Origin of the sequence: Nocardioides cynanchi (assembly GCF_008761635.1) — a bacterium.
GTDB classification, from domain to species: domain Bacteria; phylum Actinomycetota; class Actinomycetes; order Propionibacteriales; family Nocardioidaceae; genus Nocardioides; species Nocardioides cynanchi.
In genome coordinates, this window is the sequence record NZ_CP044344.1 from 610,194 (window position 1) to 720,671 (window position 110,478).

The following is a 110,478-nucleotide window of genomic DNA, read 5'->3' on the forward strand; positions in this document are numbered from 1 at the left end:
GCGCCGTACCTCGACGGGCCGCACCTGCTGGCCTCCGACCTGTCCTCGCCACCGGACGAGTGCCCCGATGTGCCCACGGTGTTCGAGCACGACTTCGTCGACCACGGTCGCTTCGAGCTCGGGCCGGTGGCCTGGCACGAGCTGGCCCGGCACGGCGTCACCGTCGCCGGGCCGACGCTGGACACCCTGGAGATCTGGACCGACGACGCCGCCCTGCGGGCCCACACCGTCGACAACCTCGACACCTACTGGCGCGGGCAGGCGGCCTACTGCGCGGGCAACCCCGACGGTGCCGCCTCGGACTTCGCCTGCGAGTGGGTCGTGCCCGGCGTCGCCCGGCTGCACCACCTCCTGGTCACCGGCGAGCAGACCGCCAAGTCGCTCGCCGCCCGCTGGGGGCTCGGGTTCTACCCCGAGCGGTGGCACCGCGTCCTGCGCGAGTCGCTGCGGGTGCGCGAGGGCGTGGGCGAGCCGGAGTACGACGACCTGTCCGACCGGGGAGCCGACGTCGCCGCCTTCGTGGCCTACGTCGTGGACGCCGGCGTCAGCTCGCCGACCGGCACCTCCACGCCGACCCGGTTGCCCAGCGGGGCGAGCGGGCAGGCCCAGTCGGGGTCGTAGGCGCAGGACGGGTTGTAGGAGAAGTTGAGGTCGATCACCCAGAGCTCCCCCTCGCGGCCGAGGTCGGCGCCCTTGACCGTGTCGAGCACGTAGCGCCCGGCACCGTACGTCGTCGTACCGGCGGTGGCGTCGCGCAGCGGCACGAAGACCCCGTTCCCGTAGGAGCCCAGCCACCAGACGTCGAGCCCGCCGACCAGCGGGATCTCGAAGCGGCCGGCGCGCCGGAACGGCACCTCCCCGTCGCTGCCGGTGGTCGGCCGCCACTCCTCGGGTTCGGCCGGCTGCATCTCCAGCACGAACCGGTAGGCAGGGTCGTACGGCGCGTGGCGCAGCGACTGACCGGGCTGCCGCGCCGACGCCGGATGGGTGTCGAACAGCTCGGTCCGGGCCTCGACCCACGTCTCGTGGGCGCTGGCGGGGTCCGGCTCGGCCCGCACCGCGTCGTACAACGCGTGCACCTCGCGACGCCACGACGCGACGTGCTGCGACCAGGTCAGGAGGTCCGTCATGGTCCCAGCATGCCCGCTCCGAGGGGGATCCCCATTGTCATGTAAGACGATATACTTTGAGACATGCCGCTGCCGCCGGACTTCTTCCTGATCGGTGCCCCGAAGGCGGGCACCAGTGCCCTGCACTCCGCCCTGGCCCGTCACCCCGGCCTGCATCTCTCGCCGATCAAGGAGCCGAAGTACTACCTGTGCGGCGACAGCCCGCCGCCGGCGTACAAGGGACCGGGCGACGCTCACAGCAACCAGGAGTGGGTCTGGCAGCGCGGCCGCTACCTCGATCTCTTCGCAGGCGCGCCGGACGGCGTACCGCGCGGCGAGAGCACGCCGTTCTACCTGTACAACCGCGACGCCCGGCGCCGGATCGCCGTCGACAACCCGGACGCGAAGCTGGTCGCGGTGCTCCGCGACCCGGTGGACCGCGCGTACAGCAACTGGATGCACCTGTGGATGGACGGTCTGGAGCCGGTGGCCGACGTCGTCGAGGCCGTCCGTCGCGAGCCGGCGCGGCTCGATGCGGGCTGGGCGCCGTTCTGGCACTACCAGGGCCTGGGCATGTACGGCCGCCAGGTCGCCGACCTCCTCGACCACTTCCCGCGCGAGCAGGTGCTGCTGCTGCGCTACAAGCAGCTGGTGGACGAGCCGTTGGCCACGCTCGACCGGGTCTGCACCTTCCTGGGCGTGACCTCGGCGCCGGTCGACGAGGTGCCGCAGGACAACTCGCGGAGGTTCGTGCAGCAGGGGCCGCGGACCAAGGCGCTGAGCAGCGTGATCCGGACCGGTGCGACGGTCGCGCAGTTCTTCCCGCCCGAGGTGTGGCGGAAGGTCAGCAAGCCGCTGGTCGACCAGCTCCAACGAGGCGGGGACCCGAGCCGGCCTCGGCTCACGCCCGAGCAGCGGGAGACTCTCCTGGAGCCGCACCTGCCCGACATCGAGCTCCTCGAGCGGGTCTCGGGGGAGTCGTTCGCGGACTGGAAGGGCTACCGCGACGGCGGCACGTTCGGCAGCCGCCGGGCCAAGGAGGGGGCCGGCGCGTAGCGGGCGCTTGACCACCGTTCATACTGTCGCCGTGCCGACGCCGCTCACGTCCGATTTCCTGGTCCCGAACGGGACGCTGCTCGTGCTGGCCGTCCTGCTGATCCCGGCGCTGGCCGTGATCGCGCTGCTGGTGGTCTGGCCGCTCGTCGAGACGATCGCCCGTCGCCGGTGGGGCTATCTCGTGGGCGTGCTCCTGCTGGGGCCGATCGGCGGGTTGCTGTGGTTCGCCATCGGTCGGCCTGCGTCGAGTCCCGGTCAGGCGCCGGTCGTCGACACCAGGTCGTGGGCGCCGTCGGGGCGGGCAACCTCGAGGTAGAACCGCCGGGTGCCGTCGGGCATCCTCACCGAGGTCACGTAGCGGCACGCCCCGTCGGAGCAGGGCGAGCGCAGGGGCTCACCGGCATCGGCCTCGAGCGCCGAGCCGGGATCGCCCGCGGTCAGGGCGCGGGCCACGCCCGTCGTCTCGTGCCAGTTGTCCGCCGCCCGCGGCCGGCCGTCGTACAACGTGACCAGCGGGTGCAGCGAGAGCACGTCGGTGACCCGGGCGCCGCGGGCGTCCCACTGGCCGGGTCGCGGGCGGAGCACCGTCGCGCGACGGGTCCAGGCCAGGCCGCCCTGGCTGGAGAAGTACGCCGTCGACATCCGGTCCTCGTCACCCGGGTCGGTCAGCGGGTGCTCGCAGACCCACGCGTGCCAGTCGCCGGCGGCGTCCACGACGATCACGGGATCCTTGACCGCGACCGCGTCGGATCCCGGCAGGACGACGGTGCGGCGGCCGGTGGCGAAGCCGTCGGGACGCTCTGCGTCGATCGCCTCGATCCACCAGTGCTTGCTGTCCGGGGTCGCGCACGAGACGTAGAGGCGCCAACCCCCGGCCGGGGTGCGGAGCACGACGGGCCGCTCGAAGGACTCCGCCCCGAAGTCGTCGCGCCAGACCTCGCTCACGGTCTCGAACCGGAGCCCGTCGCGCGACCGGGCGACCACCACCGAGACGCCGCGGCCGGCGGTGAGCGGGCGGCGTACCCGGTAGGCGAGGTAGACCTCGTCGTCCACCAGCACGGCGCTCGCGGCACCGGCCCAGTTGCCGGGTCCGGAGTCGGGTGCGGGTACGACGACCTCGGCACGGTCGAGGTCCGGCAGGGGCACGGTCACGAGGTCCATGAGCAAAGTCTACTGATCTGCTCATCTTTGGTGGCGCGTGCCGGCCGACTACCGCAGCACCTCCACGTCGTCGGCGGCCAGGGCGCCGGTCGCGCCGTGGACCAGCGAGGGGAGCGGTGCGGCCTCGTCCGGGACCTCGTCGACGACGATGCCCTCGCGCGCGAGGAACCGCTCGGCCATCCGGGTCGACGGGTGCAGCCCGGCGACCGCGATGACCGCGACCGCCGCGATCACCAGCCAGCCGGCTCCGGGCAGCCCAGCGGGGTGCCAGGACATCGCCAGGAAGGTGTAGACCGCGGGCGCCCAGCGACCGCCGAGGGTGCCGAACACCTCGGCCACCCCGCCGTACTCGCCCCGTCGCTCGGGGTCCATCAGCTTGGCCTGGAACGCCCAGCTGGCAGCAGAGGTGTAGAGCTCGGCACCGGTCACGGCGACGTGGCCGAGCCAGACCAGGAAGATGGTCAGAAAGCCCGCGGTGCTGTGGGTGGCCATCGTGATCAGGCAGGCCAGCACGAAGAAGGCGCCCGAGATCCGGATCGAGCGCAGGGCGTCGGACATCGTCGCCACGCCGCGCGAGGTGTAGGCCGGCAGGAAGATGCACAGCACCGTGTTGGTGCCGAACAGCCAGGCCAGCAGCCAGTGCGGGGCGTCGGTGGCCTGCACGAGCCAGAGCGGGATCACGACGTTGAGCAGCACCTGGTTGCTCCACATGGCGCCCAGGAACAGGCTGCCCAGCATCCAGCCGACGTTGCGCAGCGGCCCGGGTCCGCGCGGCTTCACCCGCGGCGTACCCGAGTCGGCGGAGGTCCGGGCGAGGTCGTGCGGCGCCCGCGGCAGCCGGGCGATGAAGACGGCGTTGGCCAGGCCGATCGCGAGGGTGAACAACGGCATCCACCGCATCACGGTCAGGTTGTCGAAGGCCAGCGCGACGCCGCCGATCACCGCGCCGAGCGTGAAGCCGACGTTGAGGGCGGAGTACATGTACGCCTGAGTGGCCACCCGCTCCTGCTCGGGCATCACGTCGAGGATGTAGGCGTTGCGCCCGGCGCCGGCGGCGTTCTCGACGATCTCGAAGCAGACCACCATGGTCACGTAGCCGGCGAAGCTGCCGATGAAGGGCCAGGCGGCGAACATCGTCGCCGCGACGAACGCACCGACGGACCACATCCGCTTCGGGCCCAGGCGGTCGGTGAGCTTGCCGGCCGGGTAGGCGACCAGGAACGACACCACGCCGGCGATGGTGAGACCCAGGCCCACCTGCGTCGCGCGCAGCCCGACCACCTGGGTGAAGAACACCGCCGACCCGGTCAGGAAGGTGCCCTCGGCGGTCGCGAACAGCAGCGACTGGGTCGCCAGGCGGCGCGACAGCGGCGTCGGCGGGATCAGCCGGCGTAGGGAAGGTCCGAGACGAGACACGAGGACCATCCGACCAGAGACCACCCCCGGTTCTCACCCGGTTTTCCGACGGTCGGCGCCCACTACCGTGGCCTCATGCGCCCCTTCCGCCAGGTCGACGTGTTCTCCGCCGAGGGCTACCTCGGCAACCCTCTGGCCGTGGTCCACGACGCCGAGGGTCTCTCCGTGGAGGAGATGCGCCGCTTCGCCAACTGGACCAACCTGTCCGAGACCGCGTTCCTGCTGCCGCCGAGCGACCCGGCCGTCGCCGACTACCGGGTCCGGATCTTCACGCCGGCCGAGGAGCTGTCGTTCGCCGGGCATCCGACCATCGGCACTGCGCACGCGTGGCTGGAGGCCGGGGGAGTGCCGCGTCACGACGGAGAGGTCGTCCAGGAGTGTCCCGCCGGCCTGGTGCGCGTACGCCGCGGCGAGCGGCTGGCGTTCGCGGCGCCTCCGGTCGTGCGGGAGGGGCCGGTGACGGGCGGGGAGCGGGCCGAGCTGGTCCGGGCGCTGGCCCTGGCCGACGACGACATCGTCGACGCGCGCTGGATCGACAACGGGCCCGGCTGGGTCGGGGTGCTGCTGCGCGACGCGGCGGCGGTGCTCGCCGTCCGACCCGACTGGGGGCACTTCGGCGACCTCGAGGTGGGTGTCGTCGGCGCCTACCCGGAGGGCTCGGAGTGCGCGGTCGAGGTGCGCGCCTTCTGTCCGAGCATCGGCGTGGTCGAGGACCCGGTCACCGGCTCGCTCAACGCCAGCATCGGCCAGTGGCTGGCCGGGGACCGCCTCCCCACGTCGTACGTCGCCTCGCAGGGCACGCTGCTCGGCCGGCGCGGCCGGGTGTACGTCGAGAGGGACGGCGACACTGTCTGGGTCGGCGGCGACGCGACAACCGCGATCAAGGGGACCGTCGACCTCGGCGTCTAGCGTCGGAGCATGCTCGAGACACCCGACGACCTCGCCCGGCTGCAGACCCTGCTCGACGCCTCCCATGCCCGCTCCACCGAGCACCTGCGCGGGATCATCAACGACGACCGCACCCTCACGGCGGCCCAGGTCGCAGCGCTGCTGACCGGCATGAAGGTGATCTCCGTGGCCACCGTCACCGCCCACGGCGAGCCGCGGATCAGCGCCATGGACGGCCACTTCCTGCACGGCACCTGGACCTTCTCCACCAGCCGTACGGCGGCCAAGGCGCGGCACCTCGCGGCGCGGCCCGCCGTGTCGGTCGCCCACGTCGACGGCGAGGCGCTGGCCGTGTTCAGCCACGGGCGCGCGGTCGAGATCGAGGGTGACGACCTGGCTCGGGTCGACGACCACTGGTCCGCCCACTACGGCTCCTCGCCCCTCTCGTGGGGCGACGTCGTGATGTACCGCCTCGAACCGACCTGGATGGTCGGCTACGCGTGGAAGCGCGCGGACCTGCTGGCCGAGCGGGGAGTCGACGCCTGACCCTGCAGGCGAGCCCTGTCCGCGTGCCGGTCGGCGAGGCATGCTGGGGCGATGAGCACGACGCCTGCTCCGTGGCGGCTCGGGCACCGGCCCGCGCTGGACGGGCTGCGCGGGGTCGCGGTGGTCATCGTCGTGGCGGACCACACCGGCTACCTGCCCGAGCCCGCCGGCGGGATCGGCGTCGTGGTGTTCTTCGTGCTCTCCGGCTTCCTGATCACGCGCATGATCGGGGAGTCCCGCGACGCCGGCTCGTGGTCGCTGGGCGCGTTCGTGGCGAACCGGTTCGTCCGGCTGTTTCCCGCGCTCGCGCTGATGGTCACGGTGGTCTCGGCGGTCCTCCTGGTGCAGGGGTTCCCGGTCGAGGAGATGGCCGACCGGGCGGTTCCGGCGCTGACCTATGTGCAGAACATGGAGCCCGCGACGAGCTTCTCGGTCTTCGGCCAGACCTGGTCGCTGGGCGTCGAGGAGCAGTTCTACCTGGCCTGGCCACTCGTCCTGCCGTGGGTGCTGGGTCGGGCCCGGCCCCGGATCGTCCTGGCGGTGGCGATCGCAGCCTCGGCGGCGGCGATGATCGCCTCCGGTCGCGACTGGCTGCCGATGCACGCCTACGCGCTGCTGGCCGGGTGTCTGCTGGCGCTGGTCGGACCGCTCCGGCCGCACGCCTGGCTGGTGCCCGCGGGGGCACTGGGGCTGCTCGTCTCGATCGACCTGGCACCGTCGTTGGACCGGATCTACGTCTACGGCCCGCTCGTCGCCACGCCCGCCGCCGTCCTCCTGGTTGCCGGTGCGGTGCCCGGCGACCGGATGCTCGCACTGGCCCCGCTGCGCTTCGTCGGGCGGATCTCGTACGCCGTGTACCTCTGGCACGTGCCGCTGCTCCGGCTCACCGGCACCACCTACGGCCGCGCCGACGCGCTGCTGCCGATCGCGGTCGCCGTCGCGCTGGCGATCGCCTCCACGCTGGTCGTGGAGGAGCCGCTGCGGCGCGCCTGGCGGGCGAGTCGCACCACCTCACAGCCAGCGACGCACCCGACCGCAGTAGTCCGCGTAGTCCGTGCCGAACTTCCCGGCCAGGTAGCGCTCCTCGGGCAGCACCGCTCCCCACCTCAGCAGGCCCCACTCGAGGGGTAGCGCGACCAGGGCCCACAGCGAGCCGGCGAAGAGCGCGAGCCCGGCCGACAGGACGAGCAGACCGACGTACAACGGGTTGCGAGAGCGGGCGAAGGGCCCGCTCTCGATGATCGTCCTGGTCGCCCCGCCGGGCAGGAGCGCCGTCCGGTGGCGGGCCAGGGCGAGCAGCGCCCACCCGTTCCAGGCACCGAAGAACGCGACGAGCAGCCACCCGAGGCCGGTCGTCAGGGACGACCTCGGGAGCGGGTCGGCGACCAGGCCCGAGACCAGCAGCCCGGCCGTCAGGGGAGCGCCCACCGACACCGGCGGCCACAACCGGAAGGCCGGGCCCGTGTCCGACGTCATGGCGACATGAGTAGCACTCGGGGCGGCGGCTGTCTTCACCGTGGTGCCGGCCCGGACGGAACAACCCGGACGGAACAACCCGGTCGAGGTCCCGGTTGGTGCCTGATGTGAGCTACCTCTTCGAGCCCCTGACCCTGCGCGGCACCACGATCCGCAACCGCGTCTGGGTCTCCCCGATGTGTCAGTACTCCTCCCGCGACGGCCGCCCGAGCGACTGGCACCTGGTCCACCTCGGCGCCTTCGCGCAGGGCGGGGCCGGTCTGGTCATGAGCGAGGCGACCGCGGTGTCACCCGAGGGCCGGATCTCGCCGCAGGACGCCGGCATCTGGAACGACGAGCAGGCCGCCGACTACCGGCGGATCAACGACTTCGTGCGGGGCCAGGGCGCCACCACCGGCATCCAGCTCGCCCACGCCGGCCGCAAGGCGTCGACGCGAGCACCGTGGCTGGGCCGGGGCTACGTCCCCGTCGAGGAGGGCGGCTGGCAGACCGTCGGCGCCTCCCCGATCGGGTACTCCGACTGGCCGGCACCCCGCGAGCTCACCGCCGAGGAGCTCTCCGAGCACCCGCGGCTGTGGGCCGAGGCCGCACGGCGGGCGCTGGACGCCGGCTACGAGGTGGCCGAGATCCACGCCGCCCACGGCTATCTGCTCCACCAGTTCCTCTCGCCGCTGACCAACCGTCGGACCGACGCGTACGGCGGCGACCTCGCCGGCCGCAGTCGCCTGCTGCTCGAGGTGGTCGACGCCGTCCGTGAGGTCTGGCCGGACGACCAGCCGCTCTTCGTCCGGCTCAGCGCCACCGACTGGGTCTCCGGCGGGCTCGACGTGGCCGACACGGCCGAGGTCGCGACGCTGCTCGCGGGTCGTGGCGTCGACCTGGTCGACGTCTCCAGCGGCGGCAACTCGCCCGACCAGCAGATCACCGTCGAGCCGGGCTACCAGGTGCCCTTCGCCGCCCGGATCCGGCAGACGTCGGGGCTCCCGGTCGGCGCGGTCGGCCTGATCACCGAGCCGCAGCAGGCCGAGAAGATCCTCGCCGACGGCGAGGCCGACGCGGTGTTCCTGGCCCGCGAGCTGCTGCGCGACCCGCACTGGGCGCAGCGTGCGGCCGAGACCCTCGGCGCCGACACCTACTGGCCCGACCAGTACCTTCGCGCCCGCCCCTGACGCCGGCGTACGACGGCGCTCACCGGGCGTGCACGGCGACGAAGTCGCGCGAGGTGTGCGTGTAGTAGCGGTTGGCCGGCCGCTGGTAGTCCGGCAGCAGGCTCGTGGGCCGGGGCTGGGCGGGGTCGCCGGCCCGGTGGTAGGTCATGAACGACACCCAGGCGGGGTTGATGTCGTGCTCCATCGCCCTCACGCAGCCGGCCCGCCGGAGGATGTGCGCCAGGTCGCCCACCGACAGGGCGTCGCCGGACGCGTACACGATGTCTCCCTGTCGGGTGATCCCGACGCCCGACCGGAAGATGTAGTACGCGCCGCCCAGGGTGAGACCCCAGTGGAAGAGGTGGCTGGCGTCGATGTTCGGCGCGATCGCGCCGTGGTCGATGAGCAGCCCGAGGTTCTGGCGGACGCCCACGACCCCGGGAGTCATGCCTACCTCCTGGTTCCAGCTGCCGATCCGCATCGACCCGTTCCGGTAGAAGACCTCGGAGGCCGCCCCCTCCACGAGCGACCCCGCGGTGTGACCGTCCAGGTAGAAGCCACCGTGAGCGTCGGCCAGCCGGAACCCGCCGTTCCAGGTGGCCACCAGGCCGCGCCGGTCGGCGGGCGCCACCCAGTCGGGCACCGGCCAGGTGCCGCCCGGCTCCTGGAAGCCGGGGTGGAGGGAGAAGCTCAGCAGCTTCGGGTCCATCCACGCCACGCCGGTGAGGTACGACGTGTGCCGCGCGTCCGGGCGCAGGAAGGCCGCCCGGACCGCCGGCTGCCCGTGCACGTGGACGAGGGTGCGCCACTGTCCCTCACCGGGGAGGGCCGGCCGGGCGAAGGGCCGCAGCGGTGGCAGGCGGTGCGACGGGTGCGTCGGGAGGACCCCTAGGACCGAGGCCGGCGGCGCCCCCCCGACGACCGGCGGGTGCAGCCGGTACTGCAGCTTCTCCATCTGCAGCACGACCACCCCGAGTCCGTGGTCACGGGCCCAGCCCGCGAGCCGGGCGGCCACCGAGTCGGTGCCCGGGGCCAGCAGCACCTGGCCGATGGAGACCGTCAGCCACAGCGTCCCGGCGAGCAGACCCAGCAGGACCACCCGGGTCGCCCGGGGGAAGCGAGCGGACACCGACCGCAGCCGTCGACGTCGACGCCGACGCGCAGGAGCCAGGTCCGGTGGGGACGGATCGGTGATCGACACAGGGGCTCCCACGGCTTCGCTCGCCGTGCGATCGACGCTAGGTCGGGCTGTCTGCATCTCACCTGACACCGCGGAGCCGGACACGCGATCGAGTACGGCGGGCCGTCGGTCGGGCGCTCTAGGGTGAGGTCATGCAGGCGTACCTCGACCTCCTCCAGCGCATCCTCGACACCGGAGTCGAGAAGTCCGACCGCACCGGCACCGGCACGCTCAGCGTGTTCGGCCACCAGATGCGCTTCGACCTGGCCGAGGGCTTCCCGCTGGTCACCACCAAGAAGGTGCACACCCGGTCGGTCTTCGCCGAGCTGCTGTGGTTCCTCCGCGGCGACACCAACGTGAAGTGGCTCCAGGACCGCGGCGTCACCATCTGGGACGAGTGGGCCGACACCGACGGTGACCTCGGGCCGATCTACGGCTACCAGTGGCGCTCGTGGCCGGCGCCGGACGGCCGGCACATCGACCAGATCGCCCTGCTCCTCGACCAGCTCCGCAGCAACCCCGACAGCCGTCGACACATCGTCTCCGCGTGGAACGTCGCCGACATCCCGCAGATGGCGCTGGCGCCGTGCCACACGATGTTCCAGTTCTACGTCGCTCCGTCCGACGACGGGCCGGGTCGGCTCAGCTGCCAGCTCTACCAGCGCTCCGCCGACGTCTTCCTCGGCGTCCCGTTCAACATCGCGTCGTACGCCCTGCTCACCCACATGGTCGCCCAGGTGACCGGGCTGGGGGTCGGCGACTTCGTGCACACGCTGGGCGACGCCCATCTCTACTCCAACCACCTCGACCAGGCCCGGCTCCAGCTGACGCGTGAGCCGCGAGCCCTGCCGACCCTCTGGCTCGACCCGTCGGTGACCGAGCTCGACGCGTTCGACCTCGAGCACATCGCGGTCGAGGGCTACGACCCCCACCCGGGCATCAAGGCCCCCATTGCCGTCTGACGACTCGGCGGTCGGGCGGAGTCGGGACCGGCTCACCCTGGTCGCGGCGTACGCAGACAACCGCGTGATCGGCGACCGCGGCACCATCCCATGGCGTATCCCCGAGGACTTCGCCCACTTCAAGGCGACCACCATGGGCGGCACCCTGGTGATGGGCCGCGCGACCTACGACTCGATCGGGCGACCCCTCCCCGGCCGGACCACGATCGTGGTCACCCGCAACCCCGCGTGGTCGGCCGGGGGCGTGCTCGTCGCGCACTCGCTCGACGAGGCGCTGGCCCTGGCGGCGGAGCAGCCGGGGGAGACCTACGTCGTGGGCGGCACCCAGGTCTACGAACAGGCGCTGCCACGGGCCACCCATCAGGTGCTCACCGAGGTGCACCGATCGCCCGAGGGCGACGCGCACTACCCGGAGTTCGACGTCGCCGAGTGGGTCGAGACCCGTCGCGAGGCCCGAGACGGTTTCGACTGGGTCTGGTGGGAGCGGAAAGCCCGGTGACAACCGCGGCAGCCGGGCGCACCATGGGCGGGTGTTCGTCCAGACGGTTGCTCGGGTGACGGGGGCGGCCGCCGTCATCTCGGGACTCGCGCTCTGCGCCGCGTCGTACGTCGAGAGCACCCTGCCCGTCGGCTGCGTGGGCGACCAGTGCGACGTCCGGCCGCAGCGCCCGAGCTCCCAGACGGCCGACCTCTGCTACCTGGTCGCCTTCGCGTTGCTGGTGGTCGCGGCACTGGGGCTGGGGGTGATGGTCATGCGCAGCCGGGGCCTGGGTCGCCTCGGCCGGGTGGCCGTCGGGCTGATCGCGAGCGGCGCCGTCGTGGCGGTGCTGGCCAACGTCGTCCAGACCCGGTTCTACGGCGGCGACATGGCCGCGATGCCGGCCGTCTTCCTGCCGGCCGTGGGTGCTGTGGTGGTGGGGTTCGTCCTGCTGATGGTGGTCGTGATCCGCGCTCGCATCGTGCCGCTGTGGGCCGGGCTGCTGGTGGGGCTGACCGTCCTGCTGGTCCCGTTCGGCAACCAGGAGAACACCACGGTCCTGCTCGACCTCCCCTTCGGCCTCGCCCTGGCGCTGGCCGGCGTCCTCATCCTGCGTCAGACGGAGGCCACGGCGCCGCACCGGAACCGCGGTCGGCGAGCGCACGTCGAAGGTGCATGAACCGTCGCCTGCTCCTGCCGCTGATGCTCCTGGTCGTCGTCGTGTCGGGTTGCGCCTCGCACGCGGCCGCGGCCGCGCCACCGCACCCGACCCCGTCCCACGCGGCGTGCACCCCGCCGCCCGGTGGCCGCTGCGCGGCCGATGTCGCCTGGCCCGGGCCGATCCAGCTCTCGGCCGACGGGCGCCGGCTGCACGGCGTCATCAACTGCGGCGGCACGCTGCACGCCGCCGAGACCGCCGACACCGTGACGCTCACCCTGCACGTCGGCGCGATGGGCCCGGGCACGATGAGCTGCGCACGGGTCGACGTGGGAGTGCGGCTGGCGACGCCGCTGGGTCAGCGCACGGTGGTGGACGCCGTCACCGGGCACACGGTGAAAGTGCTCGGGTAGCCGGTCGTCCGGTGAGCAGTTTGTAGCAAACTATGTAGTGCGACAGAGTCGGGTGTGTGTCACTCTGGCCCTTGTGGGTGGCCTCGACTCGACCGACGTCTCGGTCATCGGGTTGCTGGTGCTCGTCCATCTCGGGGTGGGGTTCCGCTACACGAGGCCGGTGACCCGGGCGAGCGAGCGGGAGAAGTGGGCGCGCCGCCACCGGGCCCACGTCCCCTCAGGGTGGGTCGTCCCCGTCGACCGTCAGCTCCGCTCTCACCGACGATTCGCCGCGGTCAACTCCTGTTGCTTCATCCTGATCATGTATCTCGTGCCGACGCCCTTCTCTCGCTCATGGGTGGCGGGCGTGGCCGTGGTCCCCGGCCTGCTCGTGCTGGCGCGAGGACTCGTCATCGCACCAGCGGCTGCCGCTCTGCCGTCCGGATCCCGGGTGGCGCGGGCCCGCGAGGTGACGGTCGCCGACTACCTGTCCCCTCGCGCACGGATCGTGTCCTGGACCACGGTGGGTCTGGCGGTGGGCGTGATCGGCTACACCGCGATCCGGACCTCCAGCACCGTGCTCCTCGTGCCGATGGCGTCGGTGATCGCCGCCGGTGCCCTCATCGAGGCGGCGGGTGTCAGGTTCGCCCGGATGCCCGAACCTGCCGAGGACGCCATCCAGCTGTACCTCCAGGACGCCTTCCGCGCCGACGCTCTGCGGGGGGCCTGGGCCATGACCGGGGTCTCGGCGCTGCTGGTCGTGCTCGCCGTGCCGGACGCCTTCGACCTGCCTGCGGAGCAGGCGATCGGCTACCTCGAGTTCGTCGCCATCGTGGGTGCCTGCCTGGGCCTGGTCGCGTTCTTCCCGGATCGCCCGGTCGCCCGGATGCGAGCCCGACTGTGGCCGACGCTGGGGCCCGACCAGCTCGTGATGCCTGACGACGCGGACCTGAGCCGGGGAGTCACCCTGTGATCACCATCGACGCGAGCAACGGTGACCCGCCGTACGAGCAGATCCGCACCCAGATCGCGCGGCAGGTGGCTGAGGGCGAGCTCCCGCCCGGCGCGAAGCTGCCCACGGTGCGGGCGCTCGCCGCCACGCTCGGCATCGCGCCCAACACGGTGGCTCGCGCCTACCGGGAGCTCGAGCACGCGGGCGTGGTCACGACCAGGGGCCGGGCGGGCACGGTGGTGAACGGCGACGGCTCCGACCGCGCTTCCAAGGCTGCGGCCCGCTCCTACGCCGACGCGATGCGGGCGCTCGGCGTCGGGCAGGATGAGGCCCTCGACCTGGTCCGACGCGCGTTCGATCGGCCGGTCACCAGCTGAGACCAACCCGAGCGCACCGAGGGGGAGCACGTGCACGTGCACGACGAGGTCAGCGAGGCACTCGCCGCCGGACGGCCGGTGGTGGCGCTGGAGAGCACGATCATCAGCCATGGGCTCCCGCGCCCCGACAATGCCCGGCTGGCGCGCGAGTTCGAGCAGGCGGTGCGCGACGGCGGCGCCGTCCCGGCCACGATCGCGGTGATCGACGGCGAGGCGCACATCGGCCTGGACGACGCCGCGCTCGACCGGCTCGCCAACGACGACACGACGGTCAAGGTCAGCGTCCGCGAGCTGGCCACGATCGCGGCCCGCGGCGGAGTGGGCACCACCACCGTGGCGTCGACCGCCCACCTCGCGGCAGCGGCGGGGATCACGGTCTTCGCCACCGGTGGTCTCGGCGGTGTGCACCGCGGCGCCCAGGACACCTTCGACGAGTCCGCCGACCTGACCACGCTGGCCCACACCGGCGTGCTGGTGGTCTGTGCCGGGGTGAAGTCGATCCTCGACGTCGGTGCCACCCTCGAACGTCTCGAGACCCTCGGGGTCGGCGTCCTCGGCTACCGCACCGACCGGTTCCCGGGCTTCTACCTCGCCGACTCCGGCCACGACATCGGCTGGCGGGTCGAGTGGCCCGACGAGGTCGCGTCGATCCTGGCCGCCCGCGAGCGGGTCGCCACCTCCCACCTCGGGCTGGTGCTGGCCAACCCGATCACGCCCGACGACGAGCTCGACCGCACCCTCCACGACCGCCTGCTGGGCGAGGGCCTGGCCGCCGCTGACCGGGACGGGATCCACGGCAAGGACGTCACGCCGTACCTCCTGGACTTCTTCCACCGCGAGAGCGGTGGCGAGTCACTGCGCGCCAACGTCGCGCTGGTCCGCTCCAACGCCCGGCTGGCCGCCGAGGTGGCCGCCGCGTACGCCGCCAGCCGGCGCTCGTGACGTTCTACTGCCTCGGCGACCTGATGGTCGACGTCGTCGCCCGGCTGTTCGGCCCGCTGGTCGAGGGCTCCGACAGCCCGGGGGTGATCTCGTACGTCGGCGGAGGCTCGGCCGCCAACACCGCTGCCTGGCTGACCCGGGTCGGGGTCGACTCGGTGTTCATCGGGTCGATCGGTGACGACCCCGCCGGGCAGGGACAGCTGGAGAGCCTGCACGCGCTGGGCGTGGACGTGCGCTTCCGGGTCGACCGGATCCGGCCGACCGGCACCTGCCTGGTCCTGGTCGCGCCGACGGGCGAGCGGACGATGGTGCCCGACCCGGGCGCCAACCTCTCGCTGATGGAGCACGACGTCCCGACCGACGAGTTCCGGGCCGGTGACCATCTGCACGTCTCCGGTTACGCACTGCTGCGCGACTCGCGCGACGCCGCCGTGCACGCGATGCAGGCGGCCCGTGGCGCCGGGATGACGATCTCGGTCGGGGCGGCCTCGTCCTCGCCGCTGGCCCTGGCCGGACCCGAGGTGTTTCTCGGCCTCCTGCCCGACGACGTGCTCCTCTTCGCCAACGAGGCGGAGGCGGCCGTGCTGGCGGGCGGCTCCGGAGCGCCGGCCGATCTGGCCCGCACGCTGGCCGTGGCCGGGCGGCGGGCCGTCGTCACCGCCGGCTCGAGCGAGGCCGCCTGGAGCGATGGGGACGAGGTGGTGGCGCTGGGCGCCGAGCCGCTCGACCGTCCCGAGCTCGACACGACGGGTGCCGGCGACGCCTTCGCGGCGGGCTTCCTGGCTGCCCGCGGTCGTGACGCGTCCCCGGCCGTCTGCCTGCGCGACGGCCACGTCCTGGCGGCTGCTGCGTGCCGGACCACCGGCGGCCGGCCCTCATGAGCGGGGAGCGTGACAGGAGCGGGCTCCGATCCGGCCCACCCCTGTGCTGGTGCCGCTAGTGGCGCGACGCCTGCTGGAAGCAGGCGACGTCGTACTGTGACTTCTCCGAGTAGTGCTGCCCGCCGATGCCACCGTTGGCGCTGTTGATGCCCGGCTCGTTGAACGGCGAGCCGGGGCTGTTGGCGGCGTTGCCCGGCGTGTTCGGCTCGAGGTCCTGGCACGACTGGCTGGGCGGACCCGTCCCCGGCGGGTTGGCGGCGACGGACGGTCCTGCGGTCGCCAGGCTGATCGCCACGACGAGCGGGGCGGCCCAGAGGAACTGACGCATCATGCTTGCCTCCTTCGACACGGGCCCGTCATCGCGGCGACCGGCTGGCCGGGCGGTCGGCCCGCACCTGGGGATACGTGCGGCGACACCGACCGGTTCGCCGTGGTGACACCCGGGGGCCGGGTCACCGTTACCCTGAAGCCATGACCACGCCGGCGCCCTTCGGGCGGATGCTGACGGCCATGGCCACGGCGTTCACCGACGACGGCGCGGTGGACCTCGACGGCACCGCCGCGATCGCGACCCACCTCGTCGAGCACGGCCACGACGGTGTCGTGGTGAGCGGCACGACCGGGGAGAGCCCCACGACGAGCGTCGCCGAGACCGGCGAGATCCTGCGCGCGGTCAAGGACGCTGTCGGCGACCGGGCCGCGGTGGTGGCCGGCGTCGGCACCAACGCGACCGGCCACAGCATCGAGCTCGCCCGGCAGGCCGAGAAGCTCGGCGCGGACGCGCTGCTGCTCGTCACGCCGTACTACAGCAAGCCGAGCCAGGCCGGTGTGCTCCACCACTTCGAGCAGGTCGTCGGGGCGACCGGCACGCCGGTGATCCTGTACGACGTGCCCGGGCGCACGGCCACCCAGATCAGCATGGAGACCTACGCCCGGATCAAGAGCGACCAGGTGGTGGCGGTCAAGGACGCGGTCGGCGACTTCGCCCGCGGGGTCGAGCTGCGGCAGCTCGGCTTCGCGGTCTACTCCGGTGACGACGTGTCCAACCTCGGCTGGCTGGCGCACGGTGCCGTCGGTGTGATCAGCGTGGTCGGCCACGTGGCCGGTCGACAGATCAGGTCGATGATCGAGGACTTCCTCGACGGCAACACGAGTGCCGCGCTCAAGACCTACACCCAGCTCCTGCCCGCCACCCGGGCGATCATGGGTGTCCCCAACTACGGCGCCACCACCGCGAAGGCGGCCCTCCAGCTGCTCGGTGTGCTCGACAACCGCAACGTCCGCGGGCCACTGGTGCCCCTGACCGACGACGAGGTCGCGGCACTTCGCAGCGGCCTCGACGCCTCCCACCTGCTCTGATCCACTCATCTGAGACGAGAACCCCTTGAGTCACGCGCATCCCGAGCTCTCCGCACCGGCCGAGCTGCCGAGGGGGGGCTTACGGATCATCCCGCTCGGCGGGCTCGGCGAGGTCGGGCGCAACATGACGGTCTTCGAGTACGACGGTCGGCTGCTGATCGTCGACTGCGGCGTGCTCTTCCCGGAGGAGAACCACCCCGGTGTCGACCTGATCCTCCCCGACTTCGACGCCATCCGCGGTCGTCTCGACGACGTCGAGGCGCTGGTGCTGACCCACGGGCACGAGGACCACATCGGCGCCACGCCGTACCTCCTGCGCGAGCGCGGCAACATCCCGCTGGTCGGCTCCGAGCTCACCCTCGCGCTGCTCGACTCCAAGCTCAAGGAGCACCGGCTCAAGGAGACGATCCACCACAAGGTGAAGGCCGGCGACACCCTGGAGCTCGGGCCGTTCGCCCTGGAGTTCGTGGCCGTCAACCACTCGATCCCCGATGCGCTCGCCGTCGCGATCCGGACCGGCACCGCACTGGTGCTGCACACCGGCGACTTCAAGATGGACCAGCTCCCGCTCGACGGCCGGATCACCGATCTGCGCGCCTTCGCCCGGCTCGGCGAGGAGGGTGTCGACCTCTTCCTGACCGACTCCACCAACGCCGAGGTGCCCGGGTTCACCACCACCGAGAAGTCGATCGGGCCGGTCCTCGACCGGGTCTTCAACGAGAGCGACCAGCGGATCATCGTCGCCTGCTTCGCCTCCCACGTGCACCGCGTCCAGCAGGTGCTCGACGCGGCCGTGGCGCACGGCCGCAAGGTCGGCTACGTCGGTCGGTCGATGGTGCGCAACATGGGGATCGCCCAGGACCTCGGCTACCTCCACGTCCCGCCCGGCGTGATGGTCGAGGCCAAGGAGCTCGCCGACCTGCCGCCGGAGCGGCAGGTGCTGATCTCCACCGGCAGCCAGGGCGAGCCGATGTCGGCGCTGAGCCGGATCGCCCAGCGCAACCACCACTTCGTCCACATCGAGGAGGGCGACACCGTCATCCTGGCCAGCTCGCTGATCCCGGGCAACGAGAACGCCGTCTACAAGGTGATCAACGGCCTGACCCGCCTCGGCGCGAACGTCGTGCACAAGGGGAACGCCAACGTCCACGTCTCCGGCCACGCCAGCGCCGGGGAGCTGCTCTACTGCTACAACATCGTCAAGCCGCGCAACGTGCTGCCGGTGCACGGCGAGTACCGCCACATGAAGGCCAACGCCGCACTCGCACGCGCGACCGGTGTCGAGAACGTCGTGATCGCCGAGGACGGCGTGGTCGTCGACCTGGTCGACGGCGTCGCCACCATCGCCGGCAAGGTGGACTGTGGCTACGTCTTCGTCGACGGCTCCAACATCGGCGACATCACCGAGTCCGACCTCAAGGACCGGCGGATCCTCGGGGAGGAGGGCTTCGTCTCGGTGATCATCGTGATCGACTCGGTCAGCGGCAAGGTCTCCAGCGGGCCCGAGATCCATGCCCGCGGCTTCGCCGAGGACGACAAGACGTTCGACGCGATCAAGCAGCCGATCGTCGACGCGATCGACGCCGCGATCCGCGAGGGCGTCGACGACCCCTACCAGCTCCAGCAGACCGTACGACGGGTGATGGGCCGCTGGCTCAACCGCGAGCTGAAGCGCCGTCCGATGATCATCCCGGTGGTCATCGAGGCTTGAGGCCGCGCTAGGCCCCATTCGGATCAGGGTGTTCGGTCTCCGGGCTGGTCGTGGAGACGGATCTGGCTCGGGGCGATCCAGATCCGTTGGGCGAGTGGCCCGGAGACGCGACAGAGTGATCCAGATCCGCGCCCGGGGCGGGCCCGGAAGCCCGACAGGGTGATCCGTCTCCCGAGGTGGCTCCGGAAACGGGCTCGCTGAGCACGGTCAGCGGTCAGACGACGGTGAAGCCTGTCGGCAGGGCGCCCCGTCCCGTGAGCGCGACGAGCAGGTCCGGTCCCTTCCCGGACCGGACGGCGACCTCGGCGGCCAGGCCGGCGGCGTCCAGCAGAGCGTCCTCGCCGAGAGCCGGCCGGACCCCGCACGCGCGGCCGATGTCGAGGCCGTGCACGACCAGCTCGAAGGTGCGGGTACGGAGGTACTCCCCGAGCAGCATGCCTCCGGCGATGGTCGACAGCGCGTACGTCGCGTCGTACCCCTCGAGCTTGATGCGCACCCGCGTCGCGAGGTCGCGGACGAAGCGCGCGGGGTCGTCACCGAGAGCGGCACCCGCAACCCGGCCACGCTCGACGACGGCGTCGCCGGAGGCGGCACCGGTCGCGGCGATCTGCAGGTAGTAGTCCGCGGCGGTCGGCACCTCGACGACCTCGGCGGGCTGGTCCAGGTAGGTCTCGACGGTGACCAGCGACCGCGACGTGTGGCCGACCAGGGACCGGAGGTCCCAGTCGCCGAGCCCGGGACAGGTGAGCTCGGCGACCGGGACGGAGCCGACCTGCGCGACGAAGGACTCCAGGGAGGAGAGGTAGGCGTGGCGGCTGTCGTTCACCACGCCATCATCGCGCAGGCCGACGGCTCAGCCGGCCGGGTGCCAGGGCAGCCGGTAGGCGCGGTAGGAGTTCACGCCGGAGGGGAAGTGGGCGTCGAAGACGACCTCGCCGCTCGGGCTCGACTCGGAGAGCTCGGGCAGCGAGCCCCAGCCGGTGAACAGGTCGCCGTTGCCGAGCAGCTGGGTGTTGCCCTGGGACGATGCCAGCTGGTCCAACGGCTGGTCCGCGGAGTCGACCAGCGTGGCGGTGCGCGCCCGACGGTCGAGCTCGATCGTGACCGCGCGGCTGTACGGCAGCTCGGAGATCACCCCGGTGCCGGTGTTGGCCGCGCCCGCTGCCTCGTTGTCGAAGACCGTGTAGGTGTGGTGGCCGTGCGCCTCGGCGTCGTGCTGCCAGGCGAAGATCCGGCCGGCGCTGTTGAGCACCTGTCCGTCTGCGGCTCGCAGGGAGAAGGAGCTGTCCTTCCCGCCGAGCTTCCAGTCGATCGCGCCGCTGTGCCGGTCGACCTGGTACGCCGTCCAGGTGTTGCGCGCGTCGATGAGCAGGTGGTTCCGGCCGTCGGTCTTCACCGCGTTCACGTGGAACCAGTCCCACGGGGTGTCCGCGCTGGCCGGCAGCGGCTGCTCGCTCTCCGAGTACGGCACGTGGTCGGCGCTGTTCCACTCGAACAGCACCCTGCCGGTGCGGATGTCGATCTCCTGCACGATGCCGTCGATCACCTTCTGGTGCGCCGGTCCGCCGATGGCGGTGAGGTCGGCGGTGGCCGTGGCGTACGACAGGACCAGCGCGGTGTTCCGGCCGGTGATCTGGAACTCGTGGCCGTCGGCAGACTGGCCGTTGCCGGCCTGAACCGTTGCGATCCGGCGGTAGTGGTCGTCGTAGATGTAGTCCGTGCCGTGCGCGAGGCCGCCGAGCCCGGTGCCCTGCCAGAAGGTCAGCACCGGCTTCCCGCGGTAGGTCTGGGTGCGGAAGTCGGCGATCTCCTGACCCGCGGGCGCGGCGTGGAACCACACCACGTGCTTCCCGTCCGGGGAGAGGATCTCCGCCCCGTTGCCGTAGGTCGCGGCCTGGCCGAACGGCGAGACGAAGATGTCGCCACCGGCGGAGCCGGCCCTGTCCGTCGTGACCGTCACCGGCGGGGGAGGCAGCGCGCCGTCCGCTGCCGCGGTGGTGTTGGTGCCGGCTGTGGCCGCCAGTGCAGCGGTGACCGCCGCCAGGGCCGTCACGGCTGTGCGTGAGGGTGTTCTCATTGCGGTGCAGCTCCCGTCCGAGATAATGAAGTAAGTACACCGACATACTGCACTATGGATCAAGGAGCCACGTATCCGGGCGTCGCACACAGGTCAGGCGGCCGCGAGCACGCCGAGCACGATCAGCGCCTGGCCGACGTGGTAGGTCACCATCACCACGAGCTGCGCGCCGTCCCAGGGGCGTACGAACCGGTCGCGAGCGAGCACCGTGTCGCTGAGCGCGAAGACCGACGCCCCGACGGCGATCAACGCCTGACCGGTGGTGAAGGCGTAGATCACCATCGCGCCGATCACGACGGTGTAGAGCCCGACCGGAGCCGCCAGGGCCAGGCCACCGCGCAGGTAGGTCGACGCCGCGACCTGCCGGGTGGCCAGCAGACAGCCCCCGAGGACCAGCAGGGAGGCGTAGTTCCAGCCCTGGGGGTCGAGCCGCAGCTGGATGAACGAGACGACGAAGGCCAGGTGCCCGACCAGGAACGCGGCCAGCCCGAGCCGGAAGCGGGTGTCGCCCTTGTCGAGGAGGAACACGTCACCGGCCAGCCCGCACGCCAGCCCGACGAGCAGCCAACGCCCGGCGGCCGAGTCGGTCGCCCCGAGCGCGACGGCGGTGAGGATCAGCGCCACGAGCGTGGCCGGCTTGGCCCAGACCTCGGTACGGCGGTCACCGCGCGAGACGGCGTACCAGTCGGTGAGGGCGAAGGCCGCAGGCAGGATCCACACGAGCGAGACGGTCATCGCGGAAGCATGACAGGCCTGTCGGCGCCGGGTGCCACAGTGTTCCCATGAACGTCGACGACCTGCTCAACGACTCCCTGGACCGCGTCCACGCCCTCGTCCCGGGCATCCTGGAGGGGCTCTCGGAGGACGACCTCGCCTGGCGTCCCGACCCCGAGGCCAACACCATCGCGTGGCTGGTCTGGCACCTGACCCGGATCGAGGACGACCACGTCTGCGACGCCTCCGGCCAGGAGCAGGCCTGGACCGCTGACGGCTGGGCCGAGCGGTTCGGGCTCCCGTTCGCCGAGCACGAGCACGGCTACGGGCACACGCCCGTAGAGGTGGGTCAGGTGCGGGTGGCCGGCGACCTGCTCGCCGGCTATCTCGCCGCGGTGGGGGAGCGGACCCACGCCTGGCTCGCCACGCTCGAGCCCGACGACCTCGACCGGATCGTCGACGACCGCTGGGACCCCCCGGTCTCCTTGGGCGTGCGACTGGTCAGCGTGGTCAACGAGGTGAACCAGCACGTCGGGCAGGCCGCCTACCTCCGCGGGCTGCTCGACCGCCGCTGAGCTCCGCCGACGACCCGGCGGAGGCGCGCCGCGTGTGATCCGTGGGACTGGAGTGACGTTGGCCTAGATTCCTCACCATGGCGACCCGTACGTCTTCCCCGCCGGGTTCGCGAAGCAGGGCTGGTTCCTCGAAGACCTCGAAGAGCCGCAGCACCCCGACCTCGCGATCTCGGAGTACGACGAAGAAGAGCACCCGCACGCCCGCACGCAAGCCGGCGACCCGGCGTCCGAAGCCGCGCGCGGTCAGGTCCGGCAAGGGCCCGGTGCTGCGCGGCTTCACCGCGCTCGGCCACGGCGTCGCCGCGATCTGGCTGGGCATCGCCCACGCCGTCGGCGCGACCGCCCGCCGGGTCGGCCGCACGGCCCGCGACCTCGAGCCCGAGCACCGCCGCGACGGCGTCGGCCTCTTCCTGTGCGGGATCGCGCTGGTCTGCGCTGCCGCGGTCTGGTGGCAGCTGCCCGGCGCGATCATGGAGGGCACCCGCACCGTGGTCTCCGGCTCGGTCGGCAAGGTCGGCTGGCTGGTGCCGCTGATGCTGGTCTGGATCGGCTGGCGCAACCTGCGCGACCCCGAGACCAACGGCCCGGCCGGCCGTCAGGTGATCGGCTGGGTGGCCCTCGCGTTCGGTGTGCTGGGCGTGGTCCACATCGCGGCCGGCAACCCGCACCCCGTGGCCGGTGACGCCTCCGACCTCCAGGACGCCGGTGGCGCGATCGGCTACGTCGTCTCGAGCCTGATGCTCGACCTGCTCCGCTCGGCGTACGTCGTGGTGCCCCTGCTCGTGCTGCTCGCGGTCTTCGGGATCCTCGTGATCACCGCGACCCCGGTCTACCAGGTGCCGGTCAAGCTGGCCGCCTTCCGCGACCGGATGCTCGGCCGCACCCCGCCGACCGAGGAGGCCTCCGACCTGCCCACCCAGCCGGTGCGCAGCCGACGCCGGCCGCTCGCCGACGACATCGACCCCGACATGGGCGACCCGGCCTACGACACCCCGGTGCTCAGCGACCGCGAGCTGCGCAAGCGCAAGCGCGACCTGGGCAAGCTCGGCACCCCGGCCGGCGAGGCGGACACCGACACGCTCCCGACCGCCCCCGTCGACGACGACACCTCCACCGACCTCGTTCCGCCGCCGCACGCCCCGCTGCCGGCTCGGATGGAGCAGCTCGAGCTGTCCGGAGACGTCGTCTACAGCCTGCCCGGCAACGAGGTGCTCAAGCCCGGCTCGGTGCACAAGGCCCGCTCCAAGGCCAGCGACGACGTGGTCGGCCGCCTCACCCAGGTGCTCGACGAGTTCGACATCGACGCCCAGGTCACCGGCTACACCCGGGGCCCGACGGTCACCCGCTACGAGGTCGAGGTCGGCCCCGCGGTGAAGGTCGAGAAGGTCACCGCGCTGAGCAAGAACATCGCCTACGCCGTCGCCAGCGCCGACGTGCGGATCCTCAGCCCGATCCCCGGCAAGTCCGCGATCGGCATCGAGATCCCCAACGCCGACAAGGAGATCGTCTCCCTCGGCGACGTGCTCCGCTCCACCACCGCACGCTCCGACCACCACCCGCTGGTGGTCGGCCTCGGCAAGGACGTCGAGGGCGGCTTCGTGGTCGCCAACCTGGCGAAGATGCCGCACCTGCTGGTGGCCGGCGCCACCGGCTCCGGCAAGTCGAGCTTCATCAACTCGATGATCACCTCGCTGCTGATGCGCTCCACGCCCGACGAGGTGCGGCTGATCCTGGTCGACCCCAAGCGGGTCGAGCTGAACGCCTACGAGGGCATCCCGCACCTGATCACGCCGATCATCACCAACCCCAAGAAGGCCGCCGAGGCGCTGGCCTGGGTGGTCCGCGAGATGGACCTGCGCTACGACGACCTCGCCAACTTCGGCTTCCGGCACGTGGACGACTTCAACAAGGCGGTCCGCGCCGGCAAGGTGACGGTGCCGCCCGGCAGCGAGCGTGAGGTCGCGCCCTACCCCTATCTCGTGGTCGTCGTGGACGAGCTGGCCGACCTGATGATGGTGTCCCCGCGCGACGTCGAGGACGCCATCGTCCGGATCACCCAGCTGGCCCGGGCGGCCGGCATCCACCTGGTGCTGGCGACCCAGCGACCCAGCGTCGACGTGGTCACCGGCCTGATCAAGGCCAACGTCCCGTCTCGGCTGGCCTTCGCCACCTCCAGCCTCGCCGACAGCCGGGTGATCCTCGACCAGCCCGGGGCCGAGAAGCTGGTCGGCCAGGGCGACGGGCTGTTCCTCCCGATGGGCGCCTCCAAGGCGGTGCGGGTCCAGGGCTCGTGGGTGACCGAGGCCGAGGTGCACCAGGTCGTGGCCCACTGCAAGAAGCAGCTCCAGCCGACCTACCGCGACGACGTCACCGCTCCCCAACAGAGCAAGCGCGAGCTGGACGACGACATCGGCGACGACCTCGACCTGGTGGTCCAGGCCGTGGAGCTGGTGGTGTCGACCCAGTTCGGCTCCACCTCGATGCTCCAGCGCAAGCTCCGGGTCGGCTTCGCCAAGGCCGGCCGGTTGATGGACATCCTCGAGAGTCGCGGGGTGGTGGGCCCCTCCGAGGGCTCCAAGGCACGCGACGTACTGGTCAAACCCGACGAGATCGATGGCGTGATCGCCACCCTGCAGGGCGAGATGGGGGCCTGAGATGAGCATCGACACCGAGCCAGTGGTCGAGACGATCGGCGAGCCGGTCGAGCACCCCGACAACGTCATCGAGGTACGACGGCGGGCCGGCCTCGCGGTCGCGCTCGGCGCCGGCGCCTCGCTGGTCGCCGTCGCCTACCTGGCCCGCGCCGCTGCCGGCGGCGGGGTCGTCGACTGGGCCCTGTGCGTGGTGCTCGGCCTGATCGGCGTCGGCAACCTCGCCGCGCTGCTCGACGCCCGCACACCTCTGCTGGTCGCCGACGACTTCGGCGTCAGGCTGCGCCTGGGCCGGACCTGGGTCGGGATGCCCTGGGCCGGCCTGGAGTCCGTCGAGCACCGACCGCGCCGCGGCTGGGCGCGCGACGGACTGCTGGTCCTGCGGCCGCGTTACGTCCAGCGCGTCGTGGAGGACCTCGACCCGGCGGCCCGCCGGATGGCCCGCGTCAACCGGCGTCTGCACGGTGCCCCGCTCGCCGTACCCCTGGGCCTGGCCACCCGGGTCCTCGGAGCCGACACCGATCTCAGCGACGCCCTGGCCACCCTGGCGGCAGGACGCACCACGGTGGCGCCGGCTGTCTCGGCGCAGCCGGTGAGCGAGCCCGTCAGCGAGCCCGTGACCGACGCCGACGAGACCGGCGAGTTCGTGCCGATCTCGCTGCGGCCGCTCGTGTCGGTCTCCGACGTCCTCGCCGAGCACGGCGTCGAGCCCCGGCCCGCCACGGCGCCGGGTCGCCGCCTGCCCGACCCGCGGCCCGCCCTGGCACGCCTGATCGGCGACCTCGCGGCCCGCTTCGACCGGCCGCGCCGCGAGCCTGCGGACGACCTGCCGGTCGAGCCCGAGCCTGAGGCGAGCGCCACTCCGGAGCCGATCCGCGAGACCGCGGTCGCCGCTCGCGCCGAGATCCGCTCCGAGGCCCGCGCCGACGTGGGCGCCGCCCTCGAGGAGGACACCCAGGTCTGGGGCGAGCTGCACGCTGGCGACGAGACCTCCGTGGTCGGCCCCCTGCTGATCGACGCCTACGAGCCGGAGCCGGCTCCGGACCCCGTGATCGGGCCGCAGTTCGCCGGCGCGCGCGACCGACTCGGCCTGACCGTCGACGCGCTGGCCGACCGCACCCGGATCCGCCCGCACGTGATCGAGGCGATCGAGGTCGACGACTTCAGTGCCTGCGGCGGTGACTTCTACGCCCGCGGGCACCTGCGCACGCTGGCCCGGGTGCTCGGTGTCGAGGTGGCGCCGCTGCTCGCGACCTATGACGAGCAGTACGCCGACGCCCCGATCGACCCGCGTCGGGTCTTCGAGGCCGAGCTGGCCGGTGCCGGCTCGATCCGGGCGACCCGCGGCGGCCCGAACTGGTCGGTGCTGGTCGCCGCCGTGATGGCCCTCGTGCTCTGCTGGTCGATCGCCCGACTGGTCACCGACGGCTCCGGCCATGTGCCGGACCGGGCGGTCCTGAGCGGGTCCGGCGGTCCCAACCACGCGACGGCCATCGCGGCCAAGCCGGTCCCGGTGCTGCTCACCGCCACCGGTGGCGGGGCACGCGTGGTCGTCCGCGACGGCGTCGGCAAGGTCGTCTTCGCCGGCGACCTGGCCTACGGCCAGAGCCACCGCCTGCAGGCGTCCCCTCCGGTGCGGGTGCAGTCGACCGACGGCTCGGTCAAGGTGACGGTGGCCGGTCAGGACCGCGGGCGCATGGGGCCCGCGGGACGACCGGCCTCCGCGTCGTACGTCGTGCGGGGGTGAGCTCCCTCACCCCGAGGCGCCGTTCCAGGAATCCGGCGGCAGGGGGTGGGGACGGCATACTCGACGCTGATGACTGCCCCCACGAGTGACCCGACGCTGCACCCTGAGCCCGTCTCGGTCGCTCTGGTGACCCTCGGCTGTGCCCGCAACGACGTCGACTCCGAGGAGCTGGCCGGTCGACTGGCGGCCGACGGGTTCGTGCTGGTCGACGACCCGGAGGATGCCGACACCGTCGTCGTCAACACCTGCGGCTTCGTGGAGGCCGCGAAGAAGGACTCCGTCGACACCCTGCTGGCGGCCTCCGACCTCAAGCAGGACGGACGCCCCCGGGCCGTGGTCGCGGTCGGCTGTCTGGCCGAGCGCTACGGCAAGGACCTCGCCGAGTCGCTGCCCGAGGCCGACGCGGTGCTCGGCTTCGACGACTACCCCGATATCGCGGCGCGGCTGCGCTCGGTGCTCGCGGGCGAGGTGCTGCACCCGCACACCCCTCAGGACCGTCGCAAGCTGCTCCCGATCTCGCCGGCCGCCCGCGACGACTCGACCCTGTCGGTCCCCGGTCACGGGGTCTCGCCGGGCTCGACCGGCGATCTGGACGACCTGGGCGTCGGTGCTCCGGCCAGCGGTCCCCGCACCGTGCGGCGGCGGCTGGACGGCGGCCCGATGGCGCCCCTGAAGCTGGCCAGCGGCTGCGACCGGCGCTGCTCGTTCTGCGCGATCCCCAGCTTCCGTGGCTCCTTCGTCAGCCGGCGCCCGACCGACATCCTCGACGAGGCGCGGTGGCTGGCCGGCCAGGGCGTGCGCGAGGTCTTCCTGGTCAGCGAGAACTCCACGTCGTACGGCAAGGACCTCGGCGACCTGCGGCTCCTGGAGACGATGCTCCCCGAGCTCGCCGCGATCCAGGGCATCGAGCGGGTCCGGGTCTCCTACCTCCAGCCCGCCGAGACCCGGCCGGGCCTGATCGAGGCGATCGCGAGCACCCCTGGCGTGAGCCCCTACTTCGACCTCTCCTTCCAGCACGCGAGCGGTGACGTGCTGCGCCGGATGCGTCGCTTCGGCGACGCCGAGAGCTTCCTCGGCCTGCTCGATCGGGTGCGTGCTCTCGCCCCGCGGGCCGGGGTCCGCTCCAACGTGATCGTCGGCTTCCCGGGCGAGACCGAGGCCGACCTCGAGATCCTGTGCGACTTCCTGGTGGCCGCCCGCCTCGACGTGACCGGGGTGTTCGGCTACTCCGACGAGGACGGCACCGAGGCCGCGGGCCTGCCGGACAAGCTGGACGAGGACGACGTACGCGAGCGCGTGGAGCGGGTCACCGACCTGGTCGAGCAGCTCACCAGCCAGCGTGCAGAGGAGCGAGTCGGCGAGCAGGTCACCGTGCTGGTGGAGGCCGTCTCGGACGGCCTCGACGACCGGGCGGAGGGACGCGCCGATCACCAGGGCCCCGAGGTCGACGGTACGACGCGGCTCACCGGCCACGGCAGGCATGTGGTCGGCGACCTGGTCCCCGCGGTCGTGGTCGCCGCCGAAGGCGCCGACCTCGTCGCGGAGCCCCTGCGATGAGCGACCAGGTCGGCTCGTCCGGGAACTGGAACCTGCCCAACGTCCTGACCGGCCTGCGGATCGTGATCGTCCCGTTCTTCGGCTGGGCGCTGCTCCACGACGGTGGCGACTCGATCGTGTGGCGCACGGTCGCGGCCGTCCTCTTCGCGGCCGCGATGATCACCGACAAGATCGACGGCGACATCGCCCGCTCGCGGGGGCTGGTCACCAACTTCGGCAAGATCGCCGACCCGATCGCCGACAAGGCGCTGACCGGGATGGCGTTCGTCGGGCTCTCGATCGTCGGGGACATCTGGTGGTGGGTGACGATCCTGGTCCTGCTGCGGGAGTGGTCGGTGACCGTTCTGCGGCTCTCGATCCTGCGCCGGGTTGTGGTGGCCGCGGCCCAGAGCGGCAAGGTGAAGACGGTGCTCCAGGCGGTGGCGCTGACCGCCCTGAGCCTCCCGCTGCGCCAGGTGCACCCGCCGCTGCACGACCTCGGCGTGGTGCTCTTCTACGCCTACGAGGTGCTGCTCGGTGTCGCCGTGGCGATGACGATGTGGTCCGGTTACGAGTTCTTCCGAGACGTCTGGCGCCAGCGCAACGAGCTCCGCTCGACGCCCAGCCCGACCTGACCACGAGGGTTACCCCAGCGTTCACCGATCCGTCCCGCCCGGGTCGCCGGATCCCGACCCAGGGGGGTTAGGGTGACGCGCACCACCACCGGTCGGTAGCCCCGACCTCTCGGATCTCGGAAGGACCCCCCTCATGCGACCTCTTTCGCGCGCGCGCAGCCGCCGCCTGCTCACCGGTTCGGCGACCTTGGCGGTGGCGCTGGGCGGCCTGGCCGGGCTCACCGGCACCGCCTCGGCCAACACCGCCGGTCCGGGCCCGGTGATCAACGAGGTGTACGGCGGCGGCGGCAACAGCGGCGCCACCCTCAAGAACGACTTCGTCGAGATCCGCAACACCACCACCCACACGATCTCGCTCGGTGGCCTGAGCCTGCAGTACCGCTCGGCGACCGGGACCGGCCCGACCGGGTCCTCCAACATCGACCCGCTGCCGTCGGTCGACGTACCCGCGGGAGCCACCTACCTCGTCCAGGAGGCCGCGGGTCTCGGCGGTATGCAGGACCTGCCGACCCCCGACCACATCGGCTCCATCGGGGTGGCCGCGACCGGCGGTCAGCTGTTCCTGGCCGACAGCACGAGCGCGATCGACCCGGGTACCGGGGACATCTCGAACACGCAGGTGCTCGACTTCGTGGGCTGGGGCAGTGCCACCGCCTTCGAGGCGGCCAAGGGTCCGGCGACGACCAACACGACCTCGGTCTCCCGCGACGGCGCGGGCACCGACACCAACAGCAACGTCGCCGACTTCACCGCCGGCAGCCCCACCCCCAGCGCCTGTGGCGCCGCCTGCCCCACCACGCCGCCGCCCCCGCCCACCCCGCACACGATCGCCGAGATCCAGGGCACCGGTGACACCTCGCCGTACGCCGGGCAGCCCGTGGTCACCGAGGGTGTCGTCACCGCGGCGTACCCGACCGGCGGGTTCTTCGGCTACACGATCCAGACCGACGGCACCGGCTCCGGCCCCGACGCCACTCAGGGTGAGTCCGACGCGGTCTTCGTGCACCAGCCCAGCGGCGCGGTCGCCGCGACCGTCGGTGACCTGGTGAAGGTGACCGGCACGGTGAGTGAGTTCAACGGTCTGACCGAGCTCAACGTCGACGCCGCCGATCTCCACGACGAAGGCACGGCCCCGACCGGGGTCACCCCGCTCTCGCTGGCCTACCCGACCACCGACGCCGGCCGCGAGGCCCACGAGAGCGAGCTGGTCGCCCCCACCGACCAGTTCACGGTCACCGACAACTTCTCGACCAACCAGTACGGAGAGATCGGCCTGGCCACAGGTGACCACCAGCTGTGGCAGCCGACCGACCTGTTCAACCCGCGCATCGACCCGGCAGGGGTGGCGTCGGTCCAGGCTGACAACGCCGCCCGGGGCGTCGTGCTCAACGACGGGGCCACGGCGAACTACCTGACCACGAGCAAGAACACCGTGATGCCGTGGCTGCGGCCCGACAACCCGGTCCGGGTGGGCTCGACCGCGACCCTCCGCCAGCCGGTGATCCTCGACTTCCGCAACGGGCTCTGGGAGCTCCAGCCGACCCACCAGGTCACCGACGACGGCTCGGCCGTGGCGACCTTCAGCGACACCCGCACCCCCAACCTGCGGCCGCAGGCCGTCGGGGGCGACCTCGAGCTCGGCACCTTCAACGTCGAGAACTTCTTCCCGACCTCGGCCGCCGAGTACGACGCGCTGACCGGCAACCCCAACGCCTGCACGTCGTTCAAGGACCGTGAGGGCAACCCCATCGACGTGAACCAGTGCAGCCCGAACGGGCCGCGCGGGGCCTGGGACCAGGTCAACCTCGACCGCCAGCTGGCCAAGGAGGTCAAGGCGATCAACCTCATGAACGTCGACGTGATGTCGCTGGAGGAGATCGAGAACTCCGTGCAGTTCGGCAAGAACCGTGACGACGCGCTCGCCAAGCTCGTCGACGCGCTCAACGCCGATGCCGGGTCCACCCGGTGGGCCTTTGCACCGTCACCGAGCCCGGCCGACCTCCCGGCTCCTGCCGACCAGGACGTGATCCGGACGGCGTTCATCTACAACCCGAACACGGTGCAGCTCGTCGGCCCGTCCACGGTGCTCTCCACGGAGTCGGGGACCGGCGGCGCGTTCGAGAACGCCCGCGAGCCCCTGGCCCAGGAGTTCAAGCGCAAGGGCGCCTTCGACTCCGACGGGTTCCTGGTCGTGGTCAACCACTTCAAGTCCAAGGGCTCCGGCGTCGACGACGGCACCGGACAGGGCCTGGCCAACCCCGACCGGATCCGGCAGGCGCACGCGCTGGTCGACTTCGCCCAGGCCACGGCTCAGGCCGACGGCACCCGGAAGATCTTCCTGGTGGGTGACTTCAACTCCTACACCCAGGAGGACCCGATGCAGGTGCTCTACCAGAACGGGTTCGTCAACCAGCCCAGCGACGACAAGAGGGACACCTCCTACGAGTTCGGTGGCATGGCCGGCTCCCTCGACCACGTGCTGGCCAACACGGCGGCGGCCTCGATGGTGACCGGTCGCGACGTGTGGCAGATCAACGCCGAGGAGTCGGTGGGCTTCGAGTACAGCCGCTTCAACTACAACGCCGAGCCGCTCTACGCGCCGGACCAGTTCCGCGCCTCGGACCACAACCCCGAGCTGGTCGGCCTGAGCGCGCCGTTCACGCAGCAGGAGTCCACGACCACCGCGACGGCGAGCCCGAGCACGATCCAGAAGAAGAAGGGCACGTCCCGGATCGACGTGACGGTCAGCGGCGCCCTCGGGGCGACTCCGACCGGCACGGTCGAGCTCTGGATCGGCGGGCAGCGGGTCGCCACCGCGACCCTGGCGAACGGGACGGCGAGCACTGTCGTCGGGCCCTTCGCCGGTGCCGGCACGCAGGTCGTCGAGGTCCGCTACCTCGGGGACCAGGTGACCAAGCCCAGCTCGACCACGGTGTCGGTCACCGTCACCAACGGCCCGAAGTAGGGATCAGTCGGCAGCTTCCCGCAGCCGGAAGGCCGCCTGCACGAGAGTCAGGTGGCTGAAGGCCTGCGGGAAGTTGCCGACCATCCGCTGCCCGACGGGGTCGTACTCCTCGGAGAGCAGCCCGACGTCGTTGCACAGGCCGATCAGCCGGTCGAAGAGGGCGTGGGCGTCGTGGTGGCGCCCGGCGGCGGCGTACGCCGACACCAGCCAGAACGAGCAGGCCAGGAACGGGAACTCGTGACCGGCCAGGCCGTCGACGCCGGTCTGGGTGCGGTAGCGCATCAGCAGCCCGTCGTGCATCAGGTCCTGCTCGATCGCCTCGATCGTGCCCAGCATCCGCGGGTCGTCGCCCTCGATGAAGCCGATCAGCGGCAGCATCAGCAGCGACGCGTCGACCTCGGAGGTGGCGTAGTGCTGGGTGAAGGTGTTCCGCTCGGTGTCGAACCCCTGCGTCATGATCTCGTCGCGCACCTCGTCGCGGACCACCCGCCAGCGCTCGACGTCGCCGCCGAGGTGGTGCAGCTCCACGGCGCGGACGGCCCGGTCGAACGCCGCCCACACCATCGCCCGCGAGTGCGTGAAGTGCTGGAGCGGTCCGCGGATCTCCCAGAGCCCGTTGTCGGGCTCCTGCCAGGTCTCGGCGAGGTGGTCGACCAGCAGCCGCTGCAGGGCCCAGGCGTTGTCGCTGTCCCCGAGGCCGGACTCGCGGGCCGCCTCCAGGGCGATCATCACCTCGCCGGTCACGTCGGTCTGGCGCTGCTCGACCGCCCCGTTGCCGATCCGGACCGGACGGGAGGCCGCGTAGCCGGGCAGGTGGTCGAGGGTCATCTCGGGCAGGCGGCGCGACCCGTCGACGGTGTACATGATCTGGACGTCCTCGGGGTCGCCGGCGACGGCGCGCAGCAGCCAGTCCCGCCAGAAGCGGGCCTCGTCGGTCGCCCCCGCCTCCAGCAGCGCCATCAGGGTCAGCGAGGCGTCTCGCAGCCAGCAGTAGCGGTAGTCCCAGTTGCGCTCGCCGCCGAAGTCCTCGGGCAGCGACGTGGTCGGGGCGGCCACGATCCCCCCGGTCTCCGCGTGCGTGAGCAGGTGCAGGGTCAGCAGCGAGCGTCGTACCAGCTCGGCATGGGGTACGCCGGTCAGGTCGCAGGCCGCGACCCATTCGACGGCCTCGTCGATCGACTCGTCGACGGTGTAGCGGTGCGGGCCGGGCGTCCGCAGGTGCGACGGCAGCCAGGTCATCGAGTAGGTCAGCACCTCGCCCTGGCGCACCTCGAAGTCGTCGACGTGCTTGTGGTCGCTGGGATGGGGCAGCCGGGGCCCGCGCAGCACCAGCTTGTCCGGACCCGCGACCGCGGTGATCACCGGGTCGCCGTCCTCGACCCGGCGGCGGCGGACCCAGGGTTTGGCGCTCCCGTAGTCGAACCGGACCACCCACTCGTGGTGCATCCGTACGGTGCCCTCCACACCGGTGAGCCGTCGTACGACGTCGATCCGGTCGTCACCGGTGGGCATCACGTCGAGCAGGGTGACCACCCCGGTCGCCGTCGTGAAGGTCGTCTGCAGGGCCGCCGCGTGCTCGACGTAGGCGCGGGTGACGGTGTAGTCGCCGGCCGGGCAGAGCTGCCAGTGGCCGTTCTCCTCGTCGCCGAGCAGGGCCGCGAAACACGCAGGGGAGTCGAACCGCGGCACGCAGAGCCAGTCGATCGAGCCGTTGCTGGCGACCAGCGCGGCGGTGTGCCGGTCGCCGATCATGGCGTAGTCCTCGATCGGGCGGCTCACGCGACGCAGCGTAACCCGCACGGCTAGGGTCGACGGATGAGGCGCCGCCCCACCCCCGACGCCGTCGCCGTCGAGGCGCTCGCCCTGCTGGCCGACGCGCAGGCCACCCTGGGCACCGCCGAGTCGCTGACCGGAGGGCGGCTGGCGGCTGCCGTGACCTCCGTCCCCGGAGCCTCGGCGCACTTCCTCGGCGGCTTCGTGACCTACGCGACGGGGCTCAAGGAGTCACTGCTCGGCGTGCCCCACGCGCTGGTCGAGACCTACGGCGTGGTGTCGGCCGAGTGCGCGGGTGCGATGGCCACGGGGTGCCGGTCCGCCACCGGCGCGTCGTACGCCCTGTCGACGACGGGGGTGGCCGGGCCCGACCGCCAGGAGGGCAAGCCGGTCGGGACGGTCTTCGTCGGAATCGCCGGTCCGGACGGCGTCACCACGCTCACGATGGAGCTGGTCGGCGACCGCCACCAGGTCCAGGAGCGGGCGTGTCGGGAGGCGCTGTCGGCCCTGTGTGGGATCCTTCGTCGGGAACAACCCCCACTCGGGTAGCGTTTCGCCCACGACCACCGTTCGACGACTCAAGGAGGAGGCCGCAGATGGCGATGTTTCGTCGCTTGCTCGGTGACGTCCTCCGGGAGCGTCGCCTTGAGCAGGGGCTGACCCTGCGGCAGGTTTCCGCCGAGGCCCGGGTCAGCCTGGGCTACATCTCCGAGATCGAGCGCGGTCAGAAGGAAGCCTCCTCCGAGCTCCTCGCCTCGCTCTGCACCGCCCTGGACACTCCGTTGTCCGCGGTGCTCCACGACGTGTCGCGAGCGGTCGCGGTCGAGGAGGCCGCCACGGCCCCGACCCCGATCACCGGTCGTCGCCCGGTCGTCGCCTCCGCCGCCTGACTAGCCGCGGCTCGGCTGGCACGAGGGGCACCAGTACGTCGCACGCTCCTGGCCTTCGGGGCCCAGCTCCGCCTGCCGGATCGTGGTCCGGCAGCGCCGGCACTCCCGGCCTGCGCGCGCGTAGACCCAGAGCTGGCGACCGCGTGAGAGGTCGCCGGTGGTGCTCTGCATGGCGCGGTGCCGGTTCTGGTCGAGCAGCTGGTGGGCGCGGGTGACCATGCGGGGCAGATCGGGGACCTGGTCGACCGGGGTCTGTGGCGGGACCCCGGAGATGAAGCACAGCTCGCAGGCATACATGTTGCCGATGCCGGCCAGCCTGGTCTGGTCGAGCAGCGCCTCCTTGATGGTCCGGTCGGGCTGCTCGCGCAGCCGGCGCAGCGCCTCGTCGAGGTCCCAGTCGGGGCCGAGCAGGTCGGGCCCGAGGTGACCGACGAGGTCGGACTCGCGTTCGCGGGGCACGATCTCCACGATCCCGAGGGAGAACCCGACGGCCACGGCGTTCGCGGTGGTCAGCACCACCCGTGCGGTGTGAGCCGGGCGCGACCAGTGCTGCCCGGGCTTGAACACCCGCCAGCCGCCCTCCATCTTCAGATGGGTGTGCAGGGTCCACTGCTGCTCGCCCTCGATCCGGGTCAGCAGGTGCTTGCCCCGGGAGACCGTCTCGAGCACGCTGGCGCCGGCGAGGTCCCAGGTGGCGAACGCCGGGACCCGGACGTCGCTGGCGGTAAGCACCTGACCCTTGAGCGCCCGGTCGAGGCGCTGCGCCGTGCGCCAGACGGTGTCACCCTCAGGCACGGAGCCTCAGCCCCCTCGGGGTCGAGACGAAGCCGGCCGCGTCGAGCGCCTCGCGCAGCGGGGTGGAGCCGCCCCCGAGGATCTGCTCGCCGTCCGCGCGCTCGACGGTCATCCGGCCGAGTGCCCCGCGGCGCCCGGCCTCGGACAGCGACTGGGCAGCCGGGCCGAGCAGCGCGGCGTCGTCGGTCCAGGTGAGCAGGGTCTTGCCGCCACGCTCGACGTAGAGCGTGAGCGCGCCGTCCACGAGCACGACCAGGGCGCCGGCCTTCCGACCCGGCCGGTGGCCTCCTGCGGTGTCGCGATCGGGCCAGGGCAGGGCGGCGCCGAAGGGGTTGGCCGGGTCGGTCGCCGCGAGGGTCACCGCGGCCGGCTTCCCGTCGGAGTCGCCGGCACCCGGCAGGTCGGTGAACGTCCGCAGCCGGTCGACGGCCCCGGCGGTCCCGAACTGCGCGGCCCCCAGACCCTCCACGAAGTAGCCGCGGCGGCACCGCCCGGAGTCCTCGAAGGCCGACAGCACCTTGTAGACCGCCGCGAAGCCTCCGACGGTGCGCTCGGAGACCACGGCACCGCGGGTTACGACCCCGTGGCGCTCCAGCATCCGCTCGGCGGTCGCGTGGGCGCGGCGGGTGGGGTCCAGGTCGCGCTCGGGAAGCAGGGCCCACCGGCCCGAGGTGGGCGGAGGCGCCGAACGACCCACCGCTCGCAGGGGCCGGGAGGCGCGGGCCCGCGGTGGGGTACGGCGGGCCCGGTGGCTGCCGCCGCCCGCGCCGGTGAGCGCGCGCAGGGGAGCGAACGTGTCGTTGGTGACCCGGCCCGACCAGACCAGGTCCCACAGGGCGGTCTGGAGCAGCCGGTCGGTCGCGCCCGTGGCGGTCGCCAGCTGGCGGAAGAACCAGCCGCCGCCGGGTGCCAGGGCGTCGAGCACGGCCTGGCCGAGCTCGGAGTGCTCGAGAGGATCCAGGTGCGGCAGGGTCAGCGGGGCCTGGTCGCCGAGGTGGAGGGACACCCAGCCGTCGCTGCCGGGCAGCGCGGCGTGGCCGACCCAGGTCACCTCGCCAGAGGCCGTCAGCTCGTCGAGCAGGGCCGGCTCGTAGTCCGCGACCCGGGCCGGGAGGATCAGCGACTCCCAGGCCGAGGCCGGTGCGGGGTAGCCGGAGAGCTGGTCGACGACCTGGAGGACCCCGTCGACGCCGCGAGGTCGTCCGCGCTGGGCGCGGTGCACGTGCTGCCAGGCCAGCAGGAACCGGCCCATCGCCGCCGGCTCGACCGGCTCGACCTCCTGCCTCAGGCGCGCCAGCGACCGCCGGCGCAGCATCCGCAGCACCTCGGCGTCGCACCACTCCGCGCCGGAGCCGGACGGCCGGAACTCGCCCTCGAGCACGCGGCCCTGACCGCCCAGGCGTTGCAGGGTGTGCCGGGCGACGGCGGCGCCGAGACCGAGCCGGGCCGCGACGTCGGCGACGGTGAACGGACCGTGGGTGCGTGCGAACCGGCTGACCAGGTCGGCCAATGGGTCGTCGACGGGCTCGGTGAAGGCGTCCGGCACGCCGGGTGGGACCGGGGTGCCCAGCCCGTCGCGCAGTCGGCCGACGTCCTCGATCGCGGCCCAGCGCTGCTCGCCGGCCATCCGCACCGCGACCGCACGGCGGGCGTCGGCCAGGGTCGCGAGCGAGCCCGCGACGTCGTGGCCGTCGACGCTGCGCGCCGCGACCTCGTCGGTGCTGAGCGGGCCGAGCCAGCGCAGCAGGTCGGCCACGCCCTCGGCGTCGCGCGCACGTCGTTCGGGGTCGGTGCGCTGAAGGGTCGCCTCGATCTCGGCGAGCACGTCGGGGTCGAGCAGCTCGCGCAGCTCGGCGCGCCCCAGGAGCTCGGCCAGCAGCCCCTGGTCGAGGGCCAATGCGGCGGCGCGGCGCTCGGCGATGGGGGAGTCGCCCTCGTAGACGAACTGCGCGACATAGCCGAACAGCAGGCTCCGGGCGTACGGCGACGGCTGGTGGGTGTCGACGTCGTGGATGCCGACCTCGCGGCGCTGGACGCGCCGCATCAGGCCGACCAGCGCGGGCAGGTCGTAGACGTCCTGGAGGCACTCGCGGACCGCCTCGAGCACGATCGGGAACGAGGGGTACTTCGAGGCGACCTCGAGCAGCGCCGCGCTGCGCTGCCGCTGCTGCCACAGCGGCGAGCGGCGGCCGGGGTCGCGGCGGGGGAGCAGCAGGGCGCGAGCCGCGCACTCACGGAAGCGCGAGGCGAACAGCGCCGAACCGCCGACCTCCTGGGTGACCAGGCCCTCGATCTCGTCGGGCTCGAAGGCGATCACCTCACCGGTCGGCGGCTCGGCGTCGGTGTCGGGGATCCGGATCACGATGCCGTCGTCGGAGGCGATCGCCTGGCCGTCCACGCCGTACCTCTCGCGCAGGCGGGCGTTGATCGCCAGCGCCCACGGCGCGTGCACGGGGGTGCCGTACGGCGAGTGGACGACGAGGCGCCAGTCGCCGAGCTCGTCGCGGAACTTCTCGACGACGAGCGTGCGGTCGCTGGGCAGGACCCCGGTGGCCTCGACCTGCTCGTGGACGTAGCCGACCAGGTTGCCGGCGGCCCACGGGTCGAGACCACGCTCCTCCGCCTGCCTCATCGCAGCCTCGCGGGTGGTGGCGCCGAGCTCGCGGGTGAAGGCGCCGATCGCCTCGCCGAGCTCGGCGGGCCGCCCGAGGGCGTCGCCCTTCCAGAACGGCAGTCGCCCCGGCACGCCCGGCGCGGGGGTGACCAGCACGCGGTCGTGGGTGATGTCCTCGATCCGCCACGAGGTCGCGCCCAGCGCGAACACGTCGCCGACCCGAGACTCGTAGACCATCTCCTCGTCGAGCTCGCCGACCCGCCGGCCCGGGCCCTCGCCTCCGACCAGGAAGACCCCGAACAGACCGCGGTCGGGGATCGTTCCGCCACTGGTGACGGCGAGCCGCTGGGCGCCGGGGCGGCCGGTGAGCTGGCCGGTCACGCGGTCCCAGACGACGCGGGGTCGCAGCTCGGCGAACTCGTCGCTCGGGTAGCGCCCGGCCAGCAGGTCAAGGGTCGCGTCGAAGGCGCCCCGCGGCAGCTGGGTGTACGACGCGGAGCGGCGCGCGAGGTCGTAGAGGTCGTCGACCGACCACGCCTCCATGGCCACCATCGCCACGACCTGCTGGGCCAGCACGTCGAGCGGGTTGGTCGGGACCCGCATCGACTCGATCAGGCCCGATCGCATCCGCTCCACCGCGACGGCGGTCTGGGCCAGGTCGCCCCGATGCTTGGGGAACAGCACCCCCCTGCTGGTCTCGCCGACCTGGTGGCCGGCCCGGCCGACGCGTTGGAGCGCGCTGGCCACGCTGGGTGGGGACTCGATCTGGATCACCAGGTCGACCGCACCCATGTCGATGCCGAGCTCCAGGCTGCTGGTGGCCACCACGCAGGGCAGCCGACCGCGCTTGAGGTCGTCCTCGATCAGGGCGCGCTGCTCCTTGGAGACCGAGCCGTGGTGGGCCTTGGCGATCACCGGGGCGGCCCCCGAGGAGGCACCGGACTGCGCCATCACCTGCGCGGGCGGACCCTCCGGTGGTCGAGCGGAGTCGGGACCCTCCGGGTCGACCCCCGCCCGCTCGGCGGCGATCTCGTTGAGGCGTGCGGTCAGCCGCTCGGCCAGCCGCCGGGAGTTGGCGAAGACGATGGTCGAGCTGTGCTGCTCGACGAGGTCGACGACGTGGTTCTCCACATGGGGCCAGATCGAGGCGGCGGCGCGGTTGTCGGCGTCCTCGTCGCCGGAGTCGTCGTACGGCGCGGGTGCGGTCATGTCTTCGACCGGCACGACGACCTTCAGGTCCCACTGCTTGACCGCGGGAGGCGCCACGATCTCCACGGCCGCGCTGCCCCCGAGGAACCGGGCGACCTCGTCGAGGGGTCGTACGGTGGCCGACAGCCCGATCCGCTGGACCGGTCGCGGCAGCAGGGCGTCGAGCCGCTCGAGGCTCAGGCCGAGGTGGGCGCCGCGCTTGGTGCCGGCGACGGCGTGCACCTCGTCGACGATCACCGTCTCGACGTGCCGGAGGCTCTCGCGCGCCTGGCTGGTCAGCATCAGGAACAGCGACTCCGGGGTGGTGATCAGGATGTCGGGAGGAGTGCGGGCGAGGGTCCGTCGCTCGGCGGCCGGGGTGTCGCCCGAACGGATGCCGACGCTGACCTCGGGCAGTCGCTCGCCGAGCCGCTCACCGGTCTGGCGGATCCCGATCAGCGGCGAGCGCAGGTTGCGCTCGACGTCGACCGCCAGCGCCTTGAGCGGGGACACGTAGAGGACGCGGGTGCCACGCTCGGCCCGCGGCTCGGTGAGCAGCCGGTCGATCGCCCAGAGGAACGCCGACAGCGTCTTGCCCGACCCGGTCGGGGCGACGACGAGGGCGTGGCGGCCCTGCGCGATCGCCTGCCAAGCCCCGGTCTGGGCCGGCGTGGGCTCGGCGAACGCCGCGCCGAACCATTCCCGGGTCGGCGCACTGAACTGCTCCAGTGCGGAGGCGGGGTCCGGCGGCACCCGACCATCTTGACCTACGCCACCGACACCCGGCCCGGGAGGAATCCGGCGAGAGGTGTCGGATCCGGGTCGGGCCGTTCGTCGGAGGGGTGAGCGGCGCAGGACGGCCACCCGACACAGGAGATGATCGACAGATGAACGACGTCGACGTCCGGGAAGCGATCACCGAGGCCCACCACCAGGAGTGGGCGCGGGTGGTGGCCTCCTTGACCCGGCGGTTCCGGGACCTCGACATCGCCGAGGAGGCGGCGGCGGAGGCCTTCGCCACCGCGGTCCTGCGGTGGCCGACCGACGGCGTACCCCCCAACCCCGGCGCCTGGCTGACCACCACCGCCAACCGCAAGGCCATCGACCGGATCCGTCGCGAGAGCAAGCGCGACGACAAGCACAGGGAGGCCGTGATGTCGTACGACGACAGCCCGCCCGAGCCGCTCGGGGCGATCGAGGACGAGCGGCTGCGGCTGATCTTCACCTGCTGCCACCCGGCGCTGGCCATGGAGACCCGGGTGGCGCTGACGCTGCGCATGGTCGGTGGCCTGACCGTGCCCGAGATCTCCCGGGCGTTCCTGGTGCCGGAGACCACCATGGGGCAGCGGATCACCCGCGCGAAGGCCAAGATCAAGGCGGCCGGGATCCCCTACCGGGTGCCGTCCGCCGAGGACCTCCCGAGCCGGGTGTCGGGTGTGCTGGCCGTGCTCTTCCTGGTGTTCAACGAGGCCTACCTGGCCACCGGCCCCGACTCCGAGCCGGTCCGACGCGACCTGAGCGAGGAGGCGATCCGGCTCACCCGACTGGTCCGCAGCCTCCTCCCGGACGACGGCGAGGCGGCCGGCCTGCTCGCGCTGATGCTCCTGATCGAGGCGCGCCGCAAGGCCCGCTTCTCGGCGACCGGCGACCTGGTCACCCTCGGGGAGCAGGACCGGGGTTCCTGGGACGCCGGGCTGGTCGCCGAGGGCCACCGGCTGGTGCGCGAACGACTGGCCAGTGGCGCGCCACCGGGGCGCTACCAGATCCTGGCCGCGATCAACGCCGTCCACACCTCGACCCCCGAGGCGCGGGCCACCGACTGGGGCCAGATCGTGGCCCTCTACGACCAGCTGGTCCGCCTCGATCCGTCGCCGATCGTCGCCCTGAACCGGGCCGTGGCGGTCGCCGAGCTCGACGGCCCGCAGGTGGCCCTGGCCTCCGTGGACCGGCTCGGAGCCTCGTTGGACGGCTACCACGCCTACCACGTCACCCGGGCCGACCTCCTGCGCCGGCTGGGGCGCACCGCCGAGTCGCGGGCGGCCTACGACCGGGCCATCGAGCTGGCGGGCAACACCGCCGAGATCGCCTACCTGACCCGGCGTCGTGACGAGCTGGCCTAGTCGCAGCTGACGGGCGCTCACGTGCGTCTCAGGTGCGTCGGAGGTGCGTCTTGGGGAGGGGCCGGACCACTGGATCACGAGCCACCGGGCCGCGCCCCGGATCGGCGCGGGCCGGATGACGTCGTACCACCTGGAGAGCTGGAGGGGGCCCACAGGTTCACGGTGCTGGTCTCCCTGGACTCGCGTTCAGCAACGACCCGATGGCCTGGAGCCCAGGGGTTAACGACCCCTTCGTGACCGCTCGCCGCTCGCGTAGCCACGGGGTTATCTGCTGGGGTCCGCCACGAGTCCGTGAGGCGGCAGGCTTCTTCCGCAGCGCTCCACAACCTCTCGACACGGTCGGTGGGCGGGCGTAGAATCGAACACATGTTCGAGTCATCGACTTCCGCACGATCCCCTCGGGGGGCTCCGGAGCTCGACCCTGCCGTGGTGGAGCGATGGGTGGCCGCGGTGGCGACGGCGCCGGGCCCTGCGCAGGACGGAGCCCGGCTCGACCTGATCACCGCTCTGGAGCACCTGAAGAACGCCGCTGCGGGGCTCCAGGCCGCGCTCTCGGTGGAGGTCGACGCCTCGATGCGGGCACGGGCTGCCGAGCGTGGCGTGCCCGAGTCCCGGCAGGGCCAGGGGGTCGCTCACGAGATCGCCCTCGCGCGCTGCGAGTCGCCGCACCGCGGGCAGCAGCACCTCGGCCTCGGCAAGGTCCTGGCCACCGAGATGCCGCACACGCGGGCCGCGCTGCGAGCAGGACGGGTCAGCGAGTGGCGAGCCACCATCCTGGCTCGCGAGACAGCCTGCCTCTCGCGCGCCGACCGGCGCGAGGTGGACCGCCGGGTGGCCGGAGACGTCGGGGCGCTGGAGCTCCTGGGTGACCGTGAGCTGGGGATGCCGTACGCCGTCACGCCTACGCGCTCGACGCCGAGTCCTGGGTGACCCGGCGCCGGGTCGCCGAGGCGCAGCGTCGGGTGACCCTGCGGCCGGCTCCCGACGTGATGTCGCGGTTGTCCGCCGAGCTTCCCGCGGCGCAGGGCGTCGCCGTCCTGCGCAGCCTCGCTGAGCGCGTCGACTCCTTGCGGGCGGCGGGCGACGACCGCAGCCGCGGCCAGCTGATGGCCGACACGCTGGTCGAGCGGCTGCTCGGAACCGGACAGGTGACCGTGCCTCGGGTCCTCGCCCACGTGGTGGTGGCCGACGACGTGCTGTTCGGCACCGCGGAGGACGCCGGCCACCTCGACGGGTTCGGGCCGATCCCGGCCGAGCTGGCCCGCGAGCTCGTCACGACCGCTGCCGAGGCGGGCCTGGCCGAGCTCCGTCGCCTCTATGTGAAGCCGGAGTCCGGGGCACTGGTGGCCGCGACTCGACGTCCCGCTGCTTCACGCCGGCACTCGCGCTGCTGATCGACCTCCGGACCAGCTCTGCCGCACGCCGTGGTGCGGCGCGCCGATCCGGCACCACGACCATGTGGTCCCGGTCTCCGGCGACGGCATGACCAGCGTGGTCAACGGTCAGGGACTCTGCGAGGCGTGCAACTACGCCAAGGAGGCTCGCGGTTGGCGGGCCGGACCGTCACCCGGCGCCAGGCACACCGTCGAGGGGGTCACACCCGGCGGCAGGGCCTACCGGTCCGGAGCTCCGCCGATGCCGGGGCGGGAGGCCTTGCGGCTGGACCTGCGCTACCCCGTCGAGCTGGTCGCGTGACCCTGCCTCACCCAGCCTCACTGCACCCTCAGCCGACGATCGCGTCCAGCTCGACCTCGACGAGCCAGCGCGGGTCGAGCAGCCCGGCGATCACGATCATCGTGCTGGCGGGTCGCACGTCGCCGAACACGTCGCCGTGCACGGCCCCGACGGCGTCCGCGATGTCGGCGGTGACGACGTACTGCCGGGTGCGGATCACGTCCTCGGCCCGTCCACCGAGCTCGTCGAGCGCGGTCAGCGCGATCTCCCAGCACCGTCGCGCCTGCACCGCCGGGTCGGGGTCGACCTGCCCGTCCGGCCAGACCGGCGTCGTGCCCGCGACGGCGACGGTGTTGCCGACCCGGACCCCCCGGCTGAAGCCGATCGTGTCCTCGAACGGCGATCCGGAGCGGGCGTGGCGACGATCCATGAGCCCACCGTAGGCGTCAGGGGGTGGCCGTCCAGTGCAACGCGTCGACGCTCGAGTACAGCCGGCCCGGTCGACTGCATGCTCACACTCCCGAGGACGCACGACCGGGTCCCGAGGTTTGGCGGTGCCACAGAGGATTGTCCTCCTGTCGGTGGTCGTGCCTAGGGTCGGGCGTGTGTCCAGCGAAGCGATGATCCGGGCCCGCGACCTGCGCAAGTCGTTCACGGCCAAGTCCGGCGAGGTCGTCGAGGCGGTCAAGGGCATCGACATCGACGTACGACGGGGCGAGGCGTTCGGCTTCCTCGGCCCCAACGGCGCGGGCAAGTCCTCGACGATGCGGATGATCGCCGCGGTCTCGCCGGTCAGCGGGGGAGAGCTGCGGATCCTCGGGATGGACCCGGCCGAGCACGGCCCGGCGATCCGCTCGCGTCTCGGTGTGTGCCCGCAGGAGGACACCCTCGACAACGAGCTCAACGTCTTCGACAACCTCTACATCTACGGCCGCTACTTCGGCATCCCCAAGCGTGAGGTGCGGGAGCGGGCCGAGGAGCTGCTCGACTTCGTCCAGCTCACCGAGAAGCGCTCGTCGAAGGTCGAGGGCCTCTCCGGCGGCATGAAGCGCCGGCTCACGATCGCCCGCTCCCTGATCAACCGGCCCGAGATCCTGCTCCTCGACGAGCCCACGACGGGGCTGGACCCCCAGGCCCGGCACGTGCTCTGGGACCGCCTGTTCCGGCTCAAGCAGCAGGGCGTGACGCTGGTGATCACCACCCACTACATGGACGAGGCGGAGCAGCTCTGCGACCGGCTCGTGGTGATGGACCGCGGTGTCATCGCAGCCGAGGGCTCGCCGCTCGACTTGATCCGCGAGCACTCCACCCGCGAGGTCGCCGAGCTGCGCTTCCCGGTGGGCGACCACGACGCGACGGCCGAGAAGATCGCCGATCTCGGCGACCGGGTCGAGGTGCTGCCCGACCGGCTCCTGGTCTACAGCGACAACGGCGAGCGGGTCCTCGAGCAGGTCCACGAGCGCGGGCTCCGGCCGGTCGCCACGCTGGTGCGCCGCTCGACGCTGGAAGACGTGTTCCTGCGGCTGACCGGCCGGACGCTGGTCGACTGATGGCGACCACCGAGATCGTCCGCGACGACCGCCGGCTCTCGCCGTGGCAGGGGACCGCCCGTCAGTTCGACTACTTCTGGACGGTCTACCGGCGCACCTGGAAGTCGTCGGTGATCAGCTCGTTCGTTGCGCCGCTGCTCTACGTGCTGGCCATGGGAGTCCTCCTCGGCACGTTCGTCCACGTCTCACCCGGCCGGCTCGAGGGCGCGACGTCGTACCTCGCCTTCATCGTGCCCGGGCTGATCGCGGCCCAGGCGATGCAGACGGCGGTCTCCGAGACGACCTACCCGGTGATGGCTGCGATCAAGTGGCACAAGAGCTTCTGGGCGCAGATGGCCAGCCCGTTGGAGGTCCGCGACCTCGCCAACGCGATGCTGGTGTTCACGCTGTTCCGGGTCGGCTCGACCTGCGGCGTCTACTTCCTGGTGATGGCGCCGTTCGGGGTGTTCGCGACCTGGTGGGGTCCGGTCCTCGCCTGGCTCTCGACGATGCTCGTCGGGATGGCGTTCGGCACGTGGACTTTCGCGTTCAGCGCCTTCATCGACGGCCCCGACGCCTTCGGGCTGATCTACCGGCTGGGGCTGGTGCCGCTGTTCCTGTTCTCCGGGTCGTTCTTCCCGGTCAGCAACCTCGGCACCGTGCTCGAGGGGGTCGCGAAGGTGACGCCGCTGTGGCACGGCGTGAACCTCACCCGGATGCTCTGCCTCGACCGGGTCGACGGCTCGACCGCGCTGGTCAACGTCGTGGTGCTCGTCGTGGTGCTGGTCAGCGGCTGGTGGCTGGCGATCCGGATGCTCGAGCGGAGGATGGCCACGTGAGCGCCGCGTCCGTGCCGGCCCAGTCGCCGGCCGAGTCGTCGCCCCACTCCTCGCCGCTGCGCCCGTGGGAGGGGACCGGCCTGCTGGTCCTGCGCAACTACGTCACCTACCGGCGGCAGTGGAAGCTCTTCGTGACCGGCTTCCTGGAGCCGGTCTTCTACCTGTTCTCGATCGGGATCGGGGTCGGCAAGCTGATCCACTCCTTCGAGGTCGGCGGCCACACGATCCCCTACGCCGAGTTCGTGGCGCCCGGCATGCTCGCCGCCTCGGCGTTCAACGGCGCGCTGATGGACTCGACCTTCAACGTCTTCTTCAAGCTGAAGTACGAGAAGCTCTACGACCAGATGCTGGCCACGCCGCTGACGACCTCCGACATCGCCCGGGGCGAGATCATCTGGGGCCAGCTGCGGGGCGCGTCGTACTCCGTCGCGTTCCTGCTGGTGATGTGGGCGCTGGGTTTGGTGCACTCGTGGTGGGCGGTGCTGGCGTTCCCGGCCACGCTGCTGATCGGCTTCGCGTTCAGCGCCGTCTGCATGGGGCTGACCACCTACATGACCTCCTGGCAGGACTTCGACAAGGTGCTCCTGGTCCAGCTCCCGCTGTTCCTGTTCTCGGGCACGTTCTTCCCGGTCACGGCGTTCCACGGGGTGCTTCGCTGGGTGGTCGAGGCGACCCCGCTCTACCGCGGGGTGGTGCTCTGCAGGGAGCTGACCACCGGGGTGATCACCTGGGAGTCCGGGGTGTCGGTAGTCTACCTCGTCGCGATGGGCTTGCTCGGCCTGCTCGTCGTACGCCGTCGTCTCGAAACCCTGTTGCTGACCTAGCCGATGACCTGACCAGCGTCAGCCGACGAAGTCCTGGGTGGCGTAGGTCTGGCCGCTGGTCGCCCGCCAGCCCGCGATGCCGATCCGGTGGAAGTCCGGGCTGAGGATGTTGGCCCGGTGGCCGGCGGAGTGCATCCACGCGCTGACCAGCGCCCGCGGGGTCTCGTAGCCGTAGGCGATGTTCTCGCCGGCGGCCGAGGTGTGGGGGCACGACAGCATCGGCGTGAGGTCCTGGTGCTCCAGGACCTGCTGGGTGGCCAGGTGCCGGGTCCACGGCTCGGCGAACCCGTCGGGGCAGGCAGCCGCCTTCAGCGGCGAGCGGCCGTGCGCGGCGCGGCGGCGGTTGGTCAGCTCCAGCACCCGGGCCTCCCAGCGGTCCGAGCGCGGCGCGACCTGGGTCGCACGTGGGTGGGGAGGAGGGGCGGCGTGGGCCACGACCGGCAGGGCCAGGACCAGCGCGGCGAGGGCGGCCCACAGGCTCGAGAGGCGCATGAGATCTCCGGGGGGACGGGACTGGTGGCACTCAGCCTGACACGGCTCGCGTTAGGTTGACCGCCGTGACCCCTCGCGCAGACGTGGCCGTGATCGGCGGCAGCGGCTTCTACTCCTTCATCGACGACGCGGTGCAGGTGCCGGTCGAGACGCCGTACGGCGAGCCCTCGGCGCCGGTCGCCGTCGGAGAGGTCGGCGGGCGCCGAGTCGCGTTCCTGCCCCGGCACGGCCGGCATCACGAGCTCCCGCCGCACCTGGTCGACTACCGGGCCAACCTCTGGGCACTGCGGTCGCTAGGCGTGCGCCAGGTGCTCGCCCCGTACGCGGTCGGTGGCCTGCGGGCCGAGGTCGCGCCGGGTGACCTCGTGGTGCCCGACCAGCTGGTCGACCGCACCTCCGGTCGCGCACGCACCTACGTCGAGCACGGCGCGGTGCACCTGCCGTTCGCCGATCCCTACTGCCCGCGGCTCTCTCGGGCGCTGGCCGGCGCCGAGGGCGTGAGCCACGGGGGCACGATGGTCGTCATCGACGGCCCTCGGTTCTCGACCCGCGCCGAGTCCCAGGACTACGCCTCGCGCGGATGGTCGCTGATCAACATGACGGGTGCCCCGGAGGCCGCCCTGGCCCGGGAGCTGCGGATGTGCCTGGGCGCGATCGCGCTGGTCACCGACATGGACGCCGGCGTCGAAGGCGGCGCGGGCGTCCGGCAGGAGGAGGTGTTCGCGCTGTTCGCAGCCAACACCGAGCGGCTCAAGGCCCTGCTGGCCGGGGTGATCGCCGACCTTCCCGACCCCGACGGGTGCAGCTGCCACACCTGGGCCGACGGCATCGAGCTCACCTACGAGATCCCGTGAAGGTCCTGCTCACCGGCTCAGCCGGCTTCATCGGCTCGGCCATCGACCGCGCCCTGACCGCTCGTGGCGACGAGGTGGTCCGGGTGGACCTGATGCTCGCCGACGCGCACGGCAGCGTCGACACCCCGCCCGGCACCCACCGCCTCGACGTCCGCGACGCCCCGGCCTGGACCGAGCTGATCACCGGCGTCGACGCCGTCTGCCACCAGGCGGCCCTGGTCGGGCTGGGCGTCCGGGTGGCCGACCTCCCGTCGTACGCCTCGCACAACGACCTCGGCACCGCGGCGCTCCTCGCCGCCCTGCACGAGGCCGGCGTCGGCCGGCTGGTGCTCGCCTCCTCGATGGTGGTGTACGGCGAGGGGCGCTACTCGTGCGCCACGCACGGCCCCCAGGTGCCCGGACCGCGGGCCGAGGCGGACCTGCGGGCCGGAAGCTTCGACAACATCTGCCCGGTCGGTGGCGAGCCGCTCGGCTGGGACCTCGTCGACGAGGGTGCCCGGCTCGACCCGCGCAGCAGCTACGCGGCCAGCAAGCTCGCCCAGGAGCACTACGCGTCCGCCTGGGCCCGGCAGGCGGGGGGCTCGGTGGTCGCCCTGCGCTACCACAACGTCTACGGCCCCGGCATGCCGCGGGACACGCCGTACTCCGGGGTGGCGGCGATGTTCCGCTCCTCGCTGGAGCGGGGAGTGGCGCCGCGGGTCTTCGAGGACGGCGGCCAGATGCGCGACTTCGTGCACGTCGACGACGTCGCCCGGGCCAACCTGCTCGCCCTCGACGCGGTGGTCGCGGCACCTCCAGGTGCGGTCGCGGCGTACAACGTCTGCTCGGGGCTCCCGGTCTCGATCCTCGAGGTCGCCCGCTTGGTCGCGGCCGCGAGCAGCGGCCCCGAACCCGAGGTGACGGGGGAGTACCGCCTCGGGGACGTCCGGCACATCGTCGCCTCGCCGGCGCGGGCGGCTGCGGACCTCGGCTTCCGGGCGGCCGTGCCACCGACCGACGGACTGGCCCGGTTCGCCACCGACCCGTTGCGCGCCTGATCACCAGTTCGTGAGCACGAGGTGCTGCACCAGCAGCGCCATCACGACCTGGAGCGCGAGCATCGGCCGTCGCCAGCGCTCGGGCAGGCAGGTGGTGACCAGCAGCAGCCACGGCACGAACGGCAGCCAGATCCGCTCGACCTCGGCCTTGCTCATCCGCGAGGCGTCCGCGAGCAGGACCGACGCGGCGGCGGCCGCGACCATGATCCGCACGACGCGCGGCGAGCGCCGACCGGCCGCGAGGAGTGAGCCGAGGCCGGCACCCAGGGCGGGGCCGGCGCTGATCACCAGTGCGGCGAGGTCGCCCCAGAACCAGTACGCCGCCGGTCGGCCCGCGGCGATGCCGGCCCAGTAACGGTCGTTCAGCACCGGGTACGCGGCCCACAGCCGGAAGCCGAGAGCGGCCATGACCAGGACCGGGACGGCGGCTCCGACCGCGATCGCCGGGAGCGGCGACCAGCGTCGCGTGACGAGGAGCACCGCGAGCACCAACGGCGCGAGCAGCAGGAGGCCGTAGGACAGCAGCAGGCAGCAGCCGAGCAGCAGACCACCCACCAGGGCCCAGACCGTGGCCGGCCCGCGACGCGCCGAGGTGGCGGCGTACGCCACCGCCACCAGCCCCCAGGCGGCCACGGCCGCGAAGACCCCGTCCGCCGAGACCCCGACCCAGATCGCCGCCGGGGCCAGCACGAGGAACGGGGCGACCCGTCGTCCGACGTCCTCGGCCCCGAGCCGTCGGAGCGCGACCAGCACCGCGACCGGTGTCGTACACCCGAGCAGGGTGACCACGAGGGCGGCCGCGAAGGCGCTGCCCAGACCGAGGTGCACCAGACCGACGAACAGCAGCAGCGCGCCAGGTGGGTGCCCGGCGACGTGGGTCGGCCAGCTGCCCGGTACGCCGGCCGGGATCCGGGCCACGAAACCCGCCAGGAGCGCGGGTACGTCGTGGACCTGGCGGGCGGTCAGGAGGTATTCGTTGCGGTTCACGATCTCGCTGGTCAGCCCGGACGAGCCGTCGACGAACGCCAGCGACAGGGTCCAGGCGGCGGTGACGACGTACGTCGTGACGAGCAGCGGCCGCCAGGCCAGGCGCCGGGCGAGGCCGAACCCCCAGATCACCCCGAGCGCCGCCAGGAGCACGGCGAACGGTGTGCCGGGGCCGACGCGAGGGTCGACCCAGCCCGCGAGCGGCGCGAAGGGTCGCAGCGTGTGCAGGCTGGCCTGCACCTTCCAGTGCCCCAGCGGCGGCACCACGACCGCGGCGGCGACCAGCAGCACCGCGATCGCCAGCCCCGCCCAGGCCGCACGGGAGGAGCGGGTGGCCGGCACATGGCAAGGCTAGGGCGCTGCGGGCGCCGACACGGCGTACGGACGGGTGGACCCGGCGGACGTCAGGACTCCGTAAGGCGCCATCCGCCCCGGTCCGTGCTTCCGAACTCCTACGGTGAACCCCATGGAGGAGTCCGCTGTCTGCGACCTGGTGCTGCCCTGCCGCGACGAGGCAGGGGCGCTGCCGGCGCTGCTCGCCGAGGTCCCGCACGGCTTCGCGGTGATCGTGGTCGACAACGGCTCCACCGACGGCACCGCCGGGGTCGCCCGGGCGTGCGGCGCACGTGTGGTCACCGAGCCGAGGCCGGGGTACGGCGCCGCCGTCCACGCCGGCGTCGAGGCGGCGACCTCGGAGTGGGTCGCGGTGATGGACGGTGACGGCTCGTTCGACCCGGCCGAGCTCCCGCAGCTGCTGGCCGCAGTCACCTCCGGCCGCTGCGACCTGGCCCTGGGCCGACGCCGGCCCGTCGCCCGCGGCGTCTGGCCCTGGCACGCCCGGGCCGGCAACGCAGCCGTGGTCTGGTGGCTGCGCCGCTCGGTCGGCTTCCCGGTTCACGACCTGGCCCCGATGCGGGTGTGCCGGCGCCGGGACCTGCTCGACCTCGCGGTCGCGGACCGTCGCTTCGGCTACCCGCTCGAGCTGCTCCGCAAGGCCACGCTGGCCGGCTGGCGGCTCACGGAGTACGACGTGAGCTACCGGCCGCGGGCCGCCGGCACGACCTCCAAGGTGAGCGGCTCGCTGCGCGGGACGACGCGCACCGCCCGCGACTTCTGGAAGGTGCTGGCCACCGCCGAGGTCGAGACCTCGTGAGGGCGCTGGTGATGGCCAAGGCACCCGTGCCCGGCACCGTGAAGACCCGTCTGGGCGTCCACCTCGGCATGGAGGTCGCGGCGCGGCTGGCGGCGGCGGCGCTGCTGGACACGATGGCGGTTTGCGCCGAGGCGTTCGACGACTGCCACCTCGCGCTGGACGGCGACCTGGCGGAGGCCTGCCAGGGTGAGCTGATCCGCGCGCAGCTGGCCGGGTGGACCGTCCATCCCCAGCGCGGGTCGGGTCTCGGCGAACGGCTGGCCGCCGCGCACCTCGACGCCGCCGGCCCCGGCGCCACCCTGCAGCTGAGCATGGACACGCCGCAGGTCACCGTCGCGCACCTGCACGCCGTTCGCGACGCGGCGGCCGACGGTGACGCCGTGCTCGGACCGGCCACCGACGGTGGCTGGTGGGTGCTGGCGCTCAGCGATCCCGCCGCGGGATCCGTGCTGGCCGAGGTGCCGATGTCGCGCGACGACACCGGCCTCCGGACCCGCGAGGCGCTCGAGGCCGTGGGCCAGACGGTCCGGCTGGCGGCCGAGCTGACCGACGTCGACGAGGTCGCCGACGCCCGGCTCGTGGCCGCCGGGCTCACCGACGGCCACTTCCTGCGGACCTGGCGCGAGGTGGGTCGATGACGGTCATGCCGGAGACCTCGGCGGCGCACGTGTTCGCCTCCGCGCTGCGCGGCCACGCCTGCACGGTCTGGGAGGCCGACCGGGCGCCCCGGAGCCTGCCCGTCGAGGCGTGGCGGCGCGCCGCGGACGCCGATGACCACGCCCTGCTGGAGCACTGCACCGGCGCGACCCTCGACATCGGCTGCGGACCCGGCCGGCTCACCGAGGCCCTGGCCCGGCGCGGGGAGGCCGTGCTGGGCATCGACGTGGTCGGCGAGGCCGTCCGCCAGAGCCGCGACCGCGGAGCCCCCGCGCTGGTCCGCGACGTCTTTTGCCCGCTGCCCGGCGAGGGACGCTGGGAGACCGCCCTGCTCGCCGACGGCAACATCGGCATCGGCGGGGACCCGGTCGCCCTGCTCACCCGCGCGGCCGAGCTGATCGCCCCCCAGGGGCGGGTGGTGGTCGACGTCGCGCCGCACGGCACCGGCGTCCGCACCCGGCAGGTCCGGCTCGAGACCGTGCACGGCCGGAGCCGCTCCTTCCCGTGGACCATGGTCGGCGCCGACGCGATCGAGGCCGTGGCTGCGGCGGCCGGCCTGCGTCGCACGACGCCACACCGCTCGGGCGGCCGCTGCTTCGCGGTCCTGACGAGGGGACGATGAGCACCCGGCTGCGGCCGCGGCTGCCCGCCGAGGAGGACTTCACCTCGTGGCTGCGGAGCCCCGCGGTGACGGCGCGGATCGGCCTCTGGCTCGGCATCGCCTTCGGGCTCGCCTTCGTCACCGGTCTGGTCAGCCATTGGGCCCAGACGCCGTCGCCGTGGCTGGCGTTCCCGACCAGCCCGGCCTGGGGCTACCGCGTCACCCAAGGGCTGCACGTCGTCTCGGGGACCGCCGCCGTGCCCCTGCTGCTGGTCAAGCTCTGGACGGTCTTCCCCAAGCTGCTCGCCCGGCCGCCGCGCGACCGGCGCGACCTCGTCCTGCACGGCCTGGAGCGGGTGTCGATCGCCGTGCTGGTCGCAGCCGCGATCTTCCAGCTCGCGACAGGTCTGGCCAACGCGGCCCAGTGGTATCCCTGGACCTTCAACTTCCGGCCCACCCACTACGCGCTCGCCTGGGTCGCGATCGGCGCGCTGCTCGTGCACATCGCGGTCAAGCTGCCGGTGATCCGGGCGGCGCTCGGCGCCGACGTCGAGAGCACGACCCAGGACCGCGCCACGATGGCAGCGGGCCCCGGGGTGATGACCAGGCGCGGGCTCCTGCGCACCACCTGGGCCGCGACCGGGGTGGCGGTGCTGGCGACCGCGGGCGCCACCGTCCCGTGGCTGCGCCGGGTCTCGGTGCTCGGCGTGCGCTCCGGAGACGGTCCGGCCGGCGTGCCGATCAACCACAGTGCCGCCTACCGCAAGGTCGTCGCGGCCGCCACCAGCCCGTCGTACCGGCTGACGGTGGTGTACGGCGCCAACCAGGTCGCGCTCACCCTCGCCGACCTGCGGGCGATGCCACAGACGACGGCGTCGCTGCCGATCGCGTGCGTCGAGGGCTGGAGCGCCGGGGCGACCTGGACGGGCGTCCCCGTGCGTCACCTGCTCGACCTGGTCGGCGCACCCGGCGGCAGCCACGTGACCGTCACGTCGCTCCAGGAGTCCGGCGGCGAGCGGGTCAGCACGCTCGAGCCGAACTTCTCCGACCACCCGCACACCCTGCTCGCCCTGCGGCTCCACGGCGAGACCCTCTCGCTGGACCACGGCTTCCCCTGCCGCCTGATCGCGCCGGATCGACCCGGCGTGCTCCAGACCAAGTGGGTCGCCCGGCTGGACGTGACCACATGACCGCGTCGGTGCGGGTCGCCGCGGCCGTGGTCGGCGTCGCGATGGCGGCGTACGGCGCGCTGCGGCTGCTGGACCTCGGCTGGGCCAACACCTGGGACACGATCCAGTGGCTGGTGGGCGGGGTGGTGCTCCACGACGGGGTCTTCGCCGGGCTGACCCTGGCTGCCGCCTTCGTGGCGCTGCGGCTCGTGCCCCGCGACCGGTTGGCGCCGGTGGTGGTCGCGCTGGTCGTCCTGGTCCCGACCACCCTGCTCGCGATCCCCGAGCTCGGCCGCTTCGGCGCCCGCGCCGACAACCCCACGCTGCTCGACCGGCACTACTGGCTCGGCTGGTTCGCCCTCGTCGCCGTGGTGCTCGTGGCGGTGCTGGCCGGGATACTGCTGTCGTCGTACGCCGGTCGCGGACGACGCCGGCCGGTGGGCCGGTCAGCGGGAGGTGACGATGGCCAGGGTGCTCGTGGTCGATGACGACGTGACCGTGCGCGAGGTGGTGGTCACCTACCTCCGCGCCGCGGGGTACGACGTGGAGGAGGCTGCCGACGGCGAGGCGGCGCTGTCGCTGCTGCGGGCCGAGCCGGCCGACCTGCTGGTGCTCGACCTGATGCTGCCCGGGATCGACGGGCTGGAGGTCTGCCAGCGGATCCGGGCCGGCGGCGACGACCTGCCGGTGATCATGCTGACCGCTCTCGGCTCGGAGACCGACCGCGTGGTCGGGCTCGAGCACGGTGCCGACGACTACGTGACCAAGCCGTTCAGCCCCCGCGAGCTCGTGCTCCGTGTCGAGTCGGTGCTCCGGCGTGCCGGCGAACGCGCCGGAGGCGGTGTCCGCGGCGCGGTCAGCGACGGCGACCTCGTGGTCGACTCGACCGAGCACACGGTCAGCCTGGCCGGGGAGCGGCTGTCGCTGACGGCGCGCGAGTTCGACCTGCTGCGGTTCTTCCTGTCCCACCCCGGGCAGGCGTTCTCGCGGGAGGAGCTGCTCGCGAAGGTCTGGGGCTGGTCGTTCGGTGACCAGTCCACCGTCACCGTGCACGTACGCCGCCTGCGCGAGAAGATCGAGCGAGACCCGACCCATCCGGTGCGGCTGGCGACGGTGTGGGGCGTGGGCTACCGCTGGGAGTCCGCGACATGACCTCCGACCAGCTCACCATCATCTGGACCACGGCGGCCTGGTCCGGCGGTGTGGGTGTGGTCGGCGGCGTGCTGCTCTGGCTCGGCCGGCGCGCCTCGGTGCGCTGGCTGACCGTGGGCGTCGCCGCGGTCGCGGTGGCCGCTGTGCTGGCCGGCACGCTGGCGACCGCCCGGGCGATGTTCCTGTCGCGTCACGACCTCGGTGTCGTCGCGCTGGTCGCGACCGTCGCCGGCCTGGTCGCCCTGGTCTTCGCGCTGGCCGTCGGCAGTGCGCTCGCCGGCTGGTCGCGCAACCTCCAGGAGGAGGCACGGCGGTTCGGCGACCACGGCTCCTTCCCACCTTCGCGGAGCGGGCCGGCCGAGTTCGCCGAGCTCTCCGAGGAGCTGCGGCGCACCAGCGAACGCCTCGCGCAGTCGCGGGACCGCGAGGTGGCGCTGGAGCAGTCGCGACGCGAGCTGGTCTCCTGGGTCTCCCACGACCTGCGCACGCCGCTGGCGGGCCTCCGCGCGATGACCGAGGCGCTGGAGGACGGGCTGGCCGACGACCCGAGCCGCTACCACGCCCAGATGCGCGCCGAGGTCGAGCGGATGGTCCGGATGGTCGACGACCTCTTCGAGCTCTCGCGGATCCACGCGGGCGTGATGAAGCTCAGCCCGCAGCCCGTGGCCCTCGGCGACGTCGTGAGCGAGGCGCTGGCCAGCGCCGACTCCGTGGCCCGGGCCCAGGGGGTCCGCCTCGGCGGGATGGTCGACGAGGGCGTCCTGGTCACCGCCGACCCCGCCGGCCTGTCGCGGGTGGTGTCCAACCTGCTGATGAACGCGATCCGGCACACCCCGGCCGACGGGGTGGTCGAGGTGCACGGGCGAGCCGTGCCGGAGGGGGTGGAGCTCACGGTCACCGACGGGTGCGGCGGCATGGCACCGGAGGACATGCACCGGGTCTTCGACGTGGCCTGGCAGGGGAGTGCGGCGCGGACGCCCGGGGCGCTCGACGCCCCGATCGGCGGAGCCGGTGCGGGGCTCGGCCTGGCCATCGTGAAGGGGATCGTGGAGGCCCACCTGGGGCAGGTCGCGGTCGACAACCACGAGCCTGGCTGCCGGTTCCTGGTCACCTTGCCGGCCTGAGCCCTTGCCAACCGTCCCCGACCGTCGAACCATCTAGGTCATGGCGCGTCAGCCGGTGCGGTACCAGGAGCCGGGCTCCGACGTCATCTACGTCGGGAGCCCGCCCCCTGACCCGCGCACCCGGCGCCGGCGGCGCGCCGTGGCGCTGGCCGTCACCGGCGTCGTACTCGTGGGGGCGGCGATCGTCGTCGCGGCGGTCCGGTCGCACCCCGACCCGGCCGCGGCGCCCGGCCGACTGGGCCCCGACCGGGGCCTTCCCGGAGGAGGTACGTCGTCGACGGGAGGCGGCCGCGGTCCCGGTCTGCCGGCAGCAGACCTGCACGCCAACGGCGTACTGGTCGGGGTCGGCGGTGGGGGAGTCGCGCACGTGCGCGACCTGCACGTGCCGCCGCTGACGCCGGACTCGTCGCCGACCTGGTCGCCCGACGGGTCCCGGATCGCGGTGCTCGACCGGGGCTGGATCCGGATCACGCGGGTCGCCACCGGAGCCTCGCACCGGGTCGCCTGCCCCTCGTGCCAGCAGATCGCCTGGTCACCGGACGGCAGGTCGTTCGCAGCCGCTCCGGTCGAGGACGGCGCGCTCGGCCTGGTCGACGCGGGCAGCGGAGAGCTGACCACCTTCCCGGCTCCCCAGGCCGGAGCCGTGCTCTCGCTGACCTGGGCGCCCGACTCGAGCCGGCTGGCCTACCTCGCCAACGCCGGGCAGGGCCACTCGGGGATCTTCACGGTCAGTGCCGACGGGACCGACGCGACCGAGGTGCTCGGCCTGCAGACGCGCTACCCGGGCGGCCACTCCGGCGCGACCCGGGTGCTCCTCGTGCGCTGGTCGCCGACCGGCCGGCGGCTGGCCGTGCTGACCGCCACCCCCGACCCGCCCACCAGCCCGCCGCCGATCACCGGCTACCGCCTGCGTGTGGTGACCATGGACCCCGACGGCTCGCGCCTCCGTGCCCTGATCGGCGACGGCCGCTGCGTGTGCTCGGGATTCTCCCCGGACCTCGCCTGGTCTCCGGACGGTACGACGCTCGCGGTCCTCGCCGAGCACCACCGGGCCGCGGTGCAGCGAGCCGACGGAGGCGGGGACCCGGTGCAGATCCGCTTCGTCACGGGGCGGCCGGGTGCGGCCCTCACCTGGCAGCCGCTGCCGGGCTGAGCAATCTGCGCGGTTGTCGCCGTGACGGCGACGGATGCGAAGATGGAGCGCGTGACCAGCAAGGAGGGCCTCTTGGAGCCCGACACCAAGGACTGGACGTGGGTGCTCGGGCGCCGCTGCGAAGAGTGCGGGCTCGACGTCTCCACCGTCGAACGACACGACCTGCCGCACGCCTTCCGGGCCAATGCGCAGGTGTGGCTGGCCCTGCTGGCCGACCCGAGCGCGGCGGAGCGCACGCTGCCGCACCGCTGGTCCACCCTGGAGTACGCCTGCCACGTGCACGACGTCCACCAGATCTTCCACGACCGGGTCTCCTCGATGCTGGTCGAGGACACCCCGCACTTCGCCAACTGGGACCAGGACGAGACCGCGCTCGAGAAGCGCTACGCCAGCCAGATGCCTTCCATCATCGGCCCCACGCTGGTGGCCGCGGCCTACGCGGTCGGCGACCTCTACGCGTCCGTGCCCCCGCTCTCGTGGCACCGGCGGGGCCTGCGCAGCGACGGCAGCGAGTTCACCGTGGAGTCGCTGGGGCGCTACCACCTGCACGACGTGGTCCACCACCTGCACGACGTGCGCGCCGCGGCGCGGGCGGCCACGGTGCGTGCCTACGACGCCTTCGCCGCCGACTACCGCGCGGGCACTCCGGACCTGCCGGTGCCCGTGGCCACGGCCGTCAGCCGCTTCGCCGCGGTGCTGCCTCCCGGGGCGAGGGTGCTCGAGATCGGCAGCGGTCCCGGACGTGACGCCAGGGCGCTGGAGGAAGCAGGTCTCTCGGTGCGCCGTACCGACGTGACCCCGGCCTTCGTGGACCTGCTCCGCCGGTCCGGTCACGACGCCGACGTCGTCGACCCGCTCACCGACGACCTGTCCGACCCGGCCGTCCCCGGCACGCCGTACGACGCGGTGTGGGCAGGCGCCTGTCTGCTGCACGTCGACCGCGACGACCTGACCACCGTGCTGGGTCGGCTCGCCGGAGCCACCCGCGCCGGCGGGCTGCTCTACGCGTCGCTGAAGGAGGGAGACGGGGAGAGCTGGTCGGTGCACGGCAGCATCGCGGCACCGCGGTTCTTCACCTACTGGCAGGAGGGTCCGCTGCGCGAGGCGGTCTCCGCGGCCGGGTGGTCGGTCGAGCACATCGGCCACGGCGACGGGCTGCGCGGGGAGCGCTGGCTCGAGGTGTTGGCGACACGCCAGTGAGGCACACCGAGTTCTGGTCCCGGATGGACGCCGCGCTGGGGCCGGCGTACGCGCGGGCCTGGGCCGAGCAGTTCGTGATCGGTGACCTCGGCGGGCGCACCGCCACCGAGGCGCTGGCAGCCGGGGAGCCTCCCAAGCAGGTCTGGGCCGCGGTCTGGCGGGCGCTCGGGCTGCCCGCGTCCGAGCGTTGACGGGGCCTCAGCCCTCGGTGGCCAGCCGGAGACCGAAGCCGACCAGCACGAGCCCGGTCAGGGTGTCGAGCCGGCGCCGGATCCGCGGAGCGACCATCCACGCGGAGACCGTCGCCGACAGGGCGATCAGGCCGACGAAGTAGAGCGCGGTCAGCACCGCGAACCACGCGCCGAGGGCGAGCGTCGTCCAGCCGACCGAGTAGCCGCCCGGCACGAAGCCCGGCAGGAAGCTGACGAAGAAGACGCCGACCTTCGGGTTGAGGATGTCGGTCAGGAAGCCCGCCCCGAAGCCCGAGCCGCCGAGCATCGGGGCCGGCGCCATCGGACCGTCGCCCTCGACCGCGACCTCGGCCTGGGTACGGCGTACCGACAGCAGGGAGCGCGCGCCGATCCAGAGCAGGTAGCAGGCTCCGGCGATCTTCAGCACGTCGTAGCCGACCTGGCTGGCGCGCAGGAGGGCCGAGAGGCCCAGGGCGGTGGCGACGATCCAGACCACCAGCCCGCAGAGCACTCCGGCTGCGGTCCGGGCGCCGCCCGCGCGGCCCCCGCGCACGAGACCGCGCACCACGACCAGGCTGTCGGGCCCGGGGAGCAGGACGATCAGGACCGACGCCAGGGTGAAGGAGACGAAGGCGACGAGCACGACGGCAATCTAGCGAGGATCGGCGCCGTGGCCGGGCGTCTCGGGATCCGTCAGCTGCTTCTGGAAGTCGCCCACGATCTCCCGGACCTCGAAGCCCAGAGCCTCGTTGATCGCCACCATCTGCCTGTTCGTCTCGGCGTTCGTGGTGGTGATCAGGCGCTTGGTCGGGAAGCGCTCGCCGATCGCGCGCAGCTGAGCGCACTTCACGGCCATGCCGAGGCGGTGTCCTCGGTGCGCGGGGTGGACCAGCGTGCCCCACTGGTCCACGTGGTCGGCCCCGTCGGCGCTGGCCGCTGCGACGGCGTAGCCGACGACCTCACCGGAGCCATCGAGGGCGTAGGCGCCCACCCGGGTGCGCCCGGACGCCCTCAGGTCGCGGTCCTGGGCGGCCAGCTCGGCGACGGTGTCCTGGCCGGCCTCGACGTCGAGCTCTCCGCTGGGCGCCTCGAGGGAGAGTCGGTTCTTGAGAGCGACGTACGACGGGGCCAGGTCCGGCGGCACCGGTCCCACGACGACCCGGACGTCGTACGCCGTGTGGTGGGGCGCCGCGTCGGCCGCCAGCCGCTCGAGCAGGGTCGGGTCGGCAGGCAGGGCGAGTCGACGCTCGACCTCGGTGTTCACCAGGGTGTAGCCGAGACGCTCGGCGAAGCGACGGTTCGGCCCCGACCGGTCCGCCCCGATCCGGGTCTGGGCCTGGCAGACGGCGCGGCCCCAGGAGCGGAGCTGCTGCTCGCCGTGGGCGACCAGCTGGGTGCCGACCCCGCGGCGGGCGTGGTGCGGATCGACCCAGATCCACAGCCGGGCGGTGCGGACGTCGGCCCGGCTGTCTCCGGTGACCAGGGACTCACCGACCATGGTGTCCCCGAGGAAGGCCCCGAAGCCGTCCCAGCGGTAGCCGCCGTCACGAGAGCTGAGCATCGCCACGGCGTCCTCGCGGGAGTACAGCGGGGTGTCGGGATCCTCGGCTCGCTCAGCAGCGGCGTACACCTCCTGGAAGGCGTCCATGTCGGCGTCGTCGAGCGGATCGACCGGACGGATCACGAGAGTGGGCACGCCGCCACGGTCCCCGCCGCGGGTCGGGCCGCGCAACCTGGTTTCCGGGTCGGCGTGTCGGCATCGGGTCGAACACGTGTTCGGGTTAGATGGGTCCTGCACCCGATGGCTCCGGACGGTTCTCCACAGCCCGCAGCACGCGTCCTGCCCATTGTCGGTGGCCCGGTCTAGCGTCTGGCCGGACGACGAGATCACGCACAGACCGAGCACAGCGAGACGGGACAGGGTCCCGGAAGAGGATGGACAGACATGGCTGGTGGAGACCGCGAGAAGGCGCTGGACGTCGCGCTCGCCCAGATCGAGAAGCAGTTCGGCAAGGGCTCGGTGATGCGCCTCGGCGACGAGACCCGGGCACCCCTGGAGGTGATCCCGACCGGCTCGATCGCCCTCGACGTGGCGCTGGGCCTCGGCGGCCTGCCGCGCGGCAGGGTCGTGGAGATCTACGGCCCGGAGTCGTCGGGCAAGACGACCGTCGCCCTGCACTCGGTGGCCAACGCCCAGCGGGCCGGCGGCATCGTGGCCTTCATCGACGCCGAGCACGCCCTCGACCCCGACTACGCGAAGAACCTCGGTGTCGACACCGACGCGCTGCTGGTCAGCCAGCCCGACTCCGGTGAGCAGGCGCTCGAGATCGCCGACATGCTGATCCGCTCGGGCGCGCTCGACCTGATCGTGATCGACTCCGTGGCCGCGCTCGTGCCACGCGCCGAGATCGAGGGCGAGATGGGCGACAGCCACGTCGGCCTCCAGGCCCGGCTGATGAGCCAGGCCCTGCGCAAGATGACCGGTGCGCTCAACAACTCCAACACCACGATGATCTTCATCAACCAGCTCCGGGAGAAGATCGGGGTGATGTTCGGCTCGCCCGAGACCACCACCGGTGGTCGCGCGCTGAAGTTCTACTCCTCGGTCCGCCTCGACGTGCGTCGCATCGAGACGCTTAAGGACGGCACCGACATGGTCGGCAACCGCACCCGCGTCAAGGTCGTCAAGAACAAGGTGGCTCCGCCGTTCAAGCAGGCCGAGTTCGACATCATGTACGGCAAGGGGATCAGCCGCGAGGGCGGCCTGATCGACGTGGGCGTCGAGGCGGGCATCGTCCGCAAGGCCGGCGCCTGGTACACCTACGAGGGCGACCAGCTCGGCCAGGGCAAGGAGAACTCCCGCACCTTCCTCAAGGACAACCCCGACCTCGCCAACGAGATCGAGAAGCGGATCCTGGAGAAGCTCGGGGTCGGCCCGCAGGTCGACGCCCCGGCCGCCGCCGAGGTGCTCTCCGACGAGCCCATCGGTGTCGACGACTTCTGAGTCTCGACGTCGCCGGACCTCCGGGGGGTGGTCCGGCGACGTCGGTTTGGGCGTGGCCGCCTGGACGGGCGGTGCCCCGTCGGAGCCCCCGGTCGACCCGCCGCCCGACCGGGTCGCGCTGGGTCCCGACGCCGACCCGGAGTCCGTGGCCCGCAAGATCCTGCTCGACGCCCTGACCGGTCAGGCCCGCAGCCGCCAGGAGCTGCGCGACAAGCTCGCCAAGCGTGACGTGCCCGACGAGCTGGCCGAGCGGCTGCTCGACCGGTTCGGCGAGGTGGGGCTGGTCGACGACGAGGCGTTCGCGCGGGCCTGGGTGGAGAGCCGGCAGCGCAGCCGTGGGCTTGCCCGGCGTGCCCTCGCCCAGGAGCTGCGCCGCAAGGGGATCGACGACGAGACCGCCCGCACCGCCCTCGACGAGCTCGATCCCGACCTGGAGACCCGGGCCGCGCACGAGCTGGTCCGCAAGAAGGCACGCTCGATGCGCAATCTGGACACCGCGGTCGCGACCCGGCGCCTGGTCGGGATGCTGGCCCGCAAGGGCTACCCACCCGGGCTCGCCTATCGCATCGTGCGCGACGAGCTGGGCTCGGTCACGGACGACGATCCGACATGATGGGCGCATGGATCCCCATCTGCATCGGCTTCCGCCCGGTCCGGTCGACCTCCGCGCCCTGACGACCGACGACACGTCCGGCTTCGACGGCGGCAAGTCGTCCGGCAAGCAGGCCCTGGCCGCGCTGGGCGACGAGCTCTCCGACCTCCAGGAGCGGCTCTTCGCCGAGCGGACGACGGGGTCCGGGCGTCGGGTGCTGCTGGTGCTCCAGGGCATGGACACCTCGGGCAAGGGCGGGGTGCTGCGCCACACCGTCGGTCTGGTCGACCCCCAAGGGGTGAAGATCACCAGCTTCAAGGCGCCCACCGCGGAGGAGCGCAAGCACCGTTTCCTGTGGCGGATCCGCAACGCCCTGCCTCAGCCGGGCTACATCGGGGTCTTCGACCGCTCCCACTACGAGGACGTGCTGATCGTCCGGGTGCACGGTCTGGCCGAGCCGGCGACGATCGAGAGCCGCTACGACCAGATCAACGAGTTCGAGGCAGAGCTGGCCGCCGAGGGCGTCGTGATCGTCAAGTGCATGCTGCACGTCTCGGCCGACGAGCAGCGGGCCCGGCTCCTGGCGCGGCTCGACAACGAGGACAAGTACTGGAAGTTCAACCCCTCCGACGTCGACGAGCGGGCGCACTGGGGCGACTACCGCGCGGCGTACGAGATCGCCCTGGAGCGCACCAACACCGAGGTCGCGCCGTGGTACGTCGTCCCCTCGGACAAGAAGTGGTACCGCAACCTGGTGATCGGCGGGCTGCTCCTCGAGCACCTGCGCGGCATGGCGCTGCGCTGGCCGGCCGCCGACTTCGACGTCGACGAGCAGCGGCGCCGACTGCTCGACGAGGCTCCGGTCGCGTGATCGACCGGGTGTCGGTGACCCGATACGTCACCCCGCTCCGTGAGGGCGGCAGCCTGCCCGGGCTGGTCGAGGGCGACGACCTCGGCACCTACGTCTGCAAGTTCCGCGGTGCCGGCCAGGGGGAGCGGGTGCTGGTGGCCGAGGTGATCGCGAGCGGCCTGGCCGACCGGCTCGGCCTGCGCACCCCCCGGCTGGTCGGGCTCGACCTGGACCCGCAGCTGGCTCGCTACGAGGCGGACGAGGAGGTCCAGGACCTCCTCAACGCCAGCCCCGGGCTGAACCTCGGCATCGACTTCCTGCCGGGGTCGTTCGGCTACGACGGCGAGGTGGCCGCGGCCGCCGAGGTCGCTGCCCGGATCCTCTGGCTGGACGCGTTCACGGCCAACGTCGACCGCACCTGGCGCAACCCCAACCTGCTGCTCTGGCACGGCGAGGTCTGGGTGATCGACCACGGTGCGTCGCTCTACTTCCACCACGGCTGGCCCGGCGGCGTGGGCGACCCGGCCCGGTTCGCCGCTCAGCCGTGGGACGTCACCGGGCACGTGTTCGCGTCGTCGGTCGACCGGCTCGCCGAGGTGGACGCCGCGGTGGAGCTGTCCGAGCCCGACCTGCGAGCCGTCGTGGACGACGTACCCGACGAGTGGCTCACGCCGGTGCCCGGCACCGAGACCGCGGACGCGCTGCGCGAGGCCTACGTCGCCTTCCTGTCCGCCCGGCTGGCGAGCCGCGCCTGGCTGCCCGGGGCGAGTGCCGCATGAGCCTGCCCTACCAGTACGTCGTGCTGCGTTGCGTGCCGCGCGTGGACCGCGAGGAGTTCCTCAACGTCGGGGTGGTCCTCTACTGCGAGGAGGCCGGCTTCCTCGACGTGGCCTGGCGGGTCGACCGTGAGCGGCTCGCCGCCCTTGCGCCCGGCCTGGACCTCGATGCCGTCTGCGACGCCCTGGCCTTCGTCGAGGGCGTGTGCGCCGGCGACGAGCGCGGCGGCGCAGCGGCCCGGGAGCCGGCCGGCACCCGCTTCGGCTTCCTCAAGGCACCGCGCAGCACGGTCCTCCAGTCGAGCCCGGTGCACGGAGGCATGACCCGCGACCCCGCCCGCCAGCTCGACCACCTGCTGGAGCGGCTGGTCGGTTAGGCGGCCACCTGCCCTTGCGCCCGGCTCACCGTCGGCGAGCGAGGTGCCACCGGGACGAGCAGCGTCACCGGATGTCGTCGGGGCGGGTGGGTACGGACCTCTCAGTCGACGACGAGGAGAGATCAGTCATGCAGATCCGTACGTGGAGGCTCGGGATCGCCGCGGCGGGAGCGGCCGCCGTGCTGGCGGCGGCGCCGGCGGGTGCGGCCACCCAGTGGACCGACTACCGCAGCAGCGACTTCACCCTGGCGGCAGGCGCTGTCTGCAGCTTCCCGCTCCAGGGCCACGTGGTGGCCGACCAGGAGCGGTACCGGCCCACCGAGACGTACCCGGACGGCAGCCCGAGGGTCCAGGAGTTCACCGGCCGGCTCGTCGTCGAGTACACCAACCTCGACACCGGCGCCTCGGTGACCCGCAACCTGACCGGACGCAGCGACTTCGAGTACCTCCCGGACGGCAGCTTCACGCTGACCGACGTCGGCGGGCACTTCGCCGTCGGGCTCCACCCCGGCGACTCGCCGTCCACCGGCTTCTACGTCGTCAACGGCGTGGGCTCGACGGTGTCCTTCGCCGCCGACGGGCACCGCACGCTCACCGTGAGCGACGGCAGCACCGTGGAGAACCTCTGCCAGACCCTGGCGTAGCCGGGACCTAGACCGGGACCAGCTCGACCGCGCCGACGGCGTACCGCGCCAGGATCGTGCGCGCGACCGCTTCATGGACACCCAGGGGCTCGGCGACGGCGACCGCGCCAGCCTCGCGGGCCAGCTCCGCTGCCCGGTCGGGCAGGAAGCCCGGCGCGAGGAACAGCGAGGCGACCGCGACGTGACGGCGGCCCTCCTTGCGGAAGGCGCGGACGGCCTCGCCGGTGGCCGGGGGCGCCGCCGAGGCGAAGGCCGCACTGACCGGGAGCTTGTGGTGGGCGCCCCAGAGCCGGGCCAGGCGGGCCACCGACTGGTTCGCCAGGGGGTCGCTGGACCCCGCCGCGGCCAGGACCAGGGCGTCCAGCTCGAGCACCCGGGCGGCCTTCAGGGCCTCGCGCATCCGGACGTCGAGCACCTCGAGGAAGCACGGCTCGAGACCCAGGATCGAGGTGGCGCGCACCTGCATCCCCTCGTGTCGCGCGCCGGCCTCGGCGACCGCGGCCGGCACGTCGACCTGGGCGTGGTGGGCATCGGTGAGGAGCAGGGGTACGACGACCACTTCCTCGACGTGGGCACGGGCCAGCTTGTCCACGACCGTGTTCAGCGACGGCTTGGACAGGTCGAGGAACGCGGTCTCGATGCGCAGGTCGGGGCGCAGCGCCCTGACCTCGGCGACGAGGGCCTTGATCGTCGAGGCGGACCGCGGGTCACGGCTTCCGTGAGCCAGGGCCACCAGTGCAGGAGCGGCCATCAGCGTGGCCTCCTCTCGTTGTCGGGGACGCGACGCGTTCCCGGGGTGGGGCAACCGACGGCGCTGTCGATCTGGAAGGAGAAGCAGTCGGGGCGGGTCATCAGTGGATCCCGCACTCGGTCTTGGCGGTGCCGGCCCAGCGGCCGCTGCGCGGGTCCTCGCCGGGCGCGACGCGGCGCGTGCAGGGGGCACAGCCGATGGAGGGGTAGCCGTCGTAGACGAGGGGGTTGACCAGCACCTGGTGCTCGTCGATGTAGCGGGCGACGTCGTCGTCGCTCCAGCGGGCCAACGGCGAGACCTTCACCTTGCCCTTGCGGGCGTCCCAGCCGACCACCGGTGCGATCACCCGGTTGTGGGTCTCCGCGCGGCGCAGACCGGTGGCCCACGCGTCGTACTCGTGCAGCGCCTCGGCCAGGGGCCGCACCTTGCGCAGCGCGCAGCACAGGTCGGGGTCGCGCTTGTAGAGCTCGGCGCCGTACTCGGCGTCCTGCTCGGCGACGGTCTGCACCGGCGTGATCGGGATCAGGTTGACCGGCATGGTCGCGCCGACGGCGTCGGCGGTGCCGATGGTCTCGGCGAAGTGGTAGCCGGTGTCGAGGAAGACGATGTCGATGCCCGGTGCGACCCGCGAGGCCACGTGCGCGAGGACGGCGTCACCCATCGACGAGGTGATCGCGAAACGGTCACCGAACGTCGCGACCGCCCACTCGATGATGCTCTCGGCCGGGGCCAGCTCCAGCTCGGCACCCACGTGCGAGACCAGCTCGCGCAGCTCCTCGGGGCTGCGGCCATCGGTGTGGGTGCCGCGGAAGTTGCGGGCGCGGGTGGTGGGCAGGGAGGTCATCGCAGGCCACCGGTCGGGCGGATCAGGCCGAGCATCTTCAGGGAGAAGGCCCGCAGGCAGGCGCGGCACTCCCAGGTCCCGTGCCCCTCCTCGTGGGGTCGCAGGTCCTGGTCGCCGCAGTAGGGGCAGTGGAACGGCACCGCGCGCTCGCTCATGACGCGACCGCCCTCGGGTTCCGCTGCTCGAGCTTGTCGAGACCCTCACCACGCAGCAGGTCCTCGTCGGCCCGCGCCACCCACGCCGCGAAGGTCTCGTCGTCCGCACGCTCGGCCAGGAAGTTACCGACCACCGCGGTGACGTAGTCGTCGAGACCCTCGCTGGTGACCTTGTGGGCGCGCAGCTTGCGGCCGAAGTTGGCCTCGAGGCCGGTGGCTCCGCCCAGGTGCACCTGGAAACCCTCGACCTGGCGGTCGCCGTCCATCACCAGCTGGCCCTTGAGGCCGATGTCGGCGACCTGGGTGCGGGCGCAGGCGTTCGGGCAGCCGTTGACGTTGACCGTGATCGGCACGTCGAGGTCGGGGAAGCGGCGCTCGAGCTCGGCGACCAGGTCGCGGGCCCGGTTCTTGGTGTCGACGATCGCCAGCTTGCAGAACTCGATCCCGGTGCAGGCCATCGTGTTGCGGCGCCAGTTCGAGGGGCGGGCGGTCAGCCCGATCTCGTCCAGGGCGGTCAGCAGGTCATCGACGACGTCGGGCTCGACGCCGATCAGCACGATCTTCTGGTACGGCGTGAGCCGGGCGCCGGCCACGGCGTACCGCTCCATCAGGTCGGCCAGCTGGACCAGCATCGTGCCGGAGACCCGGCCGACCGTGGGTGCGATGCCGACATAGCGTCGGCCGTCCTGCTGGGGGTGGACCCCGATGTGGTCGCGGTGCCCCACCGGCGAGGCGGGGGAGTCGCAGGAGACCAGCGGGCGCTGGAGGTACTCGTTCTCGAGCACCTCGCGGAACTTCGCCACGCCCCAGTCGGCGACCAGGAACTTCAGCCGGGCGCGCGAGCGCAGCCGGCGGTAGCCGTAGTCGCGGAAGATCGAGATCACGCCCTCCCAGACGTCGGCGACCTCGCCGACCGGGATCCACACCCCGACCTTCTGCGCCAGCATCGGGTTGGTGGACAGGCCGCCGCCCACCCACAGGTCGAAGCCCGGCCCGAGCTCGGGGTGCACGGTGCCCACGAACGACACGTCGTTGGTCTCGGGGGAGACGTCGTGCCCGGGGTGCCCGGTCAGTGCGGTCTTGAACTTGCGCGGCAGGTTGGAGAAGTCGGGGTTGCCCAGGTAGCGGCGCGAGATCTCCTCCAGCGCGCTGGTGCCGTCGATGATCTCGTCGGCGGCGATGCCGGCGACCGGCGAGCCAAGGAACGGCCGCGGCGAGTCACCGCAGGCCTCCATCGTCGACAGCCCGGCGTCCTCGAGACGCTGCCAGATCTCCGGCACGTCCTCGATCCGGATCCAGTGGTACTGGATGTTCTCGCGGTCGGTGACGTCAGCGGTGTCGCGGCCGAAGTCGACCCCGATCGTGCCGAGGGCGCGCACGGTGTCGTGGCCGAGCAGGGCTCCGTCGGTGCGCACGCGCATCATGAAGAACTCGTCGTCGAGCTCCTCCTCCTCGAGCATTGCGGTCTTGCCACCGTCGAACCCCGGGGCGCGCTGGGTGTAGAGGCCCATCCAGCGGAAGCGGCCACGCAGGTCCGCCGGGTCGATCGAGGCGAAGCCGCGCCGGGAGTAGACGTGCAGGATCCGGTCGCGCACGTTGAGCGCGTCGTCGTCCTTCTTGGACTGCTCGTTCTTGTTCAGCGGCTCGGTGTAGCCGAGCGCCCACTGACCCTCGCCGCGCTTGGGGCGGGGGATCTCGGTCCGGCTGGCCGGACGGGCGGAGAAGCGGAGATCTGGCATGAAGGTCGGGTCCTTGGCTGGTGCCGCGCTCGACGGTGGGCGCTGGGTGGAAGCAGAGCAGGGGCGGCGGTTCAGCGAGGCCAACAGATCATGCTGCGGGTACGGCCGAGGTCCACGTGGCGTCGTACCACGAGGTGCGTACCGGTCGCTGCGCTGATCATGGAGCCAGTCTCAGGGGGCGGACACCCGTTTCACAAACTGAAATCCCGAGGATTGAGACAACTGCCCATATTATGAGATGCTCGGGTGGCGGCGCGGCGTCAGAGCCCAGCGGCGACGTCGCGGGCCGCGGTCAGCGCCGCGGACGCGTCGTCGACCTGGCCGGTACGACGTACCAGGTCGGCCACCACCCGGCTCAGGGCCGCGCCCACGTCGCCGGGCTGCACCTCGGTGCGCTGGAGGACGACCCCGCCGACCACGTGCAACAGAGTGGGCGGCTCGGTGCACGACCAGCAGCTCTCGGGACCGAGCCAGACCGACGCGGGCACGGCCGACCGCAGGAAGCCCTTGGGCGTCGCCGGCGTCGTCCGGGTGCCGGGCAGCCGGGTCAGCAGGTCGGTGACGGCGTCGAGCCCGGACGTCCGGGCGGTCGCCTCGAGGACCGCGCCGACGGCCAGGGGGTCCGTCGGGTCGACGTAGCCGTCGGGGAGGCCGGCGGTCACCGCAGGGCTGTCATCGGAGGGGCAGCACGAAGCCGGGGTCGAAGCCGGCGGCCTCGCCGACCTTGCGCACGGCGGTCCCGGACGTGAAGAACTCCAGGGTGTGGGTGCCCCACATCCACTCGCTGGCCTGCCAGTCGACGCCGGTCACGCCGCTGGCCTGGACCCGCTCGGCCTCGGCCTGCATCCGGGACAGCGCGGTCTCGCGGGCGTCGTAGTAGCCCTGGGTCCACTGCGGCATCTCGATGTTCTGCCCGATCTGGCGCAGCGTCTGCATGAAACCCTGCGCGGCGACGTGCCAGACGCACACGCCCATCACGAACTCGACCGGCACGTGTCCGGTCTTGAGCAGCGTGTAGAAGTCCTGGACGTTGAGGTGGCTGGTGAACGGCGCGCCGTCCGGTCGGCGCATCTCGCCGGGCCGGTCCTTGGAGACGATCGAGGTGCCGACTGCGATGAACTCGATGTGCTCGGGGCTGACGCCGTGCTGCCGGAAGGTCAGCCGGGTGCCGACCACGCCGTCGGCTCCCACCTGGGCCGCCTCGGCCAGCATCCGGCCCATCGCGTTGGTCCGGGCGGTGTACATCGCCTGGCTCAGCACCTGGAGCTCGGTCGACTGGCGGAGGTTCTGCTGCTGCCAGCCGATGTGGTAGACCGAGCTGCCCATCACGAACTCCATCGGCCGGAAACCGGCCGCGTCGAGCAGGGCGAACTCGCTCACGGAGAGGTCGGAGGTCCACACCCGGCCGGCCTCGGCGAGGCGCGCCGAGGCGACGGAGTCGGGGGTCAGATCGGTCATGCGGCGAGCCTAGACCCGGTTGGTTCTAGGCTGCTGCCATGAGTGACATGCCGACCGGCCAGACCCCTGCCGACACCCTGGCCAAGACCGCGTCGACGGCCTACGACGCAGCGCTGGAGGTGATCGGTGCCGTCGAGCCCCGCATCGCCGCCGCCACCCGCCAGGAGCTGGCCGACCAGCGCTCGTCGCTGAAGCTGATCGCGAGTGAGAACTACGCCTCGCCCGCCGTCCTACTGACGATGGGCACGTGGTTCTCCGACAAGTACGCCGAGGGGACGGTCGGGCACCGTTTCTATGCCGGCTGCCAGAACGTCGACACCGTCGAGTCGATCGCGGCCGAGCACGCCCGCGAGCTGTTCGGTGCGCCGTACGCCTACGTGCAGCCGCACTCGGGCATCGACGCCAACCTGGTCGCCTTCTGGTCGATCCTGGCCCACCACGTCGAGACGCCGGCGCTCGAGCGGCTCGGCGCCAAGAACGTCAACGAGCTGTCCGAGGCCGACTGGGAGACGCTGCGGCACGAGTTCGGCAACCAGCGACTGCTCGGCATGGCGCTCGACGCCGGCGGCCACCTCACCCACGGGTTCCGGCCCAACATCAGCGGCAAGATGTTCCACCAGCAGCAGTACGGCACCGACCCGGAGACCGGGCTGCTCGACTACGACGTGGTGCGGGCCAAGGCGAAGGAGTTCAAGCCGTTGGTGCTGATCGCCGGCTACTCGGCGTACCCACGCCGGGTGAACTTCGCCAAGATGCGCGAGATCGCCGACGAGGTCGGCGCCACGCTGATGGTCGACATGGCGCACTTCGCCGGGCTGGTCGCCGGCAAGGTGTTCACCGGCGACGAGGATCCGGTGCCGTTCGCGCACCTGACCACCACCACCACCCACAAGTCGCTGCGCGGGCCACGCGGCGGCATGGTGCTGGCCCAGGAGGAGTTCGCGGCCGACGTCGACCGCGGCTGCCCGATGGTGCTCGGCGGCCCGCTGTCGCACGTGATGGCCGCGAAGGCGGTCGCCCTCGCCGAGGCTCGGCAGCCGTCGTTCCAGACCTACGCGCAGGCGATCGCCGACAACGCGAAGTCGTTGGCCGAGGGGTTCCTGTCGCGCGGCGCGAACCTCGTCACCGGAGGCACCGACAACCACATCGTCCTGCTCGACGTGTCGTCGTTCGGCCTGACCGGCCGGCAGGCGGAGTCCGCACTCCTCGACGCGGGGGTCGTCACCAACCGCAACAGCGTCCCGGCCGACCCCAACGGCGCGTGGTACACCTCCGGCATCCGGCTCGGCACCCCGGCGCTGACGACCCGCGGCTTCGGTGCCGACGACTTCGACCGGGTCGCCGACCTGATGGTCGACGTGCTCCGCAACACCCAGCCGGGCACCACCAAGGCCGGGGGGCCGTCGAAGGCGACCTACGCGCTCGGCGACGGTGTCGCCGACCGGGTCCGCGCCGCCAGCGCCGAGATGCTGGACGCCCACCCGCTCTACCCGGGACTCGACCTCGCGTAGGCAGGCGGGAGGCAGTCCCGGCTGCCACGCCAGGGAGCGCCGCAGCGAGCCTGCTCGCCAGGCGGCCTGATGCCCGACCACCGCGGCTGCGGCCTGGGATGTACCTCAATGGGGCCGATCGGCCTCATTGACCCAGTTCTCGGTCACCTTCCCCGTCAGAGCACGGGGGTGGCACGTTCCACGATCGACGCGAGGTCGGTGCCGGGGGAGGTCAGCGTCCCGTAGGTGCCGTCGTACGACGTGCCGAGCCGCGAGCCGCAGAACGCGTCGGCGACCTCCGGGGGAGCGAACCGCACGAGCAGGGAGCCCTGGAGACAGGCCGCCATCCGGCCGGCCAGCCGGCGGGCGCCGGACTCCTGGGACGCGGTCTCGCCGAGCAGCTCCAGGGTGTCGTCGACGGCCCGGTCGAGCCGGGCGTCGCCACCCCGTGCCCGGCCGACCTCGGTGATCCAGGCCGCCAGCGCCTCGGGCTCGCGCGCCAGCGCCCGCAGCACGTCGAGGGCGTTGACGTTGCCGGAGCCCTCCCACACCGAGTTCAGCGGCGCCTCCCGGTAGCGCAGCGGCAGTCCCGACTCCTCGACGTAGCCGTTGCCGCCGAGGCACTCCAGCGCCTCGGCGACGAAGCCCGGCGTGCGCTTGCAGACCCAGAACTTCGCCAGCGGCAGGGCGATCCGGCGCAGGGCGGTCTCGTGCGGGTCGTCGTCGGCGTCCACGGCGGCGGCCAGCCGGATCGCGAGCGCCGTGGCGGCCTCCGCCTCGACGGCGAGGTCGGCGACCACGTTCTGCATCAGCGGCTTGTCGCCGAGCAGGCCGCCGAACGCGGACCGGTGGGCGACGTGCCAGGAGGCCTCGTTGAGCGTGTGCCGCATCAGGGCGGTGGAGCCGAGGACGCAGTCGAGCCGGGTGGCGGCGACCATCTCGATGATGGTGCGGACGCCCCGGCCCTCGTCGCCGAGCCGGACCCCGACCGTGCCGTCGAGCTCGAGCTCCGCGGAGGCGTTGGCGCGGTTGCCCAGCTTGTCCTTGAGCCGGACGACGTCGAGCCGGTTGCGGGAGCCGTCCGGCAGCGCCCGCGGGACCAGGAAGCAGCTGAGGCCGTCCGGCGCCTGCGCCAGCACCAGGAACACGTCGTTCATCGGGGCGGAGGTGAACCACTTGTGCCCGTGCAGGGTGTACTCCCCGTCCACGCCGGTGGGTCGCGCCTCGGTCACGTTGGCCCGGACGTCGGAGCCGCCCTGCTTCTCGGTCATCCCCATGCCGGCCAGGGCACCGCGCTTGTCCGCCACCGGCCGGATCCCCGGGTCGTACGACGTGGAGGCCAGCGCCGGGACCCACTCCTTCGCGAGCCGGTCGTCGGTCCGGAGCGCCGGGACCGCGGCGTACGTCATCGAGATCGGGCAGCCGTGCGCGGGGTCGGTGTGCGACCAGGCCATGAACCCGGCGGCGCGCCGGACGTGGGCGTGCGCCGCGCCGGCCGCCTGCTGCTCCCAGGGTGCGGCCTGGAGGCCGTGGCCGACCGCACGCTCCATCAGCCAGTGCCACGAGGGGTGGAAGGCCACCTCGTCGACCCGCCGGCCGTAGCGGTCGTACGGCGTGAGCTCGGGCTCGTGCCGGTTGGCCAGCATCCCGTGCTCCCGTGCCTCGGCGGTGCCGGCCTCGGCCCCCAGGGCCACCAGGTCCTCGACGGTCCCCGCGCCGGCGTGGCGGACCACCGCGTCGACCAGGGCGAGATCGGCGGTCACGACGTTGTGCCCGGCGAGGGGCGGTGGCTGGTTCTCCGCGTCTCGGAGGGTGCTGCTCATGTCGTTACCGTAGGCCCATGCCCGAACCCGAGCCCGCGCCCGCGGTGGACCAGGCGTCGGGCAGGCCGGCCCGTGGCGTGCCGGCGTGGCCGGACTGGCTGGTCCGGCTGCGGGCGACGACGTGGCGGCTGATCGTCTCCACGGTCGGAGCCTCGATGCGGCACCGGGTGACCGGGCTGGCGGCCGAAGCGGCGTTCTTCACGGTGCTCTCGGTGCCGCCGCTGATCTTCGCCCTGGCCGGCGCGATCGGCTACGCGACCCACTCCTTCAGCCCCGACCAGGTCGAGCACGTGCGCACCGCGATCCTCGACCTCGCCTCGCGGTTCCTCACCGACTCGGCGGTCGACCACGTGATCAGGCCGACGATCAACGACGTGCTCCGCGGGGGCCGCTTCGACGTGATCTCGGTGGGGTTCGTGCTGTCCCTGTGGTCGGGCTCGCGAGCCATGCACGTGTTCGTCGACACGATCACGATCATGCACGGACTCGGCGGCCACCGCGGGATCGTCAAGACCCGCGCCCTGTCGTTCAGCCTCTACCTCCTGGCGATCGTCACCGGCGTGATCTCGCTGCCGCTCGTGGTCGCCGGGCCGCGGCTGATCCACCACTGGCTGCCCCACCGCGCCGACTTCCTGGTGGGCTTCTACTGGCCCACGGTGATCGTGATCTGCATCTGCTTCCTGGCCACGCTCTACCACGTCTCGGTCCCGGTCCGGACCAGCTGGCGCTTCAACCTGCCGGGAGCGACCTTCGCGCTCGCCGCGTGGATCCTGGGCAGCTTCCTGCTGCGCGAGTTCCTGACCGCGACGGCCGCCGACTCACGCTCGATCTACGGCCCGCTCGCGGCACCGATCGCGGTGCTGATCTGGCTCTACCTCGTCTCGATCGCCGTCCTGGTCGGGGCCGCGCTGAACGCCGCCTTCGACACTGTCTTCCCGCAGCAGCAGACGACCCGGGCCCGGCTCGAGCTGGTGACCCGGCTGCGCTACCGCCGGTCCCAGGACTCTGAGCCCGATCCGGGCGTGGACTAGATTCGCGTCCGTGCCCGCCGAAACGGACCACCCGAGCCACGGGTACGTCGTACTCCCCGACCGCGAGCGGTCGCTGTGGTGGTCGCTGACCCGCCGGCTGCTGATGGCGTTCGGGCTGATCGCGGTGACCGTGGTCATCGTCTTCGTCGACCGCAACGGCTATCGCGACTCCAACGACGCGGCCCACCACTACGGCATCAACCTGGTCGACGCGATTTACTACTCGACGGTCACCCTGAGCACGACCGGGTACGGCGACATCGCGCCGGTGTCCTCGACCGCCCGGCTGATCAACGCCTTCGTGATCACCCCGCTCCGGGTGGCGTTCCTGGTCCTGTTGATCGGCACCACCCTGGAGCTCGTCGCCGCCCAGGGCCGACGCACCTTCCGCATCGCCCGATGGAGGCAGTCCATGAACAACCACGTGGTGATCGTCGGCTACGGCACCAAGGGCCGCAGCGCCGTCGAGACGCTGGTCAACAACGGCACCGAGCGCGACCTGATCGTGGTCGTCGACCAGGGCAGCCAAGCGGTCTCGGAGGCCCACGCCGACGGGCTGGCCGTGGTCACCGGCGACGCGACCCGGCGCGAGGTGCTCCAGCGGGCCGGCGTCGCCGAGGCGAAGCAGGTGATCATCACCACCGACCGCGACGACTCCAACGTGCTGGCGACGCTGACGACCCGCCAGCTCAACGCCGACGCCTGGATCGTCGCCTCGGTCCGCGAGCACGAGAACGCCTCGCTGATGAAGCAGTCCGGCGCCAACTCGGTGATCACCTCCTCCGACGCCGTCGGCCGCCTGCTCGGACTCTCGTCGATGTCGCCGACGCTCGGCACGGTGATGGAGGACCTGCTGACGTACGGCGAGGGGCTGGAGGTCGCCGAGCGCGACCTGCTGGTCTCCGAGGTGGGTCAGCAGCCGCAGTCACTGCCCGACCAGGTGATCGCGGTGGTCCGCGACGAGGTCGTGCACCACTACTTCGACCCGGTGGTCACCCAGCTCGCGCGTGGCGACCGGCTGGTCGTCGTACGACCGGCCAAGGAGCTGCCGTGGGCGCCGAGGCCCGGCACGCACGGCGAGGAGACCGAGGAAGAGTGACCCGGCGCGCACGACGCATGCGTGGCGCTCATCTGGATCTGCTGCCATGACACCGAGTCCGTCACTGAGGATCGGTCCCGTGGTGCCACCCTCCCGGCAGCAGTAACAGTACGGTCGCCTGCCGGGCCATGTCCGGCGTTTGCCGAAAGTCGTCGGCTCAGCGGCCGGCTTCGGCCAGCCTCTCCCGCATCTGGGCGGCGGTGACCCGCCGACCGCTGCCCGGCGGGGGCGGCCAGCCGGCCTCGGGGTCGGAGTAGGGGGCGCCGTAGGCAGGCGTGTCGGGCTGGAAGCGCCAGCTGTCGCCCAGGGTCCCGGCGTCGTAGGCGTCGTACCCGATGGCGTCCAGGAACGCGGTGACGTCGGCCTTGGCCTCGGCGTCGTCGCCGGCGATCGCCAGGACCGACCGGCCGGGGTCGCCCTGAGGTCGCTGGAGCGAGCCGAGGTGGGAGAACTGGATGTTGTTGAACGCCTTGACCACCCGGCTGCCCGGCAGCAGGCGCTGCACGAGCTCACTCGAGGTCGAGGTGCCGTCGTCGAGCTCGGCGATCTGCCCGTCGCGCTGCGGGTAGTAGTTGCAGGTGTCGATCACGACCTTGCCGCGCAGCGGCCCGGTCGGCACCTGGTCGACGTTCTTCAACGGGATCGTGACCACGACGATGTCCCCGGCGGTGGCGGCTTCGGCGGCGGTGCCGGCCCGGGCGTGCGGCCCGAGGTCGTCAGCGAGGGCTTGCAGTGTCTCGGGGCCCCGGCTGTTGCTGAGTACGACGTCGTACCCTGCGTCCACCGCGAGGCGGGCGACCGTGCTGCCGATGTTTCCACTGCCGATGAGTCCGATGGTGGTCATGCAGGCGCCAACGGCGAAGCCCCCCACGGGATTCCCGCGAGGGGCGATCAGCCGGGCAGATCAACCGCTACGCAGCATGTTGGGCCCGCATCCACGAAGGCGTCCCTGCCCGGCTGGGGCCGACGCTACCCGGTGGTGCGGGACCGGCCATGGTCCGAGAGTCCCGTCGTCAAGGGACCTTCGTCCCTCGATTCCGCCGCGTCCCGGAGGAATGATCGTGGCAGTACCTCGGAAGAGTCCCGGCCCCGGGGATTACGCATCACCTGGCCGGGACCCTTCCGTCTCCCGGACACGCCAGAACGCGCCTCACAGAAGCCCGAGTGCGAGGCGCGTCCCTTCCGGCATGGAGTCCGGAGCGGTCGATCCGCTGTGCGTGACATGGAGGTCCGGCCGCACCTCCGATCCTGTCCCGGATCGGAGGCCACGTCTTCACCCATCAGGGCGGAACCTGGTGGCCGGCCAGCCACACCGATCGTGCGGCGCCGCGTCGGCAGCGGCCTCAGCCCACGCTGATCCGAGCGTCGAGCATCGCACCGTCGTACCAGTCGCCCGATGCTCCGGTGACCGTCGGGGTCTTGGCTCCGAGCACCACGGCCATGCTGTTGGAGATGGAACCGAGCCCCCCGCTGACCGTCCGGGTGCGCGGCGTCAAGCCGTCGACCTTGAGCGTGAGGCCCGACCCGGTCTTGGTGCAGGTGAGGGTGTGGACCTTTCCGTCCGTGACGTTGGTGGTCCCTCTCACGCTGGCGCTGGCTCCTCGCGAGTCCTTGACGAGGCAGAAGGCCCGGCCCTCTCCGTTGGCCCGGACGATCTCGAGCTTGTACTCGCCGCCCGACGTGCTGCTGATGCCCTTGCGCAGGACGTCGTAGTCGGTACCCGATGCGGGCGCGCGGCTCGACTGCACCGTGACGCTGTAGGAGAAGTTGCTGGCGCCGGGGTCCAGCTTGGCGGCGTCGGGAACGACCACCTTCGACCGTGCCGTCGGGTCGAACTTGTAGCCGGTGGCGCCGGTCATCTTGAGGTTGTAGGTCTTCCCGACGTTGCCGTTCCCGGAGCTGTCGCTCATCGTCGTTCCGGACGCCTCGTCCATCAGCCACACGGCAGCTGCCGTGCTGGCTGCGAACGCCCTCGTCCCCAGTCCCTGCACCACCAGGACGGAGGCGCCCGCCACCACGGCAGCGCGCCACCACGCGGATCGACACATCACAGCACCCCAAGTTTCGCCGAGACAGCCTCGCCCCGGCAGATCTCCGAGACGGGTCCGGACCGAGCCGGCATCCACCCAAGCAATCACGGCCGCAGGCGTCAGTGCGTCCCCCAAAACGGGGGTTTCGGCCAGGACACCCGGACCCGGCCTGACGCACGAACGGCCCGGAAGTGGTCGATGCCCGCCGGCACGGGTTGCCGGCGGGCATCGGTGGCGCTGGGATCTCTGGGGAAAGCGCTGCGCCGCAGGGTCGACGCTAGGAGTCGGAGCCGTGTCTGACGTCCCCTAAACGGGTCAAATCCGTCGTGCGGTCGTGGCGACGATGCCCGCCGAGGTCTCGAGTCTTCGGCGGGCATCGGTGCCGTGAACGCCCCGGATTACCCCCGACGCCGTCGGCGTCCGACCAGAACATTAGAACGGTCCAATGGGCTGATGGCACACCCTTAGGTGCGCATCCGTTGGACCTGACCGACGCCTCGCCCGGGGGATGTCACGGCCGGGCCGACAGGCCCGCGTGAGTCAGGGGCTGGGTCTCCGTTCCCGCTGAGGTGCGGTGATGCTGGTGGGCGATACTGGGATCGAACCAGTGACCTCTTCCGTGTCAGGGAAGCGCGCTACCGCTGCGCCAATCGCCCATTGATCGGGTTTCGTCGAGGTGGGTACGGGATTTGAACCCGTGTACACGGATTTGCAGTCCGTTGCCTCGCCTCTCGGCCAACCCACCGCTGGATGGGCTCGAGACCCTCTCCGAGCGGACGACGAGGCTCGAACTCGCGACCTCAACCTTGGCAAGGTTGCGCTCTACCAACTGAGCTACGTCCGCCTGCTTCCCAGGCACCCGAAGGCTGTCCCGGAACGCGAACAGAACCATAGCCGATGCCCACAGGACCACCAATTCGGGTGTGTCGCGGGTAGTTTCGCTGCATGCGCACCTGGGTGAACGGCGAGCTGCTGACCGACCCCCGCACGCCCGTGGTGGGCGCAACGGACCACGGGCTGACCGTGGGCGACGGGGTCTTCGAGGTGCTCAAGGTGGTCGACGGCCGCCCGTTGGCCCTGGACCTCCACCTCGCCCGGATGACCCGGTCGGCAGCCGGCCTCGGGCTACCCGCGGTCGACACCGACGCCGTACGACGGGGGATCGCCGCGGTGCTCGAGGCGGAGCCGCTGTCGTTGGGCCGGGTGCGCGCCACCTGGACCGGTGGGCCCGCGCCGCTCGGGTCCGACCGTGGTGACGGACCGCCGTCGCTCGTGGTCGTCGCCGCCCCCATGGACCCCTGGCCCGAGACCGCGGCCGTGGCCACGGTGCCCTGGCCCCGCAACGAGCGAGGCGCGCTCGCCGGCCTCAAGACCACGTCGTACGGCGAGAACGTGCGGGCGCTGGCTCGGGCCCGGGAGCGGGGCGCCAGCGAGGCGATCTTCGCCAACCTCCAGGGCCAGCTCTGCGAGGGCACCGGCACCAACGTGTTCTACGTCCTCGACGGCGAGCTCCGGACCCCCACGCTGCACAGTGGCTGCCTGGCCGGGATCACCCGCCATCTCGTGCTGGAGTGGCACGGCGCGGTCGAGGTGGACGCCCCGATCGACGAGATCCTGCACGCCAGCGAGATCTTCCTGACCTCCACCACCCGCGACGTGCAGGCCATCGCCCGCTGGAACGACCGCGAGCTGGCGGCCCCCGGGCCGGTCACCCTCGGGGTGGCCAAGGTCTTCCGCGAGCGAGAGGCCGAGCTCCTCGGCGCGTGAGCCTCGGCCTCGCCGGGCGCCGATGTGGCCGCACGTGGAGCGTGCGCTAAAGTCTGCGTCCGCAGTCAGAGCGCGTCACCGACGCGTCTCCCGGGGCGATTGGCGCAGTGGTAGCGCGCTTCGTTCACACCGAAGAGGTCACTGGTTCGAACCCAGTATCGCCCACCTCGAGAAACCAGCCGCTGGCCTGCAGCAGTGCAGGAACAGGGCCTGTCGCACGCCCTGGGTGGGTCGTTACGAGGTTTCCCGCCGAGTCTGGTCAGGTGACTAGCAGGAGCCGACGCATAGCGTTGTCTCAACGATGCCCGCCGGGATCCCCGAGACTCGGCGGGCATCGTTCCGATTTCCGGAGGACCGCACCGACCCGTGGCCCATCTGTGTCTGGAAGCTTCAGGACGAGCGACATACCGTCCCCGAGGTAGAGGCTGGTTCCCATCTGGGGGGACTGGGACCCAGCCGGCGCCCCGCCGGAGATCTCGCCGGCGGGGCGCGTTTCTGTCGCTGTCCGCCCGCCGCAGACCCGAGCCACCGGCGCTTGTCACGTCCCCGCATTGATCAGATTGGGCGACGTGGAGACGGAACCCGCGTCCTATCGTGGTCGACAGGCGCAGTGCTTTCTCCCAGAGTTCCAGCGCCACGCGCGCACCCGCGAGACCGCGGATGACGCGCCGATGCCCGCCGCTGGACCCGAGACCTCGGCGGGCATCGTCACGCTCAGAGCACGGCTTCCCCGGCACGGACCATCGTGCGGGCCGGACCCACGAGCCCCGGCGAGCGCCGTGGAGGACCGCACGACTGCGCGCACTGCGTCACCGAGGGACTAACCGACCCTCGTCGGACGTTGTGAGTCGTCAGCGGGCAGACCAGTCGCCCGGTCGAGACGAAGGAGATCCACGTGGCCACGATCGTCGTGTTCGGAGGCACCGGTTACACCGGTGGGAACATCGCCCGAGAGGCCACCTCACGGGGCCATCACGTGATTTCCGTCAGCCGGTCGAAGCCCGCAGAGCCCATCGAGGGCGTCACCTACGAGACCGGCGCTGTCGAGGCACTGGCTCCCAGGTTGATCCCCGGTGCAGATGTCGTTGTCGCCACGCTCTCGCCACGGGGCGACACGGCCGGGCACCTGGTCGACATCTACCGCGAGCTGGTACGGCTGTGCGCCGCAGCCGGTGCCAGGTACCTCCAGATCGGCGGGTTCAGCTCGCTGCGACCGGCGCCGGGTGCACCGCGGTTCGTCGAGGGCGAGATTCCCGAGCAGTTCCGCGACGAGGCACTCGAGGGTGAAGCCACGCGCGCCATGTTGGTCGACGAGGCCACGAGCGAGCTCGACTGGCTGTTCATCAGCCCTCCCGGTTCCTATGGCGCGTGGGCGGCCGGCGAGCGGACCGGTGAGTATCGGATCGGAGACGACGTCGCGTTGTTCGACGACGCCGGTGGCTCCGCCATCTCCGGAGCCGACTTCGCACTGGCAGTGCTGGACGAGATCGACACCCCCACCCATCACCGCACCCACATCGGCATAGCGAACTGAACCGTTCCTTCGCCGGCTCCTACGAGTCACGAGATGCCCGTCGCTGACCCAGGGCTCTGGCGGCCTGTCTCGAGTCAGCAACTCAGCACGAAGGGCACCCCACCCGCGACCGCTAGGTCTGGGTGGGGCGCGGGCCGCACGACAAGCCGGGGGGACGGGATCATCTTGCGACCATCTACGACCATACGTCGATCCATCCCGAATTGACCCGTTCGCTTCATGGTCGTGGCAGATGGCCCGTTCCTGCGTGGAGAACCGCCGGGATGCGCTGCTCGAAGGGAGCGCGACAGGCGTTCCCGTCACGCCAGCAATGAGTCAGTGTCGCGCCAGTGGGATCGCGTAGTCCAGCTTCGTCGCCACCGCGGTGTCGAGCTCGGCGGTGCCGTTCCCGAGGTCCTTCCAGCCGGTCGGCAGGCTGGTCGGGCGATAGCCGGCGGGCCAGGTGGCGATCACCTTGAGCGTCTCGGGGACGACGGTGTCCTGCGGGTCGACGGCCAGGCCGTAGGTGAGCAGACCGTCGGTGCCCACCTCGGCTGCACGGGGCACCGTGTAGCTCATGTCGAGGGTCGAGGACTGCCCGGAGTTCAGCATCATCGTGGTGTGGAAGTAGTGCCGGTTGTGCACGCCGGCGACGCTCGGGAAGCGGAACCGGGGCTGGGCCGGCTGACCGTCCAGGCTGACACCGGTCGACCGTGACTTGTTGGGCAGGAACACGCCGAGCACGGTCTGGAGGTATCGGGTCGTGTAGCCGAACTTGGGGTCCGGCACCGGGAGGTCGTACGGCGGCGCCTGGTTGTCGACGACCACCTGCAGGTGGACCTTCGCGCTGCCGTCGGCGTTCAGCTTCACGTGCGAGGTGATCGAGCGGTGCTGCCAGTAGTCGGTCTTGCTGCCGTTGAGGTTCTGGGTGAAGACCCCGATGTAGTCGTGCGGCGTCGGGCTGAGGTCGCCGGACAGGCCCACCTTCGCGAACCGGTGCTGCACCTGGGCGTTGCGGAAGTAGGTGAAGAAGTGGCGCCCGTCGGCGGAGTCCACGAGCGCCGTGAGCTTGTCCGACATGTTGCCGGCCTCGAAGAACTTCTGCCGGAAGGCCGGCACCAGCTCGGCGTTGAGCTGGTGTCGCACCTGGATCGACGCGAAGTCGCCGTAGCTGCCGGCCAGGGTCTGCACGAGGTTGGCGCCGGTGATCGTCCCGAAGTGCGGCAGGTCCACCGGCCCGGTGATCGTGAAGATGTTCGCGAGCGCCTGGAGGTCGACGCCGATGACGCCGTCGATGTGCTGCCGCGGGAACACGGTGGAGTAGCCGCGCAGCAGCTCCTCGCCGGAGACCGACCACCAGGGTGAGAACGTCGCGTTCACGACGCGGGTCGGTCCGGGCGGATGGAAGATGTTGCCCGGCACCGGCTTCCACGTCTGGAAGTAGCCGTGACCGTTGATGTCGTCGACGTTGAGGGTGCCGCCGAACGTCGCCTGCCCGTGGTCGAAGTGGATCGTGGTGAACGACAGCGCTCCGCCACCGGAGTAGCGCAGCTCGGCCGGGTTCAGCATCGCGAGGAGGTAGGTGCGAGGACCGTCGGCCCCGACGATCGACGGGAGTGACTGGACCAGCGGGCCGGCCTTGTCGTAGCTCTGCTTCACCGGCTCGAGGTAGCCCAGGGCGGTGTTCTTGGCGTTCGCGGCCGCCCGGCCGACCACCGGGGTGGTGCCGTGCACCTGATCGAGGTCAGCGAGCGCCCGGTCGAGGTGCTCGCCGATGGTCGCGGTGTCGCTCACGACCTGGTCGAGGACCGCGAGGTCGATGCTCTGGCCGCGGACCAGGGTCGAGCTGCCGCCCGAGACCATCGGGTAGAGCTGGACACCCGTCTCGGCGACCGACGTGGTCTCGGAGAGGGCGTCGATCAGGTGGCGGGCGTCGTGGACGGCGCCGCCCGCGACCGGGACCACCGACCACACGTCGCCGCCGAACCCGTTGGCGCTCGCGTCGGCCTTGTCGACGTGCGCACGGGCACTGCGTACGTCGGCCCGGGCCGTCGGCAGGTCCTTGGCCGACAGGGCGGCCTTGGCCGCGGTCAGGTCCGCCTGCGCCAGCTTGGCCTCGCTCCGTGCGGTCAGCAGTGGCCGGGCCAGCACCGCCAGCACCACGCCGACGACCAGCAGGAGGAGCACGACCAGGGCGATGATCCGCCCGCGGGAGAGCCGGCGGCGGCTCCGGCGCGCGGGAGTGCGCGGGGTCGCCTCGGGTGCCTCGGCACCCGAGGTCGGTGTCGCGCTCACGACACGAGTAAACAGGAGGCCGGGTCGTCACGGCCGGTAATGCAGGCGAAGGGGCAGCGTGCCGGTCGATACCATCGGCCCGGTCCACCCGTCGTACCACCGAAGGAGCAGTCGTGCCCGAGCTGAAGATCGTCCTCACCCACGCAGATGCGCGTGAGGAGCGGACGGTCACGACGGGCACCAAGGCCTGGGAGCTGTACGCCGACCGGCCCGACGTGGTCGCGGCGCGGGTCGGTGGCACCTTGCGCGACCTCGCCTACGAGCTGGCCGACGGCGACGAGGTCGAGCCCGTGGCGATCAACTCCCCGGACGGCCGCGACATCCTGCGGCACTCGACCGCCCACGTGATGGCGCAGGCGGTCCAGCAGCTGTGGCCGGACGCCCGGCTCGGGATCGGCCCGCCGATCGAGAACGGCTTCTACTACGACTTCGACGTCGAGAGGCCGTTCGTGCCTGAGGACCTCGACAAGATCGAGACCGCGATGCGCAAGATCATCAAGGAGGGGCAGCGATTCTCCCGCCGGGTGACCACGGACGCCGATGCGCTCGACGAGCTCCAGGACGAGCCCTACAAGATCGAGCTGATCGGGCTGAAGGGCGCCGGGCAGGGCGACGGCGCCGCCGAGGGCGCGTCGGTGGAGGTCGGTGCCGGCGAGCTGACCATCTACGACAACCTGCGCCGCGACGGCGAGCTGGCCTGGAAGGACCTGTGCCGGGGGCCGCACCTGCCGACCACCAAGCGGATCCCCGCGTTCAAGCTGATGCGCACCGCCGCGGCGTACTGGCGCGGCAACGAGAAGAACAAGCAGCTCCAGCGCATCTACGGCACCGCCTGGGAGACCAAGGAGGCGCTGGCCGAGCACCTGCAGCAGATCGAGGAGGCCGAGAAGCGCGACCACCGCAAGCTGGGCCGCGAGCTCGACCTCTACTCCTTCCCCGAGGAGCTCGGCCCCGGCCTGGTCGTCTTCCACCCCAAGGGCGGAGTCATCCGCCGAGTGATGGAGGACTACGTCCGCCAGCGCCACATCGAGGAGGGCTTCCAGTACGTCAGCACCCCGCACATCAGCAAGGACGGGCTGTTCCACACCTCGGGACACCTGCCCTACTACGCCGACACGATGTACCCGCCGATGGAGCTCGAGGGTGCGAAGTACCAGCTCAAGGCGATGAGCTGCCCGATGCACAACCTGATCTACCAGTCGCGTGGCCGGTCCTACCGGGAGCTGCCCCTGCGGCTGTTCGAGTTCGGCGGCGTCTACCGCTACGAGAAGTCCGGCGTCGTCGGCGGCCTGACCCGGGTGCGGGGGATGACCCAGGACGACTCGCACTCCTACGTCACTCCCGAGCAGGCGTCGGACGAGATCAAGCACCTGCTGAACTTCTGCCTCGGTCTGTTCCGTGACTTCGGCCTGGACGACTTCTACCTCGAGCTGTCGACCCGCGACGACAAGAACGCCGACAAGTTCCAGGGCTCCGACGAGGACTGGGTCACCGCGACCGCGGTGCTCCAGAGCGCGGCCGACGAGTCGGGTCTCGACCTGGTCGCCGACCCCGGCGGTGCGGCGTTCTACGGCCCCAAGATCTCGATCCAGGCCAAGGACGCGATCGGCCGCACCTGGCAGCTGTCGACGGTGCAGTACGACTTCGGGCAGCCGGCCGGCTTCGGCCTGGAGTACACCGCCTCCGACGGGTCGCACCAGCAGCCGGTGATGATCCACTCCGCGAAGTTCGGGTCCATCGAGCGGTTCATCGGGGTGCTGGTCGAGCACTACGCCGGCGCGTTCCCTCCGTGGCTCTCCCCGGTGCAGGTGCAGGGCATCCCGATCGCCGAGCGGCACAACGACCACCTGTACGACGTGGCGAAGCGGATGCAGGCACGAGGGCTCCGTGTCGAGGTCGACGACTCCGACGACCGCATGCAGAAGAAGATCCGCAACGCCCAGCTCCAGAAGGTGCCGTTCATGGTGATCGCGGGTGACCGCGACCTCGAGGAGGGTGCGGTCTCGTTCCGTTACCGCGACGGCCGCCAGGACAACGGCGTGCCGATCGAGGAGGCCATCGAGCGGGTGGCGGCAGCGGTCTCCGCGCGCGAGCAGGTCTGAGCCCCCGGCGCGTCGCGGGCGCTGCGGCGGCTCGTCAGCGGACGCGCTTGGTGAGCTTGCGGCACGGCGAGACGAAGTGGTCGCCGAGCGCCTCGACCGGGTAGTCCACGTCACCCTCGTCGACCCAGCCCTGGCGTGCGTAGAACGACTGCGCCCGCTGGTTGCCCCGCACCACCACCAGGAAGGCCACGTCGTGCCCGGCCGCGGCGATCTGGCGCTCGGCCTCGGCCAGCAGCACCCCCGCGACGGTGGTCCCGCGGAACGGCCGCCCGACGTAGACCTGCTCGGCCTCGTCGCCCGCGACCATGATGAAGCCGGCCAGCGCGCCGTCGACCTCGGCCACCGTGGTCTCGTCGGTCTCGGCGATCCTCGCCGTCACGCGCTGCCGGAACGCGTCGAGGGTGCGCCGCTCGGTCAGACCGTCGGGCACCAGCCCGGGATGCGCGTCGTGCCAGCCCTCGTGGAACAGCACGGCGACGGCCTCGGCGTCAGCGTCGGTGGCGGGCCGGAGGGTGGGGGCGATCACAGGCCGAGCCTAGGCCGACCTCGGGGGTGCCGTACCGCCATCGGTCGGACCGGAGCCCGCCTCCTACAGTGGCGCCATGGCCGACGACGTGGAGCAGCAGGACGGCATCGGCGGCGCCGACGGGCTCGAGCGGCTGTGGACGCCGTACCGGATGGCCTACCTGCGCGGGGAGAACAAGCCCGCCGACCACAGCGCGGGGGAGTGCCCCTTCTGCCGCATCCCGCAGCAGGACGACGACGCCGAGGGGCTGGTCGTGCGTCGCGGGAAGCTGGCGTACGCCGTGCTGAACCTCTACCCCTACGCGCCGGGGCACCTGATGGTCTGCCCCTACCGCCACATCGCGGAGTACTCCGAGACCACCGACGCCGAGGCGGAGGAGATCGCCGGGCTGACCAAGGCCGCGCTGCGGACGCTGCGGTCGGTGTCGCACGCCGAGGGCTTCAACATCGGGATGAACCAGGGCGCCGCCGGCGGTGCCGGCATCGCTGCCCACCTGCACCAGCACGTCGTGCCCCGCTGGGTGGGCGACCAGAACTTCATGCCCGTGATCGGGCACACCAAGACCCTGCCGCAGCTCCTCCAGGAGACCCGAGCGTTGCTCTCCGGGGCCTGGGCGTGACCGGTCTGGCGGACGACGGGGCGCTGGCTGTGAGCCTGGTCGTCGAGGCCGGACGCCTGGCCGCCCGGATGCGTGCCGAGGGGGTGGCCACCGAGCACAAGACCTCGGTCAGCGACGTGGTCACCGCCGCGGACCGGGCCGCCGAACAGCTGATCACCCGGCGGCTCGCACAGGAGCGCCCCGACGACGCGATCGTCGGCGAGGAGGGCGCCTCCCGGTCCGGCACGAGCGGTCGGACCTGGGTGATCGACCCGGTCGACGGCACCTGGAACTTCGTGAACGGCCTGACCTGGTGGTGCTCGGCGATCGCCTTGGTGGGGCCCGACGACGTCCTGCTCGGCGCGGTCCACCACCCGCACGACGACGCCGTGTTCGTCGGCGGCCCCACGTTGCCGTCGACCAGGAACGGCGAGCCACTGCCACAGCTCGGCGACCGTCCGCTCGCCGAGTCGTGCGCCACCACCTACCTCCACCCGCCCTTCTACGAGGGCGCGGCCGGTGCGGCGTTCGTGCGAGCGGTCTCAGCCGCGGCCACCCTGCGGATGCTGGGCTCGGGGACCATGGACCACATGGCCGTGGCGCAGGGCCAGATGGACGTCTTCTTCCAGCACAGCGTGCACGACTGGGACTGGTACCCGGGCATGGCGATCGTGCGCGGCGCCGGCGGCGTGGCGCGGCGTACGACGGCGGGCGGGGTCGAGTGGTCGGTCTCGGGCGTGCCCACGGCGGTCGCCGAGGTCTGCGCGGCGCTCGCCTCCGAGTGAGTCGGACCCCGGCGGTTTCGGCGCTCAGCCGAGCCGACCGCGAGCCTCCTCGAAGAACGCGTGGACGGCCTCCCGGTCGACCAGGTCGGAGATCAGCCGGGCTGCGCCGAAGGGCCGGTCCCAGAAGTCGTCGGCAGCGGGCACCGTCCAGGGCCCCACGTAGGCGTAGGGCGCCGGGATCGTGCTGTCGCCCGGGGAGACTCCGTAGTTGACCTCGCCGAGGCTGATGCCGACGTCGAAGTGCTCCGGCCACAGGACCGGCTCCTGTGACGGGTCGAGCAGCCGGAGGGCGTCGTTCCCGATCGACCAGGCCCGGGTCAGCGTCGCGACGGAGTCGTCGTCGACCTGCAACGTCTCGTCGACCCCCACCCCGGACCCGTCGCCGTACACGTGGTCGAGCGTGGTCGCGACCAGCCCCAGCGCCGCCGCGAGGTCACGCGGCGTCGACCCGTCGATCCGCGCGACGGCGTCCCCGCGCTCGACCCGCGAGCCGACCAGGCTGACCTGCGGCTCCGCCCGCGAGGTGGCCAGGCCACCGGGGACGACCCGCAGGCGGACGGTGTCGACCGCGGCGTGCTGCGGGCCGGCGAGCACCAGCTCCGCCACGCCGTGCAGGGACCGGCGGGTTTCCACGAGGGTCGGATCGGGCTCCATCGGGGCTCCTGTAACGCTCGTCGACTTGCCGAGACTGACGACCATCAGTCTCGCGCACCCAGGAGGCGTTACACATGGAGAGCTGGCACCGGATCGACACCGACGAGGTTCCCGACGAGGGCCGGGTGACGAGCCTCGTCGTCGACGGTCGCGCGGTCGCCCTGACCCGCTGTCGTGGGGCGGTGGGTGCGCTGGAGAACCACTGCCCGCACCAGGGCGGACCGGTGGGCGAGGGCTCGATCGAGAACGGCTGGCTGCGCTGCCCCTGGCACGGCTACGACTACGACCCGCTCACGGGGATCCCGCCGGAGGGCTTCTCCGACGCGGTGACGGCGTACGCCGTCGAGGAGCGCGAGGACGGGGTCTTCGTGCGGCTTCCAGACCACGAGGCACCGGTGCGGACCGTGGCGGACGTCATGGTGGAGACACTGGTCGCGCACGGCATCGACACGGTCTTCGGCATGGTCGGGCACTCCAACCTGGGCCTCGCCGAAGCCATGCGGAAGGCCGAGGCGCGGGGCGAGCTCACCTACGTCGGGATCCGGCACGAGGGCGCAGCCGCCTTCGCCGCCAGCGCCTACGGCAAGCTCACCGGCCGTCCGGCCGCCTGCTTCGCGATCGCCGGGCCGGGCTCGACCAACCTCCTGACCGGTCTGTACGACGCCAAGCTGGACGGCTCGCCGGTCCTCGCTCTGTCCGGCCAGGTCCCCACCAGCGTCCGTGGGCGGGGCGCCTTCCAGGACCTCGACCTCGAAGCGGTCTTCCGTGACGTGTCGGTGTGGAACGCCACCGTCAGCGGCGGGAGCGACCACGCCGAGCTGGCCGCGCTCGCGGTCAAGCACGCCTGTGACGGTCGGGGGGTGGCTCATCTGGTCTTCCCCGACGAGGTCCAGGTGCAGGTTAGCGACGCGGCGGCCATGGTCCCGGGTGGTCGCTCCACCAACCGGAGGATCCGCCCGGACGTCGAAGCCCTCGACGCGGCCGCTGCGGCGATCCGTGCTGCGAAGCGACCTGTGGTCGTGGCCGGCCACGGTGCTCGTGGCGCCGAGGCGGAGCTGATCGCCTTCGCCGAGGAGCTGAACGCGCCGGTGCTGACCACCTTCAAGGCCAAGGGCCTCGTCCCCGACACCCATCCCCTGGGAGCCGGAGTGCTGGGCCGCAGCGGGACGCCCGTGGCCAGCTGGCTGATGAACGAGTCCGACCTGCTCGTGGTCGTCGGGGCGTCGTTCTCCAACCACACCGGCATCGCGTCGTACAAGACGATCGTGCAGGTCGATGACGAGCCGGCCGCCATCGGCCGCTTCCACCCCGTCACCTTCCCGGTCCTGGCCGACGCGGCGCTGGCTCTCGACGCGCTGCGGGAGTCCGCGGTCGACGGCGAGCCGGACGACCAGCGAGCCGACGTGGCAGCACGCTGGGAGCTCTGGCGCGCGGAGAAGCAGCGCCGGGCGGTCGACGACCGGGGCCACGGGGTCTCGGCGGCGGCCGTGTTCGCCGCACTCTCGGACGCGCTGCCCGCGAACGCCGTCGTGACCGTCGACGTGGGCAACCATGCCTACTCGCTCGGTCGCTACCTCGAGTCGAAGGGCCAGCCGGTCCTGATGTCGGGCTACCTCGGCTCGATCGGCTTCGGCTATCCGGCTGCCCTCGGCGCCTGGGCAGCCGACCGGTCCCGGCCGATCGTCGCGGTCACCGGGGACGGCGGGTTCGGACAGTACGCCGCGGAGCTCACCACGGCGGTCAAGTACGGCATCCCGGTCAAGCACGTCCTCCTCGACAACCATGCACTGGGGAAGATCGCCAAGGAGCAGGTGGCCGGTGACTTCCCGGTCTGGCACACCTCGCTCCACAACCCCGACTGGGCGGCGTACGCCGAGCTGTGCGGAGCCACCGGCATCACGGTCACGGCCGCCGAGCAGCTTCCCGATGCCATGCGCAGGCTGTTCGCCGCCGAGGGGCCTACGCTGCTCCACGTCGAGCAGGACGCGGCACTGGTGTGAAGGCACGCGGGGCGCCGCCCACCACGCCGCCCGAAGGCGGGGGAGCACCGCGGTGGCCGAGTCCGGAACGACGCCCTCGTCCGAGGCCGACCTCGTCTCCGGTCTGCGGGCGCGCGACGAGGCGGCCTTCGCGACACTGGTCGACCAGTGGGGGCCGACGATGCAGCGCGCGGCTCGCGGTCATGTCTCGACCGATGCCGTGGCCGAGGAGGTCGTGCAGGACACCTGGGTGGCCGTGCTCCGGGGCATCGACCGGTTCGAGGGCAGGTCGTCCCTGCGGACCTGGGTCTTCCGGATCCTGGCCAACACCGCCAAGACCCGCGGGATCCGGGAACGGCGGACGATCCCGATGAGCAGTCTGGCCGGAAGCCTCGATGCGGGCCCGACCGTAGGCGCCGACCGGTTCCGCGGGGACGGTGACGAGCACCCCGGCGGCTGGAAGCGCTTCCCGGCCGACTGGCCGGTCGGGGTGACCGGCGAGCACCGGGTGCTGGGTGAGGAGGTCGGTGGCGTGGTCTCGTCGGCTCTGGCCGAGCTGCCCGCCCGGCAGCGCAGCGTGGTGACCTTGCGCGACCTGGACGGTCTCGACGCGGACGAGGTGTGCGCGCTGCTCGGGCTCAGCGCGGGGAACCAGCGGGTTCTGCTCCACCGCGGGCGGGCCCTGGTCCGGTCGCGTCTGGAGGACCACTTCGGCGACGCCGCGCGCTGGGGAGCCACCCCGTGAGCGAGCTCACCTGTGAGCAGCTGGTCGAGCTGGTCACCGACTACCTCGAGGAAGCACTGACCCCCGAGGCGCGCCGACGGTTCGAGCGCCACACGGCACTGTGCCCGGGCTGCGACGTCTACCTCGACCAGATCCGGATCACGATCGCCGAGCTCGGTCGGCTCACTCCCGAGCGCGTGGCACCGGACGCCCGAGACCGGCTGCTCGCGGCGTTCCGGGGCTGGGCCGCCGAAACGCGCTAGCGATCCGCCGGCGGCTACTTCTTCTTGTGGTGCATCTGCTCGGAGATCGACTCGGGATGGTCCTTGGCGCGCTTGTCGGCGCGCTTCTCCTTGATCGACTTGGAGGTCTTCTTGGTCATGCCCTGCCGCGGCGACTTGTCGCTCATGCTGGCTCCATCGTCGGGAGCCTGAATGGCTCCGCGCCCCCACCGTACGCCCACGGCCCTGGCGCGACGCGGGAGCGAATGCGCCAGCGGCCGCCGGTGCCGATAGCCTGCTCCCGCCATGCTCGAACGATTCCGCCGGTTCTGGACCGCTGTCTTCGCACCCATCGGCGACTTCCTGCTCCGGCACGGCGTCAGCCCCAACGCGGTGACCTTCGTGGGCACGATCGGCGTCGTCGCCGGCGCCCTGGTCTGCTTCCCGCAGGGCTGGCTGCTGGCCGGCGTCCTGGTGATCGTGGTCTTCGTCTTCAGCGACATGATCGACGGCTACATGGCCCGCACCAGCGGTCAGGTCTCGCTGTTCGGCTCGTTCCTGGACTCCACCCTCGACCGGATCGGCGACGCCGCGATCTTCGGCGGCCTGGCGATGTACTACGTCGGCCCCGGCGACAACCGCTGGTGGGCCGCGCTGGCGGTCTACTGCCTGGCGATGGGCTCGGTCACGTCGTACGCCCGCGCCAAGGCCGAGTCGCTCGGCATGCAGGCCAAGGTCGGGATCGCCGAGCGCGCGGACCGGCTCGTGGCGATCCTGTTCGTCACCGGTCTGTCCGACCTGCTGCGGCTGCTCGGGGTCGACGACCGCGTGATGTGGCTGATCCCGCTCGGGCTGGCGCTCCTCGCGGTGGCGAGCACGATCACGGTCGCCCAGCGCATCTACGTGGTGCACCTCCAGTCACGCGACCTGACCGCCACCACCGAATAGTGGTGGCCCGCCGTGCCGCCGTACGATTGGGGCATGGCTGAGCAGACTTCCGAGAGCACCACGAGCACCTCGTCCGGCACCGGCACCAACCGCGTCAAGCGCGGCATGGCCGAGATGCTCAAGGGCGGCGTGATCATGGACGTGGTCACGGCCGAGCAGGCCAAGATCGCCGAGGACGCCGGCGCCGTCGCCGTGATGGCGCTCGAGCGCGTGCCTGCCGACATCCGTGCCCAGGGCGGCGTCTCCCGGATGAGCGACCCCGACATGATCGACAGCATCATCGAGGCCGTCTCCATCCCGGTGATGGCCAAGGCGCGGATCGGGCACTTCGCCGAGGCGCAGGTGCTCCAGAGCCTCGGGGTCGACTACATCGACGAGTCCGAGGTGCTCACGCCGGCCGACTACGCCAACCACATCGACAAGTGGCAGTTCACCGTGCCGTTCGTGTGCGGTGCGACCAACCTGGGCGAGGCCCTGCGCCGGATCACCGAGGGCGCGGCCATGATCCGCTCCAAGGGCGAGGCCGGCACCGGCGACGTGTCCAACGCCGTCACCCACATGCGCACGATCCGGGCCGAGCTGCGCCGGCTGCACGGCCTGAGCGAGGACGAGCTGTACGTCGCGGCGAAGGAGCTCCAGGCGCCGTACGACCTGGTCCGCGAGGTCGCGGCCGCCGGCAAGCTGCCCGTGGTCCTGTTCACCGCCGGCGGCATCGCCACGCCCGCCGACGCGGCGATGATGATGCAGCTCGGGGCCGAGGGTGTCTTCGTGGGCTCCGGCATCTTCAAGTCCGGCAACCCGGCCGAGCGCGCCGAGGCCATCGTCAAGGCGACCACCTTCTACGACGACCCCGACGTCGTCGCGAAGGTCAGCCGGGGCCTGGGCGAGGCCATGGTCGGCATCAACGTCGACGAGATCCCGCAGCCCCACCGGCTCTCCGAGCGCGGCTGGTAGTCGCCACCCGGCCCGGGGGTCGAAGGTCCCGATCCCGACCCCGATCGGTCAGACCTGCCCGGTTCGGCCACGCGCGCGTCCCCGAGGGGGTGCACTGGCGGCGTGACCACCTTTCTCGGAGCCCTGCACCTCGGCACGGTGTTGTCCGCGTCCCTCGGCCCGGCCGGACCGGTCGCCGGCTCCGGCGGCCAGCAGGCGACCCAGGGCTGGCTCGACCCGGCGGTGCCGTGGCCGATGGTGGCCGCCGCGATCCTCAGCCTCACCTTCCTCTCGGCCGCGGCGTCGATGCACGCCTGGTCCGGGACCCGCAAGCACCACGAGATCACGTCGATCGGCCGCCGGGCGCCTCACTAGGATCGAGGGTGTGACCACCCCTCACGTCGGAGTCTTCGCCCTGCAGGGCGACGTCCGTGAGCACCTGGCCGTGCTGGAGTCCCTCGGCGCCGAGGCGTTCGGCGTACGCCGGGTGAGCGAGCTCGAGCGGTGCGACGCCCTGGTCGTCCCGGGCGGCGAGTCGACCACGATGTTCAAGCTGGCGCGCACGTTCGACCTCTTCGACCCGATCCGGCAGCGGATCAAGGAGGGGCTCCCGGTGCTCGGCACGTGCGCCGGGATGATCATGCTGGCCGAGCGGGTCGAGGACGGCACCCCCGACCAGGAGACCCTCGGTGGCCTCGACATCACCGTGCGCCGCAACGCCTTCGGCCGACAGGTGGACTCCTTCGAGGGCGACGTCGACTTCGCGGGCGTGGAGGGGCCGGTGCACGCGATCTTCATTCGGGCGCCGTGGGTCGAGGAGACCGGCCCGGAGGTCGAGGTGCTGGCCCGGATCGACCAGGGTCCGGCCGCCGGTAGGATCGTCGCGGTCCGGCAGGGTCCGCTGATGGCGACGTCCTTCCACCCCGAGGTGGGTGGAGACGCCCGGATCCACCGCCTGTTCCTGGACCTGATCGACTGACCGAGCGATGGCGTAAGAAGAGGGATGCATGTCCGGCCACTCCAAATGGGCGACCACCAAGCACAAGAAGGCGGTCGTCGACGCCCGGCGCGGCAAGATGTTCGCCAAGCTGATCAAGAACATCGAGGTCGCCGCGCGCATGGGCGGCGGAGACATCGGCGGCAACCCGACGCTCTACGACGCGATCCAGAAGGCGAAGAAGTCGTCGGTCCCCAACGACAACATCGACCGCGCCGTCAAGCGCGGGTCGGGCGCCGAGGCCGGGGGAGCCGACTACCAGACGATCATGTACGAGGGCTACGGCCCCGGCGGCGTCGCGATGCTGATCGAGTGCCTGACCGACAACCGCAACCGGGCCGCCATGGAGGTCCGCACCGCGATGACCCGCAACGGCGGCTCCCTGGCCGATCCGGGCTCGGTGAGCTTCCTGTTCAACCGCAAGGGCGTGATCCTGGTCCCGCAGGCACAGGAGGGTCGTGACGTCAGCGAGGACGACGTCCTCGAGGCTGCCCTGGAGGCCGGCGCCGAGGACGTCACCGACCTCGGTGAGGCCTTCGAGGTCGTCACCGAGGCCACCGACCTGGTCGCCGTACGCACGGCGCTCCAGGAGGCCGGCATCGACTACGACTCGGCCGAGGCCGAGTTCGTGCCCGACATGCAGGTGGCCCTCGACAAGGAGGGTGCCTCGAAGGTGTTCCGGCTGATCGAGGCGCTCGAGGACAGCGACGACGTTCAGAACGTCTTCGCCAACTTCGACGTGCCCGACGACATCCTGGCGGAGCTGGACGCCTAGCCCGCCGGCGCGCGTGTCGTACGCCGTTCGGGCGTCGGGTCCGGATAGCGTGACGTACGAACAGGTGTTCGGACGAAGGGCGAGGACATGCGCGTGCTGGGGATCGACCCCGGGCTGACCCGTTGCGGCATGGGGGTGGTCGAGGGCAGCGTGGGCCGGCCGCTCCTGCTGGTCGACGTCAACGTCCTCCGCACCTCCGCCGACCAGCACGTCTCGCTGCGCCTCGTGCACATCGAGCGCGGCATCGAGGCCTGGCTCGACGAGCACCGACCCGACGCGGTGGCCATCGAGCGGGTCTTCGCGCGCTCCGACTCCAGCACGATCATGGGCACCGCCCAGGCCAGCGGCATCGCCATGGTCGCCGCGGCCCGGCGTGGGCTGCCGGTCGCGCTGCACACGCCGAGCGAGGTCAAGGCCGCCGTCTCCGGCAACGGCCGCGCCGACAAGGCGCAGGTCGGCGCGATGGTGGCCCGGATCCTGCGGCTCGAAGGGCCGCCCAAGCCCGCCGATGCCGCTGATGCCCTCGCGCTGGCGATCACCCACATCTGGCGCGGGGGAGCGCAGGCCCGGATCGACGCCGCCCTGGCCGCGGCGGGGGTCTCGACCGGCGCGAGCACCGGAAGAGCCCGCAGATGATCGCGTTCGTCCGCGGCGAGGTCGCCGAGGTGACCCTCACCAGCGCAGTGCTCGAGGTCGGCGGGGTCGGCCTCGAGCTGATGTGCACGCCCAACACGCTGGCCACGCTCCGGCCCGGCCACATCGCCACCCTGCCCACCTCGATGGTGGTCCGCGAGGACTCCCTGACGCTGTTCGGCTTCGTCGACGACGACGAGAAGCAGGTCTTCGAGCTCGTGCAGACCGCCAGCGGCGTCGGCCCCAAGCTCGCCCAGGCGATGCTCGCGGTGCTCACTCCCGACGCCGTACGCCGTGCCGTCGCCGGTGACGACGTGCGGACCCTGACGGCGGTCCCCGGCATCGGCCAGAAGGGGGCACAGCGGATCATCCTCGAGCTCAAGGACCGGATCGGCGCACCAACCTCCGGCGGCGCCCCCGTCAGGGCGACGGTGTCCGAGCCCTGGCGCGACCAGGTGCAGCAAGGGCTGGTCGGCCTCGGCTGGTCTGCCCGAGACGCCGACAAGGCGATCGAGTCGGTCGCCGACCAGGCCGGTGACCGCCCGGACGTCGCCGCGCTGCTCCGCTCGGCCCTGCGCACCCTGAGCCGGGCGTGAGAGCATGAACGACCCCGATCTCGACGCCCACGAGGACGCCTACCTCGCCTCCCTGACCGCGGTCGAGGCGGAGGGTGACGAGCGCGCCGTCGAGGCGGCGCTCCGGCCGCGCACCCTCGACGAAGTGGTCGGGCAGCAGCGGGTCCGCGACCAGCTGGGCCTGGTGCTCGAGGCCGCCCGACGGCGCGGCCGGGCTCCGGACCACGTGCTGCTGTCGGGCCCGCCGGGGCTGGGCAAGACCACCCTGGCGATGATCATCGCCCACGAGATGTCGACCCCGCTGCGCCTGACCAGCGGCCCGGCGATCACCCACGCCGGCGACCTAGCCGCGATCCTGTCCGGGCTCAACGACGGCGACATCCTGTTCGTCGACGAGATCCACCGGATGGCGCGCCCCGCCGAGGAGATGCTCTACCTCGCGATGGAGGACTTCCGGGTCGACGTGGTGATCGGCAAGGGTCCCGGTGCCACCGCGATCCCGCTCGACATCCCGCCGTTCACCCTGGTCGGCGCCACCACCCGCGCCGGTCTGCTGCCCGGGCCGCTCCGCGACCGCTTCGGCTTCACCGCGCAGCTGGAGTACTACGAGGCCGACGAGCTCGACACCATCATCCGGCGCTCGGCGGGCCTGCTGGGGGTCGAGGCCGATCCCGGCGGCACCGCCGAGATCGCCTCACGATCGCGCGGCGTGCCCCGTATCGCCAACCGGCTGCTGCGCCGGGTCCGTGACTACGCGCAGGTGCGTGCCGACGGCGTGGTGACCCGCGACGTGGCGCACCGCGCCCTGGAGCTCTACGAGGTCGACGAGCTCGGCCTCGACCGGCTCGACCGGGCCGTGCTCGACTCCCTGTGCCGGCGCTTCGGGGGAGGCCCGGTCGGCATCTCCACCCTCGCGGTCGCCGTGGGCGAGGAGCGCGAGACCGTGGAAGAGGTCGCCGAGCCGTTCCTGGTCCGCAACGGCTTCCTGGCGCGTACGCCGCGGGGCCGGGTGGCGACCCGCGCGGCCTGGGAGCACCTCGGCCTGACCCCGCCTCCCGCGCCGACGGGCAACCCGCCGGTGGAGCCGACCCTGTTCGAGTCCTGATTGGTGGGGGAGACCACACCCCCGGTTACACTTCACCTTCGGTCGGCCGGACTACCGTTCCAGGCCGCCATGCCCCCAGCCATCACACGTGAGGACCGTCGTGAAAAACCTGCTGCAGCTTCTGCCGCTGGTGGCGATCGGTCTCCTGTTCTGGCTCGTCCTGATCCGTCCGGCCCAGCGCCGGCAGCGTGCCCTCGGGCAGCTGCAGCGCGCGGTCGACGTGGGTGACGAGGTCATGCTGACCTCCGGCATCTACGGCACGGTCCGGGCGCTCGACGACGACGCGATCTCGCTGGAGGTGGCCGACGGCGTGATCCTGCGCGTGGTCCGCGCCGCCGTCGGCTCGGTCGTGACCACCCCGGCCGATGTCGGCGCCGGAGAAGCAGCGCTCGTCCCCGACGAGCCGGAGGAGAAGTAGATGGCACGCAGCAGCGCTCGCCCGGGACGCACCGTGACGGTGTTCTTCCTCGGCCTGGCGATCGCCTACGCCCTGGTCGCCCTGATCGGGACCTGGAAGCCCGCTCTGGGTCTCGACCTCGAAGGCGGCACCCAGATCACGCTGATCGCCAAGGGCAACGTCACCAAGGACAACCTCCAGCAGGCTGCCGACATCATCGACCAGCGGGTGAACGGCTCCGGGGTCACCGAGGCGACCGTGAACACCCAGGGCAGCAACGAGATCGTGGTCCAGGTGCCCGGTGCCAGCCAGAACAACCTGCTCAGCCTGGTGACCCAGGTCGCCCAGCTGCGCTTCCGCCTGGTCGCCCAGGTCTCCCCGACCACCGGCACCACCACGCCGCCGACGACCGGGGCCTCGCCGAGCGCGTCGCCCGGCTCCGGCGTGCTGCTCCCGTCGTCGTCGTCCTCACCCAAGGCACCTTCGACCTCGAAGCCCTCGGGCAAGAACACCGGCAAGAACCGTGCGCCGTTCGTGCTCGGCAAGCACCACAAGAACAAGACCCCGAAGTCCACCAGCACCAAGGCGCCCAAGCCCAGCTCGTCGCCGACCGGGACGCCGACGACGGCACCGGCCACCGGGCCGACCTCGACCTCCCAGGTGAACTACACGGCCGCCAACCGGGCGTCCTTCCAGGACGGCCTGGCGTGGCAGACCAACCCCGACCCGCAGTCGGTGGAGGTCTACAACAACTACACGTGTCCGACCACCAAACCCGTCGTCGACGACCCCGCCCTTCCGCTCGTGACCTGCCAGGGCAGCCAGAAGTACCTCCTCTCGCCGGCCCTGATCGAGGGCACCCAGATCACCTCGGCCTCGGCCGCGGCACCCGGCAGCAGCCAGGGCCAGGTGCTGTGGACGGTGAACATCCAGCTCGACAGCTCCGGTGCCGCCACCGAGCGCAAGCTGTCGGCGGCGATGGCCGGAGACCAGACCAAGCTCTTCGCGATCGTGCTCGACGGCAAGGTGATCTCTGCCCCTTACTACAAGGGCGTGATCCCCAACGGGCAGTCGGAGATCAGCGGGAACTTCAACGAAGGCAGCGCCAAGAGCCTGGCCACGAGCCTGAAGTACGGCGCCCTGCCGATCACCTTCGACCAGACCAAGACCACCAACCAGGTGATCGGCCCCTCGCTGGCCGGTGACCAGCTCAAGGCCGGTCTCACCGCCGGCATCGCCGGGTTGATCCTGGTGATGATCTACTGCCTGCTCTACTACCGCGGCCTCGGGCTGGTCGTGATCGCCTCCCTGCTGGTCGCCGGCGCCACGACGTACGCCTTGGTGCTGCTGCTGGCCAAGAGCGCCGGCTTCACCCTGACCCTGCCCGGCATTGCCGGCCTGATCGTGGCGGTCGGCATCACCGCCGACTCCTTCATCGTGTTCTTCGAACGCATCCGGGACGAGATGCGGGGCGGCAAGTCGATGCGGGTGGCCGTCGAGGCCGGCTGGATCCGGGCCCGGGCCACCTGTCTGGCGGCGGACGCGGTGACGATCCTGGCGGCGGTGGTGCTCTACATCTTCGCGGCCGGTGTGGTGAAGGGCTTCGCGTTCGCCCTGGGGCTGTCCACGCTGATCGACCTCGCGGTGTTCTTCTGGTTCACCCACCCGATGGTGTCGTGGCTGGCGAGGTTCCCGTTCTTCAACAAGGGCCACCGGCTCTCCGGGCTCGACGCGGAGAACCTCGGCCTCGATCGGCTTCCGGCTGGAGGGAGGGCCTGATGGGCAAGTTCAGCCGCCTCGGCAACGACCTGTACTCCGGTCGCAGGTCGATCGACTTCGTCGGCCGTCGCCATCTCTGGTACGCCATCTCCGGCGTGATCATCATCGCCGCCGTGCTGGGGCTGTGGTTCCGCGGCCTCAACTTCGGCATCGAGTTCGTCGGAGGTGCCGAGTACACCGTCACCATGCCGTCCGGGCAGGCGACGCAGGCCAACGCCGACAAGCTCCGGACCGCCGTCGCCGACACCGGCATCCCCGCCGCCAAGCAGGTCGTCGTCACCACCGCCGGGACCAACTCGATCCTGGTCCAGACCGAGCCGCTCAACCCGACCGAGAGCAACACGATCTCGGCGACCATCGAGCAGACGGTCGGCGTCACCAAGGCCCAGCTCTCGATCGACGAGATCGGGCCGAGCTGGGGCAAGGAAGTCGCGAAACGCTCGATCACCGGTCTGTTCGTCTTCCTGATCCTGGTGGTGCTCTTCATCTGGGCGTACTTCCGGCAGTGGAAGATGTCGTTCGCGGCGATCGTCGCGCTGATCCACGACCTCGTGATCACGGTGGGGATCTATGCCCTGTCGGGCTTCGAGGTGACACCCGCCACGGTGACCGGCGTGCTGACCATCCTCGGCTTCTCGCTCTACGACACCGTGGTGGTCTTCGACAAGGTGCGGGAGAACACCAAGAACCTCAAGGCCTCCCACCAGACCTACGCCGAGGCGGCCAACCTGGCGGTCAACCAGACCCTGGTCCGCTCGATCAACACCTCGATCGTGGCGCTGATCCCGGTCGGCGCGATCCTGTACGTCGGCGCGGTCCAGCTGGGCTCCGGTCCGCTGAAGGACCTCGCGCTCGCGCTGTTCGTGGGAATGGCGGCCGGGGCCTACTCCTCGATCTTCATCGCCACCCCGATGCTGGCCCACATGAAGTCGCGTGAGGCCGGCGTCCAGGAGCACGAGAAGCGCCTCAAGGTGCGGCGCCGGCACGAGGCCGACCGCTACGCCTCGGTCCCGACCTTCACCGACGACATGGCGGTCGGCACCGACCCCGACGCCGTGCCCGTGGCCGGGGCGCCGGCAGCAGCCACCAGCGGCGGCAACCGTCCGACGCCCTCGACCGAGGCACTCGGTCGCGGACGCGTCGTACCCCCTGCTCGGGGGCCGGTCCGGCCGAGCGGCGCCAGCGGGCGGGTCCAGCCCACCCGGCAGGCGAAGTCCAAGCGCGGCAAGAAGTGACGGGTCCGGGCGCCGACGAAGCAGCCGGGATCCTGAAGCGGCTGGTCGTCGACGTCCCGGACTACCCGAGCCCGGGCGTGGTGTTCAAGGACATCACCCCGATGCTCGCCGACCCCGCTGCCTTCGCCCGCGTGATCGAGGCCCTGGCCGAGGCCGGACGCGGAGCCGACGGCCGACCTGGCGTGGAGCATGTGGTGGGCATGGAGGCCCGCGGGTTCATCCTCGCGGCACCGGTGGCGCTCGCGCTCGGCGCCGGGTTCGTGCCGGTCCGCAAGGCCGGCAAGCTGCCGCGGGCGACCTTCTCGCAGTCCTACGCCCTGGAGTACGGCGAGGCCACCCTCGAGGTGCACCGCGACGCGTTCGCCCCCGGTGACCGGGTCCTGCTGGTGGACGACGTGCTGGCGACCGGCGGGACGGTCGCCGCCACACGACGGCTGGTCGAGGAGTGCGGTGCCGTGGCCGTCGGCGTGGCGGTCCTGATGGACCTGAGCTTCCTGCCCGGGCGCGAGGCGATCGGCGACCTCCCGCTGACCAGCCTGCTGACCGTCTGAGCAGACTCCTCCCACGTCGGCGGGATCGGATGCTCATGCCGATGTTCGAGTGTGCGTTCACACCGATCCGAGCGGTTCCTCAGTCTCTGGGGTGCACCATGTGTCGCACCAGCGGTACTTCCCAGATCCACGTCAGGCCGATCACCCAGATCAGCGACCGCAGCACCAGTTCTGGGGTGCCCAGGCCGCCGCTTCCGCCGCTGACCCGGGCGAGAGCCGCGAACAACAGAAGTGGGGCGACGATGACCAGCACGCTGGATGTGAACTGCCCTGGGGGCGGCTCGTAAGCCATCCACCTACGGAACATGCGGCCTCCCTGAGTGGCGCAGTATGCGGGCACAGTAACGGAGGGCCACCCCCGGCGACTGCACTCACATGCCGCTGTCCGCACTCACGGTCGAGCGCTGGGACCTCTAGAACGTGAGCAGCACCTACCCCGCGCACGCAGCCACCACGGCGACCACCAGCAGGACCCCCACGCCGAGGGGCTGGGTCCTCGGCGGGATGACCAGGGCGATCCCGTTGAGCAGGGACTGGAACCAGACCCACCCGAGCAGGGGAGTGACCAGCTCGGTGCCGACGTGGAAGGCGCCGACGGGGGACTCCCCGATGTTGTGCCGGAGCGCCGCAGCCAGGTGGGTCAACATCAGCGTGAACGCGACCGCATTGACGACCACGAAGGCGGCAGCAGCGCCGACAGTTCGCCACCACAGTCCCCGCGGCCTCATCCCGACGGCCGGGGCCCGCAGTGAGTCGCTCATGTCCTGAGAATGGCCGGACGGCCTGGGGTTGGCATGAGTGGTGGTGCTCGACCTTCGGACACGTTCGCGATCCGAGGCGTGGCCCTACCTGGCCGTCGGGCGAACGCGAAGGGCGGCATCGAGCGTGCGCTCGGTGTCGTGCTGGAAGCCGTTCTCCACTGCCCACAGCACCGCCTGGGGCCGCCGCTCGACCCCGATCTTGCGGTACGCCGATCGGATGTAGGTCTTGATCGTGTTCAGGCTGAGGCAGGCCCGGTCGGCTATCTCCTGGTTGTTCAGGCCGCTCGCGATGAGCGCGATCACCTCGGCTTCGCGCGACGACAACCCCTCCAGCCTGCCCGGCCAGTCCCCGACGCCGCCGACGCTGGTCTCATGGTCTCCGGTCAGGATCACCGTCTCGCCCGTCATGATCCGCTCCAGGGCCTCGACGATCACCGGTCCGGTCAGCACCTTGGAGAGATAGCCGCTGGCTCCGCTCGCGATCGCCTTCTTGATCAGGTTGTGACGGAGGTTCCAGCTGTAGATGACGACTTTCGCACCGCTGTGGGCGACGACCTCCTCGAGGTCGACGCCCCGGCCCTGCACCTGACCGAACGTGTCGTAGAGGACGACGTCGACATCGCTGATGACGGGCAGCGACGCACCGGTCTCGACCACGTCGACGTTCTCGTCCGCGAGGAGCGTGGCGATCCCTGCCACCACCACTGCGTAGTCGTCCACGATGGCCAGGCGAATCCGCCGCCGTGGGGGCTGAACTGGCTCGGAGGGACTGAGGTCGCCGCTCACGGCCGCTCGATTCGGGACGCCGGCCCGCCACCCGGCTTCGGTTGCCGGGAGCTCACTGACGGGAGCACATCCGTGCTGGTGATGACCGCTGCCGCATCCGGCAACACCCGAGACTACGCCGTGGTCGCACGAACGCGCTCATCCGCTGCTCTCGACTCCCTCAGGCGGGCTCGCACACGCAGAGCTGGAGGGGTGCGTCGCTGCTGAACGGCGCACCGGACCAGTCGCCGACTCGGCTGACGAGCCGAAGGCCGCCCAGCGCGAGCAGGAGCGGCAGCTCCTGGGGGAAGATGCTCCTGATCTCGAGCGGTGCGACCAGCAGGTCGGGCTCGGAGTCGGTCCACAGGTGCCACGTCCCGCGCGTCACCTGCGCCAGGGCGTCGTAGGTCTCCGCGACGTCGACGTTGACCCGGCCGCGATCCGGATCGATGAACGACAGCGACTCCCTGGTTCGCCGACGGCCGTCGGCCCCGGCCAGCACGTTCACGCTCGGGTTGAACACGTCGAAGACGAACTGCGCTCCCGGTGCCAGATGTCGTCGTACAGACCGGAAGCAGCTCACCAGGTCGTCGATCTCGTGCAGGTGCAACAGGGAGTTGGCCGTGATGAACACCAAGTCGAAGGTGCGACCCAGGTCGAAGGCCGTCATGTCGCCCGGCACCCACTCCACCACCGCGCCGCGGTCGTCCGCCTTGCGACGCGCTTCGGCGAGCATGGCCGAGGACCGGTCCACACCGACGCACGAGTGCCCGTCGGACGCGATCGGGATCAGCTTGCGCGCCCGGTGCCGCAGCCGAGCTCGAGGATCCGCCCGCCGGTCCGACCGGCCTCGGCCCGGTAGAACTCGACGGCCGGACCGTCGCCGGGGAACATCAGGTCGTACAACCTGGCATCGGAGTAGAACGCGTCATCCACCACGAGCGGCTCCTGTTCCGATCGTCCGCAGGGGACTGGTGTCGGGTGACGACTCAAGCACGACCGCGCGCTCCGGGTCAGGCCCTTTCCCCAGAGTCGCGCGCGCACGCGCTGACCACGATCTCCGATGCGGACCACCTGCGGTACGGCGCGGGCACCTGAGCCCTGCTCGCGTCGTACTGGGCGGAGGTGGCCCAGGAGCAGTCCGGCAGCCCCGCCGTGAACGAGTTCGCGACGGTGCTGGCCGAGAAGCCGAAGATCGTCTTCTGGTCGACGGTCACCGCGTGCCCCGACTGGAACACGACAGGGGAGGACGTCGATCCCACGGTGCGGGTGCCCGAGCTGCTGCTGCAGCCATTGGTGGCCGGCGACGGACCTCCGATCTTCGAGCCCGGGAAGAGCTACGAGCTCGCGCTGACCGGGATCGAGCGGACCGGCTCAGGCGCCGCGGCCCTGGACTACGCGTTCCGCCAGGTCGGCGACCTGACTCAGTCGCCGCCGTGGTCGCCGCCGAGGGGACGGTGGACCCACTGCTGGAACGGGCAGAGCTCGTAGAAGGCGACGGCGGTGACACTCGCCTGCTCTCGTTCGTTCTGGGTCAGCGGGCCGGGCTGTCGTGCGTCGAGATGCTCGAGGTAGTAGACCATCAGCCTGACCGTGGAGTTCGCCTGATGTGATCGCACGTCGCGGGGTTGGTAGACCAGGCCACCGCGCTGCACCTTGCGCATGCCCGGCAGGTGGTCTGCGCCTGGTGGGCGTCCCCACCGTTCGCCGGCGAGCCAGTCGCACGCCTGGCTCCCGTACGCCAGCCCAGCCTGACGGCTCATGCCTGGCGGGAGATGCTCGAGGTAGTCGTGCTCGTGCGAGGCGCCGACGGCGTAGGTGCTTCCCGACAGCACCAGGACCGCAGCCAGCGCCAGACCGGCGGGCTCGGCGGCTCGGCGGAGTGACACATCCCGATCCCGGCAAGCGCGGAACGAGACGAGGCCGGCGACGACCGCGACAGCCACGTACATGGCGCGCAGGGTCCACGAGTTCGGAGGAGGAAGGGCGAGCGGTTCCCTGCCGTCGTTGAGACCGCCCGCGGCGTTGAACAGGGAGACGACGACCACCAGACCCCACGTCGCCAGGTAGCCGAGCAGGGCGGCAGCGGCGACGACGAGCAATCGAGGACCCACGCCGCCGTTCTACTCCGGCCCAGCCGGCTCCCCGTCGCCGAATTTCGGCAATCCGCACCGAATGGGCAGCGCAGGGGAATGGGTCTCACTACGCTCGCGAACATGTTCGGGGGGCGGGCCGGCGGCGGCACAGGAGGTCGGGGGCGCCTGGCCCTCCGGCTTCTCGGCATCGCCGCCACGGGCTTCGGCATCTGGGGGCTCTTCCAGCTCTCCTGGAGCACGCGCATCACTGCCTGCGGCTTCGACGCGAACGGCGCCTACGCCGAGGTCCGCGTCAGCAGCCTGCTGGGTGCGCAGGAGGTGTGGGTCGACTTCTCCCTGGATGGCACGCAGTACACGTATGCGGGGGCCTACGACGTGCGCGGCACGACGGTCCTGCGGGCACCCTTTCCCGAGAAGCGCGGTCCCCTCCACGTCAGTGGGCGCACGGTCTACGTCGACCCCAAGCAGCACGACAAGCTCGTGACCAGGAAGTTCGCCGAGGCCAGCAGGAGCAGGATCCTGACCGAAGTAGTGCCCGACTCTTCGCACAACCTGACGTGCGGGTTCGACCACACCGATCCGGACTGACCAGGGCGGCGACACCCTCGACACGCGCTCCTCGAAGGGTCACGGTCAGGTGGACGAGCGCTCCCGACTCAGGTAGCGCACCGGCTTGCCGAGGGACTGCGCATAGGCGATCTCGCGTCGGGTCGACTCACCGACGTAGCCGCCCGGATCCACGACGTACACCTCGTCGGCCATCCGGATCTTCTGGACGTGCACCCGGCCGAGACGCCCCTTCAGGTCCGACGGGTCGACCGCCCAGTCGTAGTCCGGCAGCTCGGGCAGCCGGAACATCCCGAGGCTGATCACGACGCAACCCTCCAACGTGAGCCGCTGGTTGACCTCGGCGAACTCGGCCTCGAAGGTGGTCGAGCCGCAGAGCGTGATCACGGTCGCCTCTGCCTCGGCCGGCTGCGGCACCTGCTGGTCCTCCATGGGTTCATCATCGGTGACCGCCGCGCCGGGTCCTCGCCGCCCCGGACCGTCGGTGTCCCGTGCCAGACTCGACGACCCGGGGCCGCAGACGGGCCGCGGCCGGCAACCCGAGGCGGCTCGGACGGAAGGTGATGTGAGTGAGCGACCGGACCGCGTCCCCGCCCGACCCAGCCCGCACGCTGACCGAGCGGGAGCTGGTCGACGAACGGCTGGACGACTGGCGGATGCTGATCGACCGCCTGCACGCCAGCTTCGACACCGGCGACTTCGTCCGCGCGGTCAGGCTGGTCGACGCGATCACCACTGCCGCGGAAGAGATGGGCCACCATCCCGATCTCGACCTGGCCTACGGCCGGCTCGACGTCCGACTGATCAGTCACGACGTCGGTGGAGTGACCTCGCGCGACGTGGCGCTGGCCCGGACCATCAGTGAGCTCGCCCGGGCCGCCGGGGTCACGCCGCACCCGGAGCGCACCAGCGTGCTCGAGCTCGGCCTCGACTCGGCCGACGCGTCGGAGATCCGGCCGTTCTGGGCGGCGTTGCTCGACTACGACACGGTCGAGGCCTGGGGAGAGATCCAGCTCCACGACGCCACCGGGCGCCGGGCGTCGATCTGGTTCCAGCCGACCGGTCCCCACGACGTCCCGCGCCAGCGCTGGCACCTCGACCTGCGCGTCCCTCCCGAGGTGGTCGAGGCTCGCATCGCCGCCGCGATCGCAGCGGGCGGCGAGCTCGTCGACGACACCGCCGCGCCCGCGTTCTGGGTGCTCGCCGACCCGCAGGGCAACCGCGCCTGTCTGACCACCTGGCAGGGCCGCGAGCCGTAGCAGCAGGGACACCGCCTGCCCGGTCGACGGGGTCCGTAGACTCGGTTCATGACGACCGAGGGCGGCTCGACGACGGCGGAGGACGCCGCTGTGCCGGCCGCCCCGGCTGCCCGCGAGCGTCCCGGTACGTCGGCCCGCGACCGGGTCCCGTCGCCGCGGGCGATGCGCAACCGGCTGGCCCGGATGGGCGCCCGCAACCCCGGGGAGAAGCCGGAGCTCGAGCCGTTGTTCCGCTCGGTGCGGACCAACCACCCCAAGGCCGACCTGGCCCTGATCGAGCGCGCCTACCGCACGGCCGAGGAGGCGCACGGCAACCAGATGCGCAAGAGCGGTGACCGCTACATCACCCACCCGCTCGCGGTCGCGACGATCCTCGCCGACATCGGCATGACCGAGCCGACCCTGGTCGCGGCGCTGCTCCACGACACCGTCGAGGACACGCCGTACACCCTCGACCAGCTGCGCAGCGACTTCGGCGACGAGGTCGCGATCCTGGTCGACGGCGTGACCAAGCTCGACAAGGTGCAGTACGGCGACTCCGCGCAGGCCGAGACGATCCGCAAGATGATCGTGGCGATGTCGCGCGACATCCGGGTGCTGGTGATCAAGCTGGCCGACCGCCTGCACAACATGCGCACAGTGCGCTACGTCAAGCAGTCGACCCAGGAGCGCCAGGCCACCGAGTCCCTCGACATCTACGCGCCGCTGGCCCACCGGCTCGGCATGAACACCATCAAGTGGGAGCTCGAGGACCTCGCGTTCGCGACCCTGCACCCCAAGATCTACGACGAGATCGTGCGGATGGTCGCCGAGCGGGCGCCGTCACGCGACCAGTTCCTGACCCAGGTGATCGAGCAGGTCGAGCAGGACCTCAAGGAGGCCAAGGTCAAGGCCCGGGTGACCGGGCGGCCCAAGCACTACTACTCGATCTACCAGAAGATGATCGTGGGCGGCCGCGAGTTCACCGACATCTACGACCTGGTGGCGCTGCGGATCCTGGTCGAGGAGGACCGCGACTGCTACTCCGCCCTCGGCGTCATCCACGCCCGGTGGAACCCCGTGCTCGGCCGGTTCAAGGACTACGTCGCGATGCCGAAGTTCAACATGTACCAGTCGTTGCACACCACCGTGATCGGCCCGCAGGGCAAGCCGGTCGAGGTGCAGATCCGCACCCAGTCGATGCACCGTCGCGCCGAGTACGGCGTCGCGGCCCACTGGAAGTACAAGGAGAGCGGCCGGGCCGGGGCCGACACCGAGCGGCTCGGCGACCTCGACGACATGAACTGGGTCCGACAGCTGCTCGACTGGCAGAACGAGGTCGAGGACCCCGGCGAGTTCCTCGAGTCGCTGCGCTTCGAGATCAACCGTGCCGAGGTGTTCGTGTTCACCCCGCGCGGTGACGTGATCCCCCTGCCGGTCGGGTCGACCCCGGTCGACTTCGCCTACGCCGTGCACACCGAGGTCGGCCACCGCACGATCGGCGCGCGGGTGAACGGCCGGCTGGTGCCCCTGGAGTCGACGCTCGACAACTCCGACGTCGTGGAGATCTTCACCTCGAAGGCGCCGACCGCGGCCCCGTCGCGCGACTGGTTGACCTTCGTGAAGTCCCAGCGGGCGCGCAGCAAGATCAAGCAGTGGTTCACCAAGGAGCGGCGCGAGGAGGCGATCGAGCGCGGCAAGGACGAGATCGCCAAGCTGATGCGCAAGGAGGGGCTGCCCCTCAAGCGGGTGCTGTCCCACGAGTCGCTGAGCCTGGCCGCGCTGCACTTCCACCTCGCCGACGTCTCGGCTCTCTATGCGGCGGTGGGGGAGAGCAACCTCAGCGCCCAAGCCGTCGTACGACGTGTGATCGAGCTGCACGGTGGCGACGACGGTGCCGCGGAGGACCTCTCCGAGGGCGTGACCATCACCGGCAACCGAGGCCGGGCCAAGGCCGCGACCCCGGGCGACTCGGGCGTGATGGTCAAGGGCGCCCCCGACGTCTGGGTCAAGCTGGCGCGCTGCTGCACGCCCGTGCCGCCCGACGCGATCCTGGGCTTCGTGACCAAGGGCGGCGGGGTCTCGGTGCACCGCACCGACTGCACCAACGCCGACGAGCTCCAGCGCCAGCCCGAGCGGCTGCTCGACGTGGAGTGGGCGCCGACGGCCCGCTCGACCTTCCTGGTCAACATCCAGGTGGAGGCCATCGACCGCGCCCGGCTGCTGTCCGACATCACGATGGTGCTCTCGGACGCGCACGTGAACATCCTCAGCGCCACCCTCTCCACCACCCGTGACCGGGTGGCCAAGAGCCGGTTCACCTTCGAGATGGCCGAGGCCAAGCACCTCGACAACGTGCTCCGCGCCGTCCGCGGGGTGCCCGGCGTCTTCGACGCCTACCGCGTCACCCAGTAGCTCCGGGGTACGGCGTACCGGATCAGCCCGAGTAGTCGGCCGACGCCCGCTGCGCCATCTCTAGGAAGGAACGCCTCGAGGCGAGGTTCTCCTCCAGCTCGGTGACCTTCTTCTGGTTGCCCGCCGAGCGGGCGGCGTCGAGGTCCCGCTCGACCTTGGCGATGGCGTCCTCGAGCTTGGCGACCATGTCGTCGGCGCGGGCGGACTTCTCCGGGTCGCTGCGACGCCACTGCTCCTGCTCGATGCTGCGGATCGCCTGCTCCACCGCCTTCATCCGGTCCTCCAGGGGACGGATCTTGTCGCGCGGCACCTTGCCGATCGCGTCCCACCGCTCCGACAGGTCGCGGATCGCGCGCTTGGCGGCGTCGAGGTCGGTGACCGGCACCAGTGCCTCGGCCTCGACCAGCAGCTTCTCCTTGGCCTCGCCGTTGGCGGCGAACTCGCTGTCCTGGGCGGCCATCGCCTCGTCGCGGGCACCGAAGAACGCGTCCTGGGCGGCTCGGAAACGACCCCACAGCTCGTCCTCGACGTCGCGCGGCGCCGGGCCGGCCGCCTTCCAGTCGCGCATCAGGTCGCGGTACGACGCCGCGGTGGCGCCCCAGTCCGTCGACTTCGCCAGCCCCTCGGCGTCCTTGACCAGCCGCTGCTTGACCAGCCGGGCGGCGTCCCGCTTCTCGTTCTGCTCGGCGAAGTGCGACTTGCGACGACGGGTGTACGCCGTCCGGGCGGTGGAGAAGCGCCGCCAGAGCTGGTCGTCGGAGGCGCGGTCGATGCGCGGCAGCGCCTTCCACTCGTCGAGCAGCTGCCGCAGCCGGTTCGCACCGTTGCGCCAGTCGTTGCCCTCCGCGATCTTCTCCGCGTCGGCGACGATGCGTTCCTTGTCGGTCTTGGCCGCGGCGACCTTCTGGTCGCGCTCGGCCTTGCGAGCCTGTCGCTGCACCGAGATCACCGGCCCGAGCGCGTCGAGGCGTCCGACCAGGGCGGTGAGGTCGCCGACCGCGTTCGCCTCAACGACCTGGAGGCGCATGGCCTTGACCGCGTCGGTGGCCTCCTCGGGCGAGATCAGCCCACCCTGGACCCGCTGCTCCAGCAGGTGGACGCTGCCCGCGAGCTCGTCGTACCGCTTGGCGTAGAAGGCCAGCGCCTCCTCGGGGGTGCCCTCGGGGTACTGCCCGACGGCCCGCTCACCGTCCGCCGTCCTGACGTAGACGGTTCGGTCCTCGGCGACGCGTCCCCACTCGCTCGTCGTCACTGTGTCCCTCTTCACTCCGTCGGCAACGTCCCATGCTAGCCAAGGGCAACTGGGGCTCCGGCACCGATTCCATCACGGCCCGAGGCGGTCGATAGTCTGCCCGAGTGCTGATCGCCGGGTTCCCTGCGGGTCCTTGGGCCGCCAACTGCTACGTCGTGGCCACCGGTCCGGGGGCCGAGTGTGTCGTCGTCGACCCCGGCAAGGACGCCGTGGACGGCGTCGCCGAGATCGTCCGCGAGCACCGGCTGAAGCCGGTCTCGGTCCTCCTCACGCACGGGCACATCGACCACGTCTGGTGCGTCGTACCGGTCGCAGGCGCCTACGACGCCACCGCCTGGCTGCACCCCTCCGACCGGCACCTCCTGAAGGACCCGATGGCCGGCATCTCCCCGGAGTCCGCGGCGATGATGCTCGGCTCGGGCTACTCCTTCGCCGAGCCCGACGACGTCGCCGAGCTGGCCGACGGGCAGCGCCTCGAGCTCGCGGGGCTGCACTTCGAGGTCGACCACACGCCGGGCCACACGGAGGGCTCGGTGACCTTCCGCACGGCGTACCAGCGCGACGACGTCTCGGAGGTGATGTTCGCCGGCGACCTGCTGTTCGCGGGCTCGATCGGGCGCAGCGACCTGCCCGGTGGCGACCACGCCACGATGATGGAGACGTTACGGACCAAGGTGCTGACGCTGCCCGACGACGTCGTGGTGCTGCCCGGCCACGGCGAGCAGACCTCGATCGGTCGCGAGCGTGCCACCAACCCCTTCCTGCAGGACCTCGCCGGCGACGGTGCGGCCCCGCAGGTCACCCGAGGACTCTGACGATGAGCAAGCCCACGCCGCTGAGCGGCTTTCCCGAGCTGCTGCCCGCGGCTCGCGTCGTCGAGCGCGAGGTGGTCGCCTCGATCTCCCGGACCTTCGAGCTGCACGGCTTCGCCAACATCGAGACCCGGGCGGTGGAGCCGCTGGAGCGCCTGGCCAAGGGCGGCGAGATCGACAAGGAGATCTACGTCCTGCGCCGCCTCCAGGCCGACGACTCCGCCGACGACACCGGTCTGGGCATGCACTTCGACCTGACCGTGCCGTTCGCCCGCTACGTGCTGGAGCACGCCGGCCACCTGGAGTTCCCGTTCCGCCGGTTCCAGATCCAGCCGGCCTGGCGGGGCGAGCGTCCGCAGGAGGGCCGCTACCGCCAGTTCACCCAGGCCGACATCGACATCGTGGGCCGCGACGAGCTCGCGTTCCACCACGACGTCGAGGTGGTCCGGGTGATGGTGCAGGCGCTGGGCGCCCTGCCCCTGCCCGCGTTGTCGTTCCAGGTGAACAACCGCAAGCTGATCCAGGGCTTCTACCGCGGCCTCGGCATCCCCGACGTGACCGCGGCGATCCGGGCGATCGACAAGCTCGACAAGCTGCCCGCGGAAGCGGTGGCGGCGCTGCTGGTCGAGCAGGCAGGGGCGAGCGCCGAGCAGGCCGAACGCTGCCTGGAGCTGGCCGGCATCCGCGTCGCCGACGCGTCGCTGGTCGAGCGGGTTCGGGCGCTCGGGGTCGCAGACGAGCTCCTCGACCGCGGCCTCGCGGAGCTGTCCGCGGTGCTCGAGGGCTGCGCCGACGTGGTCGACGACCACGTGACCGTCGAGGCCAACCTGCGGATCGCGCGTGGGCTCGACTACTACACCGGCACGGTGGTCGAGATCTTCATGCGCGGCTACGAGCGGCTGAAGTCGGTGGGCGGCGGGGGGCGCTACGACGCCCTGGCCAGCGACGGGCGTACGACGTACCCCGGCGTCGGCATCTCGTTCGGCGTCTCCCGCACGCTGCTGCCGTTGATCGCCGAGGGCGTGCTCGGCGGCAGCCGGGCGGTGCCCAGCGCGGTGCTGGTGGCCCTGACCGACGAGGACAGCAGGCCCGCGGCGCAGGGCGTGGCCGACGCGCTGCGGCAGCGGGGGATCCCCTGTGAGGTGGCCACCAGCCCCCAGAGGTTCGGCAAGCAGATCCGCACCGCGGAGCGTCGCGGCATCCCGTTCG

Annotated in this window: 117 protein-coding genes and 4 tRNA genes (2 of these 121 running past the window's edge); 80 read left to right on the top strand and 41 right to left on the bottom strand. The window is 71.8% G+C overall.

Translation table 11 applies throughout. The features are described from left to right. Positions 1-621, top strand: partial view of an aminoglycoside adenylyltransferase domain-containing protein gene (locus E3N83_RS03205; protein WP_191907928.1) — the 3' portion only. It extends 234 nt beyond the left edge of the window; only the last 621 of its 855 coding nucleotides appear in the window; the start codon falls outside the window, past its left edge; its stop codon occupies positions 619-621. Here E3N83_RS03205 and E3N83_RS03210 read toward each other — a convergent pair. Further along, entirely contained in the window at positions 525-1,130 is a 606-nt protein-coding gene (locus E3N83_RS03210) for a DUF1684 domain-containing protein (protein ID WP_151081945.1), read from the bottom strand. The two genes, E3N83_RS03205 and E3N83_RS03210, sit on opposite strands and share 97 nt — an antisense overlap. A gap of 63 nt (positions 1,131-1,193) precedes the next feature. On the opposite strand from E3N83_RS03210, the gene E3N83_RS03215 reads away from it, so the two are divergent. Both E3N83_RS03215 and E3N83_RS03220 read left to right on the top strand, forming a co-directional pair. Further along, the gene (locus tag E3N83_RS03215) at positions 1,194-2,165 is read left to right on the top strand and encodes a sulfotransferase family protein (RefSeq protein ID WP_151081946.1); all 972 of its coding nucleotides are present in this window, start codon (positions 1,194-1,196) and stop codon (positions 2,163-2,165) included. Between the two features lie 31 nt (positions 2,166-2,196). Then, positions 2,197-2,481, top strand: coding sequence for a hypothetical protein (locus E3N83_RS03220; RefSeq protein ID WP_151081947.1), 285 nt, complete (start codon positions 2,197-2,199; stop codon positions 2,479-2,481). Here E3N83_RS03220 and E3N83_RS03225 read toward each other — a convergent pair. Beyond that, positions 2,421-3,326, bottom strand: a complete 906-nt coding sequence (locus E3N83_RS03225; protein ID WP_151081948.1) for a hypothetical protein — start codon at positions 3,324-3,326, stop codon at positions 2,421-2,423. The two genes, E3N83_RS03220 and E3N83_RS03225, sit on opposite strands and share 61 nt — an antisense overlap. Positions 3,327-3,374: 48 nt before the next feature. Beyond that, positions 3,375-4,742, bottom strand: coding sequence for an MFS transporter (locus E3N83_RS03230; protein ID WP_420371834.1), 1,368 nt, complete (start codon positions 4,740-4,742; stop codon positions 3,375-3,377). Positions 4,743-4,817: 75 nt separating this feature from the next. Between E3N83_RS03230 and E3N83_RS03235 the strand changes: the two genes are divergently transcribed. The 3 genes from E3N83_RS03235 to E3N83_RS03245 are packed head-to-tail and all read left to right on the top strand — an operon-like array spanning position 4,818 to position 7,307. Further along, on the top strand, positions 4,818-5,651 hold the full coding sequence (locus E3N83_RS03235; protein WP_151081950.1) for a PhzF family phenazine biosynthesis protein: 834 nt from the start codon (positions 4,818-4,820) through the stop codon (positions 5,649-5,651). Positions 5,652-5,660: 9 nt separating this feature from the next. After that, a complete protein-coding gene (locus E3N83_RS03240; RefSeq protein WP_151081951.1) occupies positions 5,661-6,176 on the top strand; it encodes a pyridoxamine 5'-phosphate oxidase family protein in 516 nt (171 codons plus the stop codon). A gap of 51 nt (positions 6,177-6,227) precedes the next feature. Continuing rightward, positions 6,228-7,307, top strand: a complete 1,080-nt coding sequence (locus E3N83_RS03245; protein WP_151081952.1) for an acyltransferase family protein — start codon at positions 6,228-6,230, stop codon at positions 7,305-7,307. Here E3N83_RS03245 and E3N83_RS03250 read toward each other — a convergent pair. Further along, complete coding sequence (locus E3N83_RS03250) at positions 7,188-7,652, bottom strand: methyltransferase family protein (protein ID WP_151081953.1); 465 nt, start codon at positions 7,650-7,652, stop codon at positions 7,188-7,190. The two genes, E3N83_RS03245 and E3N83_RS03250, sit on opposite strands and share 120 nt — an antisense overlap. A 107-nt stretch (positions 7,653-7,759) precedes the next feature. On the opposite strand from E3N83_RS03250, the gene E3N83_RS03255 reads away from it, so the two are divergent. Continuing rightward, positions 7,760-8,821, top strand: a complete 1,062-nt coding sequence (locus E3N83_RS03255) for an NADH:flavin oxidoreductase/NADH oxidase (protein WP_151084849.1) — start codon at positions 7,760-7,762, stop codon at positions 8,819-8,821. A 19-nt stretch (positions 8,822-8,840) separates the two neighbouring features. On the opposite strand, the gene E3N83_RS03260 is transcribed toward E3N83_RS03255, so the two are convergent. Further along, positions 8,841-9,929: a phosphodiester glycosidase family protein gene (locus E3N83_RS03260; RefSeq protein WP_151081954.1), complete on the bottom strand. Its 1,089-nt coding sequence runs from the start codon at positions 9,927-9,929 to the stop codon at positions 8,841-8,843. A gap of 203 nt (positions 9,930-10,132) precedes the next feature. Between E3N83_RS03260 and E3N83_RS03265 the strand changes: the two genes are divergently transcribed. The 8 genes from E3N83_RS03265 to E3N83_RS03300 all read left to right on the top strand — a co-directional run bounded on the left by E3N83_RS03265 (position 10,133) and on the right by E3N83_RS03300 (position 15,622). Further along, positions 10,133-10,942, top strand: a complete 810-nt coding sequence (locus tag E3N83_RS03265) for a thymidylate synthase (protein WP_151081955.1) — start codon at positions 10,133-10,135, stop codon at positions 10,940-10,942. Next, a complete protein-coding gene (locus E3N83_RS03270) occupies positions 10,932-11,441 on the top strand; it encodes a dihydrofolate reductase (protein ID WP_151081956.1) in 510 nt (169 codons plus the stop codon). The genes E3N83_RS03265 and E3N83_RS03270 overlap by 11 nt, the downstream gene beginning before the upstream one ends. 31 nt (positions 11,442-11,472) lie before the next feature. Next, complete coding sequence (locus E3N83_RS03275; protein ID WP_151081957.1) at positions 11,473-12,099, top strand: hypothetical protein; 627 nt, start codon at positions 11,473-11,475, stop codon at positions 12,097-12,099. Beyond that, positions 12,096-12,491, top strand: a complete 396-nt coding sequence (locus E3N83_RS03280) for a hypothetical protein (protein WP_151081958.1) — start codon at positions 12,096-12,098, stop codon at positions 12,489-12,491. Before E3N83_RS03275 ends, E3N83_RS03280 begins: the two co-directional genes overlap by 4 nt. Before the next feature lie 73 nt (positions 12,492-12,564). Next, positions 12,565-13,443, top strand: coding sequence for a hypothetical protein (locus tag E3N83_RS03285; RefSeq protein WP_151081959.1), 879 nt, complete (start codon positions 12,565-12,567; stop codon positions 13,441-13,443). Continuing rightward, positions 13,440-13,799, top strand: coding sequence for a GntR family transcriptional regulator (locus E3N83_RS03290; RefSeq protein ID WP_151081960.1), 360 nt, complete (start codon positions 13,440-13,442; stop codon positions 13,797-13,799). The genes E3N83_RS03285 and E3N83_RS03290 overlap by 4 nt, the downstream gene beginning before the upstream one ends. A 30-nt stretch (positions 13,800-13,829) precedes the next feature. Beyond that, positions 13,830-14,741, top strand: coding sequence for a pseudouridine-5'-phosphate glycosidase (locus E3N83_RS03295; RefSeq protein WP_151081961.1), 912 nt, complete (start codon positions 13,830-13,832; stop codon positions 14,739-14,741). Then, positions 14,738-15,622 (top strand): carbohydrate kinase family protein, encoded by an 885-nt coding sequence (locus E3N83_RS03300; protein ID WP_151081962.1) that lies wholly within the window; start codon positions 14,738-14,740, stop codon positions 15,620-15,622. Before E3N83_RS03295 ends, E3N83_RS03300 begins: the two co-directional genes overlap by 4 nt. A gap of 55 nt (positions 15,623-15,677) precedes the next feature. Here the strand turns inward: E3N83_RS03300 and E3N83_RS03305 are convergent, their stop codons facing one another. Continuing rightward, entirely contained in the window at positions 15,678-15,953 is a 276-nt protein-coding gene (locus E3N83_RS03305; protein ID WP_151081963.1) for a hypothetical protein, read from the bottom strand. A gap of 140 nt (positions 15,954-16,093) precedes the next feature. Here E3N83_RS03305 and dapA point away from each other — a divergent pair, with 140 nt between their 5' ends. Together dapA and E3N83_RS03315 are read left to right on the top strand one after the other, a co-directional pair. After that, positions 16,094-16,981 (top strand): 4-hydroxy-tetrahydrodipicolinate synthase, encoded by an 888-nt coding sequence (gene dapA, locus E3N83_RS03310; RefSeq protein WP_151081964.1) that lies wholly within the window; start codon positions 16,094-16,096, stop codon positions 16,979-16,981. Positions 16,982-17,006: 25 nt separating this feature from the next. Further along, complete coding sequence (locus tag E3N83_RS03315; RefSeq protein WP_151081965.1) at positions 17,007-18,692, top strand: ribonuclease J; 1,686 nt, start codon at positions 17,007-17,009, stop codon at positions 18,690-18,692. A gap of 214 nt (positions 18,693-18,906) precedes the next feature. Here E3N83_RS03315 and E3N83_RS03320 read toward each other — a convergent pair whose 3' ends face one another. From E3N83_RS03320 to E3N83_RS03330, 3 genes are all read right to left on the bottom strand, one after another. Then, the gene (locus E3N83_RS03320) at positions 18,907-19,518 is read right to left on the bottom strand and encodes a maleylpyruvate isomerase N-terminal domain-containing protein (RefSeq protein WP_151081966.1); all 612 of its coding nucleotides are present in this window, start codon (positions 19,516-19,518) and stop codon (positions 18,907-18,909) included. A gap of 27 nt (positions 19,519-19,545) precedes the next feature. Further along, positions 19,546-20,745, bottom strand: coding sequence for an arylsulfotransferase family protein (locus E3N83_RS03325; RefSeq protein WP_238343043.1), 1,200 nt, complete (start codon positions 20,743-20,745; stop codon positions 19,546-19,548). A 117-nt stretch (positions 20,746-20,862) separates the two neighbouring features. Beyond that, positions 20,863-21,504, bottom strand: a complete 642-nt coding sequence (locus E3N83_RS03330) for a lysoplasmalogenase (RefSeq protein WP_151081968.1) — start codon at positions 21,502-21,504, stop codon at positions 20,863-20,865. Between the two features lie 47 nt (positions 21,505-21,551). Here E3N83_RS03330 and E3N83_RS03335 point away from each other — a divergent pair, with 47 nt between their 5' ends. The 6 genes from E3N83_RS03335 to E3N83_RS03360 all read left to right on the top strand — a co-directional run bounded on the left by E3N83_RS03335 (position 21,552) and on the right by E3N83_RS03360 (position 31,592). Then, positions 21,552-22,058 (top strand): mycothiol transferase, encoded by a 507-nt coding sequence (locus tag E3N83_RS03335; RefSeq protein ID WP_151081969.1) that lies wholly within the window; start codon positions 21,552-21,554, stop codon positions 22,056-22,058. A gap of 77 nt (positions 22,059-22,135) precedes the next feature. Continuing rightward, the gene (locus E3N83_RS03340; protein ID WP_151081970.1) at positions 22,136-24,712 is read left to right on the top strand and encodes an FtsK/SpoIIIE family DNA translocase; all 2,577 of its coding nucleotides are present in this window, start codon (positions 22,136-22,138) and stop codon (positions 24,710-24,712) included. Between the two features lies 1 nt (position 24,713). Beyond that, positions 24,714-26,456, top strand: a complete 1,743-nt coding sequence (locus E3N83_RS03345; protein ID WP_151081971.1) for a helix-turn-helix domain-containing protein — start codon at positions 24,714-24,716, stop codon at positions 26,454-26,456. Positions 26,457-26,525: 69 nt separating this feature from the next. Continuing rightward, positions 26,526-28,013 carry a 30S ribosomal protein S12 methylthiotransferase RimO gene (gene rimO, locus E3N83_RS03350; RefSeq protein WP_151081972.1) on the top strand — a complete coding sequence of 496 codons (1,488 nt, stop codon included), beginning with the start codon at positions 26,526-26,528 and terminating at the stop codon, positions 28,011-28,013. Then, entirely contained in the window at positions 28,010-28,627 is a 618-nt protein-coding gene (gene pgsA, locus E3N83_RS03355) for a CDP-diacylglycerol--glycerol-3-phosphate 3-phosphatidyltransferase (RefSeq protein WP_151081973.1), read from the top strand. Before rimO ends, pgsA (E3N83_RS03355) begins: the two co-directional genes overlap by 4 nt. Positions 28,628-28,760: 133 nt before the next feature. Beyond that, the gene (locus E3N83_RS03360) at positions 28,761-31,592 is read left to right on the top strand and encodes an ExeM/NucH family extracellular endonuclease (protein ID WP_151081974.1); all 2,832 of its coding nucleotides are present in this window, start codon (positions 28,761-28,763) and stop codon (positions 31,590-31,592) included. A gap of 3 nt (positions 31,593-31,595) precedes the next feature. On the opposite strand, the gene E3N83_RS03365 is transcribed toward E3N83_RS03360, so the two are convergent. Next, positions 31,596-33,371: a glycoside hydrolase family 15 protein gene (locus E3N83_RS03365; RefSeq protein ID WP_151081975.1), complete on the bottom strand. Its 1,776-nt coding sequence runs from the start codon at positions 33,369-33,371 to the stop codon at positions 31,596-31,598. A 36-nt stretch (positions 33,372-33,407) separates the two neighbouring features. Between E3N83_RS03365 and E3N83_RS03370 the strand changes: the two genes are divergently transcribed. Further along, entirely contained in the window at positions 33,408-33,914 is a 507-nt protein-coding gene (locus tag E3N83_RS03370; protein WP_151081976.1) for a CinA family protein, read from the top strand. A 47-nt stretch (positions 33,915-33,961) separates the two neighbouring features. After that, on the top strand, positions 33,962-34,255 hold the full coding sequence (locus E3N83_RS03375) for a helix-turn-helix domain-containing protein (RefSeq protein WP_151081977.1): 294 nt from the start codon (positions 33,962-33,964) through the stop codon (positions 34,253-34,255). Here the strand turns inward: E3N83_RS03375 and E3N83_RS03380 are convergent, their stop codons facing one another. Together E3N83_RS03380 and E3N83_RS03385 are read right to left on the bottom strand one after the other, a co-directional pair. Beyond that, on the bottom strand, positions 34,256-35,050 hold the full coding sequence (locus tag E3N83_RS03380) for a DNA-formamidopyrimidine glycosylase family protein (protein WP_151081978.1): 795 nt from the start codon (positions 35,048-35,050) through the stop codon (positions 34,256-34,258). It lies immediately after the preceding gene. After that, positions 35,043-39,605 carry an ATP-dependent helicase gene (locus E3N83_RS03385; protein WP_191907929.1) on the bottom strand — a complete coding sequence of 1,521 codons (4,563 nt, stop codon included), beginning with the start codon at positions 39,603-39,605 and terminating at the stop codon, positions 35,043-35,045. The genes E3N83_RS03380 and E3N83_RS03385 overlap by 8 nt, the downstream gene beginning before the upstream one ends. A 134-nt stretch (positions 39,606-39,739) precedes the next feature. On the opposite strand from E3N83_RS03385, the gene E3N83_RS03390 reads away from it, so the two are divergent. From E3N83_RS03390 to E3N83_RS19730, 4 genes are all read left to right on the top strand, one after another. Continuing rightward, complete coding sequence (locus E3N83_RS03390) at positions 39,740-40,972, top strand: RNA polymerase sigma factor (protein ID WP_151081979.1); 1,233 nt, start codon at positions 39,740-39,742, stop codon at positions 40,970-40,972. Positions 40,973-41,401: 429 nt separating this feature from the next. After that, complete coding sequence (locus E3N83_RS19720; RefSeq protein ID WP_202879308.1) at positions 41,402-41,902, top strand: hypothetical protein; 501 nt, start codon at positions 41,402-41,404, stop codon at positions 41,900-41,902. Next, a complete protein-coding gene (locus E3N83_RS19725) occupies positions 41,899-42,366 on the top strand; it encodes a 13E12 repeat family protein (protein ID WP_202879388.1) in 468 nt (155 codons plus the stop codon). Before E3N83_RS19720 ends, E3N83_RS19725 begins: the two co-directional genes overlap by 4 nt. Before the next feature lie 46 nt (positions 42,367-42,412). Next, positions 42,413-42,667, top strand: a complete 255-nt coding sequence (locus E3N83_RS19730) for an HNH endonuclease (RefSeq protein WP_272950299.1) — start codon at positions 42,413-42,415, stop codon at positions 42,665-42,667. A gap of 28 nt (positions 42,668-42,695) precedes the next feature. On the opposite strand, the gene E3N83_RS03400 is transcribed toward E3N83_RS19730, so the two are convergent. Beyond that, entirely contained in the window at positions 42,696-43,076 is a 381-nt protein-coding gene (locus E3N83_RS03400) for a RidA family protein (protein ID WP_151081980.1), read from the bottom strand. A 175-nt stretch (positions 43,077-43,251) separates the two neighbouring features. Here E3N83_RS03400 and E3N83_RS03405 point away from each other — a divergent pair, with 175 nt between their 5' ends. The 3 genes from E3N83_RS03405 to E3N83_RS03415 are packed head-to-tail and all read left to right on the top strand — an operon-like array spanning position 43,252 to position 45,838. After that, on the top strand, positions 43,252-44,196 hold the full coding sequence (locus tag E3N83_RS03405; protein ID WP_238343044.1) for an ABC transporter ATP-binding protein: 945 nt from the start codon (positions 43,252-43,254) through the stop codon (positions 44,194-44,196). Continuing rightward, complete coding sequence (locus E3N83_RS03410) at positions 44,196-45,014, top strand: ABC transporter permease (RefSeq protein ID WP_151081981.1); 819 nt, start codon at positions 44,196-44,198, stop codon at positions 45,012-45,014. Before E3N83_RS03405 ends, E3N83_RS03410 begins: the two co-directional genes overlap by 1 nt. Beyond that, the gene (locus E3N83_RS03415) at positions 45,011-45,838 is read left to right on the top strand and encodes an ABC transporter permease (protein WP_238343045.1); all 828 of its coding nucleotides are present in this window, start codon (positions 45,011-45,013) and stop codon (positions 45,836-45,838) included. The genes E3N83_RS03410 and E3N83_RS03415 overlap by 4 nt, the downstream gene beginning before the upstream one ends. An 18-nt stretch (positions 45,839-45,856) precedes the next feature. Here E3N83_RS03415 and E3N83_RS03420 read toward each other — a convergent pair whose 3' ends face one another. After that, positions 45,857-46,330, bottom strand: a complete 474-nt coding sequence (locus E3N83_RS03420) for a CAP domain-containing protein (RefSeq protein WP_151081982.1) — start codon at positions 46,328-46,330, stop codon at positions 45,857-45,859. A gap of 65 nt (positions 46,331-46,395) precedes the next feature. Between E3N83_RS03420 and E3N83_RS03425 the strand changes: the two genes are divergently transcribed. After that, positions 46,396-47,184, top strand: coding sequence for an S-methyl-5'-thioadenosine phosphorylase (locus E3N83_RS03425; protein WP_151081983.1), 789 nt, complete (start codon positions 46,396-46,398; stop codon positions 47,182-47,184). Further along, a complete protein-coding gene (locus tag E3N83_RS03430; RefSeq protein ID WP_151081984.1) occupies positions 47,181-48,221 on the top strand; it encodes an NAD-dependent epimerase/dehydratase family protein in 1,041 nt (346 codons plus the stop codon). The genes E3N83_RS03425 and E3N83_RS03430 overlap by 4 nt, the downstream gene beginning before the upstream one ends. Here the strand turns inward: E3N83_RS03430 and E3N83_RS03435 are convergent, their stop codons facing one another. After that, the gene (locus E3N83_RS03435) at positions 48,222-49,550 is read right to left on the bottom strand and encodes a hypothetical protein (protein ID WP_202879310.1); all 1,329 of its coding nucleotides are present in this window, start codon (positions 49,548-49,550) and stop codon (positions 48,222-48,224) included. Positions 49,551-49,674: 124 nt separating this feature from the next. On the opposite strand from E3N83_RS03435, the gene E3N83_RS03445 reads away from it, so the two are divergent. The 10 genes from E3N83_RS03445 to E3N83_RS03490 are packed head-to-tail and all read left to right on the top strand — an operon-like array spanning position 49,675 to position 57,608. Next, a complete protein-coding gene (locus E3N83_RS03445) occupies positions 49,675-50,361 on the top strand; it encodes a glycosyltransferase family 2 protein (protein WP_151081987.1) in 687 nt (228 codons plus the stop codon). A gap of 11 nt (positions 50,362-50,372) precedes the next feature. Continuing rightward, positions 50,373-50,999 (top strand): TIGR04282 family arsenosugar biosynthesis glycosyltransferase, encoded by a 627-nt coding sequence (locus E3N83_RS03450; RefSeq protein ID WP_151081988.1) that lies wholly within the window; start codon positions 50,373-50,375, stop codon positions 50,997-50,999. Beyond that, a complete protein-coding gene (locus E3N83_RS03455) occupies positions 50,996-51,640 on the top strand; it encodes a methyltransferase domain-containing protein (RefSeq protein WP_238343046.1) in 645 nt (214 codons plus the stop codon). The genes E3N83_RS03450 and E3N83_RS03455 overlap by 4 nt, the downstream gene beginning before the upstream one ends. Beyond that, complete coding sequence (locus tag E3N83_RS03460; protein ID WP_151081989.1) at positions 51,637-52,809, top strand: molybdopterin-dependent oxidoreductase; 1,173 nt, start codon at positions 51,637-51,639, stop codon at positions 52,807-52,809. The genes E3N83_RS03455 and E3N83_RS03460 overlap by 4 nt, the downstream gene beginning before the upstream one ends. Next, on the top strand, positions 52,806-53,276 hold the full coding sequence (locus E3N83_RS03465; protein ID WP_151081990.1) for a hypothetical protein: 471 nt from the start codon (positions 52,806-52,808) through the stop codon (positions 53,274-53,276). Before E3N83_RS03460 ends, E3N83_RS03465 begins: the two co-directional genes overlap by 4 nt. After that, positions 53,251-53,940: a response regulator transcription factor gene (locus E3N83_RS03470; protein WP_151081991.1), complete on the top strand. Its 690-nt coding sequence runs from the start codon at positions 53,251-53,253 to the stop codon at positions 53,938-53,940. Before E3N83_RS03465 ends, E3N83_RS03470 begins: the two co-directional genes overlap by 26 nt. Next, entirely contained in the window at positions 53,937-55,064 is a 1,128-nt protein-coding gene (locus E3N83_RS03475; protein ID WP_151081992.1) for a sensor histidine kinase, read from the top strand. Before E3N83_RS03470 ends, E3N83_RS03475 begins: the two co-directional genes overlap by 4 nt. 40 nt (positions 55,065-55,104) lie before the next feature. Next, the gene (locus tag E3N83_RS03480) at positions 55,105-56,217 is read left to right on the top strand and encodes an LpqB family beta-propeller domain-containing protein (RefSeq protein WP_151081993.1); all 1,113 of its coding nucleotides are present in this window, start codon (positions 55,105-55,107) and stop codon (positions 56,215-56,217) included. 42 nt (positions 56,218-56,259) lie between these two features. Continuing rightward, entirely contained in the window at positions 56,260-57,417 is a 1,158-nt protein-coding gene (locus E3N83_RS03485) for a class I SAM-dependent methyltransferase (RefSeq protein ID WP_151081994.1), read from the top strand. Continuing rightward, the gene (locus E3N83_RS03490) at positions 57,414-57,608 is read left to right on the top strand and encodes a DUF3046 domain-containing protein (protein ID WP_151081995.1); all 195 of its coding nucleotides are present in this window, start codon (positions 57,414-57,416) and stop codon (positions 57,606-57,608) included. Before E3N83_RS03485 ends, E3N83_RS03490 begins: the two co-directional genes overlap by 4 nt. A 7-nt stretch (positions 57,609-57,615) precedes the next feature. Here E3N83_RS03490 and E3N83_RS03495 read toward each other — a convergent pair whose 3' ends face one another. Then, the gene (locus E3N83_RS03495; RefSeq protein WP_151081996.1) at positions 57,616-58,251 is read right to left on the bottom strand and encodes a LysE family translocator; all 636 of its coding nucleotides are present in this window, start codon (positions 58,249-58,251) and stop codon (positions 57,616-57,618) included. 9 nt (positions 58,252-58,260) lie between these two features. Beyond that, the gene (locus tag E3N83_RS03500; protein WP_151081997.1) at positions 58,261-59,304 is read right to left on the bottom strand and encodes a GNAT family N-acetyltransferase; all 1,044 of its coding nucleotides are present in this window, start codon (positions 59,302-59,304) and stop codon (positions 58,261-58,263) included. Between the two features lie 249 nt (positions 59,305-59,553). Between E3N83_RS03500 and recA the strand changes: the two genes are divergently transcribed. The 6 genes from recA to E3N83_RS03530 all read left to right on the top strand — a co-directional run bounded on the left by recA (position 59,554) and on the right by E3N83_RS03530 (position 63,851). Beyond that, on the top strand, positions 59,554-60,612 hold the full coding sequence (gene recA / locus E3N83_RS03505; RefSeq protein WP_151081998.1) for a recombinase RecA: 1,059 nt from the start codon (positions 59,554-59,556) through the stop codon (positions 60,610-60,612). 52 nt (positions 60,613-60,664) lie between these two features. Further along, a complete protein-coding gene (locus E3N83_RS03510; protein WP_238343047.1) occupies positions 60,665-61,225 on the top strand; it encodes a regulatory protein RecX in 561 nt (186 codons plus the stop codon). Between the two features lie 7 nt (positions 61,226-61,232). Continuing rightward, positions 61,233-62,075 carry a PPK2 family polyphosphate kinase gene (locus E3N83_RS03515; protein ID WP_151081999.1) on the top strand — a complete coding sequence of 281 codons (843 nt, stop codon included), beginning with the start codon at positions 61,233-61,235 and terminating at the stop codon, positions 62,073-62,075. Continuing rightward, complete coding sequence (locus tag E3N83_RS03520; protein ID WP_151082000.1) at positions 62,072-62,833, top strand: HipA family kinase; 762 nt, start codon at positions 62,072-62,074, stop codon at positions 62,831-62,833. Before E3N83_RS03515 ends, E3N83_RS03520 begins: the two co-directional genes overlap by 4 nt. Beyond that, positions 62,830-63,207 carry a DUF3037 domain-containing protein gene (locus E3N83_RS03525; RefSeq protein WP_151082001.1) on the top strand — a complete coding sequence of 126 codons (378 nt, stop codon included), beginning with the start codon at positions 62,830-62,832 and terminating at the stop codon, positions 63,205-63,207. The genes E3N83_RS03520 and E3N83_RS03525 overlap by 4 nt, the downstream gene beginning before the upstream one ends. A gap of 128 nt (positions 63,208-63,335) precedes the next feature. Then, positions 63,336-63,851 (top strand): hypothetical protein, encoded by a 516-nt coding sequence (locus tag E3N83_RS03530; RefSeq protein WP_151082002.1) that lies wholly within the window; start codon positions 63,336-63,338, stop codon positions 63,849-63,851. 7 nt (positions 63,852-63,858) lie between these two features. Here the strand turns inward: E3N83_RS03530 and E3N83_RS03535 are convergent, their stop codons facing one another. The 6 genes from E3N83_RS03535 to E3N83_RS03555 all read right to left on the bottom strand — a co-directional run bounded on the left by E3N83_RS03535 (position 63,859) and on the right by E3N83_RS03555 (position 68,798). Beyond that, positions 63,859-64,602 (bottom strand): sirohydrochlorin chelatase, encoded by a 744-nt coding sequence (locus E3N83_RS03535; RefSeq protein WP_151082003.1) that lies wholly within the window; start codon positions 64,600-64,602, stop codon positions 63,859-63,861. A gap of 100 nt (positions 64,603-64,702) precedes the next feature. After that, positions 64,703-65,446, bottom strand: a complete 744-nt coding sequence (locus E3N83_RS03540) for a phosphoadenylyl-sulfate reductase (RefSeq protein WP_151082004.1) — start codon at positions 65,444-65,446, stop codon at positions 64,703-64,705. After that, a complete protein-coding gene (locus E3N83_RS19415) occupies positions 65,443-65,601 on the bottom strand; it encodes a hypothetical protein (protein WP_191907930.1) in 159 nt (52 codons plus the stop codon). Before E3N83_RS19415 ends, E3N83_RS03540 begins: the two co-directional genes overlap by 4 nt. Continuing rightward, the gene (locus tag E3N83_RS03545) at positions 65,598-67,340 is read right to left on the bottom strand and encodes a nitrite/sulfite reductase (RefSeq protein WP_151082005.1); all 1,743 of its coding nucleotides are present in this window, start codon (positions 67,338-67,340) and stop codon (positions 65,598-65,600) included. The genes E3N83_RS19415 and E3N83_RS03545 overlap by 4 nt, the downstream gene beginning before the upstream one ends. 260 nt (positions 67,341-67,600) lie before the next feature. Beyond that, on the bottom strand, positions 67,601-68,002 hold the full coding sequence (locus E3N83_RS03550; RefSeq protein ID WP_151082006.1) for a hypothetical protein: 402 nt from the start codon (positions 68,000-68,002) through the stop codon (positions 67,601-67,603). 10 nt (positions 68,003-68,012) lie between these two features. Further along, the gene (locus tag E3N83_RS03555; RefSeq protein WP_151082007.1) at positions 68,013-68,798 is read right to left on the bottom strand and encodes a heavy metal-binding domain-containing protein; all 786 of its coding nucleotides are present in this window, start codon (positions 68,796-68,798) and stop codon (positions 68,013-68,015) included. A 47-nt stretch (positions 68,799-68,845) separates the two neighbouring features. Between E3N83_RS03555 and E3N83_RS03560 the strand changes: the two genes are divergently transcribed. After that, positions 68,846-70,309, top strand: coding sequence for a glycine hydroxymethyltransferase (locus E3N83_RS03560; protein ID WP_202879389.1), 1,464 nt, complete (start codon positions 68,846-68,848; stop codon positions 70,307-70,309). A 155-nt stretch (positions 70,310-70,464) separates the two neighbouring features. Here the strand turns inward: E3N83_RS03560 and E3N83_RS03565 are convergent, their stop codons facing one another. Beyond that, complete coding sequence (locus tag E3N83_RS03565) at positions 70,465-72,111, bottom strand: acyl-CoA dehydrogenase family protein (RefSeq protein ID WP_151082009.1); 1,647 nt, start codon at positions 72,109-72,111, stop codon at positions 70,465-70,467. Positions 72,112-72,128: 17 nt separating this feature from the next. Between E3N83_RS03565 and E3N83_RS03570 the strand changes: the two genes are divergently transcribed. Then, positions 72,129-73,142, top strand: a complete 1,014-nt coding sequence (locus tag E3N83_RS03570; RefSeq protein WP_151082010.1) for a YihY/virulence factor BrkB family protein — start codon at positions 72,129-72,131, stop codon at positions 73,140-73,142. A gap of 103 nt (positions 73,143-73,245) precedes the next feature. Next, the gene (locus E3N83_RS03575; protein ID WP_151084861.1) at positions 73,246-74,241 is read left to right on the top strand and encodes a potassium channel family protein; all 996 of its coding nucleotides are present in this window, start codon (positions 73,246-73,248) and stop codon (positions 74,239-74,241) included. Positions 74,242-74,398: 157 nt separating this feature from the next. On the opposite strand, the gene E3N83_RS03580 is transcribed toward E3N83_RS03575, so the two are convergent. The 5 genes from E3N83_RS03580 to E3N83_RS03600 all read right to left on the bottom strand — a co-directional run bounded on the left by E3N83_RS03580 (position 74,399) and on the right by E3N83_RS03600 (position 77,115). After that, positions 74,399-75,085, bottom strand: coding sequence for an NADPH-dependent F420 reductase (locus E3N83_RS03580; RefSeq protein ID WP_151082011.1), 687 nt, complete (start codon positions 75,083-75,085; stop codon positions 74,399-74,401). 499 nt (positions 75,086-75,584) lie between these two features. Next, entirely contained in the window at positions 75,585-76,289 is a 705-nt protein-coding gene (locus tag E3N83_RS03585) for a LamG-like jellyroll fold domain-containing protein (RefSeq protein WP_151082012.1), read from the bottom strand. 563 nt (positions 76,290-76,852) lie between these two features. Then, positions 76,853-76,927: transfer RNA gene (locus E3N83_RS03590), tRNA-Val, on the bottom strand. Between the two features lie 18 nt (positions 76,928-76,945). Then, positions 76,946-77,016: transfer RNA gene (locus E3N83_RS03595), tRNA-Cys, on the bottom strand. A 26-nt stretch (positions 77,017-77,042) separates the two neighbouring features. Next, a tRNA-Gly gene (locus E3N83_RS03600) sits at positions 77,043-77,115 on the bottom strand. A 101-nt stretch (positions 77,116-77,216) separates the two neighbouring features. Between E3N83_RS03600 and E3N83_RS03605 the strand changes: the two genes are divergently transcribed. From E3N83_RS03605 to E3N83_RS03615, 3 genes are all read left to right on the top strand, one after another. Further along, positions 77,217-78,038 (top strand): aminotransferase class IV, encoded by an 822-nt coding sequence (locus tag E3N83_RS03605; RefSeq protein ID WP_151082013.1) that lies wholly within the window; start codon positions 77,217-77,219, stop codon positions 78,036-78,038. A 93-nt stretch (positions 78,039-78,131) separates the two neighbouring features. Next, positions 78,132-78,203: transfer RNA gene (locus E3N83_RS03610), tRNA-Val, on the top strand. Positions 78,204-78,933: 730 nt separating this feature from the next. Continuing rightward, complete coding sequence (locus E3N83_RS03615; protein WP_151082014.1) at positions 78,934-79,572, top strand: NAD(P)-dependent oxidoreductase; 639 nt, start codon at positions 78,934-78,936, stop codon at positions 79,570-79,572. A gap of 315 nt (positions 79,573-79,887) precedes the next feature. On the opposite strand, the gene E3N83_RS03620 is transcribed toward E3N83_RS03615, so the two are convergent. Continuing rightward, positions 79,888-81,846 (bottom strand): DUF4012 domain-containing protein, encoded by a 1,959-nt coding sequence (locus E3N83_RS03620; RefSeq protein ID WP_151082015.1) that lies wholly within the window; start codon positions 81,844-81,846, stop codon positions 79,888-79,890. A gap of 113 nt (positions 81,847-81,959) precedes the next feature. On the opposite strand from E3N83_RS03620, the gene thrS reads away from it, so the two are divergent. Then, positions 81,960-83,948, top strand: coding sequence for a threonine--tRNA ligase (gene thrS / locus E3N83_RS03625; protein WP_151082016.1), 1,989 nt, complete (start codon positions 81,960-81,962; stop codon positions 83,946-83,948). Between the two features lie 34 nt (positions 83,949-83,982). Here the strand turns inward: thrS and E3N83_RS03630 are convergent, their stop codons facing one another. Further along, a complete protein-coding gene (locus E3N83_RS03630) occupies positions 83,983-84,474 on the bottom strand; it encodes a GNAT family N-acetyltransferase (RefSeq protein ID WP_151082017.1) in 492 nt (163 codons plus the stop codon). Between the two features lie 76 nt (positions 84,475-84,550). Between E3N83_RS03630 and E3N83_RS03635 the strand changes: the two genes are divergently transcribed. Both E3N83_RS03635 and E3N83_RS03640 read left to right on the top strand, forming a co-directional pair. After that, a complete protein-coding gene (locus tag E3N83_RS03635) occupies positions 84,551-85,093 on the top strand; it encodes an HIT family protein (RefSeq protein WP_151082018.1) in 543 nt (180 codons plus the stop codon). Then, a complete protein-coding gene (locus tag E3N83_RS03640; protein WP_238343049.1) occupies positions 85,090-85,857 on the top strand; it encodes an inositol monophosphatase family protein in 768 nt (255 codons plus the stop codon). Before E3N83_RS03635 ends, E3N83_RS03640 begins: the two co-directional genes overlap by 4 nt. A gap of 24 nt (positions 85,858-85,881) precedes the next feature. Here the strand turns inward: E3N83_RS03640 and E3N83_RS03645 are convergent, their stop codons facing one another. After that, positions 85,882-86,511, bottom strand: coding sequence for a hypothetical protein (locus E3N83_RS03645; RefSeq protein ID WP_151082019.1), 630 nt, complete (start codon positions 86,509-86,511; stop codon positions 85,882-85,884). A gap of 74 nt (positions 86,512-86,585) precedes the next feature. Here E3N83_RS03645 and E3N83_RS03650 point away from each other — a divergent pair, with 74 nt between their 5' ends. Genes E3N83_RS03650 through E3N83_RS03660 form a run of 3 tightly spaced genes read left to right on the top strand, consistent with a single transcriptional unit; the run spans position 86,586 to position 89,477 of the window. Next, complete coding sequence (locus E3N83_RS03650; RefSeq protein ID WP_151082020.1) at positions 86,586-88,511, top strand: thiamine pyrophosphate-binding protein; 1,926 nt, start codon at positions 86,586-86,588, stop codon at positions 88,509-88,511. 52 nt (positions 88,512-88,563) lie between these two features. Then, entirely contained in the window at positions 88,564-89,235 is a 672-nt protein-coding gene (locus E3N83_RS03655; protein ID WP_238343050.1) for an RNA polymerase sigma factor, read from the top strand. After that, positions 89,232-89,477, top strand: a complete 246-nt coding sequence (locus E3N83_RS03660; protein ID WP_151082022.1) for an anti-sigma factor family protein — start codon at positions 89,232-89,234, stop codon at positions 89,475-89,477. Before E3N83_RS03655 ends, E3N83_RS03660 begins: the two co-directional genes overlap by 4 nt. A gap of 14 nt (positions 89,478-89,491) precedes the next feature. On the opposite strand, the gene E3N83_RS20180 is transcribed toward E3N83_RS03660, so the two are convergent. After that, a complete protein-coding gene (locus tag E3N83_RS20180; protein ID WP_272950287.1) occupies positions 89,492-89,623 on the bottom strand; it encodes a hypothetical protein in 132 nt (43 codons plus the stop codon). 118 nt (positions 89,624-89,741) lie between these two features. Here E3N83_RS20180 and pgsA (E3N83_RS03665) point away from each other — a divergent pair, with 118 nt between their 5' ends. The 12 genes from pgsA (E3N83_RS03665) to E3N83_RS03720 all read left to right on the top strand — a co-directional run bounded on the left by pgsA (E3N83_RS03665) (position 89,742) and on the right by E3N83_RS03720 (position 99,363). Next, positions 89,742-90,383: a phosphatidylinositol phosphate synthase gene (gene pgsA, locus E3N83_RS03665; RefSeq protein ID WP_151082023.1), complete on the top strand. Its 642-nt coding sequence runs from the start codon at positions 89,742-89,744 to the stop codon at positions 90,381-90,383. A 33-nt stretch (positions 90,384-90,416) separates the two neighbouring features. Then, the gene (pdxS, locus tag E3N83_RS03670; protein WP_151082024.1) at positions 90,417-91,337 is read left to right on the top strand and encodes a pyridoxal 5'-phosphate synthase lyase subunit PdxS; all 921 of its coding nucleotides are present in this window, start codon (positions 90,417-90,419) and stop codon (positions 91,335-91,337) included. A gap of 102 nt (positions 91,338-91,439) precedes the next feature. Continuing rightward, a complete protein-coding gene (locus E3N83_RS03675) occupies positions 91,440-91,691 on the top strand; it encodes a hypothetical protein (protein WP_151082025.1) in 252 nt (83 codons plus the stop codon). Positions 91,692-91,701: 10 nt separating this feature from the next. Further along, the gene (gene pdxT, locus E3N83_RS03680; RefSeq protein WP_151082026.1) at positions 91,702-92,295 is read left to right on the top strand and encodes a pyridoxal 5'-phosphate synthase glutaminase subunit PdxT; all 594 of its coding nucleotides are present in this window, start codon (positions 91,702-91,704) and stop codon (positions 92,293-92,295) included. Positions 92,296-92,323: 28 nt separating this feature from the next. Next, positions 92,324-93,088 carry a YebC/PmpR family DNA-binding transcriptional regulator gene (locus E3N83_RS03685; protein ID WP_151082027.1) on the top strand — a complete coding sequence of 255 codons (765 nt, stop codon included), beginning with the start codon at positions 92,324-92,326 and terminating at the stop codon, positions 93,086-93,088. Positions 93,089-93,184: 96 nt separating this feature from the next. Further along, the gene (gene ruvC, locus E3N83_RS03690) at positions 93,185-93,724 is read left to right on the top strand and encodes a crossover junction endodeoxyribonuclease RuvC (protein WP_202879390.1); all 540 of its coding nucleotides are present in this window, start codon (positions 93,185-93,187) and stop codon (positions 93,722-93,724) included. Further along, on the top strand, positions 93,721-94,317 hold the full coding sequence (gene ruvA, locus E3N83_RS03695) for a Holliday junction branch migration protein RuvA (protein ID WP_151082029.1): 597 nt from the start codon (positions 93,721-93,723) through the stop codon (positions 94,315-94,317). Before ruvC ends, ruvA begins: the two co-directional genes overlap by 4 nt. Before the next feature lie 4 nt (positions 94,318-94,321). Next, positions 94,322-95,401 carry a Holliday junction branch migration DNA helicase RuvB gene (ruvB, locus tag E3N83_RS03700; RefSeq protein WP_151082030.1) on the top strand — a complete coding sequence of 360 codons (1,080 nt, stop codon included), beginning with the start codon at positions 94,322-94,324 and terminating at the stop codon, positions 95,399-95,401. A gap of 88 nt (positions 95,402-95,489) precedes the next feature. Beyond that, positions 95,490-95,819: a preprotein translocase subunit YajC gene (gene yajC, locus E3N83_RS03705; protein WP_238343051.1), complete on the top strand. Its 330-nt coding sequence runs from the start codon at positions 95,490-95,492 to the stop codon at positions 95,817-95,819. After that, complete coding sequence (gene secD / locus E3N83_RS03710; RefSeq protein WP_151082031.1) at positions 95,820-97,577, top strand: protein translocase subunit SecD; 1,758 nt, start codon at positions 95,820-95,822, stop codon at positions 97,575-97,577. It begins immediately after the preceding gene. After that, positions 97,577-98,812 (top strand): protein translocase subunit SecF, encoded by a 1,236-nt coding sequence (gene secF, locus E3N83_RS03715; RefSeq protein ID WP_151082032.1) that lies wholly within the window; start codon positions 97,577-97,579, stop codon positions 98,810-98,812. Before secD ends, secF begins: the two co-directional genes overlap by 1 nt. Further along, complete coding sequence (locus tag E3N83_RS03720; RefSeq protein WP_151082033.1) at positions 98,809-99,363, top strand: adenine phosphoribosyltransferase; 555 nt, start codon at positions 98,809-98,811, stop codon at positions 99,361-99,363. The genes secF and E3N83_RS03720 overlap by 4 nt, the downstream gene beginning before the upstream one ends. 79 nt (positions 99,364-99,442) lie before the next feature. Here E3N83_RS03720 and E3N83_RS03725 read toward each other — a convergent pair whose 3' ends face one another. The 5 genes from E3N83_RS03725 to E3N83_RS19735 all read right to left on the bottom strand — a co-directional run bounded on the left by E3N83_RS03725 (position 99,443) and on the right by E3N83_RS19735 (position 101,828). Next, positions 99,443-99,655 carry a hypothetical protein gene (locus tag E3N83_RS03725; RefSeq protein ID WP_151082034.1) on the bottom strand — a complete coding sequence of 71 codons (213 nt, stop codon included), beginning with the start codon at positions 99,653-99,655 and terminating at the stop codon, positions 99,443-99,445. A gap of 139 nt (positions 99,656-99,794) precedes the next feature. Then, the gene (locus E3N83_RS03730; RefSeq protein ID WP_151082035.1) at positions 99,795-100,124 is read right to left on the bottom strand and encodes a hypothetical protein; all 330 of its coding nucleotides are present in this window, start codon (positions 100,122-100,124) and stop codon (positions 99,795-99,797) included. 84 nt (positions 100,125-100,208) lie between these two features. Continuing rightward, positions 100,209-100,910 (bottom strand): response regulator transcription factor, encoded by a 702-nt coding sequence (locus E3N83_RS03735; protein WP_238343052.1) that lies wholly within the window; start codon positions 100,908-100,910, stop codon positions 100,209-100,211. Between the two features lie 160 nt (positions 100,911-101,070). Next, entirely contained in the window at positions 101,071-101,703 is a 633-nt protein-coding gene (locus E3N83_RS03740; RefSeq protein ID WP_337692375.1) for a class I SAM-dependent methyltransferase, read from the bottom strand. Then, complete coding sequence (locus E3N83_RS19735) at positions 101,679-101,828, bottom strand: class I SAM-dependent methyltransferase (RefSeq protein WP_202879313.1); 150 nt, start codon at positions 101,826-101,828, stop codon at positions 101,679-101,681. Before E3N83_RS19735 ends, E3N83_RS03740 begins: the two co-directional genes overlap by 25 nt. A 186-nt stretch (positions 101,829-102,014) precedes the next feature. Here E3N83_RS19735 and E3N83_RS03745 point away from each other — a divergent pair, with 186 nt between their 5' ends. After that, positions 102,015-102,380, top strand: coding sequence for a hypothetical protein (locus E3N83_RS03745; protein ID WP_151082036.1), 366 nt, complete (start codon positions 102,015-102,017; stop codon positions 102,378-102,380). On the opposite strand, the gene E3N83_RS03750 is transcribed toward E3N83_RS03745, so the two are convergent. Continuing rightward, positions 102,314-103,003 carry a hypothetical protein gene (locus E3N83_RS03750; RefSeq protein ID WP_151082037.1) on the bottom strand — a complete coding sequence of 230 codons (690 nt, stop codon included), beginning with the start codon at positions 103,001-103,003 and terminating at the stop codon, positions 102,314-102,316. The two genes, E3N83_RS03745 and E3N83_RS03750, sit on opposite strands and share 67 nt — an antisense overlap. 102 nt (positions 103,004-103,105) lie before the next feature. Between E3N83_RS03750 and E3N83_RS03755 the strand changes: the two genes are divergently transcribed. Further along, positions 103,106-103,573 carry a hypothetical protein gene (locus E3N83_RS03755; protein WP_151082038.1) on the top strand — a complete coding sequence of 156 codons (468 nt, stop codon included), beginning with the start codon at positions 103,106-103,108 and terminating at the stop codon, positions 103,571-103,573. A gap of 45 nt (positions 103,574-103,618) precedes the next feature. Here E3N83_RS03755 and E3N83_RS03760 read toward each other — a convergent pair whose 3' ends face one another. Further along, positions 103,619-103,984: a hypothetical protein gene (locus tag E3N83_RS03760; RefSeq protein WP_151082039.1), complete on the bottom strand. Its 366-nt coding sequence runs from the start codon at positions 103,982-103,984 to the stop codon at positions 103,619-103,621. 137 nt (positions 103,985-104,121) lie between these two features. Here E3N83_RS03760 and E3N83_RS03765 point away from each other — a divergent pair, with 137 nt between their 5' ends. Both E3N83_RS03765 and E3N83_RS03770 read left to right on the top strand, forming a co-directional pair. Then, positions 104,122-104,811: a 4a-hydroxytetrahydrobiopterin dehydratase gene (locus E3N83_RS03765; RefSeq protein WP_238343054.1), complete on the top strand. Its 690-nt coding sequence runs from the start codon at positions 104,122-104,124 to the stop codon at positions 104,809-104,811. 48 nt (positions 104,812-104,859) lie between these two features. Then, positions 104,860-107,205 (top strand): RelA/SpoT family protein, encoded by a 2,346-nt coding sequence (locus E3N83_RS03770; RefSeq protein WP_420371835.1) that lies wholly within the window; start codon positions 104,860-104,862, stop codon positions 107,203-107,205. 22 nt (positions 107,206-107,227) lie between these two features. Here the strand turns inward: E3N83_RS03770 and E3N83_RS03775 are convergent, their stop codons facing one another. Beyond that, positions 107,228-108,457, bottom strand: a complete 1,230-nt coding sequence (locus E3N83_RS03775) for a DUF349 domain-containing protein (protein WP_151082040.1) — start codon at positions 108,455-108,457, stop codon at positions 107,228-107,230. A gap of 104 nt (positions 108,458-108,561) precedes the next feature. Here E3N83_RS03775 and E3N83_RS03780 point away from each other — a divergent pair, with 104 nt between their 5' ends. Next, positions 108,562-109,272: an MBL fold metallo-hydrolase gene (locus tag E3N83_RS03780; protein WP_151082041.1), complete on the top strand. Its 711-nt coding sequence runs from the start codon at positions 108,562-108,564 to the stop codon at positions 109,270-109,272. Between the two features lie 2 nt (positions 109,273-109,274). Beyond that, positions 109,275-110,478, top strand: partial view of a histidine--tRNA ligase gene (hisS, locus tag E3N83_RS03785; RefSeq protein WP_151082042.1) — the 5' portion only. It continues 155 nt past the right edge of the window; only the first 1,204 of its 1,359 coding nucleotides appear in the window; its start codon is at positions 109,275-109,277; its stop codon lies off the right edge, out of view.

Coding starts and splice junctions, on each gene's coding strand:
- E3N83_RS03210 (WP_151081945.1), bottom strand. CDS start 1,130: ATGACGGACCTCCTGACCTGGTCGCAGCACGTCGCGTCGTGGCGTCGC.
- E3N83_RS03215 (WP_151081946.1), top strand. CDS start 1,194: ATGCCGCTGCCGCCGGACTTCTTCCTGATCGGTGCCCCGAAGGCGGGC.
- E3N83_RS03225 (WP_151081948.1), bottom strand. CDS start 3,326: ATGGACCTCGTGACCGTGCCCCTGCCGGACCTCGACCGTGCCGAGGTC.
- E3N83_RS03235 (WP_151081950.1), top strand. CDS start 4,818: ATGCGCCCCTTCCGCCAGGTCGACGTGTTCTCCGCCGAGGGCTACCTC.
- E3N83_RS03240 (WP_151081951.1), top strand. CDS start 5,661: ATGCTCGAGACACCCGACGACCTCGCCCGGCTGCAGACCCTGCTCGAC.
- E3N83_RS03245 (WP_151081952.1), top strand. CDS start 6,228: ATGAGCACGACGCCTGCTCCGTGGCGGCTCGGGCACCGGCCCGCGCTG.
- E3N83_RS03250 (WP_151081953.1), bottom strand. CDS start 7,652: ATGACGTCGGACACGGGCCCGGCCTTCCGGTTGTGGCCGCCGGTGTCG.
- E3N83_RS03265 (WP_151081955.1), top strand. CDS start 10,133: ATGCAGGCGTACCTCGACCTCCTCCAGCGCATCCTCGACACCGGAGTC.
- E3N83_RS03280 (WP_151081958.1), top strand. CDS start 12,096: ATGAACCGTCGCCTGCTCCTGCCGCTGATGCTCCTGGTCGTCGTCGTG.
- E3N83_RS03305 (WP_151081963.1), bottom strand. CDS start 15,953: ATGATGCGTCAGTTCCTCTGGGCCGCCCCGCTCGTCGTGGCGATCAGC.
- dapA (WP_151081964.1), top strand. CDS start 16,094: ATGACCACGCCGGCGCCCTTCGGGCGGATGCTGACGGCCATGGCCACG.
- E3N83_RS03330 (WP_151081968.1), bottom strand. CDS start 21,504: ATGACCGTCTCGCTCGTGTGGATCCTGCCTGCGGCCTTCGCCCTCACC.
- E3N83_RS03335 (WP_151081969.1), top strand. CDS start 21,552: ATGAACGTCGACGACCTGCTCAACGACTCCCTGGACCGCGTCCACGCC.
- E3N83_RS03340 (WP_151081970.1), top strand. CDS start 22,136: ATGGCGACCCGTACGTCTTCCCCGCCGGGTTCGCGAAGCAGGGCTGGT.
- E3N83_RS03345 (WP_151081971.1), top strand. CDS start 24,714: ATGAGCATCGACACCGAGCCAGTGGTCGAGACGATCGGCGAGCCGGTC.
- rimO (WP_151081972.1), top strand. CDS start 26,526: ATGACTGCCCCCACGAGTGACCCGACGCTGCACCCTGAGCCCGTCTCG.
- pgsA (WP_151081973.1), top strand. CDS start 28,010: ATGAGCGACCAGGTCGGCTCGTCCGGGAACTGGAACCTGCCCAACGTC.
- E3N83_RS03360 (WP_151081974.1), top strand. CDS start 28,761: ATGCGACCTCTTTCGCGCGCGCGCAGCCGCCGCCTGCTCACCGGTTCG.
- E3N83_RS03370 (WP_151081976.1), top strand. CDS start 33,408: ATGAGGCGCCGCCCCACCCCCGACGCCGTCGCCGTCGAGGCGCTCGCC.
- E3N83_RS03375 (WP_151081977.1), top strand. CDS start 33,962: ATGGCGATGTTTCGTCGCTTGCTCGGTGACGTCCTCCGGGAGCGTCGC.
- E3N83_RS03390 (WP_151081979.1), top strand. CDS start 39,740: ATGAACGACGTCGACGTCCGGGAAGCGATCACCGAGGCCCACCACCAG.
- E3N83_RS03400 (WP_151081980.1), bottom strand. CDS start 43,076: ATGGATCGTCGCCACGCCCGCTCCGGATCGCCGTTCGAGGACACGATC.
- E3N83_RS03410 (WP_151081981.1), top strand. CDS start 44,196: ATGGCGACCACCGAGATCGTCCGCGACGACCGCCGGCTCTCGCCGTGG.
- E3N83_RS03420 (WP_151081982.1), bottom strand. CDS start 46,330: ATGCGCCTCTCGAGCCTGTGGGCCGCCCTCGCCGCGCTGGTCCTGGCC.
- E3N83_RS03445 (WP_151081987.1), top strand. CDS start 49,675: ATGGAGGAGTCCGCTGTCTGCGACCTGGTGCTGCCCTGCCGCGACGAG.
- E3N83_RS03450 (WP_151081988.1), top strand. CDS start 50,373: ATGGCCAAGGCACCCGTGCCCGGCACCGTGAAGACCCGTCTGGGCGTC.
- E3N83_RS03455 (WP_238343046.1), top strand. CDS start 50,996: ATGACGGTCATGCCGGAGACCTCGGCGGCGCACGTGTTCGCCTCCGCG.
- E3N83_RS03460 (WP_151081989.1), top strand. CDS start 51,637: ATGAGCACCCGGCTGCGGCCGCGGCTGCCCGCCGAGGAGGACTTCACC.
- E3N83_RS03465 (WP_151081990.1), top strand. CDS start 52,806: ATGACCGCGTCGGTGCGGGTCGCCGCGGCCGTGGTCGGCGTCGCGATG.
- E3N83_RS03470 (WP_151081991.1), top strand. CDS start 53,251: ATGGCCAGGGTGCTCGTGGTCGATGACGACGTGACCGTGCGCGAGGTG.
- E3N83_RS03475 (WP_151081992.1), top strand. CDS start 53,937: ATGACCTCCGACCAGCTCACCATCATCTGGACCACGGCGGCCTGGTCC.
- E3N83_RS03480 (WP_151081993.1), top strand. CDS start 55,105: ATGGCGCGTCAGCCGGTGCGGTACCAGGAGCCGGGCTCCGACGTCATC.
- E3N83_RS03485 (WP_151081994.1), top strand. CDS start 56,260: ATGGAGCGCGTGACCAGCAAGGAGGGCCTCTTGGAGCCCGACACCAAG.
- recA (WP_151081998.1), top strand. CDS start 59,554: ATGGCTGGTGGAGACCGCGAGAAGGCGCTGGACGTCGCGCTCGCCCAG.
- E3N83_RS03515 (WP_151081999.1), top strand. CDS start 61,233: ATGGATCCCCATCTGCATCGGCTTCCGCCCGGTCCGGTCGACCTCCGC.
- E3N83_RS03525 (WP_151082001.1), top strand. CDS start 62,830: ATGAGCCTGCCCTACCAGTACGTCGTGCTGCGTTGCGTGCCGCGCGTG.
- E3N83_RS03530 (WP_151082002.1), top strand. CDS start 63,336: ATGCAGATCCGTACGTGGAGGCTCGGGATCGCCGCGGCGGGAGCGGCC.
- E3N83_RS03535 (WP_151082003.1), bottom strand. CDS start 64,602: ATGGCCGCTCCTGCACTGGTGGCCCTGGCTCACGGAAGCCGTGACCCG.
- E3N83_RS03540 (WP_151082004.1), bottom strand. CDS start 65,446: ATGACCTCCCTGCCCACCACCCGCGCCCGCAACTTCCGCGGCACCCAC.
- E3N83_RS19415 (WP_191907930.1), bottom strand. CDS start 65,601: ATGAGCGAGCGCGCGGTGCCGTTCCACTGCCCCTACTGCGGCGACCAG.
- E3N83_RS03545 (WP_151082005.1), bottom strand. CDS start 67,340: ATGCCAGATCTCCGCTTCTCCGCCCGTCCGGCCAGCCGGACCGAGATC.
- E3N83_RS03555 (WP_151082007.1), bottom strand. CDS start 68,798: ATGACCGATCTGACCCCCGACTCCGTCGCCTCGGCGCGCCTCGCCGAG.
- E3N83_RS03560 (WP_202879389.1), top strand. CDS start 68,846: ATGCCGACCGGCCAGACCCCTGCCGACACCCTGGCCAAGACCGCGTCG.
- E3N83_RS03565 (WP_151082009.1), bottom strand. CDS start 72,111: ATGAGCAGCACCCTCCGAGACGCGGAGAACCAGCCACCGCCCCTCGCC.
- E3N83_RS03570 (WP_151082010.1), top strand. CDS start 72,129: ATGCCCGAACCCGAGCCCGCGCCCGCGGTGGACCAGGCGTCGGGCAGG.
- E3N83_RS03575 (WP_151084861.1), top strand. CDS start 73,246: ATGGCGTTCGGGCTGATCGCGGTGACCGTGGTCATCGTCTTCGTCGAC.
- E3N83_RS03580 (WP_151082011.1), bottom strand. CDS start 75,085: ATGACCACCATCGGACTCATCGGCAGTGGAAACATCGGCAGCACGGTC.
- E3N83_RS03585 (WP_151082012.1), bottom strand. CDS start 76,289: ATGTGTCGATCCGCGTGGTGGCGCGCTGCCGTGGTGGCGGGCGCCTCC.
- E3N83_RS03605 (WP_151082013.1), top strand. CDS start 77,217: ATGCGCACCTGGGTGAACGGCGAGCTGCTGACCGACCCCCGCACGCCC.
- E3N83_RS03635 (WP_151082018.1), top strand. CDS start 84,551: ATGGCCGACGACGTGGAGCAGCAGGACGGCATCGGCGGCGCCGACGGG.
- E3N83_RS03645 (WP_151082019.1), bottom strand. CDS start 86,511: ATGGAGCCCGATCCGACCCTCGTGGAAACCCGCCGGTCCCTGCACGGC.
- E3N83_RS03650 (WP_151082020.1), top strand. CDS start 86,586: ATGGAGAGCTGGCACCGGATCGACACCGACGAGGTTCCCGACGAGGGC.
- E3N83_RS20180 (WP_272950287.1), bottom strand. CDS start 89,623: ATGAGCGACAAGTCGCCGCGGCAGGGCATGACCAAGAAGACCTCCAAG.
- pgsA (WP_151082023.1), top strand. CDS start 89,742: ATGCTCGAACGATTCCGCCGGTTCTGGACCGCTGTCTTCGCACCCATC.
- pdxS (WP_151082024.1), top strand. CDS start 90,417: ATGGCTGAGCAGACTTCCGAGAGCACCACGAGCACCTCGTCCGGCACC.
- E3N83_RS03685 (WP_151082027.1), top strand. CDS start 92,324: ATGTCCGGCCACTCCAAATGGGCGACCACCAAGCACAAGAAGGCGGTC.
- ruvA (WP_151082029.1), top strand. CDS start 93,721: ATGATCGCGTTCGTCCGCGGCGAGGTCGCCGAGGTGACCCTCACCAGC.
- ruvB (WP_151082030.1), top strand. CDS start 94,322: ATGAACGACCCCGATCTCGACGCCCACGAGGACGCCTACCTCGCCTCC.
- secD (WP_151082031.1), top strand. CDS start 95,820: ATGGCACGCAGCAGCGCTCGCCCGGGACGCACCGTGACGGTGTTCTTC.
- secF (WP_151082032.1), top strand. CDS start 97,577: ATGGGCAAGTTCAGCCGCCTCGGCAACGACCTGTACTCCGGTCGCAGG.
- E3N83_RS03725 (WP_151082034.1), bottom strand. CDS start 99,655: ATGGCTTACGAGCCGCCCCCAGGGCAGTTCACATCCAGCGTGCTGGTC.
- E3N83_RS03730 (WP_151082035.1), bottom strand. CDS start 100,124: ATGAGCGACTCACTGCGGGCCCCGGCCGTCGGGATGAGGCCGCGGGGA.
- E3N83_RS03755 (WP_151082038.1), top strand. CDS start 103,106: ATGTTCGGGGGGCGGGCCGGCGGCGGCACAGGAGGTCGGGGGCGCCTG.
- E3N83_RS03760 (WP_151082039.1), bottom strand. CDS start 103,984: ATGGAGGACCAGCAGGTGCCGCAGCCGGCCGAGGCAGAGGCGACCGTG.
- E3N83_RS03770 (WP_420371835.1), top strand. CDS start 104,860: ATGACGACCGAGGGCGGCTCGACGACGGCGGAGGACGCCGCTGTGCCG.